This window comes from Mesorhizobium atlanticum (assembly GCF_003289965.1).
In the GTDB taxonomy this organism is placed as follows: Bacteria; Pseudomonadota; Alphaproteobacteria; order Rhizobiales; family Rhizobiaceae; genus Mesorhizobium; species Mesorhizobium atlanticum.
Map to the genome: position 1 here is coordinate 56,243 of NZ_QMBQ01000005.1, position 113,788 is coordinate 170,030.

Annotated in this window: 102 protein-coding genes, 1 tRNA gene and 1 pseudogene (2 of these 104 cut by a window edge); 60 read left to right on the forward strand and 44 right to left on the reverse strand. The window is 64.8% G+C overall.

Annotated features, from left to right (window positions below; genetic code table 11):
- On the forward strand, positions 1-401 hold the 3' end of the coding sequence (locus tag DPM35_RS17610) for an aldo/keto reductase (protein WP_112128572.1). 649 nt of this gene lie to the left of the window's left edge; 401 of the gene's 1,050 nt are visible here — the last part of the coding sequence; its start codon lies off the left edge, out of view; it ends in the stop codon at positions 399-401.
- 63 nt (positions 402-464) lie between these two features.
- Here the strand turns inward: DPM35_RS17610 and DPM35_RS17615 are convergent, their stop codons facing one another.
- The gene (locus DPM35_RS17615) at positions 465-1,370 is read right to left on the reverse strand and encodes a LysR family transcriptional regulator (protein WP_112128573.1); all 906 of its coding nucleotides are present in this window, start codon (positions 1,368-1,370) and stop codon (positions 465-467) included.
- A 121-nt stretch (positions 1,371-1,491) separates the two neighbouring features.
- Between DPM35_RS17615 and DPM35_RS17620 the strand changes: the two genes are divergently transcribed.
- Positions 1,492-2,679 (forward strand): MFS transporter, encoded by a 1,188-nt coding sequence (locus DPM35_RS17620; protein WP_112128574.1) that lies wholly within the window; start codon positions 1,492-1,494, stop codon positions 2,677-2,679.
- Between the two features lie 39 nt (positions 2,680-2,718).
- Positions 2,719-3,753 (forward strand): aldo/keto reductase, encoded by a 1,035-nt coding sequence (locus tag DPM35_RS17625; RefSeq protein WP_112128575.1) that lies wholly within the window; start codon positions 2,719-2,721, stop codon positions 3,751-3,753.
- A gap of 285 nt (positions 3,754-4,038) precedes the next feature.
- Here the strand turns inward: DPM35_RS17625 and DPM35_RS17630 are convergent, their stop codons facing one another.
- Complete coding sequence (locus DPM35_RS17630; protein WP_112128576.1) at positions 4,039-4,311, reverse strand: usg protein; 273 nt, start codon at positions 4,309-4,311, stop codon at positions 4,039-4,041.
- A gap of 305 nt (positions 4,312-4,616) precedes the next feature.
- Here DPM35_RS17630 and acs point away from each other — a divergent pair, with 305 nt between their 5' ends.
- Positions 4,617-6,572 carry an acetate--CoA ligase gene (acs, locus tag DPM35_RS17635; RefSeq protein ID WP_112128577.1) on the forward strand — a complete coding sequence of 652 codons (1,956 nt, stop codon included), beginning with the start codon at positions 4,617-4,619 and terminating at the stop codon, positions 6,570-6,572.
- A complete protein-coding gene (locus DPM35_RS17640) occupies positions 6,572-7,315 on the forward strand; it encodes an MOSC domain-containing protein (RefSeq protein ID WP_112128578.1) in 744 nt (247 codons plus the stop codon). The genes acs and DPM35_RS17640 overlap by 1 nt, the downstream gene beginning before the upstream one ends.
- Before the next feature lie 287 nt (positions 7,316-7,602).
- On the opposite strand, the gene DPM35_RS17645 is transcribed toward DPM35_RS17640, so the two are convergent.
- Both DPM35_RS17645 and DPM35_RS17650 read right to left on the reverse strand, forming a co-directional pair.
- On the reverse strand, positions 7,603-8,964 hold the full coding sequence (locus tag DPM35_RS17645; RefSeq protein WP_112128579.1) for a pilus assembly protein: 1,362 nt from the start codon (positions 8,962-8,964) through the stop codon (positions 7,603-7,605).
- Positions 8,965-9,447: 483 nt separating this feature from the next.
- Entirely contained in the window at positions 9,448-10,317 is an 870-nt protein-coding gene (locus DPM35_RS17650; RefSeq protein ID WP_112128580.1) for a transglutaminase-like domain-containing protein, read from the reverse strand.
- Positions 10,318-10,488: 171 nt separating this feature from the next.
- Here DPM35_RS17650 and DPM35_RS17655 point away from each other — a divergent pair, with 171 nt between their 5' ends.
- A complete protein-coding gene (locus tag DPM35_RS17655; RefSeq protein WP_112128581.1) occupies positions 10,489-11,154 on the forward strand; it encodes an HAD-IA family hydrolase in 666 nt (221 codons plus the stop codon).
- A gap of 39 nt (positions 11,155-11,193) precedes the next feature.
- Here DPM35_RS17655 and DPM35_RS17660 read toward each other — a convergent pair whose 3' ends face one another.
- Positions 11,194-11,415 (reverse strand): DUF1674 domain-containing protein, encoded by a 222-nt coding sequence (locus tag DPM35_RS17660; RefSeq protein WP_112128582.1) that lies wholly within the window; start codon positions 11,413-11,415, stop codon positions 11,194-11,196.
- A gap of 105 nt (positions 11,416-11,520) precedes the next feature.
- Between DPM35_RS17660 and htpX the strand changes: the two genes are divergently transcribed.
- The 4 genes from htpX to purH all read left to right on the forward strand — a co-directional run bounded on the left by htpX (position 11,521) and on the right by purH (position 17,530).
- Positions 11,521-12,555, forward strand: coding sequence for a zinc metalloprotease HtpX (gene htpX, locus DPM35_RS17665; protein ID WP_112128583.1), 1,035 nt, complete (start codon positions 11,521-11,523; stop codon positions 12,553-12,555).
- Complete coding sequence (locus DPM35_RS17670) at positions 12,552-13,928, forward strand: RsmB/NOP family class I SAM-dependent RNA methyltransferase (RefSeq protein ID WP_245431571.1); 1,377 nt, start codon at positions 12,552-12,554, stop codon at positions 13,926-13,928. Before htpX ends, DPM35_RS17670 begins: the two co-directional genes overlap by 4 nt.
- 149 nt (positions 13,929-14,077) lie before the next feature.
- Positions 14,078-15,802 (forward strand): heparinase II/III family protein, encoded by a 1,725-nt coding sequence (locus DPM35_RS17675; protein ID WP_112128585.1) that lies wholly within the window; start codon positions 14,078-14,080, stop codon positions 15,800-15,802.
- 111 nt (positions 15,803-15,913) lie between these two features.
- The gene (purH, locus tag DPM35_RS17680) at positions 15,914-17,530 is read left to right on the forward strand and encodes a bifunctional phosphoribosylaminoimidazolecarboxamide formyltransferase/IMP cyclohydrolase (RefSeq protein WP_112128586.1); all 1,617 of its coding nucleotides are present in this window, start codon (positions 15,914-15,916) and stop codon (positions 17,528-17,530) included.
- A 204-nt stretch (positions 17,531-17,734) separates the two neighbouring features.
- On the opposite strand, the gene DPM35_RS17685 is transcribed toward purH, so the two are convergent.
- Together DPM35_RS17685 and DPM35_RS17690 are read right to left on the reverse strand one after the other, a co-directional pair.
- Positions 17,735-19,150 (reverse strand): MFS transporter, encoded by a 1,416-nt coding sequence (locus DPM35_RS17685; protein WP_181592057.1) that lies wholly within the window; start codon positions 19,148-19,150, stop codon positions 17,735-17,737.
- Between the two features lie 233 nt (positions 19,151-19,383).
- A complete protein-coding gene (locus DPM35_RS17690; protein ID WP_112128588.1) occupies positions 19,384-24,162 on the reverse strand; it encodes an NAD-glutamate dehydrogenase in 4,779 nt (1,592 codons plus the stop codon).
- A 127-nt stretch (positions 24,163-24,289) separates the two neighbouring features.
- Here DPM35_RS17690 and DPM35_RS17695 point away from each other — a divergent pair, with 127 nt between their 5' ends.
- A complete protein-coding gene (locus tag DPM35_RS17695) occupies positions 24,290-24,853 on the forward strand; it encodes a peroxidase-related enzyme (RefSeq protein ID WP_112128589.1) in 564 nt (187 codons plus the stop codon).
- Between the two features lie 242 nt (positions 24,854-25,095).
- Complete coding sequence (locus DPM35_RS17700) at positions 25,096-25,419, forward strand: YciI family protein (protein ID WP_112129069.1); 324 nt, start codon at positions 25,096-25,098, stop codon at positions 25,417-25,419.
- Between the two features lie 110 nt (positions 25,420-25,529).
- Here DPM35_RS17700 and DPM35_RS17705 read toward each other — a convergent pair whose 3' ends face one another.
- On the reverse strand, positions 25,530-26,141 hold the full coding sequence (locus DPM35_RS17705; protein WP_112128590.1) for a LysE family translocator: 612 nt from the start codon (positions 26,139-26,141) through the stop codon (positions 25,530-25,532).
- 167 nt (positions 26,142-26,308) lie between these two features.
- On the opposite strand from DPM35_RS17705, the gene DPM35_RS32445 reads away from it, so the two are divergent.
- The gene (locus DPM35_RS32445) at positions 26,309-26,656 is read left to right on the forward strand and encodes a hypothetical protein (RefSeq protein ID WP_181592058.1); all 348 of its coding nucleotides are present in this window, start codon (positions 26,309-26,311) and stop codon (positions 26,654-26,656) included.
- Positions 26,657-26,828: 172 nt separating this feature from the next.
- Entirely contained in the window at positions 26,829-27,455 is a 627-nt protein-coding gene (locus DPM35_RS17715; RefSeq protein ID WP_112128591.1) for a DUF1062 domain-containing protein, read from the forward strand.
- 174 nt (positions 27,456-27,629) lie between these two features.
- Here DPM35_RS17715 and typA read toward each other — a convergent pair whose 3' ends face one another.
- Positions 27,630-29,459, reverse strand: coding sequence for a translational GTPase TypA (gene typA / locus DPM35_RS17720; protein ID WP_112128592.1), 1,830 nt, complete (start codon positions 29,457-29,459; stop codon positions 27,630-27,632).
- Positions 29,460-29,674: 215 nt separating this feature from the next.
- Between typA and DPM35_RS17725 the strand changes: the two genes are divergently transcribed.
- Positions 29,675-29,944 (forward strand): hypothetical protein, encoded by a 270-nt coding sequence (locus tag DPM35_RS17725; protein WP_245431572.1) that lies wholly within the window; start codon positions 29,675-29,677, stop codon positions 29,942-29,944.
- Between the two features lie 220 nt (positions 29,945-30,164).
- Here DPM35_RS17725 and DPM35_RS17730 read toward each other — a convergent pair whose 3' ends face one another.
- Positions 30,165-31,739 carry an alkaline phosphatase D family protein gene (locus tag DPM35_RS17730; RefSeq protein ID WP_112128593.1) on the reverse strand — a complete coding sequence of 525 codons (1,575 nt, stop codon included), beginning with the start codon at positions 31,737-31,739 and terminating at the stop codon, positions 30,165-30,167.
- Positions 31,740-32,019: 280 nt separating this feature from the next.
- On the reverse strand, positions 32,020-33,303 hold the full coding sequence (locus tag DPM35_RS17735; RefSeq protein WP_112128594.1) for an MFS transporter: 1,284 nt from the start codon (positions 33,301-33,303) through the stop codon (positions 32,020-32,022).
- 78 nt (positions 33,304-33,381) lie between these two features.
- Between DPM35_RS17735 and DPM35_RS17740 the strand changes: the two genes are divergently transcribed.
- The 7 genes from DPM35_RS17740 (at position 33,382) to DPM35_RS17770 (ending at position 41,833) form a co-directional block, all read left to right on the forward strand.
- A complete protein-coding gene (locus tag DPM35_RS17740) occupies positions 33,382-33,990 on the forward strand; it encodes a TetR/AcrR family transcriptional regulator (protein ID WP_112128595.1) in 609 nt (202 codons plus the stop codon).
- A 45-nt stretch (positions 33,991-34,035) separates the two neighbouring features.
- A complete protein-coding gene (locus DPM35_RS17745; protein WP_112128596.1) occupies positions 34,036-34,626 on the forward strand; it encodes a hypothetical protein in 591 nt (196 codons plus the stop codon).
- A 100-nt stretch (positions 34,627-34,726) separates the two neighbouring features.
- Positions 34,727-36,799, forward strand: coding sequence for a 3-hydroxyacyl-CoA dehydrogenase NAD-binding domain-containing protein (locus tag DPM35_RS17750; protein ID WP_112128597.1), 2,073 nt, complete (start codon positions 34,727-34,729; stop codon positions 36,797-36,799).
- A 319-nt stretch (positions 36,800-37,118) separates the two neighbouring features.
- Positions 37,119-38,144, forward strand: coding sequence for a BMP family protein (locus DPM35_RS17755; protein ID WP_112128598.1), 1,026 nt, complete (start codon positions 37,119-37,121; stop codon positions 38,142-38,144).
- A gap of 172 nt (positions 38,145-38,316) precedes the next feature.
- Positions 38,317-39,837 carry an ABC transporter ATP-binding protein gene (locus DPM35_RS17760; protein WP_112128599.1) on the forward strand — a complete coding sequence of 507 codons (1,521 nt, stop codon included), beginning with the start codon at positions 38,317-38,319 and terminating at the stop codon, positions 39,835-39,837.
- On the forward strand, positions 39,837-40,892 hold the full coding sequence (locus DPM35_RS17765) for an ABC transporter permease (RefSeq protein ID WP_112128600.1): 1,056 nt from the start codon (positions 39,837-39,839) through the stop codon (positions 40,890-40,892). Before DPM35_RS17760 ends, DPM35_RS17765 begins: the two co-directional genes overlap by 1 nt.
- Complete coding sequence (locus DPM35_RS17770; RefSeq protein ID WP_112128601.1) at positions 40,889-41,833, forward strand: ABC transporter permease; 945 nt, start codon at positions 40,889-40,891, stop codon at positions 41,831-41,833. Before DPM35_RS17765 ends, DPM35_RS17770 begins: the two co-directional genes overlap by 4 nt.
- Positions 41,834-42,043: 210 nt before the next feature.
- Here the strand turns inward: DPM35_RS17770 and DPM35_RS17775 are convergent, their stop codons facing one another.
- A complete protein-coding gene (locus DPM35_RS17775; RefSeq protein WP_112128602.1) occupies positions 42,044-42,811 on the reverse strand; it encodes an SDR family NAD(P)-dependent oxidoreductase in 768 nt (255 codons plus the stop codon).
- A gap of 379 nt (positions 42,812-43,190) precedes the next feature.
- Here DPM35_RS17775 and DPM35_RS17780 point away from each other — a divergent pair, with 379 nt between their 5' ends.
- Positions 43,191-43,346 carry a hypothetical protein gene (locus tag DPM35_RS17780; RefSeq protein ID WP_112128603.1) on the forward strand — a complete coding sequence of 52 codons (156 nt, stop codon included), beginning with the start codon at positions 43,191-43,193 and terminating at the stop codon, positions 43,344-43,346.
- A gap of 150 nt (positions 43,347-43,496) precedes the next feature.
- Entirely contained in the window at positions 43,497-44,435 is a 939-nt protein-coding gene (locus DPM35_RS17785; protein WP_112129071.1) for an LLM class flavin-dependent oxidoreductase, read from the forward strand.
- Between the two features lie 2 nt (positions 44,436-44,437).
- Here the strand turns inward: DPM35_RS17785 and DPM35_RS17790 are convergent, their stop codons facing one another.
- The 3 genes from DPM35_RS17790 to DPM35_RS17800 all read right to left on the reverse strand — a co-directional run bounded on the left by DPM35_RS17790 (position 44,438) and on the right by DPM35_RS17800 (position 46,479).
- Positions 44,438-45,352, reverse strand: coding sequence for a sigma-70 family RNA polymerase sigma factor (locus tag DPM35_RS17790; protein WP_342633674.1), 915 nt, complete (start codon positions 45,350-45,352; stop codon positions 44,438-44,440).
- Positions 45,349-45,675 carry a putative quinol monooxygenase gene (locus DPM35_RS32855; RefSeq protein WP_112128605.1) on the reverse strand — a complete coding sequence of 109 codons (327 nt, stop codon included), beginning with the start codon at positions 45,673-45,675 and terminating at the stop codon, positions 45,349-45,351. Before DPM35_RS32855 ends, DPM35_RS17790 begins: the two co-directional genes overlap by 4 nt.
- A 129-nt stretch (positions 45,676-45,804) precedes the next feature.
- Positions 45,805-46,479, reverse strand: coding sequence for a cysteine hydrolase family protein (locus DPM35_RS17800; protein WP_112128606.1), 675 nt, complete (start codon positions 46,477-46,479; stop codon positions 45,805-45,807).
- Positions 46,480-46,732: 253 nt separating this feature from the next.
- On the opposite strand from DPM35_RS17800, the gene exbB reads away from it, so the two are divergent.
- The 4 genes from exbB to DPM35_RS17820 all read left to right on the forward strand — a co-directional run bounded on the left by exbB (position 46,733) and on the right by DPM35_RS17820 (position 50,681).
- Positions 46,733-47,686, forward strand: coding sequence for a tonB-system energizer ExbB (exbB, locus tag DPM35_RS17805; protein WP_112128607.1), 954 nt, complete (start codon positions 46,733-46,735; stop codon positions 47,684-47,686).
- Positions 47,687-47,691: 5 nt separating this feature from the next.
- Positions 47,692-48,195: a TonB system transport protein ExbD gene (gene exbD, locus DPM35_RS17810; protein ID WP_112128608.1), complete on the forward strand. Its 504-nt coding sequence runs from the start codon at positions 47,692-47,694 to the stop codon at positions 48,193-48,195.
- Positions 48,192-49,133 (forward strand): energy transducer TonB family protein, encoded by a 942-nt coding sequence (locus DPM35_RS17815; RefSeq protein ID WP_112128609.1) that lies wholly within the window; start codon positions 48,192-48,194, stop codon positions 49,131-49,133. The genes exbD and DPM35_RS17815 overlap by 4 nt, the downstream gene beginning before the upstream one ends.
- A gap of 153 nt (positions 49,134-49,286) precedes the next feature.
- The gene (locus DPM35_RS17820; RefSeq protein WP_112128610.1) at positions 49,287-50,681 is read left to right on the forward strand and encodes a multicopper oxidase family protein; all 1,395 of its coding nucleotides are present in this window, start codon (positions 49,287-49,289) and stop codon (positions 50,679-50,681) included.
- Between the two features lie 52 nt (positions 50,682-50,733).
- Here DPM35_RS17820 and DPM35_RS17825 read toward each other — a convergent pair whose 3' ends face one another.
- Positions 50,734-52,143: an RtcB family protein gene (locus DPM35_RS17825; RefSeq protein WP_112129072.1), complete on the reverse strand. Its 1,410-nt coding sequence runs from the start codon at positions 52,141-52,143 to the stop codon at positions 50,734-50,736.
- 1,224 nt (positions 52,144-53,367) lie between these two features.
- Positions 53,368-54,927, reverse strand: coding sequence for a vWA domain-containing protein (locus DPM35_RS17830; protein ID WP_112129073.1), 1,560 nt, complete (start codon positions 54,925-54,927; stop codon positions 53,368-53,370).
- A 210-nt stretch (positions 54,928-55,137) separates the two neighbouring features.
- Here DPM35_RS17830 and rtcR point away from each other — a divergent pair, with 210 nt between their 5' ends.
- Complete coding sequence (gene rtcR, locus DPM35_RS17835) at positions 55,138-56,739, forward strand: RNA repair transcriptional activator RtcR (RefSeq protein WP_112128611.1); 1,602 nt, start codon at positions 55,138-55,140, stop codon at positions 56,737-56,739.
- Positions 56,740-56,750: 11 nt separating this feature from the next.
- Here rtcR and DPM35_RS17840 read toward each other — a convergent pair whose 3' ends face one another.
- Entirely contained in the window at positions 56,751-56,930 is a 180-nt protein-coding gene (locus DPM35_RS17840) for a hypothetical protein (protein WP_146767961.1), read from the reverse strand.
- A 298-nt stretch (positions 56,931-57,228) separates the two neighbouring features.
- Here DPM35_RS17840 and DPM35_RS17845 point away from each other — a divergent pair, with 298 nt between their 5' ends.
- Positions 57,229-60,282, forward strand: coding sequence for an AsmA family protein (locus DPM35_RS17845; RefSeq protein WP_112128613.1), 3,054 nt, complete (start codon positions 57,229-57,231; stop codon positions 60,280-60,282).
- A 455-nt stretch (positions 60,283-60,737) separates the two neighbouring features.
- Entirely contained in the window at positions 60,738-61,073 is a 336-nt protein-coding gene (locus DPM35_RS17850) for a hypothetical protein (protein WP_146767962.1), read from the forward strand.
- Positions 61,074-61,185: 112 nt separating this feature from the next.
- Here the strand turns inward: DPM35_RS17850 and DPM35_RS17855 are convergent, their stop codons facing one another.
- Entirely contained in the window at positions 61,186-61,629 is a 444-nt protein-coding gene (locus DPM35_RS17855; protein ID WP_112128615.1) for a lipid-binding SYLF domain-containing protein, read from the reverse strand.
- A gap of 175 nt (positions 61,630-61,804) precedes the next feature.
- Positions 61,805-61,880 (reverse strand) — tRNA-Ala (locus DPM35_RS17860).
- Between the two features lie 139 nt (positions 61,881-62,019).
- On the opposite strand from DPM35_RS17860, the gene DPM35_RS17865 reads away from it, so the two are divergent.
- Both DPM35_RS17865 and DPM35_RS17870 read left to right on the forward strand, forming a co-directional pair.
- The gene (locus DPM35_RS17865) at positions 62,020-62,319 is read left to right on the forward strand and encodes a YggT family protein (protein WP_112129074.1); all 300 of its coding nucleotides are present in this window, start codon (positions 62,020-62,022) and stop codon (positions 62,317-62,319) included.
- Positions 62,319-62,630 (forward strand): DUF167 family protein, encoded by a 312-nt coding sequence (locus DPM35_RS17870; RefSeq protein WP_112128616.1) that lies wholly within the window; start codon positions 62,319-62,321, stop codon positions 62,628-62,630. The genes DPM35_RS17865 and DPM35_RS17870 overlap by 1 nt, the downstream gene beginning before the upstream one ends.
- 172 nt (positions 62,631-62,802) lie before the next feature.
- Here the strand turns inward: DPM35_RS17870 and DPM35_RS17875 are convergent, their stop codons facing one another.
- The 3 genes from DPM35_RS17875 to DPM35_RS17885 are packed head-to-tail and all read right to left on the reverse strand — an operon-like array spanning position 62,803 to position 65,529.
- A complete protein-coding gene (locus DPM35_RS17875; RefSeq protein WP_112128617.1) occupies positions 62,803-63,684 on the reverse strand; it encodes a MurR/RpiR family transcriptional regulator in 882 nt (293 codons plus the stop codon).
- Between the two features lie 7 nt (positions 63,685-63,691).
- Entirely contained in the window at positions 63,692-64,756 is a 1,065-nt protein-coding gene (locus tag DPM35_RS17880; RefSeq protein ID WP_112128618.1) for an ABC transporter ATP-binding protein, read from the reverse strand.
- Between the two features lie 2 nt (positions 64,757-64,758).
- On the reverse strand, positions 64,759-65,529 hold the full coding sequence (locus tag DPM35_RS17885; RefSeq protein WP_181592060.1) for an SDR family NAD(P)-dependent oxidoreductase: 771 nt from the start codon (positions 65,527-65,529) through the stop codon (positions 64,759-64,761).
- Positions 65,530-65,702: 173 nt separating this feature from the next.
- Here DPM35_RS17885 and DPM35_RS17890 point away from each other — a divergent pair, with 173 nt between their 5' ends.
- The 4 genes from DPM35_RS17890 (at position 65,703) to DPM35_RS17910 (ending at position 70,647) form a co-directional block, all read left to right on the forward strand.
- A complete protein-coding gene (locus tag DPM35_RS17890; protein WP_112128620.1) occupies positions 65,703-66,929 on the forward strand; it encodes an ABC transporter substrate-binding protein in 1,227 nt (408 codons plus the stop codon).
- 427 nt (positions 66,930-67,356) lie between these two features.
- Positions 67,357-68,226, forward strand: coding sequence for a carbohydrate ABC transporter permease (locus tag DPM35_RS17900; RefSeq protein ID WP_112128621.1), 870 nt, complete (start codon positions 67,357-67,359; stop codon positions 68,224-68,226).
- Positions 68,223-69,047, forward strand: a complete 825-nt coding sequence (locus tag DPM35_RS17905) for a carbohydrate ABC transporter permease (RefSeq protein WP_112128622.1) — start codon at positions 68,223-68,225, stop codon at positions 69,045-69,047. Before DPM35_RS17900 ends, DPM35_RS17905 begins: the two co-directional genes overlap by 4 nt.
- A 79-nt stretch (positions 69,048-69,126) precedes the next feature.
- Positions 69,127-70,647: a M81 family metallopeptidase gene (locus DPM35_RS17910; protein ID WP_112128623.1), complete on the forward strand. Its 1,521-nt coding sequence runs from the start codon at positions 69,127-69,129 to the stop codon at positions 70,645-70,647.
- Between the two features lie 118 nt (positions 70,648-70,765).
- Here the strand turns inward: DPM35_RS17910 and DPM35_RS17915 are convergent, their stop codons facing one another.
- The 6 genes from DPM35_RS17915 to DPM35_RS17940 all read right to left on the reverse strand — a co-directional run bounded on the left by DPM35_RS17915 (position 70,766) and on the right by DPM35_RS17940 (position 76,127).
- Entirely contained in the window at positions 70,766-72,820 is a 2,055-nt protein-coding gene (locus DPM35_RS17915) for a M3 family metallopeptidase (protein ID WP_112128624.1), read from the reverse strand.
- Positions 72,821-72,897: 77 nt separating this feature from the next.
- Entirely contained in the window at positions 72,898-73,314 is a 417-nt protein-coding gene (locus DPM35_RS17920) for a nuclear transport factor 2 family protein (protein ID WP_112128625.1), read from the reverse strand.
- Between the two features lie 11 nt (positions 73,315-73,325).
- The gene (locus tag DPM35_RS17925; RefSeq protein WP_112128626.1) at positions 73,326-73,967 is read right to left on the reverse strand and encodes a carbonic anhydrase; all 642 of its coding nucleotides are present in this window, start codon (positions 73,965-73,967) and stop codon (positions 73,326-73,328) included.
- Between the two features lie 150 nt (positions 73,968-74,117).
- Complete coding sequence (locus tag DPM35_RS17930; protein ID WP_112128627.1) at positions 74,118-74,894, reverse strand: DUF429 domain-containing protein; 777 nt, start codon at positions 74,892-74,894, stop codon at positions 74,118-74,120.
- An 84-nt stretch (positions 74,895-74,978) separates the two neighbouring features.
- A complete protein-coding gene (pdxY, locus tag DPM35_RS17935) occupies positions 74,979-75,863 on the reverse strand; it encodes a pyridoxal kinase PdxY (RefSeq protein ID WP_112128628.1) in 885 nt (294 codons plus the stop codon).
- Between the two features lie 12 nt (positions 75,864-75,875).
- Positions 75,876-76,127 carry a hypothetical protein gene (locus DPM35_RS17940; protein ID WP_112128629.1) on the reverse strand — a complete coding sequence of 84 codons (252 nt, stop codon included), beginning with the start codon at positions 76,125-76,127 and terminating at the stop codon, positions 75,876-75,878.
- A 153-nt stretch (positions 76,128-76,280) separates the two neighbouring features.
- On the opposite strand from DPM35_RS17940, the gene DPM35_RS17945 reads away from it, so the two are divergent.
- The 5 genes from DPM35_RS17945 to ppa all read left to right on the forward strand — a co-directional run bounded on the left by DPM35_RS17945 (position 76,281) and on the right by ppa (position 79,876).
- Entirely contained in the window at positions 76,281-76,928 is a 648-nt protein-coding gene (locus DPM35_RS17945; protein WP_112128630.1) for a LemA family protein, read from the forward strand.
- Positions 76,929-77,089: 161 nt separating this feature from the next.
- A complete protein-coding gene (locus DPM35_RS17955) occupies positions 77,090-77,947 on the forward strand; it encodes a TPM domain-containing protein (protein ID WP_112128631.1) in 858 nt (285 codons plus the stop codon).
- A 6-nt stretch (positions 77,948-77,953) separates the two neighbouring features.
- Complete coding sequence (locus DPM35_RS17960) at positions 77,954-78,592, forward strand: TPM domain-containing protein (RefSeq protein ID WP_112128632.1); 639 nt, start codon at positions 77,954-77,956, stop codon at positions 78,590-78,592.
- A gap of 104 nt (positions 78,593-78,696) precedes the next feature.
- Positions 78,697-79,203 carry a GNAT family N-acetyltransferase gene (locus tag DPM35_RS17965; protein WP_112128633.1) on the forward strand — a complete coding sequence of 169 codons (507 nt, stop codon included), beginning with the start codon at positions 78,697-78,699 and terminating at the stop codon, positions 79,201-79,203.
- Positions 79,204-79,342: 139 nt separating this feature from the next.
- Complete coding sequence (gene ppa / locus DPM35_RS17970) at positions 79,343-79,876, forward strand: inorganic diphosphatase (protein ID WP_112128634.1); 534 nt, start codon at positions 79,343-79,345, stop codon at positions 79,874-79,876.
- A 57-nt stretch (positions 79,877-79,933) separates the two neighbouring features.
- Here ppa and DPM35_RS17975 read toward each other — a convergent pair whose 3' ends face one another.
- From DPM35_RS17975 to DPM35_RS17990, 4 genes are read right to left on the reverse strand one after another with little or no spacing between them, the layout of a single operon-like run.
- Entirely contained in the window at positions 79,934-80,881 is a 948-nt protein-coding gene (locus DPM35_RS17975; RefSeq protein WP_112128635.1) for an ABC transporter permease, read from the reverse strand.
- Positions 80,882-80,884: 3 nt separating this feature from the next.
- Positions 80,885-81,862: an ABC transporter permease gene (locus DPM35_RS17980; protein ID WP_181592061.1), complete on the reverse strand. Its 978-nt coding sequence runs from the start codon at positions 81,860-81,862 to the stop codon at positions 80,885-80,887.
- Position 81,863: 1 nt separating this feature from the next.
- Entirely contained in the window at positions 81,864-83,327 is a 1,464-nt protein-coding gene (locus DPM35_RS17985) for a sugar ABC transporter ATP-binding protein (RefSeq protein ID WP_112128637.1), read from the reverse strand.
- Positions 83,328-83,375: 48 nt separating this feature from the next.
- On the reverse strand, positions 83,376-84,389 hold the full coding sequence (locus DPM35_RS17990; protein WP_112128638.1) for an ABC transporter substrate-binding protein: 1,014 nt from the start codon (positions 84,387-84,389) through the stop codon (positions 83,376-83,378).
- Positions 84,390-84,584: 195 nt separating this feature from the next.
- Here DPM35_RS17990 and DPM35_RS17995 point away from each other — a divergent pair, with 195 nt between their 5' ends.
- The 8 genes and pseudogenes from DPM35_RS17995 to DPM35_RS18030 all read left to right on the forward strand — a co-directional run bounded on the left by DPM35_RS17995 (position 84,585) and on the right by DPM35_RS18030 (position 95,987).
- Positions 84,585-87,002, forward strand: coding sequence for a glucan 1,4-alpha-glucosidase (locus DPM35_RS17995; protein WP_112128639.1), 2,418 nt, complete (start codon positions 84,585-84,587; stop codon positions 87,000-87,002).
- A gap of 33 nt (positions 87,003-87,035) precedes the next feature.
- Positions 87,036-88,049, forward strand: a complete 1,014-nt coding sequence (gnd, locus tag DPM35_RS18000) for a phosphogluconate dehydrogenase (NAD(+)-dependent, decarboxylating) (RefSeq protein ID WP_112128640.1) — start codon at positions 87,036-87,038, stop codon at positions 88,047-88,049.
- 13 nt (positions 88,050-88,062) lie between these two features.
- The gene (gene zwf, locus DPM35_RS18005) at positions 88,063-89,439 is read left to right on the forward strand and encodes a glucose-6-phosphate dehydrogenase (RefSeq protein WP_112128641.1); all 1,377 of its coding nucleotides are present in this window, start codon (positions 88,063-88,065) and stop codon (positions 89,437-89,439) included.
- A 19-nt stretch (positions 89,440-89,458) separates the two neighbouring features.
- Positions 89,459-90,163, forward strand: coding sequence for an ROK family protein (locus DPM35_RS18010; RefSeq protein ID WP_112128642.1), 705 nt, complete (start codon positions 89,459-89,461; stop codon positions 90,161-90,163).
- Positions 90,164-90,369: 206 nt separating this feature from the next.
- Complete coding sequence (locus DPM35_RS18015) at positions 90,370-90,831, forward strand: Ros/MucR family transcriptional regulator (protein ID WP_112129076.1); 462 nt, start codon at positions 90,370-90,372, stop codon at positions 90,829-90,831.
- A gap of 118 nt (positions 90,832-90,949) precedes the next feature.
- Positions 90,950-92,048: pseudogene (locus DPM35_RS18020) on the forward strand (aminotransferase class I/II-fold pyridoxal phosphate-dependent enzyme).
- Between the two features lie 154 nt (positions 92,049-92,202).
- Positions 92,203-93,441: an MFS transporter gene (locus DPM35_RS18025; RefSeq protein ID WP_112128643.1), complete on the forward strand. Its 1,239-nt coding sequence runs from the start codon at positions 92,203-92,205 to the stop codon at positions 93,439-93,441.
- 308 nt (positions 93,442-93,749) lie between these two features.
- On the forward strand, positions 93,750-95,987 hold the full coding sequence (locus DPM35_RS18030) for an endonuclease/exonuclease/phosphatase family protein (protein WP_112128644.1): 2,238 nt from the start codon (positions 93,750-93,752) through the stop codon (positions 95,985-95,987).
- Positions 95,988-96,070: 83 nt separating this feature from the next.
- Here the strand turns inward: DPM35_RS18030 and DPM35_RS18035 are convergent, their stop codons facing one another.
- Positions 96,071-96,301: a hypothetical protein gene (locus tag DPM35_RS18035; RefSeq protein WP_112128645.1), complete on the reverse strand. Its 231-nt coding sequence runs from the start codon at positions 96,299-96,301 to the stop codon at positions 96,071-96,073.
- Between the two features lie 32 nt (positions 96,302-96,333).
- Positions 96,334-96,624 (reverse strand): phosphatase PAP2 family protein, encoded by a 291-nt coding sequence (locus tag DPM35_RS18040; protein ID WP_245431575.1) that lies wholly within the window; start codon positions 96,622-96,624, stop codon positions 96,334-96,336.
- Between the two features lie 572 nt (positions 96,625-97,196).
- Between DPM35_RS18040 and DPM35_RS18045 the strand changes: the two genes are divergently transcribed.
- Entirely contained in the window at positions 97,197-98,927 is a 1,731-nt protein-coding gene (locus tag DPM35_RS18045; RefSeq protein ID WP_146767963.1) for a hypothetical protein, read from the forward strand.
- A gap of 122 nt (positions 98,928-99,049) precedes the next feature.
- On the opposite strand, the gene DPM35_RS18050 is transcribed toward DPM35_RS18045, so the two are convergent.
- The 6 genes from DPM35_RS18050 to hemC all read right to left on the reverse strand — a co-directional run bounded on the left by DPM35_RS18050 (position 99,050) and on the right by hemC (position 105,191).
- Positions 99,050-99,766 carry a glutamine amidotransferase gene (locus DPM35_RS18050; protein WP_112128648.1) on the reverse strand — a complete coding sequence of 239 codons (717 nt, stop codon included), beginning with the start codon at positions 99,764-99,766 and terminating at the stop codon, positions 99,050-99,052.
- Positions 99,767-99,784: 18 nt separating this feature from the next.
- Positions 99,785-100,264 (reverse strand): tellurite resistance TerB family protein, encoded by a 480-nt coding sequence (locus DPM35_RS18055; RefSeq protein WP_112128649.1) that lies wholly within the window; start codon positions 100,262-100,264, stop codon positions 99,785-99,787.
- 33 nt (positions 100,265-100,297) lie between these two features.
- Positions 100,298-101,866: a heme biosynthesis protein HemY gene (locus DPM35_RS18060; RefSeq protein WP_112128650.1), complete on the reverse strand. Its 1,569-nt coding sequence runs from the start codon at positions 101,864-101,866 to the stop codon at positions 100,298-100,300.
- Between the two features lie 10 nt (positions 101,867-101,876).
- Positions 101,877-103,346 (reverse strand): COG4223 family protein, encoded by a 1,470-nt coding sequence (locus DPM35_RS18065; protein ID WP_112128651.1) that lies wholly within the window; start codon positions 103,344-103,346, stop codon positions 101,877-101,879.
- A 206-nt stretch (positions 103,347-103,552) separates the two neighbouring features.
- Positions 103,553-104,266 (reverse strand): uroporphyrinogen-III synthase, encoded by a 714-nt coding sequence (locus tag DPM35_RS18070; protein WP_112128652.1) that lies wholly within the window; start codon positions 104,264-104,266, stop codon positions 103,553-103,555.
- Position 104,267: 1 nt separating this feature from the next.
- Positions 104,268-105,191, reverse strand: a complete 924-nt coding sequence (gene hemC, locus DPM35_RS18075; RefSeq protein ID WP_112128653.1) for a hydroxymethylbilane synthase — start codon at positions 105,189-105,191, stop codon at positions 104,268-104,270.
- A 98-nt stretch (positions 105,192-105,289) separates the two neighbouring features.
- Here hemC and tsaD point away from each other — a divergent pair, with 98 nt between their 5' ends.
- From tsaD to DPM35_RS18105, 6 genes are all read left to right on the forward strand, one after another.
- Positions 105,290-106,375 carry a tRNA (adenosine(37)-N6)-threonylcarbamoyltransferase complex transferase subunit TsaD gene (gene tsaD / locus DPM35_RS18080; RefSeq protein WP_181592085.1) on the forward strand — a complete coding sequence of 362 codons (1,086 nt, stop codon included), beginning with the start codon at positions 105,290-105,292 and terminating at the stop codon, positions 106,373-106,375.
- The gene (locus tag DPM35_RS18085; protein WP_112128654.1) at positions 106,372-107,376 is read left to right on the forward strand and encodes an NAD(P)H-dependent glycerol-3-phosphate dehydrogenase; all 1,005 of its coding nucleotides are present in this window, start codon (positions 106,372-106,374) and stop codon (positions 107,374-107,376) included. Before tsaD ends, DPM35_RS18085 begins: the two co-directional genes overlap by 4 nt.
- Before the next feature lie 17 nt (positions 107,377-107,393).
- Positions 107,394-107,690, forward strand: coding sequence for a YciI-like protein (locus DPM35_RS18090; RefSeq protein ID WP_112128655.1), 297 nt, complete (start codon positions 107,394-107,396; stop codon positions 107,688-107,690).
- 99 nt (positions 107,691-107,789) lie between these two features.
- On the forward strand, positions 107,790-108,215 hold the full coding sequence (locus DPM35_RS18095; RefSeq protein WP_040991460.1) for an EVE domain-containing protein: 426 nt from the start codon (positions 107,790-107,792) through the stop codon (positions 108,213-108,215).
- On the forward strand, positions 108,170-108,868 hold the full coding sequence (locus DPM35_RS18100; RefSeq protein WP_181592062.1) for a class I SAM-dependent methyltransferase: 699 nt from the start codon (positions 108,170-108,172) through the stop codon (positions 108,866-108,868). The genes DPM35_RS18095 and DPM35_RS18100 overlap by 46 nt, the downstream gene beginning before the upstream one ends.
- A gap of 51 nt (positions 108,869-108,919) precedes the next feature.
- Positions 108,920-109,345: a DUF1761 domain-containing protein gene (locus DPM35_RS18105; RefSeq protein WP_112128657.1), complete on the forward strand. Its 426-nt coding sequence runs from the start codon at positions 108,920-108,922 to the stop codon at positions 109,343-109,345.
- A 10-nt stretch (positions 109,346-109,355) separates the two neighbouring features.
- Here the strand turns inward: DPM35_RS18105 and gcvA are convergent, their stop codons facing one another.
- Positions 109,356-110,282 carry a transcriptional regulator GcvA gene (gcvA, locus tag DPM35_RS18110; protein ID WP_112128658.1) on the reverse strand — a complete coding sequence of 309 codons (927 nt, stop codon included), beginning with the start codon at positions 110,280-110,282 and terminating at the stop codon, positions 109,356-109,358.
- 131 nt (positions 110,283-110,413) lie between these two features.
- Between gcvA and DPM35_RS18115 the strand changes: the two genes are divergently transcribed.
- Complete coding sequence (locus DPM35_RS18115) at positions 110,414-110,680, forward strand: hypothetical protein (protein WP_112128659.1); 267 nt, start codon at positions 110,414-110,416, stop codon at positions 110,678-110,680.
- Positions 110,681-110,902: 222 nt separating this feature from the next.
- Here DPM35_RS18115 and DPM35_RS18120 read toward each other — a convergent pair whose 3' ends face one another.
- Positions 110,903-111,499 carry a L,D-transpeptidase family protein gene (locus DPM35_RS18120; protein WP_112128660.1) on the reverse strand — a complete coding sequence of 199 codons (597 nt, stop codon included), beginning with the start codon at positions 111,497-111,499 and terminating at the stop codon, positions 110,903-110,905.
- An 86-nt stretch (positions 111,500-111,585) separates the two neighbouring features.
- Between DPM35_RS18120 and DPM35_RS18125 the strand changes: the two genes are divergently transcribed.
- Complete coding sequence (locus DPM35_RS18125) at positions 111,586-112,269, forward strand: response regulator transcription factor (protein ID WP_112128661.1); 684 nt, start codon at positions 111,586-111,588, stop codon at positions 112,267-112,269.
- Positions 112,270-112,531: 262 nt separating this feature from the next.
- Positions 112,532-112,987 carry a Crp/Fnr family transcriptional regulator gene (locus tag DPM35_RS18130; protein WP_112128662.1) on the forward strand — a complete coding sequence of 152 codons (456 nt, stop codon included), beginning with the start codon at positions 112,532-112,534 and terminating at the stop codon, positions 112,985-112,987.
- Between the two features lie 152 nt (positions 112,988-113,139).
- On the opposite strand, the gene xth is transcribed toward DPM35_RS18130, so the two are convergent.
- Positions 113,140-113,788, reverse strand: partial view of an exodeoxyribonuclease III gene (gene xth / locus DPM35_RS18135; RefSeq protein WP_112128663.1) — the 3' portion only. 158 nt of this gene lie beyond the right edge of the window; 649 of the gene's 807 nt are visible here — the last part of the coding sequence; its start codon lies beyond the right edge, outside the window; it ends in the stop codon at positions 113,140-113,142.

The following is a 113,788-nucleotide window of genomic DNA, read 5'->3' on the forward strand; positions in this document are numbered from 1 at the left end:
GGTCGCCGATGGCCGGTGGGCTGCTTTCCGGCAAATACGGTCCTGGGGCGCCCGGCAATGGCGAAGGCCGCCGCGCTTCCTTCAACTTCCCGCCGGTCAATGAAGACCGCGCCTGGGCGGCGGTCGCCGTCATGCGCGAGGTGGCGAAGAAGCATGATGTCAGCGTCGCCACGGTGGCGCTGGGCTACGTGCTGGCCAAGCCTTTCGTCATGAGCGTCATCATCGGCGCCAGCCGCATGGACCAGCTTGAGCAGAACCTTGCCGCGACCGGTCTGAAGCTCGATACCGACGACCTCGCCAGGCTCGATGAGGTGAGCGCGCTGCCCGCCGAATATCCCGGCTGGATGCTGGAGCGGCAGAGTGCCGGCCGGCGTCCGGCGCCTTTCGTGCCGAAGGCGTGATCCGCCTTCAAATAGGCCGACTTTTTTCGGGAGCCGCGCTTGTTCAAGCGCGGCTCTTCCGTTTCAGAGGCGGACAGTCTCCGCAAGAAAGTCGAGAAAGGCGCGCACCCGGGCCGGCAGGTGCTTGCCCTGGCCGACATAGACGGCGTGCGTCGGCTCCTCGTCGCCGGGATTGAACGTCTCCAGCAACGGTACGAGCCGCCCGGCGGCGATGTCGGGCTCGACATGCCAGCGCGCCAGTCTTGCGATGCCCGCTCCGGCCAATGTCGTCAGCCGCATCGCCTCGCCGTCGCTCACCGTCGAATTGCCAACGATCGGAACCACGACTGGTGTGCCTTTCGCATCCACGAACGGCATGCCGTCGATATGACGCACGAAGCCGAACGCCAGCAGATTGTGGCGGGCCAGTTCGGCCGGCGTCTGTGGCGTGCCGCGCGCTTCCAGATAGGCGGGCGCCGCGACCACCACCATCGGGCTCTGGCCGAGCTTGCGCGCCACCAGCCGTGATTCGCGCAGCGGCCCGGCGCGGATCGCAATATCGGCACGCTCCTCCATCAAGTCAATGACGCTGTCTGTCAGCACCGCCTCGACCGAGATTTCCGGGTAGCGCTCGAGGAAACGCGGCAACAGCGGCATCAGCCGGTGCTGGCCGAACGGCACATAGGAGTTGACCCTGAGCCTGCCGCGCGGCGCCGCGCCCGCGGCCGCCTCGCGCTCGGCCGCGTCGAGATCGGCGAGGATGCGCAGGCCGCTGTCATGGAAAGCGACCCCTTCCGGCGTCAGTTGCAGCTTGCGTGTCGACCGGCTGACCAGCCGCGCGCCGAGCCGTGCCTCCAGCCGCGCGATCAGCTTGCTCACGGCTGACGGCGTCATGCGCAAGGCCCGCGCCGCGGCGGAAAAACTGCCTGTCTCGACGACGCGGACGAACACTTCGATCTCGCCGGAGCGGTTGATTTCGGGTCTCGCCATTCGTGAATCTATTTCACAGAAAATATGCCTGATGCAAGGCTGGTTCACAGCTCGACGGATCACGATTTTTCGCATCGGGGCGCGGGACTTGGGCGTCCTTCAGCACCAAACGGATCCTGCCATGCCCCTTGCTCTCTATGCCCTCACCGCCGGCGCCTTCGGCATCGGTGTCACCGAATTCGTCATCATGGGCCTGCTGCTCGATGTCAGCGCCGATCTCGGCGTCTCGATCTCGGCCGCGGGCCTGCTCATTTCCGGCTACGCGCTGGGTGTCGTCGTCGGCGCGCCGCTGCTTGGCGCCTTGACCGGCCGCCTGCCGCGCAAGACCTTGCTGCTTGCGCTGATGGTGGTCTTCACCGTCGGCAACCTCGCCTGCGCGCTGGCGCCCGACTACTGGACGCTGATGGCGGCGCGTGTGCTCACCGCCTTCGCCCACGCCTCCTTCTTCGGCGTCGGCTCCGTCGTCGCCACCAGCCTGGTCGCGCCCAACCGGAAAGCTTCGGCCATCGCATTGATGTTCACCGGCCTCACCGTCGCCAACATCCTCGGCGTGCCCTTCGGCACCTGGCTCGGCCAGGCCTATGGCTGGCGCTCGACCTTTCTGGCCGTCACGCTGGTCGGCGTCATCGCCTTTGCGGTGATCGCGCTGCTGGTGCCGCGCGACGAACCGGCCGCAGCGGACGAGGAGGAAAGCTCCGAAGGCACGCTCGCCGTGCTCGGCCGCCGGGCGGTGCTGCTCGGCCTTCTGACCACGGTGCTGAGCTGGGTCGGGGTCTTTGCCGCCTTCACCTATCTGGCGCCGATCCTTACCCGCGTCACCGGCTTTTCCGAGGGAGCCGTCTCGCCGATCCTGCTCGTCTTCGGCGGCGGGCTGGTCGCCGGCAACCTGCTTGGCGGACGCCTCGCCGACCGCCATCTGGTGCCGACGGTCGTCGGCACTCTGGTCGCGCTATCGGCGGTGCTGTTCGTCATGACCGCGGCGATCCATCAGCCGATCACGGCGATCATTGCCGTGGGCCTGCTTGGTGCCGCCGCCTTCGCCACTGTCGCGCCGCTGCAGATGTGGGTGCTGGAGAAGGCCAAGGGCGCCGGCCAGGGCCTGGCCTCCTCCTTCAACATCGCCGCCTTCAATCTCGGCAATGCCATCGGCGCCTGGCTCGGCGGCTTCGTCATCGACCACGGGCCCGGCCTCGGCGCCGTCCCCCTCGTCGCCGGCCTGGTGCCGATCGCCGCGCTCGGCGTGGTGCTCACGGCGCTGCGTCTCGAACGCGGCCAAGCGATCGGCGAACCGGTCACGGCCCAGTGCTGACCAACTGAATTCCGCCTTCGACATCCAAGGAGAAAAGTCATGGACTATCGATCTCTCGGCGCCTCCGGCCTGAAGGTGCCGGCGCTTTCCTTCGGCGCCGGAACTTTCGGTGGCTCCGGCCCGCTCTTCGGCCATTGGGGCAACAGCGACGCGCAGGAAGCGCGCCGCCTGGTCGACATCTGCCTGGAGGCTGGTGTCAATCTCTTCGACACGGCCGATGTCTATTCGGCCGGCGCGTCGGAGGAGGTGCTTGGCCAGGCGATCAAGGGCCGCCGCGACGCGGTGCTGATCTCGACCAAGACGTCGCTGCCGATGGGCGACGGTCCGGCCGACTGGGGCTCGTCGCGCTCGCGCCTGATCCGCTCCGTCGACGCGGCGCTGAAGCGCCTCGGCACCGACTACATCGACCTGCTGCAGCTTCACGCCTTCGACGCCTCGACGCCGGTCGAAGAGGTGCTGTCGGCGCTCGACGACCTCGTGCGCTTGGGCAAGCTGCGCTATGTCGGTGTCTCCAACTTTTCCGGCTGGCAGGTGATGAAGTCGCTCGGCCTGGCCGACAAACACGGCTACCCGCGCTATGTCGCGCATCAGGTCTATTATTCGCTGGTCGGCCGCGACTATGAGTGGGAATTGATGCCGCTCGGCCTCGACCAGGGCGTCGGCGCCCTGGTGTGGAGCCCGCTCGGCTGGGGCCGACTGACCGGCAAGATCCGCCGCGGCCAGCCCTTGCCGGAAAAAAGCCGGCTGCACGGCACCGCTGATTTCGGGCCGCCGGTCGAGGACGAGCATCTTTTCAAGGTAGTCGACGCGCTGGAGGCGGTCGCGGTCGAGACCGGCAAGACCGTACCGCAGGTCGCCATCAATTGGCTCTTGCAGCGGCCGACCGTGTCATCGGTGATCATCGGCGCGCGCAACGAAGAGCAGCTCCGCCAGAACCTCGGCGCCGTCGGCTGGGCATTGACGCCCGAGCAGATCAAGGCGCTCGACGAAGCCAGCGCGGTGACGGCGCCCTATCCTTACTTCCCCTATCGCCGGCAGGAAGGCTTTGCCCGACTCAATCCGCCGGCGGTCTGAGACGCGGCCTGCGAAAACGCTCGTAAATGGCCGCAGCCTCTGAACTTCGTCATTCACGGGCGAAGCAGCCGCGAAGCGGCGTCGCGAAGACCCGAGGATCCATTCCGTTACCTCGATCGTAGGGCGCGGCGGAGCAGAATTCTGCACCGTTGCCTAGCGTCAAAGTCACGGAATGGATCCTCGGGTCTGCGCCGCGTCGCTTCGCTCCTTGCTCCGCCCGTGGATGACGAAGTGATGGGCGTTGCCGCCAAACACTCGACGTTCAGAGAACCTCGGCCTCGCCGCTCAGTGCACCAGAAACTCCCCATCCACCTTCCGCCATTCGTTCGGCGCGATCAGCTTGTGATGCGTGTACGTCACCGAATGCAGCGGTCCGTCGAGCTTGGTCTTCCAGAATTCGATGAAGCGGATCAGCACCGGGAACGTCGGCGCGATGTCGTAGTCCTGCCAGATGTAGCTCTGCAGCAAATGCGGATGGTCCGGGAAGTGATAGAGAATCTTGGCCGTGGTCAGCCCGTAGCCCCTGAGCATAAGGTCCAATTCAGAATGGTCGCTCATTGCAGCCCCTAACGGTCGATCTCCTTTCCTCCCAACGTCCGAGTCTGCGCTCAGTTGCTTAACTGTCTATTGATTTTAGCACCTCCAAGGCGAGTTTTCCATCATTAAAACAGTTGGTTAGCAGCGACGGGCAGCGAGTGCTGACAGCGTTTCGCGTTGCCCCTGCGTCATCCCGCCACGCGAATCCAACGTCTAATGTTGCCGTCGCCGCGGAACTGTTAATAATGCCCGCGAATTCGCGGCCGCTTCGCCGCGATGCCGCTGGCGGCTCAAGCCGGTGGAGTGGTTTGGGAGGAAAGCGAGAAATGTCCGATGTGCATGTCCACCGCGTCCAGCCGGCGTGGAAGAAGAACGCGTTGATCGACAACGACACCTATCTCAAATGGTACGCCGACAGCGTGAAGAACCCGGACAAGTTCTGGGGCAAGCACGGCAAGCGCATCGACTGGTTCAAGCCCTTCACGAAGGTCAAGAACACCTCGTTCGACGGCAAGGTCTCGATCAAGTGGTTCGAGGACGGCCAGACCAACGTCTCCTACAACTGCATCGACCGGCATCTGAAGAAGCGCGGTGACCAGACCGCGATCATCTGGGAGGGCGACAACCCTTACGACGACAGGAAGATCACCTATAACGAGCTCTACGCGCATGTCTGCCGCTTCGCCAATGTCTTGAAGAAGCAAGGCGTCAAGAAGGGCGACCGCGTCACCATCTACATGCCGATGATCCCGGAAACGGCCTATGCGATGCTTGCCTGCACGCGTATCGGCGCCATCCATTCGGTCGTGTTCGGCGGCTTCTCGCCCGACGCTCTCGCCGGCCGCATCGACGACTGCAAGTCGACCGTCGTCGTCACCGCCGACGAGGGTCTGCGCGGCGGCAAGCCGATCCCGCTCAAGGACAACACCGACAAGGCGGTCGACATCGCCGCGAAGGCCGGCACCAAGGTCGAGAAGGTCGTGGTGGTTCGCCGCACCGGCGGCAAGACCGGTTGGGTGCCGGGGCGCGACGTCTGGTACCATGACGAGGCAGCGACCGTTAAGGCCGACTGCAAGCCGGAGAAGATGAAGGCGGAGGACCCGCTGTTCATCCTCTACACCTCGGGCTCGACCGGCAAGCCGAAAGGGGTGCTGCACACCACCGCCGGCTATCTCGTCTATGTCTCGATGACGCACCAATATGTGTTCGATTACCATGACGGCGACATCTACTGGTGCACCGCCGATGTCGGCTGGGTCACGGGCCACAGCTATATCGTCTACGGGCCTCTGGCCAACGGCGCCACGACGCTGATGTTCGAAGGCGTGCCGAACTACCCGTCGCAGTCGCGCTTCTGGGAAGTCATCGACAAGCACAACGTCAACATTTTCTACACCGCGCCGACGGCGCTGCGCGCGCTGATGGGCGCCGGCGACCAGCATGTGAAAAAGACCTCGCGCAAGTCGCTGCGCGTGCTGGGCACGGTCGGCGAGCCGATCAATCCGGAAGCCTGGGAGTGGTATTTCAACGTCGTCGGCAACGGCAAGAGGCCGATCGTCGATACCTGGTGGCAGACCGAGACCGGCGGCATCCTGATCACGCCGCTGCCCGGCGCCACGGACCTGAAACCCGGTTCCGCCACGCGGCCCTTTTTCGGCGTTCAGCCGCAGCTGGTCGATGGCGAAGGCAAGGTGCTGGAAGGCGCCACCGACGGCAATCTGTGCATAACCGATTCCTGGCCGGGCCAGATGCGCACCGTCTATGGCGACCACGAGCGGTTCGTGCAGACCTATTTCTCGACCTACAAGGGCAAGTACTTCACCGGCGACGGCTGCCGCCGCGACGCCGACGGCTATTACTGGATCACCGGCCGCGTCGACGACGTCATCAACGTCTCCGGCCACCGCATGGGCACGGCCGAGGTCGAGTCGGCGCTGGTCAGCCACGACAAGGTTTCCGAAGCCGCGGTCGTCGGCTATCCGCATGACATCAAGGGGCAGGGAATCTACTGCTACGTCACGCTGATGGCCGGCGAGACGGGCAGCGAGGACCTGCGCAAGGAGCTCGTCGCCCATGTCCGCAAGGAGATCGGCGCCATCGCCACGCCGGACAAGATCCAGTTCGCGCCCGGCCTGCCCAAGACCCGTTCCGGCAAGATCATGCGCCGCATCCTGCGCAAGATCGCCGAGGACGATTTCGGTTCGCTGGGCGACACCTCGACGCTTGCCGATCCGGCGGTGGTCGACGACCTCGTCGGCAATCGGCAGAACAAGAAGGGCTGATGGCCGGCGAGCTCGGCACCGTCAGCCAGCTCTGGCGCTATCCGGCGAGCTCGCTCGCCGGCGAGCGGCTTGATGCCATCTCGGTCGGGCTGAAGACCGTCGAGGGCGACCGGCTGTTCGGGCTGGTCGACGCTTCCGACGGCGAGATCGCCAGGCCTGACCGCGAAACAAAGTGGCACAAGGTGCCGCTGATCCGTGCCCGGCTGACCGGAGACCGGCGGCTGGAAGTGGTGGTGCCCGGCGGCGGCTGGCTGCCGGCGCCCGATCCGGAAAGCGACCGTGCGGTGTCGGCCTTTCTCGGCTTTGAGGCCTCCATCCGGCCGTTCGGCGCTGAGAACGCGGCGCCCGGTTACGCCGGCCCGCTGACCGAAGCCCGCTATGCCAAGGCGCCGATCCATCTGCTCACCACCGCTTCGCTCGCCAGGCTGAAGGCGCTGCATCCTGAGGGCACACCCGATCCGCGCCGCTTCCGGCCCAACATCGTCGTCGACATGGCGCCGGTCGAAGGCGCCTTCCCGGAGACGGAGTGGATCGGCAGGAAGCTCGCCGTCGGCGATCTCGAGCTCACCGTCTCCGAACCCTGCCGCCGCTGCGGCTTCACCATCATCGCCCAGGACGGCTTCGACACCGACCCCGGCATCCTGCGCAATCTGGTGCGCCACAACGCCCACAATCTCGGCGTCTACTGCACTGTCGACCGGCCGGCGCGGATCGAGAACGGCGCGCCGATGCGCTTCCTCTGACCCACCCCTTGTCTTTTGCTGCAACGCACCCCATCATTGGGGCGTGTTCAACGAACTGAAAGGAGGTGATCCGATGTCGAGTGATTTCGTTTTCCATAACGTGAGCTCTGCGGATTGCACTTCCGGGAAGCAGTCTCCCCGTTAAGGCGCGAGACGCGCGGCAGGTAGCCCGAAGGGGTTACCGCCAGGAGCCGCGTCATGGACGGAAACACGGAAGGCCGCCGGCTTCTTGAAGAAGCGGCGGCCTTTTCCGTTTGGAGGCGGCTTATCGGGCGGCGCGACAGCCGCTACCTGGTTACCGTCAGCTTGTCGATGTTGCGAACGATGTCCTGGAAGGCCTGGTTGAGCTCGGTGCCGTTGGCGGCCTGGTAGAAATGCTTGGCATTGCCCGTGTCCGGGCTGGCGCAGGACTGCAGCGTCGACTTGGCGTTCGTCTCGCTCAGCGCAAAGCCGACGGTGAATATCTCGATGCCCTGATCGCGCATGGCCGCGCAGAGCGTCGTCGCCGCGGTTCGCGTCTGCACCTTGCCGGCACCGTTATAAACCTGATCCGGGCTGTTGGCGTCGAAATAGGACAGGTTGAATTCGCCGTCGGTCATCAGGATCACATATTTGGCGACCTTCTTCGGATCCATCTTGGCCGGCCGTTGCGAGGCCCCCATCACGCTGCCCCAGTTCTCCGAAAGCATGTACCAGGCCCATTGCACGCCGATATGCCCGGCGGTTCCGCCGGAAGCGACAAGGTCCTTGATGACGTTGTTCAGGGTCGACGCATTCGCGGTCAGCGGCTGAACCGTGGCAACGGGGCAGGCTGCTGTGTTGGTCTGCTGGGCAAAGGCCGACAAATAGAGGTCGCGGTTGACCATGCTGACATCCGGGCCGGCATCCGAATATTGATAGGCGCCCTTGCGCTCCGTCGCGCAATTGTCCGGCCGTGTCGACGCCGAGACATATTTCGGATCGTCATTGGCGAGCGCCTGCTTGCGCTCGCTGGGCTTTGTCTCGACAAAGACCGTGCTTGCGGCAAGCGAGCCGACATTGACCGAATTGGCATAAGGCACGATCGCCACCCGCACGCGCGGATTGGTGGCGCTCTGGCCGGTCAGGAAGGAATTGACCGCGTTGCTCGCCGCCGTCCTCAGGTCCTTGATCTTCTGGCCCGCCATCGAGCCGGTAACGTCGAGCATCATCGCCACCTCCACCGTCTTGTCCGAGTAGAGCGCAGTGGTCGAAGCGGTTACGCGCCGCATGCCGTCGGTGCTGAACAGCGGAAAAAAGAGGCCGACATTGGCGTGCGCATCCGCCTGTACGGTGTTGGCCGTCTTGTCGACCGTAAGCTTGTCCAGCACGATCTGCTTGGCCTGCAGGATGCCGGCGGTGCTGTTGGCGTCGAGGAACGCCTGCACCATTTTGCTGGCATCGGCTTCCGTGATGACGCCGAGGGTGAGATCGCGGGCCGTCGAGGTCACGGCGGCGTCGACAACACCCTGCAAGCTCGACTTCGCATTGTAGAGCTGCGAGATATTGACGGCGAATCCCACCCCCAGTGCGAGGACAGATACGGCAGCTCCGAACAGAACCGCGAAACTGCCTTCGCGATTGCGGGTAAAGTCGTCCACCCCACGAACGACACCTCTGAACTGCCGCATCCCTTCCGCCCCACTGGCTGCGGCCTCGTGCCGCTCGGCAAAGGCGTTGCAGGATTTCGGCCAGACCCGGCCGGCCGTCGCGAGAAGATGCTTAACCGCCAGTTAATTCATTGTTTTTGCTGGCTTTCGGCGGATTTATGGGTGAACGGGAAGTAAACGAAAATGCCCTGGCGAAGCAGCCTTCATGAAGCGCTTACCATGATCTCGCGGGCTGTCGCGGCCGTTCTCTCTTCGGCACAATCGAACTGTGCCGAAGCGGGTCAGCGGCAGCCACGAGCCGTGATGAAACAAGTGCGGCGCTGGGTCGGTTGAGATTCAGGTCAGGCCGAGTCGAGAAGCGGCTTCCGCGAACGTGAGCACCGGCCTACGCCGGCCGTAGCCTTCATAGAGCAGATACATTTATGAGGGCCTCGGCCGGCGAAGGCCGGAAGCGCAGGAGGCCGTCCTTCGCAGGCCGGCCTCACCACCTGAATATCACCGACCTCAAGCCAGCATCTGCGCGCTGACCGTCCGGTCGACGCCGTGGTGCGGAGGGTTGAAGCGGTTGCCTTCCTGCTCGTAGGTCCACACCTTGAAAAGGGAGAGCCGATGCGGACCGAAACTGTGCAGCAGCGGTACGTCGGTGGCGTCGCGGCCGCGCGCGATAACGACCCGGCCGATGCGCGGTCGGTTGTGGCGCGGATCGAACGTATACCATTTGCCGTCGAGGAAGACTTCCATCCAGGCCGAGAAGTCCATCGGCGCCGGATCGGCCGGCACGCCGATATCGCCGAGATAGCCGTTCACATAGCGCGCCGGGATGTTCATGCACCGGCAAAGCGTGATCGCCAGATGCGCGAAATCACGGCAGACGCCAACCCGCTCCTCATGTGCCTGGGCCGCCGTACGGGTGGCGCGCGCATAGCCGTAGCCGAAGGAGAGCCGGCTGTTGACATAGTCGACGATCGCCTGGACGCGCGCCCAACCTGGCGGCAACTGGCCGAAACGCTGCCAGGCGACGTCGCTGAGATGATCGGTCTCGCAATAGCGGCTGCCGAGCAGATAGACCAGCACGTCGTCGGGCAGTTCCGCGACCGGCGTTTCCCGCGCCAGCGTGTTGACCTCGTCGGTCTCGCCGCTGTCCTCGATCGCTGCATCGTAGAGGATGCGGAAGCCTCCGGCGGGCGCCGTGAAGCGACGGCAGATATTGCCGTAGCGGTCGTGGTAGGTCCGGGTCGGCACCGACGGCGAGGTCAGGACCCGCGTCTGCCGCTTGATGTCGGCATGCCGGTCGGGATGGATGTCGAGAAGCGAGATGATCGGAGTCGCCGCCGCGCATTCGATGGCAATTTCATAGCCGAGCCGGATCAGCATCGCATCCCCCTTTGTTGATTTTGGAAAGACAGCCCCTTCAACGCAACGAACCGGAGGTTGTTCCCGCGCGGAATCGAAATGCGCGCATCTCGCCTTCTCAGCCAGCGATGGCCCGTCTAAACTGGGTACCACGTTTCGCCTTCCCCGAAAACGATTCTCCAGGAAAACCCGATGTTTGCAGGCTCAAAGTTCATCGCCTTCCTGTTCGACATGGACGGCACGGTGCTCAACTCGATCGCCGCGGCCGAACGGGTATGGACGAAATGGGCCGAGCGTCACGGGCTCGACGTGGCAAGCTTCCTGCCGACGATCCACGGCAAGCGGGCGATCGAGACGATCGCCGGACTGATGCTTCCGGGCGTCGACGCGGTTGCGGAGGCCGATGCGCTGCTCAAGGCCGAGGCGGACGACCTCGAAGGCATCGTCCCGATCCCCGGCGCCGTCGCCTTCCTGGAATCGCTGCCGCCGCAGCGCTGGGCCATCGTCACCTCGGCGCCGCGCGAGCTGGCGCTGTTGCGCATCCAAGCGGCCGGCATCCCGGTTCCCGCCATGATGGTGACGGCGGAAGACGTGGCCCATGGCAAGCCGGCGCCGGATTGTTTTCTCCTAGCGGCCAAGCGTCTCGGCGTCGAGGCGCGCGATTGCCTGGTCTTTGAGGATGCACCGGCAGGCATCGCGGCGGGCGAGGCTTCCGGCGCCTCGGTGATGGTGATCAGCGCCACGCACGTCCACCCGCTCGTCACACTGCACCCGACGATCCGTTCCTATGATGAAATCGGCATTGCGACCGACGAAAGTGGTTTCATCTTTCTGTCGCCGGGTCAGGCGGCGGCCTGAGGATGCAGGCCGGCCTCACCTGAATATCAGCACATCCGGCTAGAAGTCGCTGGTGAGGCCCTTCACCTCCCAATCGCCGTAGCGCCCGGGCTCCTTGCCGCCGCGACCGCCGATTTCCTTCGGCAATTTTGCCTCGGCCTCGCGATATTCCCTGCGCCTGGCCTCGGCCTCCGCCAGCGCGCGGCTCGCGGCCGGCGTCAGCATCTTTCGCGGCCCGTCGCCTTCATCCGCGGTTTCGGTCTTGTTGGTCAGTTCGGTCATGCGATATTCCCTGCCGATTGAAACGGGGCCCGGCCTTTCCCATCATATAGCCATGACGACGAAAGGATCGACCCCAATTCTCCATCACCCCGGACGGATGACACGATGAACACGCTTCGCACCGCCATGCTTCTTGCCGCGATGACGGCGCTGTTCATGGGCGTCGGCTACCTGATCGGCGGCTCGGGCGGCATGGTCATCGCGCTTTTGATCGCCGCCGGCACCAACCTGTTCAGCTACTGGAACGCGGACAAGATGGTGCTGTCGATGAACCGCGCCGTAGAGGTCGACGAGAAGAACGCGCCCGAATATTACGCAATCGTCCAGGCGCTGGCCAAGCAGGCCGGCCTGCCGATGCCGAAGACCTATCTGATCGACAACCCGCAGCCTAACGCCTTCGCCACTGGCCGCAATCCCGAAAATGCCGCCGTGGCCGCGTCCACAGGCCTGCTCGAGCGGCTCTCCCATGAAGAGGTCGCGGCGGTGATGGCGCATGAGCTTGCCCATGTCCAGCATCGCGACACGCTGACGATGACCATCGTGGCGACGCTCGCCGGCGCGATTTCGATGCTAGGCAATTTCGCCTTCTTCCTCGGCGGCAGCCGCGACAACAACAATCCGTTCGGATTCGTCGGCGTGCTGGTGGCCATGCTGGTGGCGCCCTTCGCCGCCATGGTCGTGCAGATGGCGGTGAGCCGCACCCGCGAATACGAGGCCGACCGGCGCGGCGCCGAGATCTGCGGCCACCCGCTGTGGCTGGCCTCGGCGCTCGCCAAGATCGCGCGCGGCGCCGAGCAGATTCCCAATGAGGACGCCGAGCGCAACCCGGCAATGGCGCATCTCTTCATCATCAATCCGCTTCACGGCGAGCGCATGGACAATCTGTTCTCGACCCATCCGAGCACGGAGAACCGCATCGCCGCCCTGCAGGAGATGGCGCGCGCGATGGGCGGCCCAGCGCCAGCCAGCCGTCGACAGGCTTCGCCGCCACCCATCCAGCCCGAGGAGGCGCCGTCCGGCCCTTGGGGTAAGCGGCCGGGATCCGCACCGCCTGCCGAACCGGAGCAGCCGAAACCCAATCCGTGGGGCCGTAACCCGACCGGACCGCGCAATGTCCGCTCGAAGGGCCCCTGGTCGTGACGCCGCCGAGGCGCGGAAAGCCAGGCAATCCGCAACGCAAGGCCGATGATGAGAACATCGCCGGCCTTGCCGCGCGCAAGGCGGCGGCGCGGCTGCTGGCTGCCGTCATCGATGCCCGTACGCCGTTGGACGGATTGACCGACAACGAGCACGGCCACCCGCAGTACAAGGCGCTGGACGGCCGCGACCGCGCGCTGGTGCGCGCCATACTGGTGACCGCGCTGCGCCATCGCATGACCGTTGCCGGGCTGCTGTCCAGGCGGCTGGAAAAGCCGCTGCCGCCCAATGCCACGGCGCTCTCGCACATCTTGCATGTCGCCGCCGCGCAGATCCTGTTCCTCGATGTTCCCGACAGCGCCGCCGTCGACCTTGCCGTCACCCATGCCAAATCCGATCCGCGCACGCTGCGCTTCTCCGGCCTCGTCAACGGGGTGCTGCGTTCGCTTGCCCGGGCCAAGGAGGCCGAGCTTGGCCCGGCGCTTGCCGCCACCAGCGAGGCCCCGCAATGGTTCGCCGAGCGGCTGACCGGCGCTTACGGCGCCGACAGGGCGCGCGCCATTCTTGCCGCGCATCGCAACGAGGCGCCCGTCGATTTCACCGTCAAGGCCGATCCGGCGCTCTGGGCCGAGCGCCTGGGCGGCATCGTTCTGCCGACCGGCACGGTGCGTGTCGAAAAGCTGTCGGCCAACGTCGCCGACCTGCCCGGTTTCACTGATGGTGCCTGGTGGGTGCAGGACACGGCCGCCAGCCTGCCGGCGCGCCTGTTCGGCGACATAAGTGGCCAGCGCGTAGCCGACCTCTGCGCCGCGCCCGGCGGCAAGACCGCGCAGCTTATCCTCGCCGGTGCCAGCGTCACCGCGGTCGACACCTCGAAGAACCGGCTGGCGCGGCTGAAGCAGAATCTCGACCGCCTCGGACTGACGGCCGAGCTCGTCCAGACCGACCTTCTGGACTACCGGCCGGCGCGCTTGTTCGACGCCGTGCTGCTCGACGCGCCCTGCTCCTCGACCGGAACCGTGCGCCGTCACCCCGATGTGCCGTGGACCAAGACCATGGCCGATGTCGAAAAGCTCGCCGCCCTCCAGCGAAAGCTGCTTGCCCACGCCTTCACGCTGGTCAGGCCCGGCGGCCGCATCGTCTTTTCCAACTGCTCGCTCGACCCGCTCGAAGGCGAGGAACTTTACCGCGCCTTCCTTGCCGAAACCCCAGAGGTGATCGACGACCCGATCCGCCCGGGCGAGTTCGCCGACGTCGACCCGTTCCTTACATCTGCGGGCACGCTGCGCACGACGCCCGCCGACCTGACGCTTGAATCGCCAGCGATTTCCGGACTGGACGGCTTCTTCGCGGCACGGATGAGACGGGCCGGTTGAATCGTTATCTCGCAAAAACTTGCTGACTTTTTTAGGGATCGGTACCGGCAAAGCGGCGTGAAGCGGTTCACTTAGGCGAATTCCGCCTTCGCATAAGTTCTTGAATCGCATAAGCTTGTGCTTGGGTTACGGGGACATCAGGAGGGCTTTTGGCACTTGTTGCCGGCAACACGACGCGTCTATGGACGCTCGTCGCGAAGGAGTTCTGGCGCAAGACGCGCCGGCGTTTGCGCGCCGGTCCGGTCTATCGCTGGCGCTATTCCGGCCGCACGCCTGAACGTGTCCTGATCGCCCCGCCGGATTTGCGGCTCGCGGATCCGCAGATCGCGCTGGAGATTTATTACGGCCGCTACCCGCTGTCCGGCCATCTGGTCGAGACCGGCGGCACCTCGCCCTTTCAGCTCGACGTGCCCAATCGCGGCTGGCAGAAATCGCTGCATGGCTTCCGCTGGCTGCGCCATATGCGCGCCGCCGGCACCGAGCTCGCCGCCGCCAATGCCAGGGCGTTGGTGACCGACTGGATCGCCATGCACGGCAACCAGATTTCCGGCGTCGCCTGGGAACCGGGAACGACGGCCAAGCGCGTGATAGCCTGGCTGCAGCATTCCTCGGTGGTGCTGCAAGGCGCCGAATTCCCCTTCTATCGCGCCTTCCTCAAATCGCTTGCCGTACAGATCCGCTACCTGCGCTCGATGGCGCGCGAGATGCCGGATGGCGAGGCCAGGCTGCGCGCCCGCATCGCGCTCGCCTTCGCCGCCCTGTCCCTACCGGCACCGGCCTCGGCGCTGCGTTCCGCGACGCGCAACCTGGCTGAGGAGCTGGAGCATCAGATCCTGCCCGATGGCGGCCACATCTCGCGCAAACCGATGGCGGTGCTGGAGCTGCTCGCCGATCTCCTGCCGCTGCGCCAGACCTATGCCAACCAGGCCGAGGCGCCGCCGGCGGCCTTGATCGGGGCCATCGACCGCATGTTGCCGGCGCTGCGCTTCTTCCGCCACCAGGACGGCAGCCTGGCCCGCTTCAACGGCATGGGCGCCACCATCCATGACCGCATCGCCACCATCATGCGCCATGACGACACGGTGGGCGCGCCGCTGCTGCACGCGCCGCATTCCGGCTATGAGCGCCTTTCGATGGGCGGCGTGACGGTGATCGCCGACACCGGACTGCCGCCGCCGATCGATGTCTCCAACGCCGCGCATGCCGGCTGTCTCGCCTTCGAGCTCTCGTCCGGTCGCCTGCACTTCATCGTCAATGCCGGCATCGACACGTACGGCGCCCCGGAATTCCGGCCGCTCGCGCGCGCCACCGCCGCGCATTCGACCGCGACGATCAACGATACCTCGTCGGCGCGCTTCAGCCATTCGCTGCGGGTCAGCGACCTTTTGGGCTCGCCGCTGATCGGCGGCCCGCAGCACGTGCCCTGCAAGCGCCTCGACCAGAAGGGCATGCAGGGCTTCGTTGCCCGCCATGACGGCTATGTCCAGCAATTCGGTTTCCTGCATGAGCGCGAGCTGAAGCTCGGCACGAACGGCAACGTGCTTGCCGGCCGCGACCGTTTCCTGCGCCCGGGCAATGCCACGATCCGCAACAATGGCCGCGACTTCGTCACGGTGCGCTTCCATGTCCACCCCGACATCACCCTTCTGCAGGATGACCACGACCGGCTGACGCTTGCCGCCGCGCAGGGCGACAGCTGGGTCTTCACCTGCGCCGAAGTGGTGCCGGAGGTCGAGGAATCGATCTATTTCGCCGGCCTGAGTGGCCCGCGCCGCAGCCGGCAGATCGTGCTCGCCTTCAAGGCCTCGGAGATTGCCGAGGTCCACTGGCAGCTGACCCGCACCGATATCGCCGGCTATCCCGAAAACAACTGAGCCTGCCGGCAAACGCGGCTGCGCGCCTGACCCCGGATTCACTTGATTTCCGGGGCTCATATGCTAGGGCCGGCCAACGTCCCTTCCAACAGCTCTGAAAGGCCGCCCGCCATGGCCGTGCCCACAAAAAACATTCCGGCGCCGGATCTCGTTCCGGTGCGCCGCGCGCTGCTTTCCGCCTTCGACAAGACCGGCCTGGTCGATTTTGCCAAAGCGCTCGCCGCTTCCGGCGTCGAGCTGGTTTCGACGGGCGGCACGGCAAAGACCATTGCCGAGGCCGGCCTCGCGGTGCGCGACGTTTCCGAGCTCACCGGCTTTCCCGAGATCATGGACGGCCGGGTGAAGACCTTGCATCCATCCGTGCACGGCGCGCTGCTCGGCATCCGTGACGATGCCGAGCATGCCAAAGCCATGCGCGACCACCACATCGAACCGATCGACCTGGTCGTCTCGAACCTCTATCCGTTCGAGGAGGTGCGCCGCTCCGGCGCCGGCTATGCCTCGATCGTCGAGAACATCGACATCGGCGGCCCGGCGATGATCCGCGCCTCGGCCAAGAATCACGCCTATGTCGCCATCGTCACCGACCCGGCCGACTATGCTTCCGTGGTCAACGCATTGGAGATGAATCTCGGCTCGCTGTCGCTCGAATTCCGTAAGATGCTGGCGGCCAAGGCCTTTGCCCGCACCGCAACTTACGACGCGGCGATTTCCGGATGGTTCGCCGAGGAACTCCAGATCGAGCACCCGACATGGCGCGCTTTCGGCGGCCGGCTCGATCAGGTGATGCGCTATGGCGAGAACCCGCATCAGAATGCGGGCTTCTATCTCTCGGGCGACAAGCGGCCGGGTGTCGCCACGGCCATGCAACTGCAGGGCAAGCAGCTCTCCTACAACAACATCAACGACACCGATGCCGCCTTCGAGCTGGTCGGCGAGTTCGATCCGGCCCGCTCGGCGGCAATCGCCATCATCAAGCACGCCAACCCTTGCGGTGTCGCCGAAGGCTCGTCGCTGAAGGCAGCCTACGCCAAGGCGCTGGCCTGCGACCCGGTCTCGGCCTTCGGCGGCATCGTCGCCATGAACCGCATCCTCGACGCCGAGGCGGCGGAGGAGATCGTGAAAACCTTCACCGAGGTGATCATCGCGCCGGACGCCACTGACGAAGCCGCCGCGATCGTCGCGGCGAAGAAGAATTTGCGCCTGCTGGTCACCGGGGGCCTGCCCGACCCGCGCGCCGCCGGCACGACGGTGAAGTCGGTCGCCGGCGGGCTTTTGGTGCAAAGCCGCGACAATGCCGTCGTGGATGACCTCGAGCTGAAAGTGGTGACCAAGCGCGCGCCGACGCCGGCGGAACTGGCCGACCTCAAATTCGCCTTCCGCGTCGCCAAGCACGTGAAGTCCAACGCCATCGTCTATGTGAAGAACGGCGCGACGGTCGGCATCGGCGCCGGCCAGATGAGCCGCGTCGATTCCTCGCGCATCGCCGCCCGCAAGGCGCTAGACGCGGCGGAAGCGGCGGGCCTCGCCGAACCGCTGACCAAGGGTTCGGTGGTTGCCTCAGACGCCTTCTTCCCCTTCGCCGACGGACTATTGTCGGCGATCGAAGCCGGCGCCACGGCCGTCATCCAGCCCGGCGGCTCGATGCGCGACGACGACGTCATCGCCGCCGCCGACGAGCACGGCATCGCCATGGTGTTCACCGGCGTGAGGCATTTCAGGCATTGAGCACTGTTTCCTTCTCCCCCTGTGGGAGAAGGTGGATCGGCGCGCAGCGCCGAGACGGATGAGGGGTGCTCCAGCGGGGCGATACGTCCGGAAACTGAATGATTCCAGGCGCTTACTTCTTCGGCGCAGCGATCCTTCCAACACCCCTCATCCGACCGAGCTTCGCTCGGCCACCTTCTCCCACAAGGGGAGAAGGAGAAGACGCTACCCCTTCGGCTTGTCCGCCGGGTAGGGCGTCCCCGCCAGGATCGCCATACCCAGCCCGAGGAACAGGATGATCGCCGCCATGCCGAGCCGCGGCGAATCGCTCATCGTGGTGATGGTCGCCACCATGAACGGCGCCAGGAAGCTGGTCGCCCGCCCCGCCAGCGCATAGATGCCGAAATAGCGCCCCGACTCCGCGGCGGTGACGCTGCGCGCCATGTAGGAGCGCGACGAGGCCTGCACCGGTCCGAAGGCAAGCCCTATCAGCAGGCCGTAGAGGATATAGGCCTTCTCGGCCGCGGTGCCGAACAGTCCGCCGGAATCGGTTGTCGGCAGCGCTATCAGGCCGAGCAAAGTGAAGCCGGGCCCGGTCGAGACGACGCCGATCGTGGCGACCGAGAGCATCACCAGCGAGATCATCACCACCGCCTTGGAGCCAAGCGCGGTATCGAGCCGGGCTGCGATCCAGCAGCCGAAGATGGCGACGATGTTGAGGATGATGCCGAACAGGCCGATCTCGGTGATCGACCATTGGAACATGCCGGCCGCGAAGGTGCCGCCGAGCGCCAGCAGCGCATTGACGCCGTCCTGATAGATCATGCGGGCCAAAAGGAAGCGCAGGATGCCGCTGCGCTGGCGCACCTCGGCAAGCGTCGACTTCAGCTCGGACAGGCCCTCGCGCACCGCCGGTCCGATCGGGATTCCCTTGCTGGCGTCGGGCGTGAAGAAGAACATCGGCAGGATGAACAGGAAATACCAGCCGGCCGACATTGGCCCGGTGAAGCGCGCATCCTCGCCGAGCTTCGGGTCGAGCCCGAACAATGGGTCAAGGCCGATGAGCGTCTTGCCGGTTTCCAGATTGCCGGCCAGGAACAGCACGACGAAGATCAGCGCCACCATGCCGCCGAGATAGCCAAGTCCCCAGGCGACATTGGAAATGCGGCCGATCTCTTCCTTCGGCACCAGCCGCGGCATCATCGAATCGTTGAACACGGTGGAAAATTCGGCCGCAACCGAGGCCAACGAGAACAGCAGCACGACCAGGAAGAGGTTCGAGCCGGGTGCGGCGAACCACAGCAAGGTGAGGCTGACGATCTTTATCGTGGCGAAGAAAGCAATCCACGGCTTGCGCGGCCCGGTCTGGTCGGCGATCGAGCCGAGCACCGGCGACAGTACCGCGATGACCAGGCCCGCCGCGGCAATGCCGTAGCCCCAGGCAGCCTGCCCGGCGGTCGGGTCGCTCGCCATGCGCGAGACGAAATAGGGGCCGAAGATGAAGGTGGTGACGACGGTGAAGAAAGGCTGCGCCGCCCAGTCGAAGAACATCCAGCCCCAGATGCCGCGCCCCGATGCCCGCTGCACTGTCTCTACTGCCGCCATGCTTTCTCCCCTGGCATCGCTCGCGTCGGGCGCCATGTCTGCATGTTTTCAGGCAGCGATGCAAATGAACAAGCGCGGGCCGGCGCGCTGGGTTCCTCGCCCCACGGGGTGGGGAGAGGTGGCTCGGCGAAGCCGAGACGGAGAGGGGAATGCGGCGACCTCCGCGGTTGATCATTCAAGGAAGGCCTCCACCCTACGAAGCCCCCCTCTTCGGCCGCTTCGCGGCCGCCTCTCCCCCGCCTTTGGCGGGGGCGAGGAACCAGCCTTGTTTACATCCCTGTCAGGTCGGTCATCAGCCCGGATGCCACCGAAAGCCGCGACACGGTGATGTCGCCGCCTTCGGTCAGCGCCTGAAGCCGCTCGCGGATGCGGGCGACGCGCTCGCCGCCGGCCTCCAGCCACGCCGCGACCGGATCCGCCGCCATGCCGTGCGCGGTCAGAGCCGCTACCGCGATGCCTCGCCGCGCGACACCGATCGTGTCGGTCGCGCGCGACAGCGCCAGCTGGTCGTAGTAGTCGGGCGGCATGATCGAGCGCGCAGCTTCCTCGACGCGCGGGATGCGGAAGGCGTCGCTGACGGCGAAGAAGGCCTTGGCGGCGCTGACGATGTCGGCATTGGCGGTGCGGGCGGTGAGCGCGACGTCGGGGATCAGCTCGGCCACCTCGGCCAGGGCGAGCTGCCCGGCGAGCTTCTCCGGCGCGCCACCCTTGAACAGGCCGTGCCGCCGCTCCTCGATTCGCTCGCGCGAGAAGGCCGGCAGCAGCGACACCAGCTTCGGTTCCAGCGCCTTGCGGGCCTCCTGCAGCTCGACGATGCGCTGGCCGAGCGGCGCGGAGCCGGCTTCGTTCTTCAGGTACCAGCCGCTGGTCACAAAGATGAGCCGGCTGACGGACTGGTAGAGATCGAGCTGGGTCTGCCCATCGATCTGGTTGTCGAGCGCGTCGATCTCGCGATAGAGCGCGGGCAACGCAAAGCCGTCGCGGACCACGGCGAAGGTGCGCACGACATCGGCCGCCGGCCGCCCGGTGGCTTCCTGCAGCCGGTTGACGAAAGATGGCCCACCGCGATTGACGAGATCGTTGGCGACGACGCGCGCGATGATCTCGCGCCGCAGCCTGTGGTCACGGATCTCGCCGGCGAATTTCTTGGCCATGCGCTCCGGGAAATAGCCCATCAGGTCGCGCTCGAAATGCGGATCGTCCGGCACGTCGCTGGCGACGATGTCGGAGAACAGCACGATCTTGGCATAGGCGAGCAGCACGCCGAGCTCGGCCCGGGTCAGCGGCTCGCCGCGCGCCTCGCGCTCGGCAAGCGCCGCCGGCGAAGGCAGCGTCTCGACGGCGCGGTCGAGCAGGCCGCGCGCCTCCAGCGCCGTCATGAAGCGGGCCTGGTGCGCGATGTCGGCCAGGCCCCGCTTGCGCGCCAGCGACAGCGCCAGCGTCTGCTGGTAGTTGTTGGAAAGCACCAGCGCGCTCACCTCGTCGGTCATCTCGGCCAGCAGCTTGTTGCGCGCCGGCCGCGTCAGCGAGCCTTTGCGCATCGCCGAGGCCAGCGCGATCTTGATGTTGACCTCGACGTCGGAGCAGTTGACGCCGCCCGAATTGTCGATGGCGTCGGAGTTGCAGCGGCCGCCATTCAGGCCGAACTCGATGCGCGCCCGCTGTGTGACGCCGAGATTGGCGCCCTCGCCGATGACCTTGGCCCGCACATCGAGCGCGGTGACGCGGATGGCGTCGTTGGCGCGGTCGCCGACATCCTGGTTGCTTTCACCGGAAGCCCTGACATAGGTGCCGATGCCCCCGAACCACAGGAGGTCGACAGGAGCCTTCAGGATGGCGCTCATGATCTCGACGGGCGTCGCCGTGGTCTTGGCGAGGCCGATCGCGGCGGCGGCCGCCGCCGGCAGCGTGATCGATTTCTGGTTGCGCGAGACGATGACGCCGCCTTCCGACAGCTTCGACTTGTCATAGTCCTGCCACGACGAGCGCGGCAGCGCGAACATGCGCTGGCGCTCGGCCATCGAGGCCGCCATGTCCGGATCGGGATCGATGAAGATGTCGCGGTGATCGAAGGCGGCGATCAGCCTGGTCTGCGGCGACAACAGCATGCCGTTGCCGAACACGTCGCCCGACATGTCGCCGACGCCGACGACAGTGAAGGGCGAGGTCTGGATGTCGCGGTTGATCTCGCGGAAATGCCGCTTCACCGCTTCCCAGGCGCCCTTGGCCGTTATGCCCATCTTCTTGTGGTCGTAACCGGCCGATCCGCCGCTGGCGAAGGCATCATCCAGCCAGAAGTGATGCTTCTCGGAAATGGCGTTGGCCGTGTCGGAGAAGGTCGCCGTGCCCTTGTCGGCGGCGACCACGAAATAGGGATCGTCAGGATCGCGCCGCACCACGCCGGCGGGCGGGATGACACCGTCGACGCCGATATTGTCGGTGATCGACAACAGGCTGGAGACGAAGTTCTTGTAGGCCGAAGTGCCGGCCTCGAAGATGGCGTCGCGGCCGCCGCCGGCCGGCAGGCGCTTCGGGAAGAAGCCACCCTTGGCGCCGACAGGCACGATGACCGCGTTCTTGACCTGCTGCGCCTTCACCAGCCCCAGCACCTCGGTGCGGTAGTCCTGGGCGCGGTCCGACCAGCGCAGGCCGCCGCGCGCCACAGGGCCGAAGCGCAGATGCACGCCCTCGACCTCCGAGCCGTAGACGAAGATCTCGCGCCATGGCCGCGGCGCCGGCAGTCCCTCGACCGCCTGCGAGTCGAGCTTGATCGCCAGCGACTGCCCCTTCGCCTTCGTATCGGCTACGAAATGATTGGTCCGCAGCGAGGCCTCGATGAGGTTGAGATAGCGGCGGATGATGGTGTCGTCATCGATATTGGGCACCTCTTCCAGCGCGTCCTTGATCTTGGCCTTGAGGTGCTTGGCCGCGACCGCGCCGTCGCCTTCCGCCGTCGGCCCGAGCCGGGCGACGAACAGTTGATGCAGGCCGCGCGCGATCTCCGGATAGCGGTTGAGCGCCGCGGCGATGAAATCCTGGCTCTGCGGGATGCCGGCCTGCTGCAGATATCGGCCATAGGCGCGCAGGATGGTGATCTCGCCCGACCACAGGCCGGCGGTCTGCGCCAGACCGTTATAGCCGTCATTGTCGACATCGCCGCGCCAGACGGAGAGGAAGGCGTCCTCGAACAGCGCGCCGCCATCGGTAAGATCTATTCGCGCGCCGTAGCTGTTCTCCAGCTCCATGTCGTGGATGAACACCCGGCCGGCCGGGTCGCCGCCGACCTCGAAGGTGCGCTCGCTGATGACGCGGAAGCCGATATTCTCCAGCACCGGCACGCGCCGCGACAGCGCCACCGGGCTGCCATGGTGGTAGATCTTCAGCGCCGCCTGGTTCGGTTTCTGCTCGGCATGGCGGTAATAGTCGATGGCGATCGGATTGTCGGCGCTGATCTTGGCGATGCGCCCGGCATCGGCAAGCGCCACGGCGGCCGAGAAGGTGTCGCGATAGCTTTCGGGGAACCGCGCCGCGATCGCCTTCAGCGCCGGATCGCTGCCGGCCGCTTCCGCGGCTTCGGAGAGCGCGTCTTCCCAGGTGCGCACGATGTCGCGGATCGCGGCCTCGATCGTCGACTGCTCGACCTTCGGCGTCTTGCCGCCGGAACGGCCGATGATGAAGTGAACGCGCGCCAGCCCGCCTTCCGGGAAGGCCGGGTAATAGGCCGACAGCCGGCCCTCATACACGGTCTTGAGATAGGCGCCGATCTTCTCGCGCACGACGCTGTCATAGCGGTCGCGCGGCACGAAGACGAGGATCGAAACGAAACGATCGAACTGGTCGACGCGCACCAGCGCCCTGATCCGCGGCCGCTCGACCAGGCCGAGGATGGCATTGGCATGCTTTCTGAGGACCGGCACCGGAACCTGGAAGAACTCATCGCGCGGATAGCTCTCCAGCACGTTGATCAGCGCCTTGCCGGAATGGTCGTTCGGATTGAAACCGGACTTGGCAATGATCGTTTCGGCCTTTGAGCGCAGATAGGGGATCTTCATCACCGAGCGCGTGTAGGCGGTCGAGGTGAAAAGGCCGACGATGCGCAGTTCGCCCGCGAGCGTGCCCTTTGGCGTGTAGGTCTTGACGCCGACATAGTCGAGATAGATGCGGCGGTGCACCAGGGACTTGGCGTTCGCCTTGGTGACGATCAACGGCTCCGGTCCATGCAGGAAGGCGCGGATTTCCGGCGTCGTGGTCACCGCCTCGGTGCCGCGCCGCAACACCAGCACATCGGGATCCGACAGGATGCCGAGGCCCGGCTTGTCGGCGCGCTCCAGCGTGCCGCTCTCCTCGCCGCCGACATATTTGAACTCGCGCATGCCGAGGAAGGTGAAATTGTCGTCGCGCAGCCATTCGAGGAAGGCGATCGCCTCGGCGACGCTCTTCTTGTCGAGCGGCACAGCGGAATAGCGGAACTCGGAAATCGCCTGGTCGAGGCGGGCGAGCATCCGCTTCCAGTCGACGACCGCGGCCCGGACTTGGGAGAGCATCTTGCGCAGCCGCTCGGTAAGGCCCTTTGCCTCCTCGGCGGTCAGCCTTGGAATGTGGACGTGGACGACGCTCAGCCTGTCGTGCTCGTCATCCTCCTTGCCGCCATCGCCAAGCACCTCGACCACACCGTTCTTGCCGTGGCGTACGGTAACGATCGGATGGGTAACCAGCGTCGGCTCGCCGCTTGTCTCGGCGATCTCACCGAGGATGGAATCGAACAGGAACGGCATGTTGTCGTTGACGACGGTGATGACCGTGACCGGCCGGCCGCCGCAGGCAACGCCTGAATCGGCCTCGACGGCGACGACGCTTTCGCCCTTCCTGTGCCTGGTCACCGCCTGGGCGGCGAGCTCGCCTGCGCGTTCGAGGTCGGCCGCGTCATAGGCCGCGATATCCTCGGCGGGCGCCCGCGCAAGCAGATAGTCGGCAACCCTCGTGGGCTTCTCCTCCGCTTTCGCGGCGACCGCCGCTTTCTTCCTCGGCTTGGATTTCACGCTGGCCATGACGCTTATTCCTCCCGTCTTATGCTTTTGCGGCTATGGTAGCCAGATGAGCGCTGTTTGGCGACAAAGGTTTGACGACGCTTTAAAAAATTCGAACCAACGCCATCGTGCTGCGAGGAGACACCACATGACCGGCAAAATAACCGCGCTTGACCTTGTCCAGGCGGAGCTCAGCGAGGCGACGAAAGCCTATTTCGCCAAGTGCGAAGAGAAGCTCGGCCTCGTGCCCAACGTGCTGCTGGCCTACGCCTTCGACGAGAAGAAGCTGCGCGCCTTCACCGACATGTACAACGATCTGATGCTGGGCGATTCGGGCCTTTCGAAGCTGGAGCGCGAGATGATCGCGGTCGCCGTCTCCTCGATCAACCATTGCTATTATTGCCTGACCGCGCATGGCGCGGCGGTGCGTCAGCTGTCGGGCGAGCCGGCGCTGGGCGAGATGATGGTGATGAATTTCCGCGCCGCCGAGCTGTCGGACCGCCAGCGCGCCATGCTCGAATTCGCGGTCAAGCTGACGGAAGAGCCAGCCCGGATCGTCGAAGCCGACCGCGCAGCCTTGCGGCAGGCCGGCTTTTCGGACCGCGATATCTGGGACATCGCCTCGACCGCCGCCTTCTTCAACATGTCCAATCGCGTCGCCGCCGCCGTCGACATGCGGCCGAACCCTGAATACCACGTAATGGCGCGATAGTGGCCGCCGGCATTATATTAGCAGTACCGAATTTTTCGTTGCCCATCCCGCCATTTGGGCCGATGATCAGGATTGCGGCGTAGCCGCATATCCAGGATTGCAGCGCAACTGCATCTCCAAGATTGGGGCGTAGCCGCATATAGGATTGCAGCATCGCTGCATACCCAAGATTGCAGCATCGCTGCATATCGCAAGCGGCGTGGCCGCATGCCGGTTCGACGCCGCCGACAAGGGAGAAGAACATGGCGAAATTTCTCTACGTCTATCACGGTTCCGGCAAGATGCCGACCGATGAAGCCGAACGGAAAGCGGCTATGGATGCCTGGACCGGCTGGTACGACAAGCTCGGCTCGGCCGTGGTCGATGGCGGCAATCCGGTCGGCATGTCGAAGACGGTGCTGCCGAGCGGCAAGATCGAGAACAATGGCGGCAGCAATCCGACAGCCGGTTACACCGTCGTCGAAGCCAGGGACATCGACGATGCGGTCGCCAAGGCCAAGGAGTGCCCGATCCTGATGGACCCGGCCTTCAGCGTCGAGATCGCGCCGATCATCGAAATGATGTGAGGCCGGCCGCTTAAGGATTTCGCCGTTTCAGGGAGACGGCGAACCGCTCTATCTCTTTGTTTTGGAGCAATTCCGGGCGGAAAACCGCTCACACTTTTCCTGGGATTGCTCTATCGCGCCGCGATTGCCGCCGCGGCGCCCGCCATCGTCGTGGCGCTGACGCGGTTGGCGATCTTCATGGCGCGTTTGCTCTTCAGGAGCCGGCGCGCCTGGGAAGCGGCCAGCACCCAGGCAAGGTCGATGACCACCAGCACGATCGCCATGGTCAGAGTCAACTCGACCCAGCCGACAACGCTGACCGAGGCAAGATCGATGATGGTCGGCAGCAGCGCCAGATAGAACATCATGATCTTCGGATTGCCTAATGTCACCGCCATGCCGGCAAAGAACAATTTCAGGGCTGAGTCCTCGCGCGGCATCTCGCCTTCCTTGGCCTCGACCGGCGCCGTCCACATCTTGAACGCCAGATAGGCTAGGTAGGCGACGCCAATCCACTTCACGACGACGAAGGCGTAGTGGAACGTCTGCGCCACGACGGCCAGCCCGAACACCGCCAGCGACAGCCAGATCGCCTCGCCGATCCACATCGCCAGCAGGAACGGGAAGACGTCGCGGAACCCCTTCGAGATAACACGCGCCACGAGTGCTGCGATCGACGGCCCGGGCGAGCCGGCGGCGACGAACAGAGCGGCGGCGAAGATCAGCAGCGAGGCGAGATGCATGGGCGTTTCCTATGGGATAGGGACAAATGGTACCCGATCAGGACGAATTTGACACGCCCGGCAAGGGGTTCGCGTTGAGGATGGAGACAATAGCTGCCAGCGCCGGCGCCGCCCCTCATCCGCCCTTCGGGCACCTTCTCCCCGTAAACGGGGCGAAGGACGCTCTCATGGCTGCTTTCGCCAATCGCCAGCGTTGCATGAAAAGCGCCGGCGTCACGGCCAGCCTTCTTCTCCCCGTTCACGGGGAGAAGGTGCCCGAAGGGCGGATGAGGGGCAGAGCCGACGCCTACAGTTACCGCTCTTGCCGTCCCCTTCAGCCTTGGCTAGAAAGCCCGCCCGACATCCATTTCGAGCATCACTTTGCCTCAGTAACCGCCGGTCTCGCCAACTCCCTTGAATGCATCGCAGGCGCGACCAATGCGCCGCCTGCTCCATTTTCACGTGTTCTTCAGGCGGCGGTTCGAGACCGGTTTGGCATTGCTGAGCCGCCGCGTGTGATCCACGCCGACGCCTGACTTGCAACACTCGCAGCCTTCGCCACGCCGTGCCCGCGAGCATGATCCCGACCCCAAGGTCCGCGTCAGCGAAACTTGGTATCCGGTTTTCGGAAAAGATCATGCTCAACAAAAAGGGGCATCTCGGACATTGCCGGCCTGACGGACTTCCCGATGGGAAGGGCCTACCGGCATGTCTTCTACCTCGCGTGTCCGCTGGACGATCGCACCCGCAATCGCGCCACGACCTCTGATCAACTGCAACCGTTGCGGCGACATCAAGCCCTATCGATGCAGCGAAAAATTCCGCGTCAATGCCAATGGCAAGCGCATCGACGTCTGGCTTATCTATCGCTGCTTGAGCTGCGACAACTCCTGGAATTTCACCATCCTGGAACGGCGAAACCGCCACGATATCGAGCCGGCGCGGCTGGCAGCGCTCGAAAGCAACGATCCGGCGCTTGCCCGCCGCTTTGCCTTCGATGCCGCCGCGCTGCGCAACCGGGCCGGGCGGGTCGAGGAATCTCCTGATGTCACGGTCCGAAAGGAGCTGTTGAACGGAGAGCCGGGACAAGCCGACGCGCTCGCGCTCGAGCTGAGGCTGGAGGGGACGACGCCTTTACGGCTGGACCGCCTGCTTGGCGGCGAGCTTGGCCTTTCGCGGTCAAGGCTCCAGGCCCTGGACGACCGAAGGCGACTGACCGTCGAACCGGATGGCGCGAAAGCCTTGCGCAAGCCGGTTCGCGACGGCTTGGCGGTACGCATCGATTTGACCGGAGAGGCGGATTGCCGCGCTATCCTGTCGGCCGCGTGCCGCTAGATCGAGATAGCGTTTCGTTGAATCGCCATCTCGATCCAGCTTTTTGTTGGAGCATGATCTTTCTTCGAAAACCGGTTCCCAAGTTTCGTCGACGCGGACCTTCGGTTCGGGATCATGCTCTGAAACGAAAAGAGGGAGCAGACGCTCCCTCTTTTTGAACCCTTGGCCGAAAGCTTACGCCGCGCCCATGACCTTGGCGGCCTTTTCAAAACGCTTGCGCTCGTTGGGGTCGAGGTAGAGCTTGCGGAGCCGAATGGTCTTCGGCGTCACCTCGACCAGCTCGTCGTCCTGGATCCAGGCCAGCGCCCGCTCCAGCGTCATGCGGATCGGCGGGGTCAGCTTCACTGCCTCGTCCTTGCCGGCGGCGCGGATGTTGGTGAGCTTCTTGCCCTTCAGCACGTTCACTTCGAGGTCGTTGTCTCTGGAGTGGATGCCGATGATCATGCCCTGATAGACCTTGACGCCCGGGTCGATGATCATCGGGCCGCGGTCTTCCAGGTTCCACATGGCGTAGGCGACCGACTCGCCCTGCTCGTTGGAGATCAGCACGCCATTGGTGCGGCCCGGCAACTCGCCCTTGTAGGGCTCATAGGCGAAGAACAGCCGGTTCATCACCGCGGTGCCGCGCGTATCGGTCAAAAGCTCCGACTGGTAGCCGATAAGGCCCCGCGTCGGCGCATGGAAGACGAGACGCTGGCGGTTGCCACCGGACGGACGCAGCTCGACCATCTCGGCCTTGCGCTCCGACATCTTCTGCACGACGACGCCGGCATGCTCCTCATCGACGTCGATGACGACCTCCTCGACCGGCTCGAGCAGCTGGCCGTCATCGCTCTTCTGCATGACGACGCGCGGACGCGACACGGCGAGCTCGAAACCTTCGCGGCGCATCGTCTCGATCAGCACCGCAAGCTGCAATTCGCCGCGGCCGGAGACGAAGAAGGAGTCTTTTTCGGCCGATTCCTCGATCTTCAGCGCGACATTGCCTTCGGCCTCGCGCAGCAGGCGATCTCGGATGACGCGGCTGGTCACCTTGTCGCCCTCGGTGCCGGCAAGCGGGCTGTCATTGACGAGGAAGGACATGGTCACGGTCGGCGGGTCGATCGGCTGCGCGTGCAGCGGCTCGCTCACCGCCGGGTCGCAGAAAGTGTCGGCGACGGTGCCTTTCGACAGGCCGGCGATGGCGACGATGTCGCCCGCCTGCGCTTCCTCGATCGGCTGGCGCTCGAGGCCGCGGAAGGCGAGGATCTTCGAGATACGCCCGGCCTCGATCTGCGTGCCGTCGTGATGCAGCACCTTGACCGCCTGGTTGGGCTTCAGCGTGCCGGACTCGATGCGGCCGGTGATGATGCGGCCGAGGAACGGATTGGCTTCCAGGATGGTGCCGATCATGCGGAACGGGCCGGGATGGACGGTCGGCGCCGGCACATGCTTGACGACGAGGTCGAACAGCGGCGCCAGGCCCTGGTCCTTCGGACCTTCGGGATTCTCGGAAACCCAGCCGTCGCGACCCGAGCCGTAGAGGATCGGGAAGTCGAGCTGCTCGTCGGTGGCGTCGAGCGCGGCGAACAGGTCGAACACCTCGTTCACCACCTCGACATGGCGGGCGTCCGGACGGTCGATCTTGTTGATGACGACGATGGGGCGCAGGCCCACCTTGAGCGCCTTGCCGACGACGAACTTGGTCTGCGGCATCGGGCCTTCGGCGGCGTCGACGAGCACGATCGCCGAATCCACCATCGACAGGATGCGCTCGACCTCGCCGCCGAAATCGGCGTGTCCAGGCGTGTCGACGATGTTGATGCGGGTGCCGTGCCAGTCGACCGAGGTCGCCTTGGCCAGGATGGTGATGCCGCGCTCTTTTTCGAGGTCGTTGGAATCCATGGCGCGCTCGGCCACGCGCTGGTTGTCGCGGAAGGCGCCGGACTGTTTCAGAAGCTGGTCGACGAGGGTGGTTTTGCCATGGTCGACGTGCGCGATGATCGCGATATTGCGGAGGTTCATGTGTCTGGTCTCGGGAACGTTGCAGGCAGCAGGCTTAAAAAAGCGCCGCCTTTTTCGGTTGCGCGGCTCATACAAGGTTTTTCGCAATTGCGAAAGGGGAGGCCCGACCCCAAATAAATGGTCACTGATTCTTAAACGTCTTGGTGTGAAATGATTCTGTTAACCAAGGCGGAACCTTTGAGGGGCCGGGCAGTTCGATGTTCATGAGCAATCAGATGTTCAGATTGCGTCCGGTTTTTGCGTGGGCAGCGCTTGGCCTGCTCGTCGCGGCGGGCGCCGCGCAGTCGGCGGCCGCGCTCAGACAAGCCGACCCGATCTCGCCGCCCGATGCCAGGACCGCGCAGCAGATGTTCGCCGATGCCCCCGACGGCGTCGACCCGATCGTCACCGGCCCGGTCAGCGCCGCCTTCAAGCAGCGTCAGAAGGACGCCAACTGCGACACAGCGGTCTGGCCGAACATTCCCCGGGCGTGCTATCCGGACTGACGCCCTTCATCGCATTCCGAATTAAGATCGCCACGGCGCTTGACGCCACGGCATGTATCGACGCGGGCTGGCGGCTCAGGGTGCGTTGAGATTTCAGGTCAGGCCGAGCCGAGAACGCTGGTTTCCTGCGCTTCCGGTGCTCACGTACTTCAAGTACGCTCCGCTCCGGTTCTCGGCAACCAGCGTTCGCAGGCCGGCATCACCTGAATATCAACGCAGCCTAAGCCGATCGCACCGGGTCGAGCGTAACCTTGTAAAGCTCGTTGTCGTCGCGATCCATCAGCCGCACCGTGAGCTGCTCGGTCGCACCCGAAATATCGATCAGGCCGAAGAACTGCAGGCCTGCCGAGGGCGGCAGGTTCTGGCCCTGCTCGGCGGTCGGCGCCTTGATGAACTTCAGCTCCGGCCCGAAGGTCATGTCGAGGTCGTTGGGGCCGAACGTGCCGGCATGGATCGGGCCGGAGACGAATTCCCAGAACGGGTTGAAATCCTGGAACTGCGCCTTGTCGGGATTGTAGTAATGCGCCGCCGTGTAGTGCACGTCCGCGGTGAGCCACACCGTGTTGGTGATGCCGGCAGTCTTGATGAAGCGCAGCACATCGGCGAATTCGAGCTCGCGCCCCTTCGGCTTGCCGTTGTCGTTGTTGCTGACGGCCTCGAAGCCGACCTTCTTCGCCGCATCGTCCCAGACGACGAGGCTGAGCGGCATGTCGGCGGCGATGATCTTCCAGGTCGCTTTGGAGTTGGCCAGCTCGCGCTTCAGCCACTTCGACTGCTCCTCGCCGATCATGCGCGACTTCGGCGTCAGCGTTTCATCCAGGTTGGCGCCGTTCGGGCCCCGATAGGAGCGCATGTCGAGGAAGAACACGTCGAGCAGCGGCCCGTGCGAGATCTTGCGGTAGACGCGGCCCGGCTCCGACGGCTCGTAGCGGATGGTGGTCATCTCGTGGAAGGCGCGCGCCGCCCTGGCCGCCAGCAGATGGATCGACTTTTCCTTGTAGCGGTCGTCCTTGCTGAGATCCTTCGAGTCCGACCAGTTGTTCAGCACCTCATGATCGTCCCACTGGTAGAAGGTCGGGCAAATGGCAGAGAGGGCAAGCACATGCTTGTCCATCATGTTGTATTTCCACTGGTCGCGATATTCGTCGAGCGTCTCGGCGACCTTGCGCTTGCCGTCCAGCATGACGACGTTCTTCCACTTGCCGCCGCCGGGCAGGTCGACCTCGTCCTTCAGCGCGCCGTCGGCATAGATCGTGTCGCCGGAATGCAGGAAGAAGTCCGGCGTGTGCTTGGCGATGGTCGAATAGGTCTTCATGCCGGTCTCATCGATGCCCCAGCCCTGGCCGGCGGTGTCGCCCGACCAGGCGAAGCGCACGTCGCGCTTGGAGGACGGCGCGGTGCGGAAGCGGCCGGCGATCGGCTCGGAGACGGCATTGATGTCGGACAGGTCGGCCGCGACCATGCGGTAGAAGATGTCCTGATCGGAGGCGAGATCGGTGAGCAGCCGCTTCGCCGTATAGTCGCTGGCCGGCGAGGTATCGAGCGCAGCCAGCCTTGTGGCGTTGGCAAAGCTTTCGGTTGTCGACACTTCATACATGACACGCGCCGGGCGATCGGTGCGGGTCCAGACCATGCCGGAGGTGGCGTCGACGTCGCCGGATTGCACGCCATGGGTGAAGGCCGGCCGCTGGCTGGCGCGGGAATAATAGGGCAGCGCCAGACCGGAGGCGCCGACAAGGCCGAAGGCGCTGGCCGAGGTGACGAAAGCGCGGCGGGTGAGGGAAAGCTTGTTCATGGCTGTCTCCGGATGGCTTTGAACGGGACCACCAAGCTCTCGCCTCAATGTTTCAGGCGTGTCTCGGAACCATGAACTTTTGATAACAGTGCAGCGCTTTCCTTCTCCCCTTGTGGGAGAAGGGGAAACCTGCGCCGGGAGGCGTGTCGAAATTCGGGTCAGGACGAGCCGAAAACGGCGGTCTCCGAGAACCGGAGCGGAGCGTACTTAAAGTACGTGAGCACCGGAAGCGCAGGAGATTGCCGCTTGCAGGCCGACCTCACCCGAATATCGACATGCCTCAAGCCGCCTGCGGCTCCGGCTCGAAAGCCGGCCTGTCGGTATTGATCAAGAGCGAGATACAGGCCGCCGCGATGCCCGTCATGCCGGCAATCAGGAAGGCCAGTTCGTAGTTGCCCTGCAGCTCGCGCATCGTGCCGCCGAAGGCGGCGGCCGCCGCAGCCCCCACCTGATGGCCGGCGACGATCCAGCCGAACACGATCGGCCCGCTGCGGTCGCCAAAGGCCTCGTTGGCGAGTCTCAGCGTCGGCGGCACGGTGGCGATCCAGTCCAGCCCGTAGAGCACGGCGAAGATGATCAGGCTGGTCGCCGAGAAGCCGGAGTAGGGCAGGTAGATCAGCGACAGGCCGCGCACCGCGTAATAGACACCGAGCAGCTTGCGCGGATCGAAGCGGTCGGTGAGCCAGCCGGACAAAGTCGTGCCGATCAGGTCGAAAATGCCCATCATCGACAACAGCCCGGCCGCCTGCACCTCGCCGATCCCCATATCGCCGCAAAACGCGATGAGATGTGTGCCGACGAGGCCGTTGGTGGTGAAGCCGCAGACGAAGAAGGTGGCGAACAGGTACCAGAACACCCTGGTGCCGGCGGCGCGGCGCAGCGTGTTCAGCGTATGCGCCAGGAAATTGCCCTGCGATGCCGGCGACACCGGCGGAACGTCGTCGGCATCGGCGCCGTAGCGCACCTGGCCGATCGAGGATGGGCGCTCGGGCACCAGCAGGAAGACGAACGGGATCAGCGCGGCAGTGGCAAGCGCGACCGCAATCGCCACCGGCTTCCAGCCGCCGCTCTGCGCCAGCGAGGCGATCACCGGCAGGAACACCAGCATGCCGGTGGCGCTGGAGGCCGACATCAGCCCCATCATCAGGCCGCGATTGGTCTTGAACCAGCGGTTGACGATGGTGGCGCCGAGCACGCTCGCCACCGCGCCGGAGCCGATGCCGGAAAGCACACCCCAGGTGATGAAGAGATGCCAGGGCTCAGTCATGAACAGGCTGAGCGCGGTCGACCCGGACATCACCAGCAGCGATCCGAGCAGGGTGCGGCGCAGCCCGATGCGCTCCATCAGCGCCGCCGCGAACGGCCCGGTCAGGCCGTAGAGCAGGATCCCGATGCTGGCCGCCCATGAGGTCACGTCGCGGCGCCAGCCGAAGCTTTCCTCCAGCGGAACCATCATCACCGAGGGCGCCGAGCGAAGCCCGGCGGCGATCAGCAGGCAGAAGAAGATGACGGCAACGACGACGAAAGCGTAGCGCTGGCCAAACGGACGGGACTGGGCTATCATGTTACTGACCGGTACGTTGCAATGGGATGGCACCATACATACGTACCGGTCAGTAACATTGTCAAGCGGGTCGTCTGCATGCCATCGGACAATAAAATTGAAGCGTCGTTGAACGCGGCCCCCGCACCGAAGGCGGCGGACAAGATCCTGGACGTGGCGCGCGACCTTTTTTATCGCGAGGGCATCAGGGCGATTGGCGTCGACGAGATCGTCAAGCGCGCCGGCGTCACAAAACCCAGCCTCTACCGCAGCTTCCCGTCCAAGGATGAGCTCGCCGCCTCCTATCTGCGCAAATACGACCTGGAATTCTGGGAACGGTTCGACGAGGCCGTCGACGCGCATCCAGGCAATCCGCGCGCCCAGATCATCGCCTTCCTGACCCGCGTCGGGAAACGCACGCAGAAGCCGGATTACCGCGGCTGCGGCATGACCAACGCCGCTGTGGAATATCCCGAGCGTGGCCACCCCGCGCGGGTGGTGAGCGAGAACAACAAGGTGGAGTTGCGCCGGCGCCTGCGCGCCATGGCCGCCGCGATGGGCGCGGCGGATTCCAATACGCTGGGCGACGGGCTGCTCCTCCTCATCGAAGGCGCCTATATCAGCGGCCAGCTTTTCGGCCATGGCGGACCGGCGGCGTCGGTTGCCCGCAACGCCGACCTCTTGATTGAAGCCAGCTTGAAGAAATAGCAGACGGCGTTACGCTTCCGGCAACTCGCAACGGAGTTGCCATTGATGCGTGCCCTTCTGATCCCGCTTGCCCTCGCCGGTTTCTGCCAGGCGGCCCGGGCCGGCGAAATCTCCAGCGCCTACACCGATCTCGACTCCAAGAAAGACTGCGTGACCTACGCGCAGGCCGCGGAAGGCGACGGCGACTGGGCGGACCTCGTGTGCTCCGGCTATCGCGGCTACCCGGTGCTGATCGGCTACGACGACGCGCGCGAATCCGTCTATTACGGCTTTCCGTCCGACGACATGACCGCGGTCTGGGAGAGCTTCACGGCCTTCAACGGCTCCGGCCCGAAGGTGGAATGGCGCATCGAGACCAATGGCGACGTGGCCATCCCCTTCGCCGCCATTCATCGCCGCTCGGTCAGCAATCCCGAGGACGACAAGAAATCGACCGATGTGCTGGTCGTCGCCAAGGTCGCGCAACCGGAAGAGCATCAGGGCTGCACTGTCGGCCTGGTTTTGGCCACCGGCAACCCGCAGGCCAACGACCAGGCGCGCAAGCTCGCCGACGAGAAGGCGAAGACCTTCGTCTGCGGCAAGGACAAGCGCGAAGTGATCGGCGACGTGCCGCCTTTCGGCCGGGTGGATAACTAGGCACCGACCAACCGTTAGGCCAACGCCGGATTAAGTTCCCATTCGCCGCGCCGCCTAGTAAACCCTTGCGCGGTTGTGGCCGGTCTCGGGAGGGTTCCGCTTGTCCAGTTCTGTCAGCGTCGCGAACGACAACGGCGTGGCGGTTGTCACCATCGACAACCCGCCGGTCAACGCGCTGAGCTTTCATGTCCGCAAGCCGCTTTACGAGGCGCTCACCGGTTTGCGCGACGATCCCGCCGCCAGAGCGATCGTTATCGCCTGCGCCGGGCGGACTTTCGTGGCCGGCGCCGACATCACCGAATTCGGCAAGCCGGTCCAGCAACCGGAACTGCGCGCCATCATCGCCTTGCTGGAAACGGTTCCCAAGCCGACGGTCGCCGCCATCCACGGCACAGCGCTCGGCGGCGGGCTGGAACTCGCATTGGGCTGCCATTTTCGCGTCGCGGAAAAGAGCGCCAGGCTCGGCCAGCCGGAAGTGAAGCTCGGCCTCTTGCCGGGCGGCGGCGGCACGGTGCGCTTGCCACGCTTGGTCGGCCCCGCGAAGGCGCTCGCCATGATCGTTTCCGGAACGCCGATTTCGGCCGGCGAGGCGAAGGCGGCCAGCCTCGTGGACGCCGTTGTCGACAGTGATCTTTTGGCAGAGGCGATCCGTTTCGCTCGCGAAATGGCGGATCGAGGCGGGCCGTTCGTGCCGGTGCGTGAGCGCAATGAACGCCTTGTCGAAACCGATCTCGCCGCCTTCGACGCCCAAGCCGCTGAGCTGGCCAAAAAGGCCCGCGGGCTGGAAGCGCCGCTGGCCTGCACCGAGGCCGTGCGCAACGCGATCACCTTACCCTTCGACGCAGCACTTGCCGCCGAGCGGCAGCTTTTCCAGAAACTCGTTTCCGGCGACCAGTCGCGCGCGCAGCGGCATCTGTTCTTCGCCGAACGCGAGGCGGCGAAGGTGCCCGGCAAGGATCTACAGAAGCGCCGGATCACCCGCGTCGGCATCATCGGCGCCGGCACGATGGGCGGCGGCATCGCCATGGCCCTTGCCAATGGCGGTCTCCCGGTGACTTTGCTCGAGACCAGCGAGGAGGCGCTGCAGCGCGGGCTGGCAACGATCGGGAAGAATTATGCAGTCTCCGTCAGCCGAGGCTCGTTGACGGAGGAGGCCAGGCAGCAGCGGCTTGGCCTGTTCAAGGGCGGCACCGACTATGCCGACCTTGCCGATTGCGACCTTATCATTGAGGCCGTGTTCGAGGACATGGCGGTGAAGAAGGACGTCTTCGGCAAGCTCGATACCATCGCCAGGCCCGGCGCCATCCTCGCCACCAACACCTCCTATCTCGACGTGAACGAAATCGCCGCCTCGACCTCGCGGCCGCAGGACGTGCTCGGCATGCATTTCTTTTCGCCGGCAAATGTCATGAAGCTGCTGGAGATCGTGCGCGCCGAAAAGACCGCGCCCGAGGTGCTGGCGACGGTCGCCGATCTCGCTCGGCGCATCGGCAAGGTCGCGGTCGTCGTCGGCGTCTGCCACGGCTTCGTCGGCAACCGGATGCTCTCCGCGCGGGGTGCCGAAAACGAAGCGCTATTGCTCGAAGGTGCCACCCCTGCCCAGGTCGACAAGGCGTTCACCGATTTCGGATGGCCGATGGGTCCGTTCCAGATGGGCGACCTCGCTGGGCTGGACATCGGCTGGCGCAACCGCAAGGCGCGCGGCCAGACGGCCGTGATCGCCGATACGCTGTGCGAGCAGGGTCATTTCGGCCAGAAGACCGGAAGTGGGTGGTATCGCTATGAGGCGGGCTCGCGCGAGCCGGTTGCTGACCCGGACGTCGAGGCGCTGATCCGCGCCAAGGCGGCGGAGCTTGGAATTGCCCGGCGTGAGATCGGCGCCGACGACATCATCGAGCGCACGCTCTATCCGCTGGTCAACGAAGGCGCGAAGATCCTCGAGGAAGGCATCGCCGCGCGCGCGTCCGACATCGACGTCGTCTGGGTGAATGGCTACGGCTTCCCGATCGGCAAGGGCGGGCCGATGTTCTGGGCCGGGCTCGAAGGAGCCGGCAGGATCGTCGAGCGGCTGGAATATTGGCGTGTGCGGACGGGACGGCCGATTTTCGAGCCGGCGCCGGCGTTGAGAAGGTTTGCCGAGACGGGGGCTTGGGAAGGTGCGGGCGTCCGGTAATTTCGTCATTCCAGGGCGAAGCGAAGCGTAGACCCTGGAATCCATGCCGAAACTTCAAACGAAGAACGCCACGGTGCAGAATGGACATTGGCGCAGCCGTCGCTCGTTCTGCACCGTTGCAGCGCTCGGTCGTCACGGCATGATCCTCGGGTCTGCGCGCGTCGCTTCGCTCCTTGCTCCGCCCGTGGATGACGAAGGCGGAAGCGACAAGCCAAATTTGACCATGTGGACAAATCTCAACCACCGTTCCATAGTCCTCAGCGTCTGACATTTTTCGAACGGCCGGCTCGACACGGCTGTCAATCAGAGGGGCACTTCAATGGAAAACGACCGTAGCAAAACCCAACGCGCCGGCCTGTCGCGGCGCAACCTGCTGGAACTTGGCGCGCTCGGCCTCGCGGCCACCGTGCTGCCCGGCGCGGCCTTCGCCAAGGACAAGAAGCTGAAGGTGGCGGCGATCTTCGCCACGCCGATCGAGGAGCCGTGGGACAACCAGATCCATGCCGCGCTGCAGAAGGCCGAGAAGGAGCTGGGCATCGAATACAAATGGTCGGAAAAGGTGCAGACCGCCGACTTCAGCCGCGTGATGCGCGAATATGCGCAAGGGGGCTACCAGCTTGTGCTTGGCGACGCCTTCGCCGCCGAGCGCGAATCGCGAAAGACCGCCAAGCAATTCCCGAAGACCGCCTGGCTGTTCGGTTCCGGCGCCGGCCCGGCCGAGCCGAATTTCGGCGTCTTCGACAACTGGATCCATGAGCCGGCCTATCTCTCCGGCATGATCGCGGGAAAGATGTCGAAGTCGGGCACGGTCGGCGCGGTCGCGGCGATGGGCATTCCGGAAGTGAACCGGCTGGTCAACGCCTTCTTTGCCGGCGCCAAGGAGGTCAATCCGAACGTCAAGAAGAAGGTCGCCTTCATCGGCTCCTTCTTCGATCCGCCGAAGGCCAAGGAAGCGGCCGTGGCGCAGATCGATGCCGGCGTCGACGTCATCTATGCCGAGCGCTTCGGCGTCATCGAGGCGGCGGTCGAGAAGAAGATTCTTGCCATCTCCAACATGTCCGACCAGTCGAGCCTCGGGCCCGACACGGTCATCACTGGCCCGGTCTGGGACATGTATCCGACGGTCGAGCAGGCGATCAAGCTGGTCAAGGCCGGCGTCTTCACCGCGCAGGACTATGGCGACTTCTCGCGCATGGCCAAGGGCGGCTCCTATCTGGCACCCTACCACAAGTTCGACAAGACGCTGCCCGCTGAGGTCAAGGACCTGGTCGAGAAAAAGAAGGCCGAGATCCTCGAAGGCAATTTCCGCGTCGATGTCGACGAGAACACGCCGGTTTCGGATTGACCTTTACCCTCCCCCTTGTGGGGAGGGTCGATCCGCGAAGCGGAGCGGGGTGGGGGCCTTCGGCGCCGTGCCCCCGCCCCGTCTCACAATCTCCGCTTCGCTGCGATCGTGAGCCGACCCTCCCCACAAGGGGCAGGGTAAAGAATCGCGCCATTCTCACCGGGATTCACCCTTGTCCGCCCCACTCATCGAAATGCGCGGCATCACCAAGATCTTCGGCGCTGTCAAGGCGAACGAGGCTGTCGATCTCAGCGTCGCGCCCGGCGAAATCCTCGGCCTGCTGGGCGAGAACGGCGCCGGCAAGACGACGCTGATGAACGTTTTGTTCGGCGCCTATGCCCCGGATGCCGGCGAGATCCTCGTCGAAGGCAGGCCGGTCGCCATCCACAATTCGGCCGATGCGCTCGCCGCCGGCATCGGCATGGTGCACCAGCATTTTCACTTAGCCCCGCGTCTCACGGTGCTGGAAAACCTGCTGATCGGCATTCCCGGCAAGTCCGGCCGAATCGACCGCGCCGGAGGCTTGGCGCGGCTGCAGGAGATCGGCCACCAGCACGGCCTGAGCCTCGATCCGAACCTGCCGGTCTCGGCCTTGTCGGTCGGCGAGCAGCAGCGGCTGGAAATCATCAAGGCGCTGTTTCGCGGCGCGAAGCTTCTGATCCTCGACGAGCCGACGGCAGTGCTGGCGCCGAGCGAGGTCGACGGGCTGTTCGCCGCCCTGCGCTCGATGGCGGCGCAAGGGCTAGGCATCATCTTCATCTCGCACAAGCTAAACGAAGTCCGGGCGCTCACCCATCGCTGCGTCGTGCTGCGCCATGGCAAGGTCGCCGGACGCGTCGACCACCCGGCAAGCACCACATCGGCCGAAATGGCGAAGCTGATGTGCGGCCACGAAATCGTCCCGCCGACCCGGGAGGCTTCGACGCCCGGCGCCGCGGTGCTGACGCTGGATGGCATATCCACTTCCGGTCACGCCGGCACCCCGTTGCGCGATGTCTCGCTTTTCGTCCGCGCGGGCGAGATTCTCGGCATCGCCGGTGTCTCCGGCAACGGCCAGCGCGCGCTCGCCGACGTCATTTCCGGCATGCTGCCGCCCAAGGCCGGCACCATGACGATAGCCGGCAAAACAGTTACGCAATTTTCGCCGCGCGAGTTGCAGGCGCTTGGCCTCGGCCGCATTCCGGAAGACCGTATGACGACCGGCCTGGTGACCAACCTGCCTCTGGCCGACTCCATGGTGCTGCCGCGCATCGGCACCGAGTCCTTCAGCCGCAAGGGCTTGCTCAACCCGACCGCGATCCGCGCCTTCGCCGAAGAACAGATCAAGGCTTACGACATACGCTGCCCTGGCCCGATGGTCCGCGCCGGCGCGCTGTCCGGCGGCAATCTGCAGAAGGCGCTGCTGGCGCGCGAGCTCGCCTTCGATCCGAAAGTGCTGATCGTCTCGCAGCCGACACGCGGCCTCGACATTGGTGCGGCCCGCTTCATCCACGAGAAATTCCTGGCGATGCGCGCCAAGGGCTGCGGCATCATCGTCATCGGCGAGGACCTCGAGGAATTGCTCATGCTCTCGGACCGCATCGCGGTGATGTATGAGGGCCGCATCGCCGGCACGCTTCCCAGCGCGGATGCCACCGTCGCAAGGCTCGGCCTGATGATGACCGGCGCCGTCCAAACCGGGGAAGCGGCCTGATGTTTCGCCTCGAAGCCCGCACGTCGACACCGGCCTGGTTCAACCTGGCCCTCCCGCTCATCGCCATCGGCGTCACGCTGGTGCTCTGCAGTGGGCTCATTGCCGTGGCCGGCGCCGGCGTGATCGAGGCCTATGGCGTGATGCTGTCGGCCTCGCTCGGCGACAGCTACGCCATCACCGAGACGCTCGTGCGCGCCGCGCCGATGATCTTCACCGGCCTCGCCGTGGCGATCGCCTTCCGCGCCAAATTCTGGAACATCGGCGCCGAGGGCCAGCTGCTCGCCGGCGCGGTGGCGAGCTGCTTCGTCGGCGCGATTCCGATGCCGGGCTATCTCGCCATGCTTCTGATGGCGCTGGCGGGCGCCGCCGCCGGCGCGCTCGTCGCGCTGTTGCCGGCGACGCTGCGGGTCAAATTCAAGGTCGACGACGTGGTCAGTTCGCTGTTGCTCAACTCGGTCATCTATTACGCGCTGATGGCGCTGATCGAAGGGCCTTGGAAGGATACCTTCTCCGGCTACCCGATCTCGCCGCCGATCGAGGATTCGGCCAATTTCCCGGTGCTGATCGAAGGCACGCGGTTGCATCTCGGCGTCGTCGTGGCGCTGATCGCAGCGCCCCTCTGCTGGTTCCTGATCGCGCGCACCACGCTTGGCTTCCGCATCCGTGTCACCGGCGAGAATCCGGAAGCCGCCCGCTATGGCGGCATCAACGTGCAGCGCGTGCTGCTCTCGACAGCCCTGCTCTCCGGCGCGCTGGCGGGCTTGGCCGGCGTCGGCGAGGTCGGCGGCGTGCACTTCCAGGTGATGAGCGACATCTCGCCGGGCTATGGCTATTCAGGCATCGTCGTTGCGATGCTCGCCAGGCTCAACCCGCTCGGCGTGGTGCCGGCGGCGATCTTCCTCGCCGCCGTCATGACCGGCGCCGAGGCGATGTCGCGCGCGACCGGCGTGCCGGCTTTCTTGAGCGACGTCATCCAGGGCACCGCTCTACTGGCCATGCTGGTGGCGCTGCTCTTCACCGCCTATCGCATCCGCCGCGTGGGAGCGCAAACATGAGCGCGGTGTTCGAGCAGATCTTCCAGGTCGGCTTCCTCGCCGCCATCATCCGCATCGCCACGCCGCTCGCCTTCGCCACGCTCGGCGAAATGTTTTCCGAGCGCGCCGGCGTGCTCAATCTCGGCATCGAAGGCATCATGCTGCTGTCGGCCATGGCCGGCTTCACTGCCGCGAGCCTCAGCGGCAACCTGTGGCTGGGCGTGCTGGTGGCCGTGCTTGTCGGCGCGCTGATGGGCGCGCTGCATGCGCTGTTCACCGTGGCGCTGGGGCTAAGCCAGCATGTCTGCGGCATCGGCGTGACCTTGTTCTCATCCGGCCTTGCCTATTTCCTCTACCGGCTGATCTTCGGCCAGCAATCGGTGCCGCCCAGCATCGATGGCTTCAAACCGGTGCCGATCCCACTGCTCTCGGACATCCCGATCCTGGGGCCGGCCGTGTTCAACCAGTTCACGCTGGTCTATCTGGCGATCGTCGCCGTTCCGCTCGCCGCCTTCGTGCTCTACCGCACGCCATGGGGGCTGTCGGTGCGCATGGTCGGCGAAAACCCCCGCGCCGCCGATTCCGCCGGCGTCAGCGTTATCGCCACGCGCTTCCAGGCGGTGATCCTCGGCGGCGCTCTGATGGGTCTTGCCGGCGCTTTCCTCACCATGGCGCAGTTCAACGCCTTCACCTTCGGCGTCGTCTCGGGCCGCGGCTGGGTGGCGATCGCGTTGGTCGTGTTCGGTCGCTGGGACCCCTGGCGCTCGGCGGGCGCGGCGCTGCTCTTCGCCTTCGTCGATGCGCTGCAGCTCCGGATGCAGGCCAGCGGCCTTGGCCACATTCCCTACGAAGCCTTCCTGATGCTGCCCTTCATCTTCACCATCGTCGCCATGGCATTCATGTCGCGCAACGCGGTCGCGCCCTCGGCGCTGCTGAAGCCGTTCAGGAGGGAGGAACGGTAGTAGGCTTGGTTTCCTCGCCCCCGCAAAGCGGGGGAGAGGTGGCCGCGAAGCGGCCGGAGAGGGGGCTGCGCCGACGGTCGAATGGTTTGCTCTTTCGGCGCCGCGTTTGCGCCAAATTCTCAGCCGGTTCTGGCTTCACGCAGGGCGTCCCCTCTCCGTCTCGGCTTCGCCGAGCCACCTCTCCCCACTTTCGTGGGGCGAGGAAAAGCCTCAGATCGCCGTGAAAGCGTTGTCGACGAACAAATGCGCGCCGTTGACGAAGCTCGCCTCATCGCTGGCCAAAAACAGCGCCGCCTTCGCCACCTCCTCCGGCTCGCCGATGCGGCCCTGCTGCGCGGCCATGGCCGCGTCGGAGACGTCGACGCCGAGCTTGCCGAGATCGGCCACCTCGCGCAGTCCGTGCGGGGTGCAGATAAAGCCGGGGCAGACGGCGTTGCAGCGGATGTTGCGGTCGCGGAACTCGACCGCAATGGCGCGGGCGAACATGTGGCAGGCGCCCTTGGTGGTGTCGTAGAGCACTTCGTTCGGCGTCGCCGCCACCGCCGAGATCGACGAGGTGCAGACGATCGAGCCGCCGCCGGCGGCGATCATGCCGGGCAGCACCGCGCGCGTCATCAAAAACATCGAGCGGACATTGACGGCATGCAGCCAGTCCCATTCCTGCAGCGTCGTCTCCAGGAACGGCTTTATCACGATCGTGCCTGCATGATTGAAAAGCACCGTGACCGGGCCGAGCTTATCCGTCGCCGCCTTCACCGCCGCCTCGACCTGCGCCTCGTCGGAAACATCGGCCACGAAATGCTCGGCGATATAGCCGCGTTCGCGGATTGCCGCGGCGGTCTTGCCGGCCGCCTCGCCATTGCGGTCGATGATCGCCACCTTGGCGCCTTCGGCGGCAAACAGCTCCGAAGCCGCCCCGCCCATGCCCGTCGCGCCGCCCGAAACGATGGCGACCTTGCCCGCCAGCCTTCCACCCATCTTCGTCTCCCTGGATCCTATGAGCTTGTTTGATGCTAGAGCAATTCCAGGAAAAGTGTGAGCGGTTTTCCGTCCGGAATTGCTTCAAAAACAAAGAGATAGAGCGGTTCGCCGTTTCCGTGAAACGGTGAACCGCTCTAGCGCGTCGGGCTGGGCATAGCCAAGCGCTTGAGCGAGGCCGTTTGCCGCCGAAAAGCCCACGGTTCCAGGCATTTGCCGAGCCTGCCTGCCTCGGTTCCAGCCCGGATATTCCGCTCGAGATCGCAATGAATTACCAGCCCGCGCCTCATCCTGAGAACGTTTTCCCAAAAATCGGCAAAAAATAGCAATCGACAAAGTCTACTAACTTTATAGATTAACCGTCGAGACGGAGGCCGATATGTCCTATATCCAGAACGCTCAGACCGCCCGCAAGGGCCAAAGGCTGATCGCCGACCAAAGCTGGAGACCCGCCTATGGCGGCACCTTCGCCTATCTCGTCTTCGCGCTTGCATTCGTGTTCACCGGCGCGGTGGTGCTCGGGTTGATCCCCTGATTTCAAGGCGGGCCGAGACCCGCCGTCAAACAAGCTGAGTTGCGTAACCGGAGTGGAAAGCTGGCCGAGCGCCGGGGCGCTGTCGTGCGCCCGCGGATTTGGTTCGAAGGCTTTGGAGCGGGGCAAGCCGACGTGATGGAGGAGATGGCAATGCCGATCGAGTTCACGCATGTTCCCGGTAAGGCTGCCAATGGCAGCTTCTTCTACGATTTCGCCGAGACGGCGACCAAATTGTCGCTGATCGAGGACGCCGGTTTTCGCAGGCTGGTGGTGGACGATCCGGCCGGCCTGCTCAACAATATGGACATCGCCGCGCAGACGCTCGAGCGCACCGGTTCGCTGGAGGTGGTGCTGACGCATTGGGCCGGCGTGATCGAGCCGACGGTGGCGGCAAGGCAGCTCGCCGCGCTCGACCGCCGAGGCGGCGGCCGCCTGTCGCTTCGCATGCTGAGCGAGCCGCTGGAAGACAGCGATGCCGAGGCGCGGCCGGTCGGCCACAGCGTGGTTTGGCAGCGCATCGACGAATATCTGGTGCTGCTGAAACGCCTGTGGTCGAACGACAGGCCCTTCGACCATGAAGGCGCCTTCTACAGCATCCGGGGCGGCTTCGTGCCGCGCAAGGGTCCGCATGGCGCCGATCTCGTCATCCGGCTCGGCGGCCAGTCCGGCACCGCGCTGAAGGTCGCCGGCAAGCATGCCGATGTCTTCGAGCTGGCCGCCGGTTCGCCGGACGAGGTCGGGCAGCTGATCGAGCGCGCGCGCCGCGCGGCCGCCGAGCACGGCCGGGCCGGCAAGCTGCGCTTCGCGCTGCCGGTGCGCATCCACGCGGATGGCTGGAGCGGAACCCCGGATCACAAGGCGGTCGAGCTCGCCGGGCCGCCGGCGCGGATTGCCCTGGCGCTTTTGCCCTATGCGGCGCTCGGCATCGAGGAATTCATGATCAGCGGCATCGACCGTCCGGGCGAGATCGCCCGCATTGGGCGCGAAACCATCACGCTGCTCGCGAATTCGTTGGCGCGCCGCGAGCCGGAGGTTCCGCAACCGGGTGCGTTTGCCTCATCCCCCTTTGCGGAACACCGTATAGGTTGAAGTCACGGCGCGCCGGAGTACTCCAGGCCGTCCATCACGTAATCCGCGAACAGGAAATCGCGGATGCCGGCGATCCGGCCGTCCTCCCAATCGATGAGGATGAAGTAGCGCGGCGGTCCATCCGGACGCTCCGGGCTGGTGACCAGGATGGCGGGCCGGCCTTCGACAAGTCCGGTCGCGAAATGCCAATGCGTTTCGTCGGCATAGCGACCGAAATAATTGCCGACAAATTCCTTGCCGTCGGCGCGCAGGCGATTGACCAGCTCCAGCTTGACGTCCTCGGCCAAAAGACCGCGCAGCGTATCGAAATCCCTGGCGTTGAAGGCGACCACATAGTCGCCCAAGCGGCGCATCTCCTGCCGGTCGAGCGCCGGACGGGCCGACGCCATGCGCGGCGGGGCCGCCAGCTTGCGCAAGCTTTCGCGCCCGCGCTGCAGCGCGCCCTTGATCGCCATGTCGGATGTTTCGAGGATTTCGCCGATCTCCTCCAGGCTGTGGCCGAGCACGTCCTTCAGCAGGACCGCGCATCTTTGCGCCGGCGGCAGTTGCATCAGCTCGGCAAGGCTCGCTTCCGCGGCGATGCGAGCGTCCAGCGCCGAATTCTCGTCGGCAATCGTGTCGAGCTCGACCTCGCTTTCGCGGCCTCGCAAGCGGGCGCGCTTGCGCAGGAAATCGAGCGCCGCATTGTGCGCGATGCGAAACAGCCAGGGTTCGGTCCTGTCGGGCATGTCGCCATTCCTGATCGCCACGAAGCCTTTGGCCAGAGCCTCCTGCACGATGTCCTCGCCATCGATGACCGATCCGACCATGCGCGACGCGTAGCGGTGCAGCTTGGCCCTCAGGCCGGCGGCCTCGCGCTCGAAGGCGCGAAGCCGGGCCTCGGTCGTCGCGGCGGACTGATCGTGCAAACCGGTCACGCAACCTCCTGGTCTTCGATCCCGCCCGTATGCGAATAGGTCGTGTGACCCATCATGCTCTCGCCGGCTGCGAGCCCGACGATGCACTTCATGTAGCCGGCGAAACGCGGATCGGCGCGGAAGGCCGCGATGTCGTCGACCGAACGCCATTGCGAGATGTTGGCGACCTTGCTGCCGTCGCCGCCGACGACCACGGATGACGACAGCGAGCCCGGCTGCTTGCTGAAGAAGCTTCGCGTGCCCTCGGCGAGCGTCCTGGCGAGTTCCTGCTGCTTGCCCGGCTTGGCGGTGAAGACGTTGATCAAGGTCACTGTGGTCGACATGGCTCGGCTCCGTTTGTCCTGTGGGCGGAGGCCGTCGCGGCGCTCACACCTGTTACGACCCTCAAGACGAAGGTGGAACCGGAAACGGAACGGTGGGGCGCAAAAATTTCGATGAGACCCCAAACACCTTCAGCGCACGGCGCCCGCAAGCTGCCGCAACGCCGCGATGACGGTTTGCGAGTCGGCCAGCGCGCCAAAGATCCCGTCCTCGACCGTCACCATGTGCAGCGCCGCTTCATGCGCATACTGGTCGCCGCTGGCGCAGGCATCCGAAATCGTCAGACACTGGAAGTTGCGGTCGCAGGCCTCGCGCAACGTGGTGTGCACGCACACATCCGTCGTGCAGCCGGTGAAAAGCAGATGCGTTATGTCCCGCGCACGCAGCACCATCTCCAGATCGGTATAGGTGAAGGCGCTGTTGCAGGTCTTGTCGATGATGACGTCCTGCGGCGCCGCGTCGACATCGGCGGAGATCTGGAAGCCCGGTCCGGAGCGCAGCAGGACATCGGTACCGTCGAGGCCAGCCCGCTTGCGCCGCCATTTTTCGTAAGGCGTCATGTCGGCCATGTCGGCGCGGTAGCCTTGCCTTGTGTGGATGACGACGATACCTGCGGCGCGCGCCGCGGCAATCAGCCGGTTCACCGCCGGCAGGATGGCTCTCAGCGGCGACGGGTCATAGCCTTTCCTGGCAAAATAGCCGGTCGGCGACAGGAAATCCTCCTGCAGATCGATGACCAGCAGCGCGGTATGTTGCGGCACCAGCCTGCCGTCATAAGGGAAGTCGAATGGTATCGCCTTGATCATCCGCGGTCTCCTTCTTCGGTATCGAACATAGCCTGTCGCGCATGCGGCGGAAGTCCCTCTGGTGACGGCCGGCGCGCGCCGAAGCGATCGGACAGCGGCTTCGCCGGATTTGTTGGCCTGGATTCCGATCTTAATCTTGACTCTCAAAGTCATGTTTTATACTCAGTCGGCGGCGCATGGCGCAAAGCCGTGGCCGAGGTTCGCACCAGCCGACAATCCGCCGGCTCGTGCCATGACAAAGCGAGGACGAGACTTGTCCCGGAGCGTTCTGTTCGCGGCGCTGGCCGCATCCCTGATCTTTTCGGCTGGGATAGTCGTGGCTGAGCCGCAGCCGGCGACACCGCTGGCCACCCGTCCGGCAGCGGCCGGCCCCGCGCCTGCCGCATCCGCCGCCAATCCACCGCCCGCGGCGCAAATACCGGTTGAAGCCGTGCAGGCGGGCACAGGCATCCAGCCGGCTCCGAACGGTGCCGTCGGTGAAGAGCCCTCCATCTCGTTGACACTGCCGCATGACCTCTCGCCGTGGGGCATGTTCATGAATGCCGACATCGTCGTGAAGGCGGTCATGGTCGGGCTGGCCTTCGCATCTCTCGTCACCTGGACGATCTGGCTTGCCAAGTCGCTGGAGGTCTTGGGCGGCAAGCTCAGGGCTCGGCGCGCCGCCGATGCGATCGGCAATGCCGCGACGCTGATGCAGGCCCGGCGGGAACTCGGTCATAGCGGCGGTCCGGGCGCGCTTCTGCTGCGCGCGGCGGAAGAAGAACGGGCGCTTTCGGCCGGCGCGCTCGACCATGTTTCCGGCGACGGCCTGAAGGAACGTGTCGCCTCCAGGCTTTCGCGCATCGAGGCGGCGGCGGCGCGGCGCATGTCGCGCGGCACCGGCCTGCTCGCCACGATCGGTTCGACGGCGCCCTTTGTCGGCCTGTTCGGCACCGTCTGGGGCATCATGAACGCCTTCATCGGCATCTCGCGGGCGCAGACCACCAACCTCGCCGTCGTCGCGCCTGGCATTGCCGAGGCGCTGCTTGCGACCGCCATGGGCCTGGTTGCGGCCATTCCGGCGGTGGTCATCTACAACGTCTTCGCGCGCTCGATAGCCGGCTACAGGCAGATCCTCGCCGATGCTTCCAGCGGGGTCGAGCGGCTGGTCAGCCGCGACCTGGACTTCCGCGCGGTGCCGCCGGCGACGGCCATGGCGGCGGAGTGACGGCGATGGCGGCGCGGATTCGCGAGACTTTCGGCGACGATCTCGAGGAAAATCATGACATCAACGTCACGCCGTTCATCGACGTCATCCTGGTGCTCCTGATCATCTTCATGGTCGCAGCACCCCTCGCCACCGTCGACGTCAATGTCGACCTGCCCGGTTCGACGGCAACGCCCGCGCCGCGCCCCGAAACGCCGCTGTTCCTCACGCTGAAAAGCGATCTCACGCTGGCGATTGGCAATGACAGCGTGCCGCGTCCGGCTTTTGCCGCCGTGCTCGACAGCCGCGCCAAGGGCGACAGGCAGACACGCATCTTCCTGCGCGCCGACAAGACGGTCGGCTATGGCGATCTGATGGAGGTGATGAACCTCTTGCGCGCCGCCGGCTATCTCAAGGTCGCGCTGGTCGGGCTCGAAACCACGGGCGGCGCCGGCGGGCAGGCTGCGCCAGGAACGCCTGCGGCTGGCGCGAATCCTGCCCCGGCAGCCGGTAGCAGCCCGGCGCGATGACGGTCGCCTCCCTTTCCCGCATGTCCCAGCCGCGCTTCGGCCCGCGCGAGGCCGGCCTGTGGACGAGCGCCGCCGCGATCATTCTGGCCGCGCATGTGGCGGTCGCCTACGCGGTGCAGAATTTGAGTTTCGCCGACATGCCCGATGGCGGTCCGCCGCCGGCGCTGGCGGTCGAGATGGCGCCGCTGGTCGTCGCGCCCACCGTGCCCGAAGAGGCTGCAATGCTGGACACGGTGACACCGGGGCCGCCCGATGCGGCGGAGGAGACGGAAAAGCCTGCCGACGTGAAACCGGTGACCGACCCCGCGCCGGTGGTGGAGCAGGCAGAACCGGTCACCGAACAGCCGCTCGACGACACGCAGGAGGCTGGACGGGCCGTGCCGGCGGAACAGGCCGTCGCGGCGCTGAGCGAGCAGCCGCCGCTGAACGAAGTCGTGCCCGACCCTGTCGAGGCGGTCGCGCCCGATGTCGTCATTCCGCTACCGCAACCGAAACCTGTGGAAGCCGAGGTGAAGGCCGGGAAGAAGTCGGGAGAAAAGCCGAAGGAACGGGTGAAAAAGGCGCCGACGTCCAAGGCGACGACCACCGCCAGCATCGACGCCAAGCCGGCGGCGGCGCCACAATCCGCGAACGCGGCGCCGCGCTCGAGCGTCAGCTCGTCGCGCTGGAATTCCAGCCTGGCGGCGTGGATCAGGCGGCACACCCGCTATCCGAGCGTGGCGCGCTCCAGGCGGGCCGAGGGCACGCCGAGCGTGACTTTCACAGTGGATGCATCGGGGCGCGTGGTCTTGGCCCGGCTGGCTCGATCCTCGGGCGACGGCGATCTCGATCGTGCGGCGCTCGGCGCGTTGCAGGGCGCATCGGTGCCGGCGCCACCGGCGGAACTCGGCGCCCGCGTCACCCGCACCGCGCCCTTCGTCTTCAGCCTGCGCGATTAGGGAAATATCAGGAAAGCTGCGCGGCGGCTTTCCATGCCGGATACTATCGAACGCTGAACCGCTCTAACGCCCGGGGCGGCGATCTGTCCGTTTCGGGATGAGCCCGAATGATGATAAAGCCTGAGGCAACCACTCATCTATTCCAGGATTCCCATGTCGGTCCTCACACGCCGCAAACTCCTGCAGGGCGCCGCGGCCGCCGGCGCGGCCGGTATCGGCCTCTCGGCCGCCGGCAAGTTTGCCGGCTGGGCGGCGGCGAAGCCCGAGCCGCTGGTCCTGAAGACCGCCAGCACCGAGGCGCGGCTGATGGACGGGGCGCCGACGAAGAATGTTCTGACCTATGGCGAGGCAGGCCCGCCGCCGGTCGTCAGGATGAGGAAAGGCGAGCCGTTTGCCGCGCGCTTGGTCAACGGGATCGACGATCCGACGACCATCCACTGGCACGGCATCCGGGTTCCCAACAAGATGGACGGCGTGCCGTTCCTGATCCAGCCCTATGTCTATCAGGGCGACCATTTCGACTACACCTTCACCCCGCCCGATGCCGGCACCTTCTGGTACCATCCGCATTGCAACACGCTGGTCCAGATGGGCCACGGGCTGACCGGCGTGATCGTGGTCGAGAACCCGGGCGATCCGGTCTTCGATGTCGAGATGGTCGTGAACCTGCGCGACTGGCGGCTTGGCGACGACGGCCAGTTCATCGAACCGTTCCGGCCGCGAGACGCCGCCAAGGCGGGCACTTTCGGCACGGTGCGCACCGCCAATTGGCTCGACCAGCCGCAATTCGACGCGCCGGCCGGCGGGCTGGTGCGGCTTCGGGTGGCCATCACCGACGTCACCCGCATCTACGCCTTCCGCGTCGACGGCGCCGAGGCGACGGTGATCGCGCTCGACGGCAATCCGGTGCCGCAACGCTTTACGCCGGATGCCTTGCAGCTCGGGCCTGGCCAGCGGCTGGAACTAGCCATCCGCATGCCTGACGAGGAAGGCGCGATCGTCAGCCTGCGCGACGTCCGGGGCACCAAGCCGAAGGTCGTGGCGACGCTGCGCTCGGTCGGCAAGTCGCTCAAGCACGATCTGCGCGATCTCGGCCCGCTGGAAGTCAATCCGGTGGCGGAGGTGGACCTTTCCAGCGCCAGGCGCATCCCGCTGGCGCTGAGCGCCACCGCGGAAAACGTTTCGGCCGACAGCGTCTGCGGCTCGCTCGGCTACAGCTTCTGGGCGATCAACAAGGTGCCGTGGCCGGGCGACACGCCCGACCCGACCGCGCCGCTCGCCGAACTCAAGCTCGGCCAGAGCTACATCATCGACATGGAAAATCTTACCCCGCACGCGCACCCGATCCATTTGCACGGCATGAGCTTCAAGGTTCTGTCGTCCTCGACCAGGCCAGTGCAGCCGCTCGTCTCCGACACCTACCTCATCCAGCCCGACGAGAAAGTGCAGCTCGGCTTCGTCGCCGACAATCCCGGCGACTGGCTGCTGCATTGCCACATCATCGAGCACCAGAAGACGGGCATGACGAGCTATCTTCGGGTGGCGTGAGAAACACTGATGCGGATGCGGGCATTCCTGCCCGCATCCTCGATGATCGCGGTTACTGGCGGCGCGCCTCGCCTTCGCGCCGCTCCTTCTTCTTGCGCCAGGGCGCGTTGGCTTCCCAGTCGCCGGCCATGATGCAGCCGTAAGGCAGCACCTCGTCGACGATGTCCGCCAGGCCGAAATGCTCGATCTGGCGCCGCATCGAAGCCGCGTTCTTGTAGGCGCTGGGCAGCTCCGAAATATCGGTCACCCCGCTGAAGAACCGGGCGTCGATACCTTTGGTCTCTTCGGCGAAGATCTCGGCGTCGCTGCGCCCAACCTGCATGCGCCGGTGCTGGCTGCGCGAAAAATTGCGCCCGGCGCCATGCGGCGAGAAGCCGAGCCCGTTTTCGGCATTCTTGCCGCGTACGATCAGCACCGGCTCCGCCATGTTGAGCGGGATCAGCGTCAGATCGGTCGCGTCGTCGGCCCAGCCGTCGAAGGCCGGCGTGGCGCCCTTGCCGTGGTAGAACAGCCCGTCCGAGCGGCGGAAGACGAAATTGTGCTCGTTCCAGAACCGGTCCGAGACCTTCGCCGACAGCTTTTCGGCCGCGAGATCATGGATGAGCATATGGTTGCCCTTGGTCCATTCGCGGATCACCTGCAGAGCCTCCCAATACGCGTCGCCCTCCCGCGTGTCGGCCGGGATCCAGGCGTTCTGCGGCAAGGTCTCCGGCGACAGCGTCCGGCGCACGCCCTCGGCGATCTTCATCCCCTTGGCATAAAGCCTGGCCCCTGGCGCGCGCGACCCGTGATGGGTCACCAGAGCCGTCTCGCCGCTCGACTTCAGCGTGCCGACATAGGCGAAATGGTTGCCGTCGCCCTGCGTGCCGAAATGCTCGATCGCCGCGCTCTTCAGGTCGCGCAGCAGCTCATTCGCCTCGAAGCGCTGGAAGAGTGCGTCCGCCGGCCGGAACTGCTGGCCGCGCTGGCGCCCGCCTGGCCCGAAATGGGTCACGGCATGCACGGCGTCGAGCAGCGCGGCGGGCGCCACGCCGGGAAACACCGAGATCGCCATCGAGCAGCAGATGTCGGCCGAATGCATGCCGGGATGGATGGCTTCGGACACGGCAACGCCGCCGACCGGGATGGTGCCTGGCGACCCCGCCGGGCAGGCATCCGGCATGACGGCGCCGGCACGAACCACGGGCGTGCGCATCAGTTCGGTCATGCTGCGCGTGACCGCCTCGACATTGTCGGCCTCATGCTGGTTTTCGGCCAGGATGTTGAGATGCAGCGACAGCGCGCCGCTCGCGTGCAGCGGCATCGCCGGCGGCGGCGCGAAAGCACGCGCTGCCTCGATCGCATCCGCATGCGACCCGCCCTTCTCCAGCACGTCATTGGCCGCCACGAGCGCCCGGGCAAACCACTTGCCCTGCCGCATTCCGGCGTCGATCAAATCCTGTCCGCTTACGATCTCGGTCATGTCCTTCACTTTCGGTCGGTCGTCATTTCAATCAAAGGACGGCAAGGGTCACGAGACGCTTTTCCGCCACTTCGCAGTGTCTTGCGAAGGAGGGACACGAACCCTCACGCCTCTCGGCACCCGCTCTCGGCGTTCACTTCCTGAGCAGGCTACGTCTACCTGTAGTCCCGTAGCATTCGTCCTCGATGGTCTGGCGACAAGGGGCGGCAAGACAATTTACTGAGCTACTTTCCACCCGAAGGATGGAAGGGGTGGCTTGAACACCCGACCTTCCACGACATCCGTCGCGGACGCTCTATCCTGTAGTCCTGCCTGCATTCGCCATTCGTCATTCAACTCTCAACTGCATTCCATAGCCGGGCGACAAGTCGATGCGAGAAACCGATCGATCCGGGGATCGACGGGTGGATTTGAACCACCTGGCTACCAGATGTATTCCCGCAGGCATTCGCCCTGTCCGATCGGCTGGCGACAAGAATCGGCAAGACGACGCTTGACTGCGCCACCCCGCTCCGAGGAGCGAGGGAGTGATTTGAACACCCGACCTCCCGCCTTGCGGCGGGCGCGCTACCTGTAGTCTTGCCTGCATTCGCCATTCGTTTTCTTTTGTGCCGCGGCGACAAGGGATGATGAAACACCGGGAGTCCCGCTCGTGCCAGAGAGCGCCAGCAAGGTGAGGAGTCGAACCTCACGGAGCATCCCGTTCATGGAGCTGTAGTTCCATCCGGCATTCGCCGCGGCTTTGTTCAAAGGTCATGACGGCAAGGTGTTGGTGAAACGTTTCCCGCTTAACCATTCGGCCACGCGCTCGACGGAGCGCGGCGGGAATCGAACCCGCACGAGGAGCACCTGAAGCTGTAGTTCCACCGGCATCAGTCATGCCTTTTGTTCAGTTTCCTTTCTTCTCAAGGCTCGATAGGAGCCGTGCAAAAGTCGTCGGGCATGACGACAAGAGTGATGAAACATCTCCCTGCCTCGCGGCAGGGTCCTGCTCTAACCGCTGAGCTACGGGTCCATGGCTGCCCTCCTTCGCTGAAGCTTCGGAGGGCATCCTGCTTCGTACGAAGGCTTGGACTTGTCCTGCGAAGCTCGAAGAGCGAAGCAGGAGGGCGGACCCGGCGGGATTCGAACCCGCGACCTGGAGGGTAACAGCCTGTAGTTCCATCGGCATTCGTCATGCCCTTGTTCTTGCGGTGCCGGCGGACGCGCCGCCGGCACCCTTCTTCAGAGCTCCACCGCCTCGATCGTGCGCACCCAATGGTCCGGGTCGCCGCCGGAGGCGAGCATCGTGCCGACCACATCGAAGACGCGGTCAGAGAAGCCGCCGACATTCAGGATGTCGGCGCGGCCTTTCGCCTGCGTCGTCGCGTAGGGCTGGATGTCGATGCAGACCAGCTTGGCTCCCGGGTTCAACCCCTTGAGCTTCTGCCACTCCTGCATCGTGGCCGTGCCCTGATGCGCGTTCTGCGTCGCGTCCACCCAGGACTGGTTGTCCGAAACGAACACCACCAGGTCGACCTTCGCCTTCTCACGCACCAGCCGCGCCAGCGGCGCCGAGCAGTTGGTTCCGCCGCCGCCGATGGCCGCGAGCTTCGCCGCGTTGGTCATCACCGTGTCGCGAGCGTTGAGGTGGACGTCCACCACATCGTTCTCGAACGGCAACACTCGAGCCGTCGGGTTGCGGCGCAGCAGCGCGGCCGCCACCAGGGCAGCCACGTCGATGCAACGCACGGCCGAGGTCGCGCCCTTGCGATAGCCGGTCGCCGGCGAGGCCATCGAGCCCGAAACGTCGGGGCAGACGACCACATTGCCTTCGACCTGCGGCACGTTGCCGAGCGCGACTTCCATCGCGTCCTGCAACGCATCCCTGACCACGCCGGGCACTCCTGCCTCGGCCATGGTGAAGGCAACCATCAGCTGGTACGGGAACACCCTGGCGCGCCGGACCTCTTCCGGATCGCTGAGGCGCGCCGCGAGCTTCTCGGCAAAGCCCTCCACCTCGAACACGCCGTTGCGCGCGAAGCTGTTGAGGTTCTGCCGCAGCATCTGCCAGCCGGCCGTCTCGGCGATCTGCACCCAATGCTCGCGCGACAGCGGCATCGAGGTCAGCATCTGGAAGGGCACTTCCGGCACCGGCAACGACGGATCGCGCTTGAAGGCCTCGAAGGCCTTCACCACGTCCGGCAGCGCGGCGACGTCATGCGGCTTGCCGATGAGATAACCGTAGAGCGCTTCACGCGAGGCCGAAGCCGGCTTGGGGTGAACCATCTTCACGACATCGGCCAGCGACGGGTCGTTGCCGACCGCCGCGCGCATGATCTCGAAGTCCGACGCATGCTCGAGCCACGCCTGGACAAGGCGCTTCGGCCGCGAGCCGAGCGACTTGCGCCCGGTAGCGCCGGAGCGCATCACCTGCACGAAGTTGCGCAGCATCTTGCCGTTGCGCACGATCCGGACAAAGGCGCGGTTGAACTCGTCGCCCTGCATCAAGGACAGCGCGGCCAGCAAAAGCGCCGGCATGTCCTTCATGTAGCCCTGCTCGAAAGCATGGACGGCGGTCTTCGCCAGAAAGGCCGGCTCGACCTGCCAGACAAGCTTCAGCACCTCGTCAAGCTGCTCGCGTGGCTCGGCGTAGAAAGTGGCGTTGAACGTTCCCGTCGCCGCCAGCTGAGCCAGGGCCTGCTCGGGCGACAGGCGATAGGCCTGGGCGCCCTCATGGTTCCTGGCGTCAGCCGGCGGGAGCAGCTTTCCTGCAAACGTCGCAAACACGGATTTGTTTGCCATTGTCGTGATCCTTTTTGTCAACGCCAGGATCATTACAAGCCGCGTGCCAGTTTGGCCGAAATGGCGCTAAAAGGTCGGCACTATTCAATCAAACCATTGTTTTTAAACAGATAAAAAATTCAGGGTATTCGAGAGGCCGGCGCAAACCCCTGTTTCCGACCACTCCAATATGTGATACACGCATATCACTCTTTATACGACGGGATAAAGATGAGACGACGCGTAGCGATCGGGATACTGGGCACCACGCTCGACGCAAGCGGGCGCGAGGATCGCTGGAAGAGATGGCGGCCGACCGTCGCGCTCTGCCAGCAGCCCGGCCTGTTCATCGACCGGCTGGAGCTGATCCATGGCGATAATTCGGAGCGGCTGGCCAGGCAGGTCATCGCCGACATCGAGGAAGTCTCGCCGGCGACGGAGGTCAGGCGGCATGTCATCCCGATGAAGGACCCTTGGGACTTTTCCGAGGTCTATACCGGTCTGCGCGACTTCGCCCGCGCCTATGCCTTCGACCCCGAGAAGGAGGACTATCTGGTCAACATCACCACCGGCACGCATGTGGCGCAGATCTGCTGGTTCCTGCTCACCGAAGCGCGCTTCATCCCGGCGCGGCTGCTGCAGCTGTCGCCGCGCAAGGACGGGCGCGACGGGGTGTCTGGCAGCCATTCGATCATCGATCTGGACCTGTCGCGCTACGACGCGATCGCAACCCGCTTCGCTGCCGAGCGCGATGAGGCGACCTCGTTCCTGAAATCCGGCATCGCCACCCGCAATGTGGCCTTCAACCGCATGATCGACCAGATCGAGAAGGTGGCGATACGTTCGCGCGCGCCGGTGCTGCTGACCGGCCCGACCGGCGCCGGCAAGTCGCAGCTGGCCCGGCGCATCTATGAGCTGAAGAAGGCGCAGCGCCAGGTGTCGGGCAACTTCATCGAAGTCAATTGCGCGACGCTGCGCGGAGACCAGGCGATGTCGACCCTGTTCGGCCATGTCAAAGGCGCCTTCACCGGCGCGCAGAACGAACGCGCCGGGCTGATGAAGTCGGCCAATAAGGGCGTGCTCTTCCTGGACGAAATCGGCGAGCTCGGCCCCGACGAGCAGGCCATGTGCCTGAGGGCGATCGAGGAAAAGCGCTTCCTGCCGGTCGGCTCCGACCAGGATGTGACCTCGGATTTCCAGCTGCTCGCCGGCACCAATCGCGATCTTTCGATCGACGTGAAGGCGGGAAAGTTCCGCGAGGACCTGTTCGCGCGGCTCAACCTGTGGACGTTCCAGCTGCCGGCATTGCGCGACCGCAAGGAGGACATCGAGCCCAACCTCGAATTCGAGCTGCGCCGCTTCGGCGAGCGCGAGGGGCAGAACGTCACCTTCAACAAGGAAGCGCGCGAGCTCTACCTGAAATTCGCCATGGCGCCGGAAGCCCAGTGGCGAGCGAATTTTCGCGACCTCTCCGCTTCCGTGACGCGCATGGCGACCCTTGCCCCGCTCGGCCGCATCAACGAGGAAGCCGTGCGCGACGAGATCGCGCGGCTCGGCCAGCTCTGGCGCGACGGCAGCAGCGACGGCAACGATCCGGACGCGTTGCTGCGGCACGCGCTGGGATCCGATCGCCTTGCCGAGATCGATCCGTTCGACCGTGCCCAGCTTGCGACCGTGATCGAGGCCTGCCGCGATAGCAATTCGCTCAGCGCCGCCGGGCGAAAGCTCTTCGCCGTCTCGCGCCTGAAAAAGACCAGCGGCAACGATGCCGACCGGCTACGCAAATATCTGATGCGATTCGATCTGAGCTTCGAGGACCTTGCCCGGCAGTGAAGTGCTGGCCGTTACTTCGACTGCCGATCTCGGCGCGGCGGGAAGTGCCCCTCGCCGTTCGTGGCGGAAGGCCGCTTCTTATTGGCTTCCGTCTGGGCCCGAGGCAAGTCCATCAGGTTTCTGACCTTGGCATTGTTATGCGCGTGGATGATGGCGCGGCTGAAATCGAGAAGGGGTCCGAGCACTGACATTGGCACTTCCTCCATTGAAATGGCTGATATGTCGGTGGCGGGCGCCGGACAGTGCCCCTGGTCTGTTTCACGCAAATGGCTCGGAAACCGGCTGATCGTTTCCAAACCCTTTGGTCTGGAAACACTTGCGTGCAAACCGCTTCGATCGCGGTGGGCCTTGGCGAAAGAGCCGACCATCTGCCTGGACCAGTCCGAAATCCGTCCGATACGAAGCCCATAGTTGGGCAGGATTCAGTCGGGCGCCGGAAGCATGTATGCTCGACGATACTGATTCTTCCGATCATGCTGGCGGGTCGATGTGAGAAAAATCGTCGCTGCACTCACCGTAGCCGTGGTTCTTGTCGTCGGGCTGCTCCTGCTTTTGCCCGCTGTTGTTTCGACCGACTGGGTTCGTGGCGAATTAAGCCGGCAACTGTCGTCCGCGACCGGAATGACCATCCGGCTCGACGGGCCTGTCAGACTGTCTCTGCTGCCCAGGCTGGCGGTGGTCGCGGATGATATCTCGCTCTCGACCGACACGGGCGACATCGCGATAGCCGCTCCGCGCTTCTCGACGTCGATAACGCTGTCGTCGCTATGGTCGAAAAAGCTTGAGATTCAGTCGGTCGCGCTGGCGGACCCGACAATCGCGCTCAAGGCCTCCGCGAGCGAGGAGCCAGCTCCGGCCTCGAAGGATGTTCAGGCCGATCCGTTCGCGGCGATTGTCGATACGCTCGAGCGGCTGGCGATCAACCAGCTGACCATAACGAACGGCACCCTTACCTCAAACGCGTCGACCGGCAAGGCCGTCGCGGTCACGGCAATCGACGCCGATCTGAGGGTTCCGGACCTCGACCGGGAGGTTTCGTTTTCACTGGCCGCCACCAGCGGCGACCGTCGCATCGACATGAGCGGGAGCCTTTCCGCCTTGCGGCCCATCCTGAAACGGCTGCCGGCCCAAATCGCCATCGAGGCGCGGCTCGACCCGGCGCCCGTTGCCAAATTCTCTTCCTTGCATGCCAGCGGCGAGATCCAGCTCAACGGCAATGGCAGTTATCAGATCAAGGGCGGAAAGTTCGATATTGGCGACCAGAGCTTCCAGATGGACGCGCTCTTTCAGCCTGGGACGCGGCATCGCTTCTTCGCCGACCTGGCGGCAAAGCGCGTCGATATCGACGCCTTGAGCGATATAGGAAAAGGCGGTTCGAGCGGGGGCAAGCCTCCAGCCGGCTCCGGAGAGCCGGATCTTGCCATGCTGGCCGCTTTCGACGCCGACATCAGCGTGACAATCGATGAATTGATCGGCGGCAAGATACGGGCTTCCGACGTCCAGCTTGCAGCAACATTGAGCGACGGGCATCTCGAGGCAAAGCTGGAGCATTTCGGGCTCGACGCGGGAAGCCTCACCGCGAATGCCTCGACGAACGTCGGTGAAACACCGCCCACCATACGGGGCAATGTTGCGAGTTCAGGGCTGGACATCGGCTCGATAGCGAAGCTGGCCGGACAATCCGTGCCGCTATCCGGCAAGCTCACGGCTGATATGGGGTTCGTTTTTCGCGGGCTCACCGCGGAACGCATCCGCGGCAGCGCAAATCTGCAGGGAACGGTCGGGATTCGCGAGGGCAAGCTTGCGCTTGCGGCGCTTGCCGATGTCCAGGACCGCACGGCCAATGACATCACCGAGCTCAATCTTGACGCGAAGGTTCGCGATATCGGCAAGCCGGTCGACGTGACAGGCAAGCTTGCCTGGCGGGGACAGGCCGTTGCGTTCAAGTCTCAGGTCGCGCCCGCATCCTTTCTGGCCGGCGGCTCCGTCGCTGATGCGTCCGGGCCGATCAGCCTTTCAGTCTCCTCCAAATACCTCGAAGGCAGCATAAGCGGTACCGTCGGGGGTGGCGGCACGTTCAAGGGCCAGGTCTCCGCAACATCGCCCTCGGTCGACAAGCTGATGCAATGGTCGGGACAAGGCGCTTCCCGCAGCCTGCAGGACTTTGCCTTCAAAGGCGATGTCGATGCCGGGCCGACGCAATTCTCCTTCCAGAAGGCTGCCGCTACGTTGAACGGCGTCAAGGCGTCGGGACAAGGCTCGGTAAAGCTGGGCGAGCCTCTCACTGTCCGGACGTCGCTCAATTTCGCGAAACTCGACCTTGCAGCGCTCGCCGGCGGCGGCGGGGCCGTGGCCGGCGGCAAACAGAAACCGGGCGCGGCAACCGACGCGCCGATCGATCTCTCCTTCCTCAAGGGACTTGATGCCAAGGTGGATATCCAGGCCGACAAGCTCGGCTATGGAAAGGTCTTTGCAGGGCCGGTGGCGACCAGCCTGACGGTGACCGGCGGCAAGGCTCACCTGAATGTGCCGCAAAGCCCCTTCTACGGCGGCACGATTGCCGCGGAAATGACCGCCGACGGTTCCGGCGACGCCGCTTCCCTGGCCCTCGACACCGCGATCGCCGGCGCGGCCGCTACGCCCTTGCTTCATGACGCGGCCGATTTTGACCGCATCGAAGGAACGCTCGATGCGACGGTCGCGGTCTCAGGCTCGGGAAAGACCACGAAATCGCTTGCCCGCTCCCTCGGCGGCAAGGCAGCGACAAAATTCAGCGACGGCGCCTTCCGCGGCATCGACATAGCGGAGGTCTACAACAACCTGGTCGGACTGCTCGCCGGCGGCTTCAAGCAGGATCAGGCCAAGAAGACGAATTTCACCGCGCTCGGCGCCTCATTCGCGATCGAGAACGGCGTCGCGCAGACGACGGACATCAGCCTGCTGGGCCCGCTGGTGAGGATGGACGGCGCGGGCAGGATCGACCTCGCCGACCAGACGCTCGACATGCGTCTCAACCCCCGCGTCGTCGCTTCGCTTGCCGGACAGGGCGGCGACGTTGCCGTGAAGGGCATCGGGGTGCCGGTCGTGGTGCAGGGCCCGCTCTCCGCGCCCCGTGCCTATCCGGATGTGAGCGCGTTGGCCAAGGACCCGCAGGGCGCGCTGGATATGTTGAGCCGCCTCGGTCTGCCAACCGGAAAACTCAATCTCGACAAGCTGATCCCGGGCCAGACAGGCTCGAACACAGACGGCTCCGGCAAGGAACCGGCCGATCTGATCGGTGATCTTCTGCGCAACGCCGCGCCCCGGCCCAAAGCGCCGCCTGCCGCTCCGGCAGCAGCCGCGGCGCCTGACAACGGCAATACGGAAAACGCAGCGCCGCCGCCGACAAGTTCGGACACCAGCGAGACCGACGCCAAGGCCGCCGCGCCGGCGGCAGAATCCGCCCCCGTCGATCCGCAAGCCGACCCTCAACCCGCCCCGGCTTCGCCCGAGCCCCAAAAGAAAGGCGAAATAGACACGCTTCTCGATCAGCTGGCGAACTAGTTCCCCGACACAGGGATTTTGAAAGATTGCGGTTTGTGTTCGTGCAGGACTCTCCGTTCATTTCCGTGAAATCATCGCAAACGCCGGCGATTGGCAGAAGCCTCCCAACCTCGTCATTCTAGGGCGGAGGAAGGAGCGAAGCGACGCGCGCAGACTCTAGAATGACGATCGCGATGGGCGTTTCGGCCAATCTTCAACGCATGCCGCCTGCCAACGCAAACAGGCCGACCTGTCACAATCCCTGCGCAGTCCCGCTGGCGTTGCAGGGTAGCTCCGGTCGCGGGATGGGTGCGAAAGACAGCGGTCGCTCTTGTCGTGACCTCAGCCTAGTGCCGGCGCAATACATGATCTAACGCTCATATGTGCGGCCGAAAATCAAAGTGATCTCGGCCGCCGCAAATCGCCCCCAATCGGGACGTTCTTCCGGCCTTATTCTGGAGACGTTGGAGAGGCCTATGAAATTATCTGTTCTTGCCCTTGCCGGGACCATGCTGGTGGTGATGCCGGCGGTCGAGGCGGCGCCAATGGTTGGCATGCCGGCTCGAAACAACCTGGTGCAGGAGGCGCATGTCACATGTGCTTATTTGACCGAGGACGGCTATTGCGTGCGGCCGCACAAGAAGCACAAATACTGGAAGCGGCAGCATTACTACCGGCCCGCCTACCGCACCTATGAGCCGCAGCCGCCGGACGAGTATTACTGGCGCTATCAGCGTCCACGGCCGATTATCCGGGTCGTTCCCAACTACCCGCAGCAGGACGAAGACAATTGGGACGACTGGGACAATTGAGGCCGCCCCAAGGCCAAGACCGTGCCAAGCGGCCCCTTAGCAGCGATGGCCGGCTTCGGCGCAAAGACAGTGCCTTTGCCGGCCATCCACGAAGAGCGGGGAGTTGCGCCTCCTACCGCTTCAGCGCGATGCTGATGCCGCTGAGATCGGCGTTGACCTGCAGGCCGACCTGCCTGCCGGTGAGCTCGAGCTGGGCGCCCTTGTCATTGGTCATGACGATCACCTGGGCGCCTTTGCCGACCGCGCCGCCGCCGCCGGCAGCTCCATAGACTCCGGTCACGTCGCTGGCGCGGCGGATGTGGCGCACTGTGCCCTGGAAATAGGTCTTGGAGGCGCCGAAGGCGAGGCCGCCCGAGACGCCGCCGACGGAGATCGGATAGCGTTTGCCATGGAAGGTCAGCGTGCCCTCGCCGCCGGAGCCGCCGATGAAAAAGGCCGCCTTGTAGACGGAAAAGCGGATCGTGCCGCTGTCGGCATGCGCCGCGCTGGCAATGCTCACGCCCGCGGCGGCGATTGCCGCGACCGCGACGGAACGGAACCTGGATGAAATCTGCATGATGGAACTCCTCAAGGATCGCCGCTTGCCCAATCGGCCCGCGCACGTCGGCTTCAAATGTATAGCTGAACCGAATTGCCCCGCCATTGGTTCCAGGCACGCGGCCCGAAATCCGGCGGTCACGAAATGGCGAGCGAGGAAGGCGGAAGCGACCAGAGCACAGGCTTGTGCTGGCTGGTGGAGCTGAGGGGGATCGAACCCCTGACCTCATCATTGCGAACGATGCGCTCTCCCAGCTGAGCTACAGCCCCGTTCCAGCGGAACGGCTTGTATCGGTCGCGGCCGTTTGATGTCAAGGCGAAAGACCGGGCCAAACACAAGCCGTGGCCGGGCGGGCCTTGCCCGCACGCCTGGCAGTGGCTACATGTCGGCGACAATTTGGAGACCGGCATGATCGCCCTTATTCAGACCATCGTCATGGCGCTTGATATCTACTGGTGGATCATCATCGCATCGGCGATCTTTTCCTGGCTCTACGCCTTCAATGTCGTCAATTCGCGCAACCAGTTCGTCGGCAGCGTCGGTAACATGCTCTATCGGCTGACCGAGCCGGCGTTGCGCCCGATCCGCCGCTTCATGCCCGATCTCGGCGGCATCGATATTTCGCCGATCATCCTGCTGCTGATCCTTTTCTTCATACGGCAGTTCCTGGTCACCACGGTCTGGTCGTGGGTCGTGACCGGCGGCTGATGAGCACACCGTTTCGGCCGCGCGACAACGGTATCGACCTCTTCGTGAGATTGACGCCAAAGGCGGCGCTCGACCGGATCGACGGCGTCGAGACCGCCGCCGACGGGCGCAGTCACCTCAAAGCCCGCGTGCGCGCCGTGCCGGAGAACGGCGCCGCCAATCAAGCGCTGGAACGGATGATGGCCAAGGCGCTGGGTGTGCCGGTATCGGCAGTTTCCGTGGTCGCCGGCGGCACCTCGCGGCTGAAGACGCTGCGGGTGGTGGGGGATACGGCTGAACTGGTGGAGCGGCTTCAGACGCTCAGCAAATAAACGCTGGCGACGCCCCCTCATCCGGCCGCTACGCGGCCGCCTTCTCCCCGACGGGGAGAGGTTGGCGCCGGCGCCGACCTGCTCCTCTCCCCTTGGGGAGAGGTCGGATTGCCCCGAATTGCTCTTCGCAATTCGGTAGGCAATCCGGGTGAGGGTGAGTCTTCAAAACCGCTCAATCCCCCAGCGGCAGCTTTGGATCGTCCACCTTCAGCGTGTTCACGCTCTGCTTGATGCGGCGCAGATTCTCCAGCACTTTCGGCCCGCGCGATTCCGCCACCGTGGTGGCGATCATGTCGACAATGGCCAAAAGCGCGTAACGGGACGAGGTCGGCTTGTAAATGTTGCCGTCCTCGACCGACTGCAAAAGAATCACCGTGTCTGCGGCCTTGGCCAGGGCCGAGTCCGGCGCGGTGATGGCGACGGTGGCGGCGCCATATTGCTGCGCGACCTCGACCGCCTCGATCACCGAGCGCGCATAGCCGGAGACGGAGAAGGCAAGCAGCGTCGTCTGCGGCGTCGCGACAGCGGCATACATGCGCTGCAACTGGCCGTCGGTCTGGGCAAGCGCCGAGAGACCCAGCCGGAACAGCCGGTTCTGCATCTCCGTCGCCATCATCGAGGAGATGCCGCCGGAGCCGATGCAGAGCACATTGCCGGAGCTTGCGATGCGGGCGGCGACATCCATCAGCGTCGTCATGTCGAGGTTTTCGCTGGCGCGCTGGATGGCGGCGATCGCCGCCTCGGTGATGGCCGAGGCGATGCGCTGCTCGCGCGCGTCGCGGCTGAGCGGCTCCGGCGACAGATACTGGCCGCCGATGGCGATCGCCTGGGCGAGATAGAATTTGAAATCGCGCAAGCCCTCGCAACCGAGATTGCGGCAGAAGCGGGTGACCGTCGGCTCGCTGACGCCGACGCGCGCGGCGATCTCCGAGATTGCCGCCTTCGATGCAAAATCGAGATCGGAAAGCACCAGCCCGGCCAGGCGACGGTCCGATTTGGTGCCGTCCTGCGACATCAATTGCAGGCGGGTGATGATGTCGGCCGGGCTCTTCATCGTCTTCTCACAGCGGCAGGCCCGTCGCCTTGTCGAAGAGGTGGATGTTGCGCGGATCGACGCTCACCGGCAGCCGGTCGCCCGACTTGACCTGCAGCCGGTCGCGGAACACCGCGCGCACCGTGTCGTCGCCGATCGAACCGTAAACATGCGTTTCCGAACCGGTCGGCTCGACGACATCGACCTTGATGGCGATGGCCTCGTCACCGGCGCCGACGACGAAATGCTCGGGCCTGATGCCGGCTTCGACCGCGTCGCCGCCGGAAGCCGTGCCCGAGAGTACCAGGCGGCCGCCGCCCTTTGTCTCGAACCAGGACTGGGCTCCGGCCGTCTTCAGCGCGCCCGAGACAAAGCTCATCGACGGCGAGCCGATGAAGCCGGCGACGAATTTGTTGGCCGGCCGGTCGTAGAGCTCCAGCGGCTGGCCAACCTGCTGGATGCGGCCGCGATCCATCACCACGATGCGGTCGGCCATGGTCATCGCCTCGATCTGGTCGTGGGTCACATAGACGATGGTCGATTTCAGGCGCTGGTGCAGCGCCTTGATCTCGGTGCGCATCTGCACGCGCAGCTGCGCGTCGAGATTGGAGAGCGGCTCGTCGAACAGGAACACCGAGGGCTCGCGCACGATGGCGCGGCCCATGGCGACGCGCTGGCGCTGGCCGCCCGACAATTGCCGCGGATAGCGGTCGAGATAGGAGAAGAGGTTGAGCACGCCGGACGCCTTCTTCACCTTGTCGTCGATCGCGGCGCGATTCTCGCCCCTGATCTTCGGGCCGAAGCCGATATTTTCCGACGCCTTCAGATGCGGAAACAGCGCGTAGGACTGGAACACCATGGCGATGTTGCGCTTCTGCGGCGGCAGGTCGTTGGCGCGCGTTCCGCCGATGACGAGGTCGCCGGAGGTGATCGTCTCGAGTCCCGCCAGCATGCGCAAAAGCGTGGACTTGCCGCAGCCCGACGGCCCGACCAGCACGACGAACTCGCCGGTTTTGATATCGAGATTGATGTCCTCGAGGATTTTGTGCTGTCCGAAGGACTTCGACAGGTTGCGGAACTGGACGTCGGTCATGCTCACGCTCCCAATATGTCGTCGATGAAAGGCAGGTAGCCGGCTGTCAGACCGGCATCCACCGGCACCACGGCGCCAGTTATGCCGGAAGCGCGATCGGAGGCAAGGAAAGCCACCGCTTCCGCCACCTCCGAAGCATTGACGATGCGGCCGAGCGGATAGAGCCGCTTGAGCCTACCGAGGATCTCGGGGTCCTTGGCCAGGCGATGGTCCCAGGCGGCGGTGCGGATAGAACCGGGGCACACGACATTGGCGCGCAGCCCGCTGCGGCCGAGTTCGACGGCGACCGATTTGGCATAAGCGTTGATACCGGCCTTGGCCGCCGCATAGGCCGGATTGCCGAAATGCGAAATCGCATTGACCGAGGAGATGAAGACCACGCTCCCCGAACCGCGCCCCGCCATCGCCTTGATCAGCGGGTCCGCGAAATTCATCACGCCGGTCAGGTTGAGGTCGAGCTCCTGCTCGATCCTCTCAGCCGTCAGCGCCTTCAACGTCTCGGCGCGGGTCCAGCCGGCATTGTTGATCAGGATGTCGGGAACGCCGTCCTTGTCGAGCAAGGCGGGGATCGCCGCTTCGATCGACGCCCGGTCGAGCAGGTTGAACACATGGCGCGAGGCGATATGCGGGCTGGCCAGCGCTTCCGCCGACTGGTCGCAGCCGACGATGCGCGCGCCGCGCCCGGCCATCAGCTCGACGATCGCCGACCCGAGGCCGCCGCCGGCGCCGGTGACGACCACGGTCTTGCCTTCGAATTCGGCTGTCGAACCCACGCTACCTCTCCTGTGCCCCTCATTTTTAATCCGGCACGCTAGCCAACCAAATGTAATTAAGCAACATGATAATCCGCTTGCGCGGCGTGAAATCATCGATAATGTAGGAAAGTAACATAAATCCTGTGCTCCTGAGGGCCAGGCGCGAACGTGCATCAATGGGAGAAATCGAGATGAGCCTTGCGAAATGGACTGTCGGCCTGTTGGCCGGAATGAGCATGCTGGCGCTGGCAGCACCAGCCGATGCGGGCGAGGTGCGCGTCACCGTCGCCGAATACAGCGCCAAGACCGGCCCTTATTTCGAAGCGGTGAAGAAAGAATTCGAGGCGGCCAATCCCGGCATCACCATCAAGTATGAAGTGGTGCCGTGGGATGTGCTCCTCCAGAAGCTCACCACCGACATCACCGCCGGCACCAATGCCGACCTTTCGATCATCGGCACGCGCTGGCTGATCGATTTCGTGCAGCAGGGTGTCGCCGAGCCGCTCGACAGCTACATCAAGCCGGAATTCAAGGACCGCTTCATCGACACCTTCCTGTCGCCGTCGATCATGGATGGCCACACTTACGGCCTGCCGATCGCGGCTTCGGCGCGCGCCATGTATTACAACAAGGAGCTGTTCGAGAAGGCCGGCATCGCGAAGCCGCCGGCGACCTGGACCGAGCTGCAGGAAGACGCTCGCAAGATCAAGGCGGTCGGCGCCTTCGGCTACGGCCTGCAGGGTAAGGAGATCGAGACCGACGTCTATTACTACTATGCGATGTGGTCGCAGGGCACCGAGATCCTCAACAAGGACGGCACATCGGGTCTCGGCACGCCGGGAGCGCTCGAGGCGGCCAAGCTCTACAAGTCGATGATCGACGAGGGCCTGACGGAACCGGGCGTCACCTCCAACAACCGCGAGGACGTGCAGAACCTGTTCAAGCAGGGCAAGGTCGGCATGATGATTACCGCGCCCTTCCTGTCCAACCAGATCAAGGAAGAAGCGCCCAACCTGAAATACGGCGTCGCCGCCATCCCCGCCGGCCCGACCGGCGCGCGCGGCACCTATGGCGTCACCGACTCGATCATCATGTTCAAGAACTCCAAGAACAAGGACGAGGCCTGGAAGCTGCTCGACTTCCTGTTCACCAAGGAGCAGCGCGCCAAGTTCACGCAGGGCGAAGGCTTCCTGCCGGTGAACAAGGAAGAGGCGAAAATGGACTATTACGTCAACAATGCCGACCTCGCCGCCTTTACCGCGCTGTTGCCCGACGCCCGCTTCGCGCCGGTCATTCCGGGCTGGGAAGAGATTGCCCAGATCACGTCGGACGCCATGCAGAAGATCTATCTCGGCGGCGACCCCGAGGCTGGTTTGAAGGACGCGGCGGCCAAGGCCAACGCTGTGCTCAAGAAATAGGGGCGTATCTCCCTGCGCCCGTGGCGCGCCCTACCCCCGCGGGGCGCGCCACACTCTTAGAAAAGGCTGCAACGGCCGCGGAAATAGCTGAACCGATAGGGCGTTCACCTCGGACCAGAGGATAGATCGCCAAAGTCTGCGCTGCCCCTCATTGCCCTGCCGGGCATTTCTCCCCGTATAGTGACGGGGAGAAAGGGGCTGGCCGCAACGCTGGCGCTTTTCCTGCCACGTTGGTGATTGGCGAAATCGCCGGCGACAGCGTCCCTCTCCCCGTCACTATACGGGGAGAGGATGCCGGCAGGCAGATGAGGGGCAGCGCAGACGCCGGGAAAGAATTTGAACTGAGCACTCAGAACGAACAGATCGAGATTAGCCTAGCTGGCAAACTAGCGCTGCTGATGCCTCGCAACATGGTCCCAACCAGCCGATGCAAAACCGTTTCCTGCCTTACCTGCTGACGCTCCCCAGCCTGCTGCTCGCGGCGGTGGTGATCTTCTGGCCGGTCTGGGACTTGATCCAGATCTCGACGCATGACGTCAACCGCTTCGGTCAGTTGCGCGAGTTCAGCGGCCTTGCCAACTTCACCGAACTGTTCGCCGATCCGGATTTCGTCGCAGCGCTTTGGCGTACCGGGCTGTGGACCGTGCTGGTGGTCGGCGGCGCGCTGCTCTTGTCGATCCCGGTGGCGATGATCCTCAACATGGATTTCTACGGCCGCGGCCTGGCGCGCGTCATCATCATGCTGCCCTGGGCGGTGTCGCTGACCATGACGGCGGTGGTCTGGCGCTGGGCGCTCAGCGGCGAGAGCGGCATGCTGAACTCGGCGCTGATGAAGCTCGGCCTGATCAGCCAGAACATCCAGTGGCTGGCAAGCGCCGAGACGGCTTTCCCCATGCAGGTGCTGATCGGCATTTTGGTGACGGTGCCGTTCACCACCACGATCTTCCTCGGCGGCCTGTCCTCGATCCCCGACGATCTCTATGAGGCGGCCGCGCTCGAGGGCGCAACGCATTTCCAGCAATTCCGCGAGATAACCTTTCCGCTCCTGAAACCCTTCATCAACATCGCGATCGTGCTCAACACCATCTATGTCTTCAACTCCTTCCCGATCATCTGGGTGATGACGCAGGGCGGGCCGGCGAACTCGACCGACATTCTGGTCACGCATCTCTACAAGCTCGCCTTCCGCATCGGCAAGCTGGGCGAGGCGTCCGCCGTGTCGCTGGTGATGTTCGCGATCCTGCTCATCTTCACCATGATCTATGTGCGGCTTGCCATGCGGGAGCAGCGCGCATGACGCCGAAGCTGAAACGCACCATCATCGCCTGGCTGCTGCTGGCCCCTTTGATCGTGGTGACGATCTTCCCCTTCGCCGTCATGTTCCTCACCGCCGTCAAGCCACGCACCGAAGTGCTGACGCCGACCTGGTGGCCGAGCGAATTCCGCTGGTCGAATTTCGCCGACATGTGGGTGGCGACCGGCTTCGGCCAGGCGCTCGTCAATTCGCTCTATGTCTCGGCGCTGGCGACCATCGGCGCGATTCTGATCTCAGTGCCGGCGGCCTATGCCATGTCACGCTTCCGCTTTGCGGGCTATGGCGCCTTCCGCCAGTTCCTGCTGATCTCGCAGATGATCTCGCCGATCGTGCTGGTGCTCGGCCTCTTCCGGCTGATGGCCGCCTGGGGCCTGGTCGAGAGCACCACCGCCCTCGGCTTCATCTACATGGCCTTCAACGTCGCCTTCACGGTGTGGATGCTGCAGAGCTATTTCGACACCATCCCGCGTGACCTCGAGGAGGCGGCCTGGATGGAAGGCGCCGGCCGCTGGCTGACCTTGCGCAAAGTGTTCCTGCCGCTCTGCCTGCCGGCCATCGCTGTGACGGCGATCTTCACCTTCATCAACGCCTGGAACGAGTTCGTGGTCGCGCTCACCATGCTGCGCAGCCAGGAAAGCTATACGCTGCCGATCCAGGTTTTCTCGCTGGTCGCCGGCCGCTATACGATCGAATGGCACCATGTCATGGCGGCCACGCTCTTGGCGACGCTGCCGGTGGCGATCCTCTTCATCTGGCTGCAGCGCTACCTCGTCCGGGGCCTTGCGCTCGGGGCCGTCAAATAGCAATCCCGGCAATTCCAGGAAAAATACGCAGCGGTTTTCGTCCGGGATTGCGAAAAAACAAAAAGCCTAGGGAGCGTTCATGCGCATCTTCACCGCCTCGCTGGCGACGGAAACCAACACCTTCTCGCCGGTCCCGACCGACCGGGCCTCCTTCGAGATGGCCTTCTATGCCGGCCCGGGCAAGCATCCGGAAACGCCGACGCTGTGCTCCTCGCCGATCGTGGCGCTGCGCAAGCGGGCGGACAGGGAAGGGCTGACGGTCATCGAAGGCACCGCCACATGGGCCGAGCCCGGCGGCCTGGTGCAGCGGCGGACCTATGAGGCGCTGCGGGACGAGATCCTTGAACAGTTGAAGGCGGCCTTGCCGGTCGATGCTGTCATCCTCGGCCTGCACGGCGCCATGGTCGCGCAAGGCTATGACGACTGCGAGGGCGATCTGCTGGAGCGCGTCCGCGCCATCGTCGGACCGAAAGTGGTGATCGCCTCGGAGTTCGACCCGCACAGCCACCTCACACCGAAGCGCGTGGCGGCCTGCGATGTCATGGCCTATTTCCTCGAATTCCCGCACACCGATTTCTACGAGCGTGGCGAGCATGTCGTCGAACTCGGCCTCGCCGCGGCGCGCGGCGAGATCAGGCCGGTGATCTCGACCTTCGACTGCCGCATGATCCAGGTGCTGCCGACCAGCCGCGAGCCGATGCGCTCCTTCGTCGACAGGATCAAGGCACTGCATGGCAAGGACGGCGTGCTGTCGGTCTCGGTCATCCACGGCTTCATGGCCGCCGACGTGCCGGAGATGGGTACGCGCATCCTGGTCGTCACCGACAACGACAAGGCAAAGGGAGACAAGCTCGCCGAAACGCTGGGCCGCGAGCTCTATGCCTTGCGCGAACAGACGGCGATGACGATGCTTTCCTCCCCCGCCGGCATCGAGCGAGCGCTTGCCGTGCGCGCGGCGCGCCAGGACAAGCCGGTGGTGATCGCCGACATCTGGGACAATCCCGGCGGCGGCGTGCCGGGCGACGGCACCATCGTGCTGCGCGAGCTGCTTTCGCGTGGCGTGACCAAGGTCGGCGTCGCGACAATCTGGGACCCGATCGCGGTGACCTTCTGCCATGCGGCCGGCGAGGGCGCGGTCATCGACCTGCGCTTCGGCGGCAAGGCCGGGCCGCAGGCCGGCGAACCGATCGACGCCCGCGTCACGGTGCTGAAGGCGGTCAGCGAAGGCTGGCAAAGCTTCGGCCCGAGCCGCGTGACGCTGGGGCCGTCAGCGGTGGTGCGCATCGAGGGCACCGAGGTCGACGTGATCCTCAACACCAACCGCACCCAGACCTTCGAGCCGGATGTCTTCTCCAACATCGGCATCGATCCGCTGTCGAAGGATGTCCTCTTGATCAAGTCGACCAACCATTTCTACGCCGGCTTCGAACCGATCGCGGCGGAAATCATCTATGTCGCGGCGCCGAGTTCCTATCCGAGCAACCCGGCGGTGACGGATTATCGCAAGCTGACACGGCCGATCTGGCCGAGGGTGGCGGATCCGTGGGGGAACAAGACGCCCCCTTCTCCCCTTGTGGGAGAAGGTGGATCGGCGCGATAGCGCCGAGACGGATGAGGGGTGTTCCAGGGAAAGCCAGCGTCTCACTCCGCTGGAACACCCCTCATCCGTCGCCTTCGGCGACACCTTCTCCCACAAGGGGAGAAGGGGAAGGCTGGTGCTACACCAGCCCCCTTTTTACCATCATCGCCTCCGGCGACGGCATCTTGCCGCGGAACGCTGTATAGAGCTCCTCAGGGTCCTTCGATCCACCCGCGGCATAGATGTTCTTGCGCAGCCGCTCGGCCAGTTCCGGATTGAAGGCATCGCCAGTTTCCTCGAAAGCCGAGAAGGCATCGGCGTCGAGCACTTCCGACCACATGTAGGAATAATAGCCGGCTGAATATCCGTCACCGGCGAAGACATGGCCGAAATGCGGGGTGCGGTGGCGCATGGCGATCGTGTCCGGCATATGCAGTTTTTCCAGCGTCTCGGCCTCGAACCGAAGCGGCTCGGCCGGTGCGTCCGGCCGCGCGTGATAGGCCATGTCGATCAGCGCCGAGGCGGTGAACTCGACCGTGGCGAAGCCGGCGCCGAAGGTGCGGGCGGCGAGCATCTTGTCGAGCAGCGCCTTCGGCATCGGCTTGCCGGTCTTGACATGCAGCGCGTGCTTTTCCAGCACCGCCGGCACCGTCAGCCAATGCTCGTAGAGCTGCGAGGGCAGTTCGACGAAATCGCGGCTGACCGATGTCCCGGAAACCGACGGCCAGGTGACGTCGGTCAGCATGCCGTGCAGCGCGTGGCCGAACTCGTGGAACAGCGTCTTTGCCTCGTCGACCGACAGCAGCGCTGCCTCGCCGGCCGGCGGCTTGGCGAAGTTCATGATGTTGTAGATCACCGGCTTGGAACCGTGACCGAGCTTGTAGCCGGACTTCAGCGCGCTCATCCAGGCGCCGGAGCGTTTTGACGGCCGCGCGAAATAGTCGGCCAGGAACAGGCCGCGCTCGCTGCCGTCGGCATTCTTCACCACGAACGCGCGGGCGTCTGGATGCCAAACCGTGATTCCCTTCTTCTCCTCGAAACTGATGCCGAACAGTTTCGTGGCGACATCGAAACAGGCCTCGATGACGCGCTCGAGCTGCAGGTACGGCTTCAGCTCCGCCTCATCGAAAGCGAATTTCTCGGCGCGCAGCTTCTCCTGGTAGAAGCGCCAGTCCCAGGCCGCGAACTTCTCGTTGCTGCCGGCCTCCGCCGCCAGCCGCTCCAGCTCCTTCTGGTCGGCGGCGGCTTTTTCTAACGCCTTCTCCCACACCGGATCGAGCAGCTCGTGCACCGCCTTCGGGGTCTTGGCCATCGTGTCGTCGAGCTTCAGCGCCGCGAAGGAATCGTAGCCCAGAAGCTTCGCCTTCTCGGCGCGCAGCTTCAGCATGTCGCGCACGACATAGGTGTTGTCGGAGGCGCCGCCATTCTGGCCGCGCATGGTGAAGGCCTTGAACGCGATCTCGCGCAGGTCTCGGCGCTCCGAGAAGGTCGAGAACGGCTCGTAGATCGAGCGCGACAACGTCACCGCATAGCGGCCCTTCTGGCCGCGCATCTCGGCCGCTTCGGCCATGGCGCTCTTGAGGAAGTCCGGCAGGCCGGCGAGATCGGCCTCGTCGAGGAACAGCGCCCAGTCACGCTCGTCGGCGAGCACGTTCTGGCCGAATTTGGTGCCGAGCGAGGAGAGCTCCTCGTTGATGGCCGCGAGCCGATTCTTGCCCTCGGCATCGAGCTTGGCGCCCGACCGGACAAAACCCTTCCAGGTTTTCTCCAGGACGCGCAGCGTCTCGGCATCGAGCTTCAGGCTGTCGCGGCGCTGGTAGAGATCGTCGATGCGGGCAAACAGCTTCTCGTTCATCGAGATCGCCGAGAAATGCCGCGACATCTTTGGCGAAACCTCGCGTTCCATTGCCTGGATCGCATCGTTGGTGTGGGCGCCGGCCCGGCACCAGAAGATCGAGGAGACATGGTCGAGCGGCTCGCCGGCAAGCTCCAGCGCCGCCAGCGTGTTCTCGATGGTCGGGGACTCGCTGTTGCCGGCGATCGCATCGATCTCGGCCTGGTGCGCCGCAAGCGCCGCGTCGAACACAGGGCCGAAATCATCATCGCCGACGCGCGAGAAATCCGGCAGGCCGAGCGGCCCTTGCCAGACGGTCAGTGGATGGGCAGCGAGGTCGACGGCTTTTGAAGATGACATGAGCAATTCCGGTGAGTGGATCGAGGCGGGTTACCTCCGATGTAGGACGATGTCCCACCCCGCGCAACACGGCGGGGTCAATAGCCGCTGCAGTCCTGCGCCACCGCTGTCTGCGTGCTGGCGACGATGCGCCCGCCGGCGACGGTGAAAGTCTCACGCATCAGCATGTCGTTATTCGGAAAATCGTAGCAGGCGAGCACCGTGGTCTCGCCGTTCTCGCTCTTTTCGATGCGATGGCGGATCGCCGCGCCCGCGACCGCGCTCCGCCATTCGTCGATCGAGGCGATGAAATCCTCTTTGGTCTGGACGACGCCGATGTCGTCGAGCTTCATGCGCACATCGTCGGAAAGCAGGTCCGACAATTCGGTGCGGTCGGCGACCAGGAGCGCCGAATACCAGCGATCGATGATGGCGCCGTCATCGGCGCTGGCGCGGACGATCGACGTCACCAGCAGCGCCGCCGCGACAAAGATCCTCCACCAGCGGCGCTGCATCACGCCTCCGTTCAAAGCTCCGGCCGCTCGAAATCGCCGGTTTCCTTGTTCATCACCCACAGCTCCCCGGCCGAGATGTCGAACCATGCGCCGTAAAGCGCGAGCCTGCCCTTGCCTTCGAGGATGGAGACGCAGGGAAAGGTCCTGAGATTGGCGATGGAATAGCGGATGGAAATGCGCTCCAGCGCCGTCTGGCGCTCGGTCGCCGTCATCATCGTGCTGGAGGCCACGGTCTCGGCGGCCGGCGCGATCAGGCTCATCCATTTGCCGATGAAATCGCCAGGCGACAGCGGCGCGGAGTTGGTGTCGAGCGCGGCGCGGATGCCGCCGCAACGGCCGTGGCCCATCACCACGATGTTCTTCACCTTCAGGCTCTGCACGGCGAATTCGAGCGCGGCCGAGGTCGAGTGATATTCGCCGTCCGGCTCGTAGGGCGGCACCAGATTGGCGACATTGCGCAGCACAAAGAGCTCGCCGGGGCCGGCATCGAAGATCGCTTCCGGCGCCGAGCGCGAATCGCAGCAGGCGACGATCATCGTCTCCGGCGCCTGACCGTCGCGTGCCAGCGAGCGATAGCGGTCGCATTCGGTGGGGTAGCGGCCACTCATGAAGTTGCGATAGCCGGCGAGGAGGTGCTCGGGGAGGTGAGGCATGGGCGGCTAGAGCCTTTCCGGGGGTTGGAGGCGGCAGCTCGGTGCGATCGGAGAAGCCTCTAGCGGCAAATGCAGGTCGTGGGCAATGCCGAATTGCGGATGGCGGCGTCGCAATCGCATGCCGCCAAAAGCTGCGCGGCCGATTTTGGCTCAAGCCCAGATGGCGACGGGAATACCGAAACGGTCGGTCAGAGGTGGGTCGGGCGAAGGCCGCGCCTCGCCGCTGGCGATACGCCCGGCAATCAGCATCATCGCCGCCGCGTCGAGGAAGTCGTCGCTCGCCGAGCCCCGCGGCGGCGCCTGATCGAGGAAGCCCTTCTCGTAGCCATGACGGCAAAGCAGCGCCTTGCGCTCCTCCATGCCGGCCGGGTTGACCGCGCCCTTGATCTTCTTCGGCAGCGCCATCGCCGTGCCGCCATTCAGCCGGCAGAACGCCACTTCCGGATGCGATTCGAAGACACGCGCACGCAGTTCTGGCCGTGCGATCAGCAGAGCGTCGATCTCGCGGATTTTCGCAAAGATGCCAAAAGCCTGGATTGAAACGCCGCGCGGCGGGTCGGAGGTCCCAAGCGCCACCGCGCTCGCCCGCCGGTGCGCTTCATACCAGGCCTCTACGGTGGTGAAATCGTCGGTGTCGGCGTAGAGCGCGGCGCGCGAGGGGATGGCGAAGACGCTCGATTGCCTTGCCCCGAGCAGCGGCCGCACCAGCGCCTCCGGCCCGCGGCCGCCCTTGCTCGAAAAATCCGGCAGGCCGATCGGCATGTCGACGGCGATCGTGGCGTCCGGCAGCGCGTCGAGCAACGCGTGAAAACTCGGGAAGACGGAGACGGACGGCGCGGCGGCCGCTTCGCGATGGACGGCGATCCAGCCGGCCTTGCAGCCGTCGACGCCGGCCAGAGCGGGATGCAGGTTAGTAGAGGTCTGCATCCCGCTCTGGCCGTTTGTTTAGCCGCATTTCTGCGACGCCAAGTGATTCCACTTGGCTGCAAAATGCTCTGGCGCCATTTGGCGTCACGCCCGCTTGTCCCGCCCGGGATGGAGCAGGTGGCGCAATTGCACCATCGCCATTGGATGCGACAGGCTCTGCGCGTCGGTTTCAAGCTGCAGCTCGTCGCCCCCACGCTTCGCGGTGCGGGCAAGGATCTCGTAGACGGCCGCCGTGGTCGATTGCAGCGCCTTGACCGGCGCCTGGCCGGAGAGAATCCGCGCCAGATAGACCGCGGCCGTCAAGTCGCCGAGCCCGTTCGGCGGCCTCTCGATCACACGGTGCTCGGCAAGCAGCGCGTTGCTGCCATCAAGCAGGAAATTGCCGATGCCGCCCGCCATCATCGCGGGCGCCGAGGTCACCAGCATGGTCGAGGGTCCAGCATGAAGTGCCGCCGCCGTCACCGCCTTGATGTCGGGCAGCGGCGCGCCCGCCATCCACTCCAGCTCATAGCGGTTCGGCGTCGCGATATCCGCGATCGGCATCAATTTGTCGCGCATGGCGGCCGCTGTCGCCTCCGGGACGTAGAGCCCGCCGGAATCGCCCATCACCGGATCGCAGACGTAAAGCGCCTTCGGCGTCTTTTCCTTGGCGGCGGCGACCAGCGAGGCGACGGCTTCCGCCTGGCCCGCCTCGCCGAGATAGCCCGACAGCACGGCCCGCACCTCGCCCAGCCAGGGCGCCCGCTCAAGGTCGGCCATCAGCGCCTTGAACTGGTCGAGCGGCGGCACGATGCGGGTTGCCCGGCTGTGCCCCGGATGCCAGGGCAGAATGACGGTCGGCACCGCCCAGACCGGGAAACCCAGTGTCTCCAGCGCAAAGACCGCCGCGCGGTTGCCGACCGAGCCGCGGGCGACATGGCTGGAGATGACGATGACCGCGCGCGGCGCGTCGCTTTTTTCTGCATTCATGGAATCTGAATCCTAGCCGCCACGTGTGGCGGCATACACCAGCCAGGCCAATAGCCCAATGGCAATGACGAAGCCGAGCGTTCGGCCAATGCGGGTTCCCCAATATTCGATGGGATCGGCGCGGTCCGTGTCGGCGGCGGTTACGCGGTCGCGCGCGTCCTTCGCCGCCCGCACGATGAACGAGGCGCCGCCTGGCGCCGTCTCGCGCTCGACGCGTTCGAGGATGCGGCGCGATTCGGTCTCGTCGTCCCGGCGCTCTGCCATGGCAATTGCCCTTTCCTGCCCGCAGCTTAGCCTGTTCGCGCAAGTATTCACAGAGGCGCATGCCCGAGTCGGAGTCGGCGTCATCAGCCGGACATTTTCTTGCGCGTGGATTGTGGTAATGCTTCGCATGCAACTTCTGTCGAGGGACCATTCATGATTGCCGAGCGCCTCTCACCACCTTCCCGCTTCCGCAGCCTGCCAGCCTTCCTGATGATGGCTTTCGTGCTGCCGCTGCTTGCCGGCTGTGGCTACAACACCATTCCGACGGCGGAAGAGAACGCCAGGGCGGCGTGGAGCGAGGTGCTCAACCAGTATCAGCGCCGCTCCGACCTGATCCCGAACCTGGTCGAGACGGTGAAGGGCTATGCCTCGCATGAAAAGGACACGCTCGACGCGGTTGTTCAGGCGCGCGCCAAGGCAACGCAGATCACGGTGACGCCGGAGACGCTGAAGGATCCCGAAGCGCTGAAGAAGTTCCAGGATGCCCAGGCCGGACTGACCAGCGCGCTTTCGCGGCTGATCGCGGTGTCGGAAGCCTATCCTGACCTCAAGGCGAACCAGAATTTTCTGGCGCTGCAGGCGCAGCTGGAAGGCACCGAGAACCGCATAGCCGTTGCGCGGCGCGACTACATCCAGGCGGTCAGGGATTATAACCTGACGCTGAAGACCTTCCCGTCCGTGCTATGGGCGACCTTCTGGTTCCGCGGCAACGAGCCCTTCGCCAACTTCACCGTCGACGAGGACAAGATGCAGGTGCCGAAGGTCGATTTCGGCACGAGCACCACCAAACAGGGCGGGTGAGAGCGACTTAGCTTATCGAGCCAGCCTTGAGTTCCTTCGCCCCCCTCTCTGGCCTGCCGGCCATCTCCCCCTCAAGGGGGGAGATTAGCAGTTTCGACAACCTCGCCCTCTCTTCGACGCTGAAGATTCGCGAAGCCCGATGTGACGTCCAATCTCCTCCCTTGAGGGGGAGATGTCCGGCAGGACAGAGAGGGGGGCGACAGAACGCCTACCTCTCATTGCTTTGCCTTCTTGCCGCCCTTCTCTTCCTCCCCCTCGCCGCCTTCGCCGCCGACCTTCCCGCCCTGACGGGCCGCGTCGTCGACAATGCCGGCATCATCGACGCCGGCACACGCGCGGCGCTGACGCAAAAGCTCGCGGACTTCGAAACCAAGGGCTCCGACCAGATCGTCGTCGCCACCATCCCGAGCCTCGGCGGCGAGGAGATAGAGCCTTACGCCAACCGGCTGTTCCGCTTCTGGAAGCTCGGCCAGGCCAAGGAAAACAACGGCGTGCTGCTCTTGGTGGCGCCCAACGACCGCAAGATGCGCATCGAGGTCGGCTATGGGCTCGAGGGCACGCTGACCGACCTGCACACCAAGCTGATCATCGAGAACGACATGGTGCCGGCCTTCCGCGCCGGCGATTTCTCCGGCGGCATCACCAAGGCCGTCGACGACATGATCATGGTGCTGGAGGGCAATCCGGAGGAGCTGGAGGCACGCGGCAAGCGCAACGAGCAGGCGCCGTTCAATTCCGACGACCTGTTCTTCGCCATCTTCATCACCATCTGGGCGCTGATCTTCTTCGGCGGCATCGCCATGACGGTGCTGCCGCCGATCTTCGGCCAGAAGATCGGACCGGGCCGCTACCGCTGGCTCGGCATGACCTTCGATCAGAACCGGCGCTCCTCTTCGGGCGGCTGGTCGTCGGGTGGCGGCGGCTGGTCCTCAGGCGGCGGAGGCTGGTCCTCGGGAGGCGGCGGATTCTCCGGCGGCGGCGGCTCGTCGGGCGGCGGCGGCTCTTCGGGAAGCTGGTGAGGCATCATGGCAACGCGACCGATCAGCGCCGAGGACCATGACCGCATCGCCGAGGCGATCCGCACCGCCGAATTGAAGACCGACGGCGAGATCTACTGCGTCGTCGCTCGCGCCAGCGACGGCTACTTCTTTCCGGCCGCTTTCACCACGACGATCGGCCTGTTCATCGCCAGCCTCGCGGTTGCATACGGGCTGGAGGGCTTGTGGCTGACAATCCGGCTGCCGCATTTCGTGCTGGCGCAACTGCTGGCATTCGCCTCGGCGCTTGCCTTGCTCTGGCTCCTGCCCGCCTTGCGCATCCATTTCGTGCCGCGAAGGCTGCGCTATCAGGCCGCGCACGCCAATGCGATGAAGCAGTTCCTGGCCCGCAACGTCCATCGCACCAGCGCGCGCACCGGCGTGCTCATCTTCGTCTCCATCGCCGAGCGCTATGCCGAGGTCGTCGCCGACTCCGGCATCGACGCCAAGGTCGGACAGCAAGTCTGGGACGGCGTGGTGCGCGAGCTGACGAAACATGCCGGCGACGACCGGTTGCCCGACGGCTTCGTCAAAGCCATCGAGTCGGTCGGCGCGGTGCTTGCCGAGCATTTCCCGGTCACCGAAGGCGATATCAACGAACTCGACGACCACCTCGTCGAAATCTGATACGGCGCCTGGTTCGCGGACGCGCCTTTGGCCTGTGTGAAAGCGTCGAGGCGTGCCGGGGGACTCTTTGCAATCGCCCGATGCGGGTTTATGGTTAACCAATCATGAACACGCTGACCATCGACATCCGGAAGGCAGAGCCGCGCGACGCCAGCGCCATCGCCGAGGTGCACCAGCAGGCCTGGCGCGGCGCTTATTCCGGCATCATCCCGCACCGCACGCTGACCTCGATGATCAATCGCCGCGGCGTCGACTGGTGGGCCAACGCGATTCGCCGCGCCGCCACCGTGCTGGTGGTCGAGATCGGCGGAACCGTCGCCGGCTACGCCACGATCGGCAAGAACCGCGCCCGCGAGCTCCGCCAGCAGGGCGAAATCTACGAGCTCTATCTGCGCCCGGAATATCAGGGCATCGGTCTCGGCAGCCGGCTGTTCAAGGCGGCCAAGGCCCGCCTTGCCGACCACGGCCTGCGTGGCCTTGTGGTCTGGGCGCTGGAAGACAATCACAACGCTTTGGCCTTCTATGCCGGCAATGGCGGCCGCGATATCGCCGAAGGCGTCGAGGTCTTCGAGCAGAAGGCGCTGAAGAAGGTCGCCTTCGTCTGGGAATGACAGGATCGCCTCCGCGGCCTGCGTCAGGTTACAATCCATCACAAACTGTGCGCTTTCATTAGCATTCAGCACTAATCGCCGCATTGCACCACGACGCTTCGCCCGCTATCGGTCTTGCAATCGAGAGAGGGATTTAGCCATGCGTATCGAAGCCGTGCCCACCGGGAAGAACCCGCCTGACGACGTCAACGTCATCATCGAGGTGCCGATCGGCGGCGAGCCGATCAAATACGAGATGGACAAGGAGGCCGGCACTTTGTTCGTCGACCGCTTCCTGCACACCTCCATGCGCTATCCCGGCAATTACGGCTTCGTGCCGCACACGCTGTCGGGCGACGGCGACCCGATCGACGTGCTGGTGTGCAACACCCGCGCGCTGGTGCCGGGCTGCGTCATCAATGTGCGGCCGATCGGCGTGCTGATCATGGAAGACAATGCCGGCCAGGACGAGAAGGTGATCGCCGTCCCCTCGCCCAAGCTGACGTTGCGCTACGAGAACGTCACCGAATACACCCACCTGCCGGAAATCACCCGCCAGCAGGTGCAGCACTTCTTCGAGCACTACAAGGATCTCGAGCCCGGCAAATGGGTCAAGATCGAGGGCTGGCACGATTCCAAATATGCCAAGAAGATGATCGTCGACGCGATCGCGCGGGCAAAGGCGGCTAAGTAGGGTTGTCTTGTCGCAATTCCGGACGAAAAACCGCTTCACACTTTTCCTGGAATTGCTTTAGCGCACCGCCTTCTCGCCGCCGGCCGCGGTGATCACGCCCACGATGATCAGCCCGGTCAGCACCAGCCGCACGCCGGCGCTGACGCCGAATGTGTTGAGCATGGTGAGCAAAAGCACCAGGAACAGCCCGGCGCCCCAGACGCCGGGCACGTTCGCCTTGCCGCCGGCGACCGAGGTGCCGCCGATGACCACGACCGCGATCGACGCGAGCAGGTACTCGTTGCCGATGTCGACATTGGCGCCGCGGAAATAGCCGGCAAGCAGGGCGCCGTCGATGCCGCCCAGCGCCCCGCACAGCGTGTAGGTGAGGAAGCGTATGCGGCCGACATGGACGCCGGCCAGCCAGGCGGCGCGGATGTTCTGGCCGATCGCCAGCACCGAGCGTCCATAGATCATGCGCTGCAGCGCCAAGGCCGCGCCGATGGTGAAGATCACCGTCAGCATCGCCAGCACCGGAATGCCCAGCACCTGCCAGTTGGTGAAGTCGGCAAAACCCGGCGGCGGCTTGATCTGCAGGCCGCGGCCATAGCTGATGTCGACCGACTGGATGATGAAGCTCGCCGACAGCGTCGCGATGATCGGCGGAATGCGCAGCGCCCAGATCAGCAGATAGTTGACGGCGCCGATCGCCGCCCCGCAGGCAAGTGCCGCGAGCATTCCGACGACGATCATGGAATCGCTGCCGCCCATCACCTTCATGGCGACGGCGCTCGCCAGGCCGATATTGGCCGGCAGCGACAAGTCGACATTGCCCGGCCCCAGCGTGATGACGAACATCTGGCCGACACCGACGATGACGGTGAACACGGCGAGCGACAGCGCCGCCGTGACCATGCCGCCGGCGCCATAGCCGCCAGTGAAGGCGACGGTTGCCAGCCAGACGACGAGCGCGCCTACAAAGGACCAGAGCCAGGGTTTTTCCAGCAGCGTCCGCACCGAGGTCATCGCCTACCGCTCCCTGCGGCTGATCAGCACCCGCGCGGCAAGCACGATGATCAGGATCGCGCCATTGGCGGCGACCTGCCAGTCGGGCGGGATGTGCATGAAGGTCAAAAGCGGCGAGGCCGCGAGCGCCAGCGTCAGCGCACCGATGACCGCGCCGATCGGCGACACGCGGCCGCCGACAAACTCGCCACCGCCAAGAATGACACCGGCGATCGAAAGCAGCGTGTAGCCATTGCCGATATTGGCGTCGGCCGACGTGGTGATGCCGATCAGCGCCATGCCGGAAAGCACGCCGAACAGGCCAGTCAGCGCAAAGAGCACGATTTTGGTCTTGAGCAGCGACCAGCCGGCGCGCCTGAGCGCCGCGGCGTTGCCGCCGGAGCCGCGCAGTATGACGCCATAGGAGGTGCGCATCAGGCCGAAATGCACGACCGCCGCGATGATCAGCGCGGCAAGGATCGGAAAGGGGATATAAGGCGGCTTGAAGGACATGATCGACAGCAGCCAGTCGGGCGCCTTGCCGCCGGGCTTGGGCAGAACCAGGATGGCAAGCCCCTGCCAGACGAAGCTCATGCCGAGCGTCACCACGATGGAGGGCAGGTTACGCAGATGGATCAGCGCGCCGAGTAAGGCATAGACTCCGATCGAGCCCAGCAGCACGAGAATACCCAGCAGCGGCGCATCGCGCAGCCATGTCGCGGTGACGCAGCCGACGAAGCCGACGAACGTGCCGATCGACAGATCGAGCTCGTTGCCGGCGATGACGAACATCTGCGCGATTGTCGCCAGGGCGATCGGGATCGCCAGGTTGAGCATCAGGTTGAAGCCGAAATAGCTGATGGCGCGCGGGTTGAGCCAGGCAATCGCCATCAGCACCAGCGCCAGCGACAAAGCTGGCAAAAGGCCGCGCAACAGGCGCGCCCGGGCGGCGCTGCCGCGTGGCGAGGATTTCGGGAGCGTGCCGGGCGCGATCGCGGTCATCTCAGGCCGCATCGCCGAACGAGGACTGGATGATCTTTTCCTCCGTCAATTCGTCGCGCCGCAGATTGGCGACGATACGGCCGTTCTTGAAGACATAGACATGATCGCAATTGTCGAGCTCTTCGGTTTCGGTCGTGTACCAGAGGAAGGTCCGGCCCTTGGCGGCCTCCTCGCGCACGAGGTCGTAGACCTCGAGCTTGGTGCCGATGTCGACGCCGCGCATCGGGTCGTCCATCAGCACGATCTCGGCGTCGGAGCCGAGCGCGCGGGCGAACAGCGCCTTCTGCTGATTGCCGCCTGACAGCGAATAGATGTTGTTGTTCATGTCCGGCGTGCGGATACCGATCTTCTTTTTCCAGAATTCGGCGAGCTCGGCCTCGCGCTGCGGCGAGATGAAAAGGCCGTTGCGCAGCCGGCCCAGTGAGCGGATGCCGATATTCTGCGCGATCGACCATTGCGAAAAGATCCCGTCCGACTGGCGGTCACCCGCGACCAGCGCCACGGGTGCCGTCACCTCGATGCCGGCCTTGGCGCGGGCGGCCGCCGAGAAGATCGCCAGCAAAAGGTCGGTCTGGCCATGGCCGGCAAGCCCGGCGAGGCCGATGATCTCGCCGGCGCGGGCGACGAGCTCCTTGCCGTCCTGCTGCCTGGCCGGGCGCGCGCGAACCCTGAGCGCGCCGGCCTCGGTTTTCCGGGTTTCGGCAGCGGCCTTCTGATGTCCTTCGGCGCCGCCCATGGCGGCGACGAGCTTGTCCCGGTCGAAAACATCGGCAGCATCGGCCGCGACCACCTTGCCGTCGCGCATCACCACGATACGGTCGGCGTTCTGCAGCACCTCGCCCAGCACATGCGAGATCAGGATGCAGCTGCCGCCCGCCTCGACGAAGCGACGGACGAAGGAAAGCAGCTGGCCCGCGGTGTGCGCATCGAGTGAGGAGGTCGGCTCGTCGAGGATGACCAGATGCAGCGGCTCGCGGGTCAGCGTGAAGGCGCGCGCCACCTCGACCATCTGCCGCCTTCCAATCGAAAGGTCGCCGGCGATGTCGTCCGCCGAAATACCGTGGTCAGGAAAAATCTCGTCCAGCTTGGCGCGGATGAGATCGGCGGCCCTGCGCCGCCAGCCGAAACCCGCGAGCGAGGGATGATTGATGCGGGTGTTCTCGGCGATGCTGAGATTGGGGCAGAGCGACAGTTCCTGGAACACGCAGCGTATACCGAGTTCCAGCGCACGCGCCACGGAATAGCTCGCCTCTTCGTTGCCGCGCACCGCGATCTGCCCGCCATCCGGCCGCAGCGTGCCGGCCACCATATGCATGAGCGTCGACTTGCCGGCGCCGTTATGCCCGACAAGCCCGACGCATTCGCCGGCGCCGACATGGAAGTCGACGCCGTTAAGCGCTCGAACGGCGCCGAAATGCTTCTCGGCGCCGTTCAGCCTGACGATGTCGGTGTTTGCCTTGAGCATGCTCAACGATACCCGGCTGGCGATGCGGCTGGCAAATTCAAGCCGCCATTACTTGATGTTGGCCTTGATCGCCGCGATAGCTTCTTCCTGCGTGTATTCGTGGGTGGCGACGCCGCCTTCCTTGATCTTCGGCAGCGCGGCCTCGAAATCGTCCTGGGTGAAGGCGAGATAGGGCACCAGGAGATCGTGCGGAATATCCTTGTGGCCGTCGAGCACCTGCTGCGCCACCCAGAAGGCGAGCGTCGACACGCCGGGCGCGATCGAGGCCGACCAGGTCTTGTAGCCGTCCTTCTCCTTCTGCTCCTTCCACCACTTCAGTTCGTCCTGCCGGTTACCCATGATGATGGTCGGGCGCGGCTTGCCGGCGGCGGCGAAGGCTTGCGCCGCGCCATAACCGTCGCCGCCCTGGTCAACGATGCCGACGACATCGGGAAGCGAAGGCAGGATGGTCGCCACCGCTTTTTGCGCCGTGGTCTGGTCCCAGTCGCCGGTCACCGACCCGACGATCTTGAACTCGGGATGGGCGGCGACGCCCTCGAGGATGCCGGCATGGATGGCATCGTCGATCGAGGTGCCGGCCAGCCCGCGGATTTCCAGCAGATTGCCGCCCTTGGGCTGGAACTTGGCCATCTGCTCGACTTCCTGCTTGCCCATGTCCTTGAAGTCGACGACGACCCGATAGGCGCAAGGCTCGGTCACGATGCCGTCGAAGGAGACGACGACGATACCGGCATCGCAGGCCTGCTTGATGGCGCCGTTCAGAGCATCGGGCGAGGCGGCGTTGATGACGATGGCGTCATAGCCCTGCAGGATGAGGTTCTGCACCTGCGCGGCCTGAGTCGGCACCTCCTTGTCGGCGGTGGTGAAGACATCCGCCGCTGCGACGATCTTGTCTTCGACCGCCTTCTTGGTGACGATGCCGTAGCTGTCGAGCATCGCCTGGCGCCACGAATTGCCGGCGTAGTTGTTGGAAAAGGCGATCTTCTTGCCGCTGGTGTCGGCAAGCGCGGTGCCCGAGGCGAGCATCGCCGCGAATGCACTCAGTACAAGCAGTTTCTTCATGTCGGTTCCTCCCGAGGTTGCTGGTCTTGACAGATGGTCGTAAGGTGAATTGCCTGTTTTTTATCTATTGTCAGACAAATTTGGCGGAACCGCAAGCTGTCAACCGCAAAGCTTGATGGGCCACCGATCAACTTGCGGTGCGGCGATTGAAATGCCTCCGGCTGATGGTCTAGGAACGCGGCAGGAGGCCAATGCATGGCAGTGACGCCGATCGTTGCTAAAGGCGCGCCCGGAATTCCCGCGCGCTGGACGTCAAGCGCCAAGAGCGGCGTCGGAACCGCCCTTTCGGCAAGAAGCCCGCTCTGGTTCACCACCAGCCACGGCATCCTGAACGACATTTACTATCCGCGTCTCGACAGCGCCTGCACGCGCGACCTGGGGCTGATCGTCACCGGCCCCGCCGGGTATTTTTCCGAAGAAAAGCGCGATGCGACCCACACCGTCGAATCCTTCGAGGACGGGGTACCCGGCTACAGGCTGACCAACACCGCGTCCGACGGCGCCTGCAAGATCGAGAAACGCATCGTTACGGATTCGAAACGACCCGTCCTGCTGCAGGAAATCGGTTTCACCGCGCTCAAGGGAGCGGCGACCGACTACCACGTTTACGCGCTGCTGGCGCCGCACCTCGTCAACGCCGGCATGGGCAACACGGCCTGGATCGGCGAGCATAAGGGACAGCGCCTTCTCTTTGCCACCGGGCGCGGCGTTTCGCTGGCGCTCGCCTCGTCCTTGCCCTGGGGCGCCTGTTCGGCCGGCTATGTCGGTTTTTCCGACGGCTGGCAGCAACTGCACGACAACGGGGCGCTCGACCCTTCCTGCCAGGCCGCCGAAAACGGCAATGTCGCGCTCACCGGCGAGATCGGCTTTTCGGCCGGCAAGACAGTCGCCTTGCTGGCGCTCGGCTTCGGCGCTTCGCCGCAAGAAGCCGCCGACCTTGCGCTTGCAAGCCTGAAAGAGGGTTTCGAGCCGGCAGCGAAAACCTATGTCGAGAACTGGCGGAAATTCCAGGCGGGGCTGGAAAAGCTCGACCGCCGCGGCGCTTCCGGTCTGAACACCTACCGCGCCAGCACGGCGGTGCTGGCAACGCATCTTTCGATCGCCAGGCCCGGCGCCGCCGTCGCCAGCCTGTCGATTCCCTGGGGCTTCAACAAGGGCGACGACGACCTCGGCGGCTATCACCTCGTCTGGCCGCGCGACCTTGTCGAGACGGCGGGCGGCTTCCTCGCCGCCGGCGACGGCAGGCAGGCGCTGCAGATCCTCACCTATCTGCGTTCGATCCAGCAGCCGGACGGCCACTGGCCGCAGAATGTCTGGTCCGACGGCACCGCCTATTGGCCCGGCATCCAGATGGACGAGTGCGCCTTCCCGCCGCTGCTTGCCGACGCCTTGCGCCGCGCCGGCCACCTGCCGAAGTCGAAACTCGCCGACTTCCTGGCCATGATCGAGAACGCGGCCGCCTATGTCGTGCGCAACGGCCCGGTCACCGGCGAGGACCGCTGGGAAGAGGATGCCGGCTACAGCCCGTTCACGCTGGCCGTGGAGATAGCGGGGCTGCTCGCCGCGGCCGACATGCTCGAAGCCTGCGGTAAAAGTGAGCCGGCGAACTATCTGCGCGAGACCGCCGATTGCTGGAACGATCAGATCGAGCGCTGGACCTACGTCACGGGCACGGAGGCAAGCGCCAGGGTGGGCGTCGAAGGCTACTATGTCCGCATCGCCCCGCCCGACGATGGCGGCGCCGCCTCACCGAAGGACGGCTTCGTGCCGATCAAGAACCGGCCGCCGGCCGATACCGACAGACCGGCGGAAGCCATCATCAGCCCGGACGCGCTGGCGCTGGTCCGTTTCGGGCTCAGAGCCGCGGATGACCCGCGCATCCTGAACACCGTCAAGGTGATCGACGCCGAGCTGCGCTGCGACCTGCCGCAAGGGCCGCTCTGGTACCGCTATAGCGGCGACGGCTATGGCGAGCACGAGGACGGCTCGCCCTTCGACGGCACCGGCCAGGGACGGCCGTGGCCGTTGCTTGCCGGCGAGCGCGCCCATTACGAGCTGGCCGCCGGCCGCAAGGACAAGGCGGCGCAGTTGCTTGAGACGTTCGAACGCTCGGCCGGCGTGGGTGGCCTTCTGCCCGAGCAGGTCTGGGATCGCCCCGATATGCCGGACCGCGAGCTGTTGCTGGGCAAGCCGTCGGGCAGCGCCATGCCGCTGGTCTGGGCGCATGCCGAGCACATCAAGCTGTTGCGATCGCTGCGCGACGGCGCCGTCTTCGACTTGCCGCCTCAGGGCGTAGAGCGCTACATCAAGCAAAAGACCGTCGCGCCATTCAGGACGTGGCGCTTCAACAACAAGATCCGCTCCATCCCCGCCGGCAAGGCGCTGCGCGTCGAATTGTCAGCGCCCGGCGTCGTCCATTGGAGCAGCGACAAATGGCTTACGGTGCAGGACAGCAGGACGGTGGAGAACGCGTTCGGCATCCATCTGGTGGATTTGCCCGTTGACCGCCTGCGGCCGGGAACCACCATCGTCTTCACTTTTTTCTGGCCGGAAGCGATGCGTTGGGAGAATGTCGACTTCACCGTCGCGATCGACCAACCAAACGGCCAGTGAATTCTTCTTTCCTCAAGCAATCGGGATGAAACCATGCAGATCGGAATGATGGGACTGGGCAGGATGGGCGCCAACATGGTGCGGCGCCTGATGCGCGACGGCCATGAATGCGTCGTCTACGACATCAATTCGGCAAGCGTCGCCGGCATGGTCAAGGACGGCGCCATTGGCGCCGCCTCGCTGGAGGAGTTCGTTGGCAAGCTCGCCAAGCCGCGCTGCGCCTGGCTCATGCTGCCGGCCGCGATCACCGGCAGGATCGTCGACCAGGTGGCAGCGCTGATGGAGCCGGGCGACATCATCATCGATGGCGGCAATTCCTACTACCATGATGCCGTCGACCAGGCGGCGAAGCTGGCGGTGAAGGGTATCAACTTCGTCGATGTCGGCACCAGCGGCGGCGTCTGGGGTCTCGAGCGCGGCTACTGCCTGATGATCGGCGGCCCGGACGAAGCGGTGAAGCATCTCGATTCGGTCTTCGCCACATTGGCGCCGGGCGCCGACGCGGGCGCCAATCCGCCCAAGGATGCCGGCACGGCGCCTTTCGGCTATCTCCATTGCGGACCGAGCGGCGCCGGCCATTTCGTCAAGATGGTGCACAACGGCATCGAATATGGCGTCATGGCCGCCTATGCCGAGGGCATGAACATCCTGAAATCGGCCAATGCCGGCAAAAGGCAGCGCACCGCCGACGCCGAGACGAGCCCGCTCGAAAACCCGCAATACTACCAGTTCGATATCGACCTGCCCCAGGTCGCCGAAGTCTGGCGGCATGGCAGCGTCATCGGTTCCTGGCTGCTCGATCTCACCGCCGGCGCGCTGAAGAGCGATCCGGCGCTCGTCCAGTTCGGCGGCCGCGTCTCCGACTCTGGCGAGGGACGCTGGACGCTGAAGGCGGCGATCGACACCGGCGTGCCCGCGCCGGTGCTGTCCTCGGCGCTGTTCGACCGCTTCTCCTCGCAGGGCGAATCGCAATTCGCCGACAAGCTCCTGTCCGCCATGCGCTATGCCTTCGGCGGCCATGTCGAAAAGCCCAAGGCCGGCGCGTGAGGGGAGAGACGGCATGAGCCAGGAGAGGTCCGACACGCTGGTGCTTTTCGGAGCGACCGGCGACCTTGCGCACAAGAAGATATTCCCGGCGCTCTACCAGATGGTCGCCAAGGGAACGCTGACCGAGCCGGTCATCGGCGTCGCCTTCGACCCGTGGGACCTGCCCAAACTGGTGGACCGCGCCCGCGACGGCATTGTCACCGCGCTGGGCAGCATCGACGACATGGTCTTTGCCAAGCTCGCCTCACTGCTGCGCTATGTCAGCGGCGACTACCGCGACAGCGCCACCTTCGAGAAGCTGAGGACGGCGCTGGGCCCGGCGCAACACCCGCTGCACTACATGGCCGTGCCGCCAACGATGTTCGAGACCGTCGTGCAGGGGTTGGAGCAGTCCGGCACTGCGCGCGGCGCGCGGCTGATGATCGAAAAACCCTTCGGCCACGACCTGCAGTCGGCGCGCTGGTTGAACCGGGTGCTGCATCTGGTGTTCGACGAGCAGTCGATCTTCCGCATCGACCACTATCTTGGCAAGGAAGCGATCCAGAACCTGCTCTATTTCCGCTTCGCCAACTCTTTCCTCGAGCCGATCTGGAACCGCAACTTCGTCGAGAGCGTGCAGATCACCATGGCCGAGGATTTCGGCATCGAGGGCCGAGGCAAATTCTATGACGATGTCGGCTGCATCCGCGACGTCATCGAGAACCACCTGCTCAACATCCTTCTTCTGCTTGCCATGGAGCCGCCGGTCGGCCGCTCGGCCGACGACCTGATCGACGAGAAGGTGCAGGTGCTGCGCGCGATCCGCACGCTGACCAGGGACGACGTCGTGCGCGGCCAGTTCGACGGCTATCTGGCCGAGCCGGGCGTCAGGCCCAACTCGCCGGTCGAGACCTTCGCCGCGGTGCGCTTCTTCGTCGACACCTGGCGCTGGCGCGACGTGCCCTTCTTCATCCGCGCCGGCAAGAACATGCCGGTGCACGCCACCGAGGTGATCGTGCGGCTGAAGCGGCCGCCGCTCGACGTCTTCGATCCGATCAAGCCGGACGATGCCAATTATGTGCGCTTCCGCATCGACCCGCAGGTGGCGATCTCGATCGGCGCCCAGCGCAAGAGGCCCGGCGACGATATGATCGGCGAGCAGGTGGAGCTGACCGCGCTGGACGATACCAAGGGCGACATGCCGCCCTATGAACGGCTGATCGGCGACGCCATGAACGGCAACGGCCAGCTCTTCACGCGCCAGGACGCCGCCGAGCTTGCCTGGCGCATCGTCGGTCCGGTGCTCGGCGACACCACGCCGCCGGCAATCTATGCGCCCAAGACCTGGGGACCGGCCGACGCCATGAAAGGTTTCGGCCCGCCCGATGGCTGGATCAATCCGACCAGATAACGTTCCGGGGAGGAGGGAAATGGCGAAGGCAGCAAAGACCACCGCGACGAGCAGCGAGCCGATCGTGCTCAGCATCGATGTCGGCGGCTCGCATGTGAAGATCCTCACCAGCGCCGGCGGCGAAATGCGCCGCGTCCCATCCGGCCCGAGCCTGACGCCCGACAAGGTCGTCGCTTCGGTCAGGGATCTCGCCGAGGGCCTGAACTTCGACGTGATATCGATGGGTTATCCCGGCCCCGTGTCGGACAATAAGCCCTCGCTCGATCCCTTCAATCTCGGCAAGGGCTGGAACGGCTATGATTTCACCGCCGCCTTCGGCAAACCGGTGAAACTCGTCAACGATGCGCTGATGCAGGCGATCGGCAGCTATGACGGGGGCCGCATGCTGTTCCTGGGCCTCGGCACCGGGCTGGGGGCCGCCATGATCATCAGGAATGTCGGCCAGCCGATGGAGCTTGCCCATCTGCCTTACAAAAAGGGGGCGACTTTCGAGGACTATGTCGGCGAGCGCGGCCTGGTGAAGCACGGGAAGAAGAAGTGGCGCAAATACGTTTTCGACGTGGTCGGCAGGCTTCGCGCCGCCTTGCAGCCGGACTATGTCGTGATCGGCGGCGGCAATGTCGACAAGCTCGATGAATTGCCTGAAAAATCCCGGCGCGGCGACAACACTCGTGCTTTCGAGGGTGGTTTTCGTCTATGGCGCGACAAGGCGCTGATCGTCTGATATTGTTACATTTCAGTATAATTGTTCAAAACAGCGTGTATTGACGCGACAAAACGTTGCGCCGCGCAGATTTGCCGACTAGGAATTCGCCAGCCTGCGGCCCCTGCGGCTTTCGAATTCGCCAAAAACGCTCGCAGCGCTTTGATATTACACACCGCGAAAGCCGGATCGGTTTCGCGGCCTTGCGGCAGAAATGGAGGGACTACGTGGACGAGGACACCAGCACAGCCAAGGAAATCGACCTGCTCGAGCTCACGGCTCACATCGTATCGGCCTATGTCGCGAAAAACCGCCTGCCTGCATCCGACCTGGGCGGACTGATCGCCAGCGTCGCCTCGTCGATCGGCGGCATCAGCCAGCCGTCGGAGCCCGCCGCGCCCCCGCCGGTCCCCGCCGTCAATCCCAGGCGCTCGGTGACGCCGGACTACATCATCTGTCTCGAAGACGGGAAGAAGTTCAAATCGCTGAAGCGCCATATCGGCGTGCATTTCGGCCTGACGCCGGAGGCTTACCGCACCAAATGGGGCTTGCCGGTCGACTACCCGATGGTCGCTCCCAATTATGCGGCCTCGCGTTCGCAGCTGGCAAAATCGATCGGCCTCGGCCGCAAGGCGGAGCCGGAACCGGTGAAGCCAGCCAAGGGCAGGAAGGCCAAGGCGCCCGCCTGAAATCGCTCGCCTGAAACGCCCCTGCACCAATGATTTGAGGAAGCCTGCCAAGCAATCCGCCTTGGCAGGCTTTCCGCTTTTATGGCTTGGTTACCACCGGAGATTGGGGGGACAGGCCATGAACTACGCCAGGATGCTGATCGAGAAGGAAGCGCCGGAGGAATACGGCTACGACCGCATCCGCTACAACCTTTCCGAAAGCTCGATCGCCGACCAGAAACTCTCCGACATCGGTCTGACGCTGCCGGACCTCACGCTGTTCTACGGCGAGCATCGCGGCGACAAGAACTTGCGCGCGCTGATCGCCGGGCAGGACAAGGGCCTTTCCCCTGACGATGTGCTGGTGACCGCGGGCGCGGCCGGCGCGCTGTTCATCATCGCCACGTCGTTGCTGTCGCCCAGTGACCATCTCGTCGTCGTGCGGCCGAATTACGCCACCAACATCGAGACGCCGAAGGCGATCGGCTGCGCCATCTCCTATGTCGATCTCGATTTCGACCAGGGCTTCGCCGTCGACATCGGGCGCATGAAGGCCGAGATCCGGCCAAACACCAAACTGATCAGCGTCACCTGCCCGCACAATCCGACCGGCACGATGATGACCCGCGCCGATCTCGACGCGCTGATCGCGCTTGCCGAACATCACAAATGCCGGCTGCTGGTCGACGAGACCTATCGCGACCTCTCCTATGGCGAGCGCCTGCCCGCGGCGGCCTCGCTCAGCCCAAGCGCGATCAGTGTCTGCTCGCTCTCCAAGGCCTTCGGCATTCCGGGCATCCGCATCGGCTGGCTCGCGACCCGCGATCCGAAGCTGCAGGAAACCTTCCTCGCCGCCAAGGAGCAGATCGGCATCTGCGGCAGCGTCGTCGACGAAGCGATCGCGCTCGCCGTGCTAGAACGCCGTGATGCCTTCCTGACGTCGCTGCTGCCGGACATGGCAAGGCGCCGCGACATCGTGCAAGCTTGGATCGACGGCGAACCTCTTGTCGACTGGGTGCGGCCGCAAGGCGGCGTGGTCGGCTTCCCCCGTCTCAATGTCGATGCCGGCTTCGACCTCGACCGATTCTACACCCGCCTGCTGGAGGAGCATGGCGCCTATGTCGGCCCAGGTCACTGGTTCGAGATGCCGAAGCGCTTCTTCCGCCGGCTTCGGCTGGCCGACGGAAGCCGAGCTTCGCGGCGGCCTCGACGCAATCTCCGCCGCGTTGCGGGACTGAGCCGCGATCTTGCGCAAAAGATTCGATTTTCTTTTGATCCGGCGCGGATTTTTTGCGCGCATGGCAGGACGAACTGGGCTAAAGCGTTCTGGCCGGACCAGCGCCCACCGTGGAAGTGCCCCGCCGGCCATTGTCGCAACGGGGCCCTCAAATCATGACAGCCGAAGCAACTTCACCCGACCAGCGTTACGCCGCGTTCCGGCACCGCCCGTTCCTCAGCTACTGGACGGCGCGTTTCCTCACCACCTTCGCCACCATGATCGTGTCCGTCGCCGTCGGCTGGCAGGTCTATGACCTGACCCGCGACCCATTCGATCTCGGCATTGTCGGCATCGTCCAGTTCCTGCCTTCGCTGCTCCTGGTCCTAGTCACCGGCGTCGTCGCCGACCGCTTCGGCCGCCGCCTGATCATGACGCTGGCGACATTGGTCGAGGCCGGCTGCGCGTTGGTCCTGCTGCTCCTGACATTGCGCGGCCTGCACGGTCCGCTGCCGATCTTCGCGGTGCTGGTGATGTTCGGCATTGCGCGGGCCTTCTACGGCCCGGCTTCGTCCTCGCTGTTCGCCAACCTCGTGCCGCAGGAGGATTTCGCCAACGCGATCGCCTGGAACTCGTCGGCCTGGCAGACGGCGACCATCGTCGGCCCGGTCGCCGGCGGCCTGCTCTACGGCGTTTCGGCCGAAGCGGCATACGCAACCGCCGCCATCCTGATGCTTGCCGCCGCCGTGCTCATCTTCACCATTCCGAAGCCGGCGCAGCAGACGGCCACCGACAAGCCGACGATGCAGACGCTGTTTGCCGGCTTCGGCTATATCTGGAGCGAGAAGATCGTGCTCGGCGCGATCTCGCTCGACCTCTTCGCCGTGCTTCTATCCGGCGCCTCGGCGCTGCTGCCGGTCTATGCGCGCGATATATTGGAGCTTGGCCCGTGGGGCCTAGGCCTGCTGCGCTCGGCGCCCGGCATCGGCGCCATCTGCGTTGCCGTCTGGCTTGCCGGCCATCCGATCCGCGACCAAGCCGGCAAGATCATGCTGGGCTTCGTCGCCCTGTTCGGCGCCTTCACCGTGCTGTTCGGCGTCTCGACCATCACCTGGCTGTCGATCCTGGCACTCGCTCTGCTCGGCGCCACCGACATGTTCAGCGTCTATATCCGCGAGACGCTGATCCAGCTCTGGACACCGGATGAGGTGCGCGGCCGCGTCAATGCCGTCAACCAGGTCTTCGTCGGCGCCTCCAACGAAGTCGGCGAATTCCGCGCCGGCACCATGGCGGCGCTGATCGGCACGGTTCCCGCCGTGGTGATCGGTGGCATCGGCGCCATCGCCGTCGCCGGCCTGTGGGCGTACCTGTTCCCGGCGCTGCGGAAGGTGCGGCACTTGAACAGCCGCAATTGATTGAGCGCCAGACCTAAGCCGTGGATCCGACGCCCAGGCCAGGCAGCTTGCGCCAATATTCGCCACCGCCTTCATCGGTCTACCTATCGCCACACCCATCAAAGTTTCGCCACCGGGCAACGTGAATGGCTTCACGGTGCGACCGCTCCCGTTTGTTACTATGCGCCGGCAAGTAATGCGGCGACGAAGGGGGCAAGCTTATGGTTCATTCTAGACGCATATCCTGGTCAGACCTTGTCTTGACCAGGTTGATTGTCCTGCTTGTCCCGCTAATTGCCTGGCCAAGCAGCGGGGCCAGGGCGCAGGAAGTGGAAACGGTTCGCGTCGCCACTTTCAATGCCTATCTGCTTTCGCCGATCTTCAAATGCGCCAATCCGAACTTCGCTGACTGCCTTGTGCAGATTCAGGGCCAGACCGAAAAGCAGGCCGAGCATCTGGCCAACACTATCCTGAAGGACACTGACCGCTTCGATATAATCGCCATCAACGAGGCATGGGATGAGGATGCCAAGCAGATCCTCATCGACAAGCTCAGGCCCGTCTATCCGAACTATGTCCGCAAGATCGACGCTGCGCTGCTGAAGGTGCGACCGCAGGCTCTTGTCGACGCCATCACCAGTCTCGATCCGGCGGCAGCCGTGGCGATCTATGGCGAGCCGGTCGAGAAGATCGACGGCGAGGACAGCGGCCTGATGTTGTTCGCCAAGAAGGATTTCAAATTCCTGCCACTGCCCGACGACAGTTTCAAATGGGGCAGGAACGACGGTGAGACGCTGGATGCGGCGACCGACGAAGTCGGCTTCACCCTCTACGATCATTGCGGAGGTGTCGACTGCCTGTCGGGCAAGGGCGCGGCGATCGTGCGGTTGCTGCATTTGCCTTCGCAAAGCAGCTACACGGTCGTTTTCACCCACATGCAGGCAGACTATTTCGACAAGAGCCCGGCCGAGCTGCATGCCGACGCGCGCGATGCGCAGTTCGACCAGGTCGAGAAGCTGATCGAAACGACGCTGTCGCCACTGACGCCCGCGCAGCGCAAGCGCGAGCGCGTGCTGGTGATGGGCGACATGAACGTGCCGCTGTTCCACCCGCCGACGGGCGAATGGGCGCGCCGCTTCGCCACCCCCGGCACATACTGGACGTCGCGGCATTACGACAGCTGGGTGGTGACCAACCGCGCCGATGACGGTATCTCCAACTCTATCGACAACGAGCGCTACGACTACATCCTCGCCGCGCCGAGGCGTTATCTAAGCGGCGGCATCGAGGGACCGATCTGCGTTCAGCACGTGACCATCCCGGCCGATTTCGCCGACCTCGAAAGCGACCACAATCTGCTGACCGCCGACCTCAATCTGGGCAACAATTTTTGCAGCCCGTCCATCGCCTATCCGGTCAATCTGACGGCGAAGAAAGGCCCGGACGGCAAGCCACAAGCTGAAGAGCTGATCGACTTCAGGAACGGTCAGGACGTCACCCAGATCCGCTATCCGGGGTCCATGCAGTGGTTCCATGTCGTGCGCCAGGACGCCGGCAGCTATTCGATCGGACCCGACAGTCCGGACGTGAACATCGATATCTACCAGCCGTCCAACATGACGACGCCGATCTCCAGCTACTATGGCAGCACCAGGACCGTGCATGACGGCGAACACATTTTCACCGTCCATACCTATGCCCTGCCCAGGGAGTTCTTCATCCGCGTCACCGGCAAGGACCGCAAGAGGCAGGGCAATTATGCGCTTCTGGTCCGCCGCCACACATGTGCCACGAAAGAAGAGGCCTGCCCGCTGCAGCCGGGCGAACCGCCCCAGTTCGCGGCGTTCACCGAAGCCGGCAGCCTGCTTGGCAGCCAGAAAGAAGCGTGGTTCCGTTTCGATGTCGTGGGGCAGGCCGACAGCGGCGCGGACCAGACCGTCACGCTGACGGCCGATGGTCTGCCCGATCCGGCGGGCTACAAGGCGACACTGGAGGAGTTCGACGACCCGCACGGCGGCGAGCCACCGATCGCTATCTCCGGCACCAGCCGCATCGTCAGCGGCGCAATGGGCGACGGCACACATGGCTATCTCGTCATCCACCAGGCAGCGGCCGGAAGCCAGCCCGTGCGGGTGAGCGCCTCCATGCAGACCACGGTGCGGAATCTAGAGCTTAAGGCACTGATCTGCGAGGACGAGACGAATCCCGAATTCGGCTCCGACGACATTTTCACGCAATTGTCGATCGACAGCCGGACCATCCGCTTCCCGCCTTCCGGCGAGGTCGAATTCGACTGCGACGACTCCGCCGACCAGAAGGACTGGGCGACAAGCTTCGGAAGCGCCGCCATGACCTTTGTCGACCATGCCGGGATGAAGGTGTTCGAGCAGGACGACACCAGCCCGAACGATCCCAGTCATGGCAACGAGTTCCCCGACCTGCCGGCCGGCGCCAGCTCGATCGACGGCGTGCGCAACCCGCTGATCTGGAATTTCGAGGGCGGCCGCTACCGGCTCAACTACGAGCTGACGATGAGAAAGAACGAACCAGTGGCCGCGGCGCCGTAATCCAGCTCGTCCGGGCCGTCATCTCCAATGCAGGTCGAGCACTCGCAACCGCTGTGGTTGAGATCGCGTCGATTGCAGTTTCACTACTCCGAAAAGCTCACGCTGACGCCGCGCTGGCGAAAATAGGCCTGCATCAACTTGCGGCCGGCGCGGTTGTTCTGCACCAGCCTGGTCGGATCGAACACCGCCTGTTTCTTCCCCTCGCGTGCCAGCGCCGCCTTGAGCGTCGCGATATGCGCATCGAGGTCGGCATTGTCGGCTCGGAGTGAGGCATAGATATTTTCGGTCGCCTCGGCCAGGGTCGGTTCGCTCACAGCTGTCTTCCTTTGATTGATCGGGCGGCGCCTTAGCACAGATTCGCGGCTACGCCGATACTGATGAGACCGTCAGTGCAAAGCCCCGCTGGTCGGTGCCATGCTGCGAGGCAATCGGTGGCATCCCCGCCATCGCGTGGTTGCAGGATTGTGGGCCTATCTGTTCCCAACGCTACGGCAGGTGCGGCGTAATGCCAGCCTGTGTAGACGGAACCGAACAAAATGAAGATCGCGAACGCCCAGCCGGCCACGCCGAGCCAGCGGTTGAGCCGCGCCAGGTAGAACGCATTCAATGTCGCGATCGCCACATGCACGCTGGGCATAGCGGAAATCCCTGCGCCGAGAGCCGGTGTATCGGCTCTATACTGGTGAGAAGGTAGTCGGAGTAGAGGGCTGCGACAGATACGTCTGCGCCATTTCATAATATGTCGACGGCCAGGTCAGCGCCGCTCCACCGATGTAGGCTAAGCAGCGCAAAACGACTGCGGCTCGTTCGGCGTGGGCTACCTGACTCCATTGCCCAGGCGACGCAGCCCCCAGTTCAGCATTGCAAGTGCTTCACTCGACAACACCACGCCGCCCCAGCAAGCTTAATAAACTCCTGAATAGTTCTGCGTTTTTTGCTTGCACTACGCATTGAACGAATATTCCGTCATGCCCGCTGACGAGGAGGATAAAATACAATTTTCCCGAATATGTGCGCAAACATGTATAATTTACTTTTCATTCTTGTTTGTCACATAGCTTTATGCGGCACGCAGCCGGTGCTGCTAGCAGCCATTGAAAAAGACTTGCGATGTCAACAATCCGGGCGCTTTGCCGCCGTTCTCGGTCCGTGGGAATCGTCTGGCTGGCGCTCAGCGCTGTTCTGAGCCTAATGCTTTTGCAAGGCAAAATGCCCAACGGCGACGTTGACGATGTGCTGAAGCTGCACGAGATCAGACATCTTCTGCAAACAGGCAATCCGTTCGACAGGACGCTGACCGGCATCGCACAGCCCGAACCCATGATCTCCCACTGGCCTTGGATCGTCGATGCGCCTTATGCGTTGCTGGCCGTTGCTTTTGCGCCATTTGTTGGGATGGAGGCCGCTGTCTCGGCCGCGGCGTTCATGGTGCCGCTGTTGCTGCTTCTGGCCGCGATAGCGTTGCTGTTCCAGATGATCAGAGAACTGGAGTTTGAACATCCCGGAGCAGTGTTGGTGGTAGCTGCATTCGCCGGCCTGCCGTCATTCTCGGAGTTCCAGCCCTGGCGGATCGATTACCACAATTTGCAGATGCTCATCCTCCTCGCTGCGGCATTGCTGACGATCCGCGCTGGGCGGGTTGCTGCTGGGTTGAACGGCGCCCTGGTAGCCCTGTCCACGGCGATCAGCGCCGAAATGGCGCCGTTTCTGGCTCTGCCGGCGGGCTTATACGCCTGGGCTTTCATCGCCGGGGAGGGTGGCGCAAGCAACGATCTCAGGGCATACGGGCTGACACTGGCAACAACCGCTATTGCCGTGTTCTTTGTAGTGGTAGGACCTGATGCTTACGCACGCGCCGTTTGCGACCGCTATTCGCTTCTGCACCTCACCGCGCTTGTGGTCACTGGCGTCGTGCTTGCGATCGTCTCCATTGCGGATAGGACCGGGAGTTGGCGGACTCGGACCGCCTGTATTTTGGCAGGCTCTTGTGCGACAGCTGCGCTGCTCGTTATCTTTTTCCCCCAGTGTTCAGGTGGTCCGATAGTCGGCCTGAGCGACTACGCGCGCGACAATTGGCTTTCGCGCATCGAACAGGAACGCAGCGCCTTCCTCAGTCAGGACTTTCTAGGCTCTGATCGTTTCGCCAGGTTTTTTTTGGCCGTTCTGGGGTCGGCCGCGACATGCGTTATAGCCCTCTCCAACGCAGGAAGAAGGCGCGCCTGGATGGTTCTGGCGCTCTTCTCGACAGCCGGCTTCCTCTTGGGACTGCTTTATCTGCGATACATGCGTTATTTTCCACTCTTCGTTGGCCCCGGGCTTGCCGTTCTGATGTACCAGAGCCTACCAGCCCGGCTGGCGCTGAGGAGCTATTTCGCCACTGCGTCCAACAAGCCGTTGCCCAGCGTTTCGCTTCTTGCCGCTCCCGGCGTGGCGATTGTCGCCGCCCTTCTAGTCGGCCACCTGATCTGGCCGCCGGGAGAAACGCAGCTTATCGGCATCGATGTCGCCAGTGCCTGCCAGGAGGCTGGCGCAGGTCCGCATTTCGTCTGGCCGAAGGGTGCCCGGCTGCTTGCGCCTCCCGACATTGGGGCCGCCGCCTTGGGGTCGCCTGTCGAGCTCGAAGTTGTGGCTGTCCCTTTCCACACATCGGCCAAGGGCATTGAACGCGTCCTGCGATTTTTCGATCCCGCGACGCCGGATCCGACGCGACTGCTTGATGAAACCAGGGCCACGCACATAGCGGTCTGCCGGGTGGAGGAAGGCGCCCTCCAGTCGATCGAAGCTCAGTTTCCACTGGCCAGTAAATTGACAACAGGAAGGCCGCCAGACTGGCTCACGGAGTGCCCGGTTGAGGGGCCGCTGCGCATATATCGATATCCGGCGGCAGGCGGTGTCTCCAGCGAGTGCCCTGTTGCGGCTCACCCACGACCTCCAGTGTAGCCGCGGAGGATGTCCACTTTCAGCGACTTGAAAACTCGATCCTGCGGCATACATCCACGCCTTGGCAGGCATAAGTTTTCTTCGGATTAACCCCGGTCGTTCCGAGCAATCGGCTGTTGCCCCTACCTCACCGCCGGCCGGCCGAAAATCAGCTGCAAAAACTCGCTCAACCAGCGCTTGAGGTGCATGTCCCAGATCAGCCGGCCGCCGAGATGGTCGCGGCCGGGCTGCGCGCCGGGGAGTTCGAAGCGATGCGCGCCGCGCACCACCCAGCGATGCATCATCACCCTTGTCAGCTCGCCATGGAACTGGATGCCCCAGGCATTGTCGCCGTAGCGGAAGGCCTGGTTGGGATAGGTTTCCGCCGTCGCCAGCAGCGTCGCTTCCTTCGGCAGCGAAAAGCCCTCGCGGTGGAACTGGTAGACCATTTCCGGCCAGTGCAGCAGCTTCTTGCCGGCGTCGGTCGCCTTCAGCGGATACCAGCCGATCTCGACCAGGCCCTCGCCATGGCCCTCGACCTTGCCGCCGAGATGGTTGGCCAGCATCTGCGCGCCGAGGCAGATGCCGAGGAACGGCCGGTTTTCCTTCAGCGGGATTTTCAGCCAGTCGGTCTCACGGCGGACGAACTCGTCCTCGTCATTGGCGCTCATCGGCCCGCCGAACACCACCGCCCCGGCATGGCCATCCAGCGTGCAGGGCAGTTCGTCGCCGAGCGGCGGCCGGCGGATGTCGAGATCGAAACCCTCTTCCAGCAGCATGTGGCCGACGCGGCCGGGGCTCGACGTTTCCTGATGCAGCACGATCAGGATTTTGGGTCTCGGCCTCGGTCTGGGTGGCATGGAAGGCGAAGGATCCCGTTATTCGTCGCTCGACTTGCCCCGCGCGCCGGGCGCCTCGGCCGCCGCCTTGCGGCGCGCCTCGATGCGGTCATGACGCTCGACGCCGATCAGCTCGGCGACCCGCCATACCGTGTTGTCCTCGAGCTCGTGCAGCTCGCCATCGGCATAGACGATTTCCCACATCAGGCCGATGAAGGCCTTGCGCGCCTCGGCGTCGAGATCGCGCTTCAAGATGCTGGTGAAGGCGTAGAGGTCTATCGCCTCGTTGTCGGCGCGCTCGCCTGCCGCGGCCAGAGCGTCGAGTTCCTCGCCGCTCACCGAATAGGTCTCGGCCAGGATCTGCTTGAACCGCTCCCATTCGACGTCCTGGCGCACGCCGTCGGCGTTCATCACATGATAGAGCAGCGCGGAGGCCGCGACGCGCGGATCGTCGGCGCTCGGCTTGGTCTCGCCGGCAGCCGGCAGATCCCTCAGGAAGGACAATACGCGCTCGAACATCGATGTTTTTCCCCTGCCCACCAAAACCCGGCCTCAAAACAAACGAAACCGGCGCGGCGTTTTTTCCGCTTCCTCTTCCGGCGCGACGCCCGGATCGTCCGGGAGATGCGGCAGCCCCACACCCTGGTCAGCGGTTTCGGCCTCACCAGCGGTTTCAGCCACCGCTCTATCCTTCTCGCCGCCATTCGTCGCCGCCGGCTTCCCGGTCGGAGCATCGGCAACGATGTCGATCGCCTTCTCAGCGGGTGCGGCCGGAGGCGCAGCCGTGATCGCCGGCACCGCGACATCCGTCTCGCTGTCGATCAGTTGACCGAGCCGCTCCATCGGCGCGCGCCAGGTGAAGGCGTCGAGCTTGCCGGTGACCGGCGACACCGGCGCCCAGCGCTCGGAGATGACGCCGTCCGCCACCCACGCCGGATCGCGCGGCGCCCGCACGGCTTTCGACAAGAGCTGCCTGACCTTGCCCTGGTCGCCGGTCTCCGCCTCCTCGATATCGGCGAGCAGAAGATAGGCGCCCTCGCGGCGATCCATGCGGATCGCTGCCTCCGCCTCGCGCCGCGCGGTGGCGAAATCCTGCGCGTCGAGCGCCGCCCGCGCCACGGCCATCGACGACTCGGCGTGGTTCTTCTTCAACTCCTGCAGCTTCTTCGCCCGGTTGAGGCGATCGAGCACGGCGTCGCCCGCCCTTGCATGGGTGTAGAGCTCGGCGATGTCCGGATGCGGCTCGGCCTTCCAAGCGGCCTCCAGTATCTTGGAGCCCTTGCGCACGTCGTTTTGCCGGATAACCAGATCGGCGGCGATCACCGCGGCCGGCGCGAAATCGGGCGCCAGCTTGTTGGCTTCGAGCGCCGCCGCGCGGGCCGCGTTCGGGTCGCTGTCGACCAGCGCCTGCGCCTTGGCGGTGAGCAGCACGGCGCGGCGGCGGTTAGCCGCGTCGCGCTCGATCTGCCTTGTCGATTTCTGCACCTCGACCAGCTTCAGCGCGCCGTCCCAGTCGCCACGTTCGGTCAGCTCCTCAAGCGTCGATTCCGCCGCCCAGGCGAGCTGCGGCGCCACCGCCGCCGCGCGGCCGGCATAGTGGCGCGCGGCATTGCGGTCGCCGAGCCGCTCGGCTTCCAGGTAAAGCCCGCGCAGGCCGAGCAGCCGCATCTCGGGATCGTCGAGCATGCGCTCGAATTTCGCGCGGGCGCCCTCATGATCGCCTTCGAGCAGCGAGGCCTGGGCGTCGAGCAGGTTGATCAGCGGCTCCTGGTCGGCGTTGATCAGCTTCGCCGCTTCCTTGGTCTTCTTGCGCGCCAGCGCGCCGTCGCCGGCGCCGGCGGCGATCATGCCCGTCGACAGCGCCTGGTAGCCGCGGTCGCGGCGGCGCACCCGAAAATAGCGCGAGATGGTGTAGGGGCTGTTCCACAGCGACTTGATCAGCCACCAGACGATCATCACCGCGGCGACCACGGCAACGATTGCTACCGCCGCCACCATCAGCGTGACCTGGTACTGGTAGCCGTTGAAGGTGACGAGCATTTCGCCCGGACGGTCGGCCAGCCAGGCAAAGCCGAGACCCAGCGCGAAGACGACGGCAAGGAAAGCGAGAAGGCGGATCATCTTGTCTTCCTCACGCCTTCGTCGCGCCGGCAATCAGCGCTTCGAGCTGCTTTTCGACCTCCAGCCGCGCCTTCAGTTTGCCGGCAAAATCGGCCCCGGCCGCCTTCGCGGCGTCGGGCAGCGTGTCATATTCGCTGAGCGCCTTGGCGTAATCGCCCTGGTTGACCGCCACTTCCATGCGGGCGACGGTTTCCGGCACACCCTTGCCTTCGACGGCGCCGACCGGCCGCACCTTCACCAGAGATTCCGCGCTCGACACCAGGCTCTGGAAGAAGCCGGCGTTCTGGTCGACCGGCTTTGCCGCCTCGACCATGGCGTTGGCGGCGGCATCGGCCTCCGAAGCGATGGTGGCGCGGGTCGGCACGCCCTTATCGGCATAGGACCGCAGCGCCGCGAGCTCGGGCGCATCGGGCGCTATGGCCGCGAAGGTGTCGAGCTCGGTCGCGAAGGGCGCTCCGCGGTCGAGCGCCGACTTCAGCGCCGAGGCCGCGATCGCCAGCGCGATCTTGGGCTGCGAGGCCTGCGCCTCGACCTTGCCGGAAAGCTGCGACACGGACTGCTCAAGTGCCGCGACCCGGCCGTCCTCGGCCTTGGCCGCGTCGCCCGTCGATTTCACCAGCGCGTCGAGCCCGGCGATCTTCTCATTGAGCGGGCCGAGGTCGACGGGTGCCGCGTTGCCGTTCTTCTGCAGCTCGGCAACGGCCGCCTCGATCTGGCCGACCTTGTCGCCGAGCGCCTTGAGTGCCGCGCCGTCGCCGCCTTGCCCCGCTGAGGATTTCAACGCCGCCACATCGGACTTGACCTGCTCGAGCGCCGAGGAAAGGCCGTCAACCTTGGCGGAGGCTCCCTTGTCGCCGCTTTCCTTCAGCGCCGCGATCTCGCTTTTCAGCGACGCGATCTCGCCATTGACGCCGTCGAGCGATCCGCCGCCCGATCCCGGCGCGCCAAGCATGCCGACCGCCTGCAGCAGGCCGGCACCGGCAAGCGCGATCACGCCGCCGATGACGCCCGCGGCGATGGCGTTGACACCGGTTTTACGCGACGGCTGCGGCACGCGATCCTCGCCCCGTGTCTCGCTTCTTGTCTCGCTTGGTTTCGCGGTCGAGGCGCCGGCGCTGGCCGCGGGGGCGTCCTCGAAATTGTATTCGAAGCCCTTGGGCTGGCTTTTCGGTGCATCCGAACCGCCGGGATATGGCTTTTCCGGCTCGTTCATGCCGGCCTCGGGCTTGTCGGACGTCGCCTGCGCGGCGTCGCTATGCTCCCACGGCTCGATATCGGCCTGCTCGGCATGGATCGGCTCCTCCGGCGCCTCCGGCTGAGAAGCGGCGGCAGCCTCTTCCGCCTTCGCCTCATCGGTCTGCGCGGCCTCGGCCTTCGCGGCGTCCTCGTCGGTGATTCGCGAGACGGCGCCGGGCTCGAGTTCGATGGTCACCGGCTCGCGCCGGGTCTTCGAATGTCGCATCTTCGGCGTCTTGACCATGCTTGGGCTCCGCGAACTGGCTTGGGGATGGTTCAAAGGGTCTCGAGCGTCAGGATGCTCTAGCACATCACCAAGCGGTGAAAAGGGGTGGTGTGATGACGCGGCCTAGAGCAATTCCAGGAAAAGTGTGAGCGGTTTTCCGTCCGGAATTGCGTAAAAACAAAGAGATAAGGCATTTCACCGTTTCCGTGAAACGGTGAAATGCCCTAGCGCGGTTGCGACAAAAGCGCGAGCAACGCGTCTTCCTCAGGCTGGGATGCGATGCCGATCGCTTGGCCGGCAATCCCCTCCAGCGGTCCGGCGACACGCGCGGAGAGCGTCAAAAATTGCGTTTTTTCAAAGAGCTGCCGCAAGGCAGGCCGCGCAATCAGGCTGACCAGAGCCGCACTGGCCTTGGCTGAATAAAGCAGCGCGGCCTCGACCGGCCGGCCCGACAGGCGGGCGACCACATCGGCATCGCTATAGTCCATGCCGGTCGTGTCGTAGGTTTCGATCGGCTGGACATCCACGCCAGCAGCCGTCAGCCGCTGCTCGAACGCCTGGAACCGAACGAGGCCGCACAGATAGACGATTGCCTTGCCGGCAACGCCGCCGGCGATAAGATCCGCCAGTGCTTCTGCGTCGCCGGGGCCTTCGGTGACGACGAGAAATCCCGCCGCGCGGCAGGCTTCGGCCGTCCGTTTGCCAACCGCGTGGCATGGCAGTTCCGCAAGCGACGCGATCAGCGCCCTTGGCGCATGGCGCACCGCATTGGCGCTGGTGACCGCAACCGCGATGGCATCGGCGCCGATACTCGTCTCGACCGGCAATGGCCTCGTCTCGGTCAGCGGCAGCAGGACAGGCTGAAATCCCAGGGCTTCGAGGCGTCGTGCCGTGCGCGACGCGCCGGGCTCCGGCCTCGTCACCAGGACGCGGACCATGTCAGGCCCAGCCGTCGAAGAATTCAGCGCCGGCTCTGGCGCGAACCGTCCGCGCAGCGTCGAACCCGATCTCCGCCGCGTCCGCGGCCTCGCCCTCCAGCCGGACCTCATGCGACTGCGTGCCGTCGGGCGAGATGATCAGCCCGGCGAAGGACAGTTTTTCGCCCGCGACCGTCGCATGGCCGGCGATTGGCGTGCGGCAGGATCCATCGAGCGCGGCGAGAAAGGCGCGCTCGCAGGCGAGCGCCTGGCCGGTCGGCACGTGATGGATCGCCGCGAGCATTTTTTCGACCTCGCGGTCGCCGATGCGAGTTTCGATGCCGATCGCGCCTTGCCCCGGCGCCGGCGGGAAATCCTCGAGCGCCATCAAGTCGGTGACCACGTTTTCGAGCCCGAGCCGCTTCAGTCCGGCGTAGGCGAGGATCGTGCCCTCGGCGATGCCCTCCTCGAGCTTGCGCAGCCTCGTCTGCACATTGCCGCGGAAGATCACCACCTCGAAATCGGGCCGCATCCGGCGAAGCAGCGCCTGGCGTCGCAGCGACGACGATCCGACCACCGCGCCGTGCGGCAGGTCGACGATCCGCTTCACCTTCTTGCCGATGAAAGCGTCGCGCGCGTCCTCGCGCGGCAGGAAGGTGACAAGCTCCAATCCGTCGGGCAGCACCGTCGGCATGTCCTTGGAGGAATGCACCGCGATGTCGATGCGGCCGTCGAGCAGCGCCTCCTCGATTTCCTTGGTGAACAGCCCCTTGCCGCCGGCTTCCGAAAGCGGCCGGTCCTGGATGCGGTCGCCGCTGGTCGAGATGGCCACCACTTCGAACGCCGCTTCGGGGAGGCCGTGCGCCTTCATCAGGCGCGCGCGCGTCTCATGCGCCTGGGCGAGCGCCAGGGGGCTGCCGCGTGTTCCGATTTTCAAAGTTTGCATGGCGCGCGGTCCGTGATAACCCCCGTGGCAGTTTCGAGGTCTGCCGGGCTTTGTCCTATCCACTAATCGCCGGTCAGACAATCTTCGAGGACCAATTGATCCGCGTTCTGGGCATAGAGACGAGCTGTGACGAGACGGCGGCCAGCGTTGTGGCGCTGGACGGCGGCGCCGCGCCCGAAATCCTGTCCAACGTGGTGTTGAGTCAAATCGAGGAGCACGCGGCCTTCGGTGGCGTTGTGCCGGAGATCGCGGCGCGCGCCCATGTCGAGGCGCTGGACGGGATTGTCGAGGCGGCGCTCGCCGATTCGGCAGTGTCGCTCGACGAGGTCGATGCCATAGCCGCCACCGCTGGTCCCGGCCTGGTCGGCGGGCTGATCGTCGGCCTGATGACGGCCAAGGCGATCGCGGCCGCCGCGAACAAGCCGCTGATCGCCATCAACCACCTCGAAGGCCACGCATTGACCGCGCGGCTGACCGACGGTCTCGACTTCCCCTACCTTCTCCTGCTCGTCTCCGGCGGCCACACCCAGATCGTCGCGGTGCGCGGCGTCGGCGATTACCAGCGCTGGGCGACCACCATCGACGATGCGCTCGGCGAAGCCTTCGACAAGACGGCCAAGATGCTCGGCCTGCCCTATCCCGGCGGCCCGAATGTCGAGAAGGCGGCAGCGACAGGCGACGCCGGCCGCTTCGCCTTCCCGCGCCCGATGAAAGGCTCGGCGCAACCGGACTTTTCCTTCTCCGGCCTGAAGACGGCGGTGCGCCAGGCGGCAACCGCGATCGCGCCGCTGAGCGACCAGGATGTCGCCGACATCTGCGCCTCCTTCCAGGCGGCGGTGGCCGATGCGCTGGGCGACCGTGTTGGCCGAGCGCTTGCCCGCTTCCGCCAGGAATTCCCCGACCAGGCAAAGCCGGCGCTGGTCGTCGCCGGCGGCGTCGCCGCCAACCGCGCCATCAAGGCGACGCTTGAAGCGCTTTGCTCGCAAGCCGGCTTCGCCTTCGTCGCGCCGCCGCAGAAACTGTGCACCGACAATGCGGCGATGATCGCCTGGGCGGGCATCGAACGCCTGCGCGCCGGGATCGCCGACGAAAACACCGCCGACTTCGTGCCGCGCTCGCGCTGGCCGCTCGACGGCGTTTCCACGCCCATGGTCGGCTCGGGCCGGCGTGGTGCCAAGGCATGACAGCCAAGCGATCCGCAAATAGCTGGCGCGTTACGGTGCTGGGCGGCGGCGCCTGGGGCACGGCGCTGGCGCTGGCCATGCTGCGCGCCGGCCATGATGTTCGGCTCTATGCGCGCGACACCGAGACCGTCGCCGCCGTCGCCCGCGGCGAGAACCCGCGCTATCTGCCCGGCATCAGCATCGAGCCCGGCATCGCGGCCACCGGCGACATTGCAGCCGCCCTCGAAGGCGCCGACTGCGTGCTTGCTGTGACGCCGGCGCAGTCGCTGCGCGCCGTCCTGGCCCATGCCCGCAACCATGTTCCTGCGGGCGTGCCGCTGGTGCTCTGCGCCAAGGGCATCGAGCGCGACACCGGCGCGCTGCTCTCGACGATCGTCGAGGAAAGCCTGCCCAACAATCCGGTCGCGGCACTTTCCGGTCCGAGCTTCGCCAGCGACGTCGCGCGCGGCCTGCCGACCGCCGTCGTGGTCGCCGCCCGCGATGCGGAATTGGCGGCGGAGCTTGCCGCGCGCTTTTCGGCGAAGAACCTGCGCTGCTATTCCAGCGACGACCTGATCGGCGTCGAGATCGGCGGCGCGCTGAAGAACGTCTTTGCCATCGCCGCTGGCGCTGTCACCGGCGCGGGCCTCGGCGCCAGCGCCCAGGCGGCCATGGTGACGCGCGGCTTCGTCGAACTGCGCCGCATCGGCGCCGCTTTCGGGGCCAGACCGGAGACGCTGATGGGGCTTTCCGGTCTTGGCGACCTCTTGCTCACCTGCTCCTCGGCACAGTCGCGCAATTTCGCCTATGGCCTGGCGCTCGGCCAGGGCAAGCCGTTGGCCGGCCTGCCGCTTGCCGAAGGTGTGCCGACGGCCGGCATTGCCGCCCGCATCGCCGCCGAGCGCGGCATCGAGGCGCCGATCATTTCGGCCGTCGCCGCCATCCTCGACGGCAAGGTCACCATCGGCCAGGCGGTGACCGCGCTGATGACACGCCCGCTCAAGACCGAAACCGACATCTGAACCATCGGAGTTGAAAAATGCTGTTTGCGTTGATTTGCAAGGACAAGCCCGGCAGCTTGCAGCTGCGCGTCGACACGCGGCCGGCGCATGCGGCGTTCCTGGAAGGCCTGATCAGCGAAGGCAAGCTTGCCTTTGCAGGTCCCTTCCTCGACGCCGACGGCAAGCCGGACGGCAGCCTGGTGATGATCGAGGCGCCCGACATGGCCGGCGCGCAAGCGCTCGCCGCCGCCGATCCCTATGCCAAGGCCGGCCTGTTCGAAAGCGTCCAGATCCGTCCATGGAACTGGGTCTTCCAGAAACCCGCCGGCGCATGATCGTTCGCCGCTCTCGCCGCAGCGACGGGGAGAGGATAAGGGTAGAGGCGATGGAAGTGCCACGGATGGCGCACCGATAATGGCAACGGGACAATCGATATGAACTACTGGCTGTTCAAGTCCGAACCCTCGGTCTTTTCCTTCGAGGCGCTGAAGGCCAAGGGCAAGGCCGGCACGCAATGGGACGGCGTGCGCAACTACGCCGCCCGCAACAATATGAAGGCGATGCAGATCGGCGATCTCGGCTTCTTCTATCATTCCAATGAGGGGCTCGACATCGTCGGCATCGCCGAGGTCTGCGCGCTGGCGCACCCCGATACGACGACCGATGATCCGCGCTGGGAATGCGTCGACATCCGCGCCTTCAAGGACGTGCCGAAGCCGGTGACGCTGGAACAGGTCAAGGCCAACCCGAAACTGGCCGAGATGGCGCTGGTGCGGCTCGGCCGGCTTTCCGTGCAGCCGGTGACGCCGGCCGAATGGAAAGAGGTCTGTCGCATGGCCGAGCTCAACCCGGCGCCGTGACGAAGCTCACGCCCAACAACGCCAAAAAGTTCATCCTCGACAACACGGCGCTGATGGCGCCGCCGCATGTGCCGGAAGTGCTGTTGCATCTCGCCGACGAGGCGCATGACCTTTGGCTGCGCACCGAGGAGGAGCTGGCCGAGATCGGCCTGCCGCCGCCCTTTTGGGCCTTCGCCTGGGCCGGCGGCCAGGGCCTCGCCCGCTATGTGCTCGACCATCCCGAGGCCGTGCTCGGCAGGCGCGTGCTCGACTTCGCCTCCGGCTCGGGCCTCGTCGCCGTCGCGGCGATGAAGGCAGGTGCCGCGGCCGTGATCGCCGCCGACATCGATCCGTTCTGCGAGACGGCGATCGCGCTCAACCTCGATGCCAACGGCGTCGAAGCGCAATTCCTGGGCACGGATTGCGTCGGCACCGACGATGGCTGGGACGTCGTGCTTGCCGGCGACGTCTTCTACGACAAGGCTTTCGCCGACAGGCTGCTGCCCTGGTTCGCGAGCCTGCGGGCGCGCGGCGCCGAGGTCCTCGTCGGCGACCCCGGCCGCGCCTACCTCCCCAGGACAGGGCTGCAATCGCTTGCCGTCTACCAGGTTCCGGTGACGCGCGTGCTGGAGGACGCCGAGGTCAAGCGCACGACCGTCTGGCGCCTCGCTTGACGCGATGAGCGAACAAGCGTTCCATCGCGCCTCGATCTGGAGGGGAAAAGCATGGATTTTTCGGTCGTGAACTGGCTGGCGGTGGTTGTCGCCGCCGTCGTCGCATGGTTGTTCGGCGCGGTCTGGTACATGGGGTTAAGCAAGCCCTGGCTGAAGGCGGCCAGGCTCGACCCTGCCACCATGAAACGCTCGGCCGTTCCCTTCATCATCAGCTTCATCGCCGAGTTGGTCATGGCGCTTGTCCTGACATTGGTGGTGGGGGCAATCACCGGCGGCGAGCCGAACCCGATTGCGGGGCTGCTGTTCGGCTTCGTGCTTTGGCTGGGTTTCATCGCCACGACGTTGACCGCCAACCACCGCTATCAAGGTTTTGGCTGGGCCCTGACGCTGATCGATGCCGGCCACTGGCTGGGCGTGATGCTGATCATCGGCGTCATCATCGGCTGGTTCGGCGCGCCGGCGGCGCCCGCAGCCTGATAGACAGCCTTTACCCCGCGTCCTCGTCTTTCGCCACCTCGTCGAGAAGCCATTCGCGGAAGGCGATGATCCGCGCGTCGTCTTTCGACGCCTCGGGATAGACTAGGAAATAGGCGAATTCCGGCGCCACCTTGATGCCGAGCTCGAAGGGCCGCACCAGGCGCCCCTGCGAAAGATCGTTGGCCACCATGGCAAAGTCGGCGAGCGCCACCGCATTGCCGTCGAGCGCCGCCTGAGTGGCATCGGTTGACGATCCGAACACCAGCGTGCGGCTGTCGTCGAAATCATCGACGCCGGCCGCGTGCATCCACATGCTCCAGTTCGGCCAGGTCACGCCCTGTCGTGACCATTCGATATGTGCAAGCGTGTGGTTGAACAGGTCGCGAGGCTCCTTCAGCGGCGGACCTGACGCCAGCAGCGCCGGGCTGCAAACCGGGATGATGATGTTCTCGAACAGCCGGTGCGCGACGAGCCCCGGATACTTCCCGGTGCCGAAACGGATGCCGATATCGACATCGTCGCGCTCGAAATCCCTGACGTCGTAGGTGATGTCGAAGCGCAGCTCGATGCCGGGCTTCTGCTGGCGGAAATCGTCGACGCGCCGCATCAGCCATTTCGTCGCGAACTGCGCGTCGAGCGTCACCTTCAACAGCGACTCGCCGCGCGTCATCTTGCGCGCGCGGCTGACCGCCCGGTTGAGCAGGTCGAGCGCGTCGATCGACGCGTCGTGCAGCAGGCTGCCCGCCTCGGTCAGCCGGATGGTGCGGCTGGTGCGCGTGAACAGCACCAGGTCGAGCTGATCCTCGATTTCCTTGATCTGGTGGCTGACCGCCGCCGGCGTCAGGCCGAGCTCGTCGGCGGCGCGGGTGAAGTTGAGATGCCTGGCGGCCGCCTCGAACGTCCTCAGCGCTCGCGTTCCGGGCAGCAGCTTGGACATCCGATCTCCAAATAAAACTTGATGATCAGAAAAGAACTACTCGTTTCCCGTTTGTTTTTCAATCCGGCATCATGGCTTCATCGAAAACACCATAAAACCGGATTTGATATCCGGAGAACTGGAACACCGTCATGTCCGAGATCGCCGTGAAGGCCTGCACCACCCTGGAATCTTCGTCCGGCTTCACCCTTTGGCTGCGTTCGGCACGCGATTGGCTGCGCCAGGCCCGGGTCGCCGCCCGGCTTTCCCAGGAGTCGGTCGAAGACCTTTCCGACAGCCAGTTGCGCGACATCGGTGCCGAACGCCGGGACATCTCGAAGTCGGTGGACCGGGAGCTTCGCGAGATCGGGCTGCTCGGCACGGGCTGGCAGCAGCCGAAGCGGTCGAGGGGCCATTGAGATTCAAGTCAGGCCGAGTCGGAGTCGAAGACGGGCGCGAAGCGACCAAACTGGGCGGGTTCCGAGAACCGGCCTACGCCGGCCGTAGCCTTGATGGAGCGGAGACATTTATGAGTGCTTCGGCCGGCGAAGGCCGGAGCGGAGCGTGCTCGAAGCACGTCAGCACCGGAAGCGCAGGAAATGGCCTTTTGCAGGCCGGCCTCACCTGAATATCGATGGCCCCTACCGCACCACCCTCACCACCGTCCTATCCGACAACAACGGAAGCAGCCTCCCCATGGTCCGCGCCGTCACCGCGACACAGCCTTGCGTCGGCGTGAAACCTGGCCGCGCCAGATGGAAGAAGATCGCGCTGCCGCGCCCGCGCAAGCGCGGCGCGATGTTCCAGTCGAGCACCAGGCAGACATCGTAGAGCCGGTCGTCGCGCTTCATCCGCTCATGGCTCGCGCCATAGGGGATCTTCACCGGACGGTTGTAGTTGCGGTCATCCGGCACCTCGCACCAGCCGAGATCCGGACCGATCGGCGCCATCGGCAGCCTTGTCCTTCGCCCGCCCGCGAAATGATCGCCCCGGAAATAGCCTGACAGGATGCGCATCGACGCCAGCGGCGTCGCGCCATCCCCTTCATGCTTGTTGGCGGCAATTCCGCTGCGCCCCAGGGCGCAGGGAAACACCGTTTTGCCGGCTTGCAGGAAGCCTTGCGCGGGGTTGCCGGGGCGCGCGCGCACCACCAAAACGCGCAAGCCTTTCGGCAAAAATGCGCCCGCCTCATTGCGCGCGCCTTTTTTCTTGTATGATCGTTTCACGGAACAAATCACTGTGATCGGCTGTTGCGCCGGTGAGCTTCCGCATAAATGGGGGGAGGTCAACTGAATATTCTTTTTAAAACAACGGATTGATATCCATGACATCACGCACCATCCTGATCGTCGATGACGACGACGACCTGCGCGCCACCCTGGTCGAGCAGTTGGCGCTCTACGAGGAATTCGACGTCCAGCAGGAATCGACTGCGGCAAAAGGCGTTGCCGCCGCGCGCAGCGGCGTCGTCGACCTGCTCATCATGGATGTTGGCCTGCCCGACATGGATGGCCGCGAGGCGGTGAAGATCCTGCGCAAAGGCGGCTACAAGGCGCCGATCATCATGCTGACCGGCCACGACACCGATTCAGACACGATTTTAGGCCTCGAAGCCGGCGCCAACGACTATGTGACCAAGCCTTTCCGCTTCGCCGTGCTGCTCGCGCGCATCCGCGCCCAGCTTCGCCAGCATGAGCAGAGCGAGGACGCCACCTTCTCGGTCGGACCCTACACGTTCAAGCCCAGCCAGAAGCTACTGATCGATCCGCGCGGCGCCAAGGTGCGGCTGACCGAGAAGGAAGCCTCGATCATCAAATATCTCTATCGCGCCGACCAGAAGGTGGTGACGCGCGATGTGCTGCTGGAAGAGGTCTGGGGTTACAATTCCGGCGTCACCACGCATACGCTGGAGACCCATGTCTACCGGTTGCGCCAGAAGATCGAGCGCGATCCTTCCAATGCCGAAATTCTTGTGACAGAAAGCGGCGGCTACAAGCTGGTTCCTTAAACATTTCATGATCTAAGCAATTCCAGGAAAAGTACGAAACGGTTGAGCTTGGCGGCTTCGCCGTAGCCTTCGGTCCGGAATTGAGCCAAAAGAGATTGAGCGGTCGGGCGGGACCGCTTCGGGTACGATCCTGGTGCTGGAGGGTGATGGATCGGCTCGTTGCACGCGTCGCACGATGCATGGTGGAGCGCTTCCCGCGCGCCCAGGAGGGCGCGCCGCTCCAAAGGAGGGACTGGACTGACCGCTCGGGGACACAGCTAGGATGGCGCTGGATGACGACATCCGCATCCTGTCCAGTGTGAAGCTTTTCCAGGGCTTCACGCAGGAACAGCTGCGCCTGCTCGCCTTCGGCGCCGAGACCACCGTGCTGCAGGCCGACCATAAGCTCTACCGCGAGGATGATGTCGCCGACTCTGCCTACATCGTGGTCAGCGGCTTGATCACGCTTTATCGGGAGCTTGGGGGCGAACGCGTCCCGATCGGCACTGCGGGTCCGGGCACCATGCTGAGCGAACTGGCGCTGATCGCCGACACCAACCGGCTGACCAGCGCCTCCGCCGCGGTCGATTCGGAAGTGATCCGATTGAGCCGCAAGATGTTCCACCGAATCCTGGAAGAATATCCGGAGATCGCGGTCCTGTTGCATGAGCGCATCCTGGAGGAATTCCAGCAGATGATCGCCCGCATCGAGGAACTGGCGCCAAGGTTTACGGGGTAGGCGCCGCCGGAAGGCGGGCTGAGATTCAGGTCAGGCCGAGTCGAAAATGGTGGCTTCCGAGAACCGGAGCGGAGCGTACTTGAAGTACGTGAGCACCGGAAGCGGAGGAAGCCGCCATTTGCAGTCCGGCCTCACCTGAATATCGGCCCGCCCTAATCCAGGTCGAACCGCGCTATAACCGGCACATGGTCGGACGGCTTTTCCCAGCCGCGCGCCTCCTGCAGGATCTCGTAGCCCTTGAAGCTCGGCACCAGATTGGCGGAGGACCAGATATGGTCGAGGCGGCGGCCGCGGTTCGACGCCTCCCAGTCCTTCGCGCGATAGCTCCACCAGGTGTAGAGTTTCTGCTCGGCGGGCACGTTGAGCCGCATAAGGTCGACCCAGCCGCCGGCCTTGCGCATCGCCTCGAAATTTGTCGTCTCGGCCGGCGTGTGGCTGACGACGTTGAGCAACTGCTTGTGCGACCAGACGTCATGCTCTAGCGGTGCGATGTTCAGGTCGCCGACCAGGATCGACGCGGATAGCTCGTCCTCGCTCGCCGGCACGGAGTTCATCTCGTAAACGAAATCGAGCTTGTGCCGGAATTTGCGGTTGATCTCCGGGTCCGGCTCGTCGCCGCCGGCCGGCACATAGAAGTTATGCACCAGCACCGATTTGCCGCCCGCCTGGACCCTGACCGACAGATGCCGGCTGTCGTCGATTTCGCAGAAGCGCCGCTTCTCGACCAGCTCGATCGGCCGGCGCGCCACGGTGGCCACGCCGTGATAGCCCTTCTGGCCGTGGAACAGGATGTGCTCGTAG

Bases quoted from the DNA above. Each gene is read 5' to 3' on its own strand.
- DPM35_RS17615 (WP_112128573.1), bottom strand. From the start codon at position 1,370: ATGGCGAGACCCGAAATCAACCGCTCCGGCGAGATCGAAGTGTTCGTC.
- DPM35_RS17620 (WP_112128574.1), top strand. From the start codon at position 1,492: ATGCCCCTTGCTCTCTATGCCCTCACCGCCGGCGCCTTCGGCATCGGT.
- DPM35_RS17625 (WP_112128575.1), top strand. From the start codon at position 2,719: ATGGACTATCGATCTCTCGGCGCCTCCGGCCTGAAGGTGCCGGCGCTT.
- DPM35_RS17630 (WP_112128576.1), bottom strand. From the start codon at position 4,311: ATGAGCGACCATTCTGAATTGGACCTTATGCTCAGGGGCTACGGGCTG.
- acs (WP_112128577.1), top strand. From the start codon at position 4,617: ATGTCCGATGTGCATGTCCACCGCGTCCAGCCGGCGTGGAAGAAGAAC.
- DPM35_RS17640 (WP_112128578.1), top strand. From the start codon at position 6,572: ATGGCCGGCGAGCTCGGCACCGTCAGCCAGCTCTGGCGCTATCCGGCG.
- DPM35_RS17645 (WP_112128579.1), bottom strand. From the start codon at position 8,964: ATGCGGCAGTTCAGAGGTGTCGTTCGTGGGGTGGACGACTTTACCCGC.
- DPM35_RS17650 (WP_112128580.1), bottom strand. From the start codon at position 10,317: ATGCTGATCCGGCTCGGCTATGAAATTGCCATCGAATGCGCGGCGGCG.
- DPM35_RS17655 (WP_112128581.1), top strand. From the start codon at position 10,489: ATGTTTGCAGGCTCAAAGTTCATCGCCTTCCTGTTCGACATGGACGGC.
- DPM35_RS17660 (WP_112128582.1), bottom strand. From the start codon at position 11,415: ATGACCGAACTGACCAACAAGACCGAAACCGCGGATGAAGGCGACGGG.
- htpX (WP_112128583.1), top strand. From the start codon at position 11,521: ATGAACACGCTTCGCACCGCCATGCTTCTTGCCGCGATGACGGCGCTG.
- purH (WP_112128586.1), top strand. From the start codon at position 15,914: ATGGCCGTGCCCACAAAAAACATTCCGGCGCCGGATCTCGTTCCGGTG.
- DPM35_RS17685 (WP_181592057.1), bottom strand. From the start codon at position 19,150: ATGGCGCCCGACGCGAGCGATGCCAGGGGAGAAAGCATGGCGGCAGTA.
- DPM35_RS17690 (WP_112128588.1), bottom strand. From the start codon at position 24,162: ATGGCCAGCGTGAAATCCAAGCCGAGGAAGAAAGCGGCGGTCGCCGCG.
- DPM35_RS17695 (WP_112128589.1), top strand. From the start codon at position 24,290: ATGACCGGCAAAATAACCGCGCTTGACCTTGTCCAGGCGGAGCTCAGC.
- DPM35_RS17700 (WP_112129069.1), top strand. From the start codon at position 25,096: ATGGCGAAATTTCTCTACGTCTATCACGGTTCCGGCAAGATGCCGACC.
- DPM35_RS17705 (WP_112128590.1), bottom strand. From the start codon at position 26,141: ATGCATCTCGCCTCGCTGCTGATCTTCGCCGCCGCTCTGTTCGTCGCC.
- DPM35_RS32445 (WP_181592058.1), top strand. From the start codon at position 26,309: ATGGCTGCTTTCGCCAATCGCCAGCGTTGCATGAAAAGCGCCGGCGTC.
- DPM35_RS17715 (WP_112128591.1), top strand. From the start codon at position 26,829: ATGTCTTCTACCTCGCGTGTCCGCTGGACGATCGCACCCGCAATCGCG.
- typA (WP_112128592.1), bottom strand. From the start codon at position 29,459: ATGAACCTCCGCAATATCGCGATCATCGCGCACGTCGACCATGGCAAA.
- DPM35_RS17725 (WP_245431572.1), top strand. From the start codon at position 29,675: ATGTTCAGATTGCGTCCGGTTTTTGCGTGGGCAGCGCTTGGCCTGCTC.
- DPM35_RS17730 (WP_112128593.1), bottom strand. From the start codon at position 31,739: ATGAACAAGCTTTCCCTCACCCGCCGCGCTTTCGTCACCTCGGCCAGC.
- DPM35_RS17735 (WP_112128594.1), bottom strand. From the start codon at position 33,303: ATGATAGCCCAGTCCCGTCCGTTTGGCCAGCGCTACGCTTTCGTCGTC.
- DPM35_RS17740 (WP_112128595.1), top strand. From the start codon at position 33,382: ATGCCATCGGACAATAAAATTGAAGCGTCGTTGAACGCGGCCCCCGCA.
- DPM35_RS17745 (WP_112128596.1), top strand. From the start codon at position 34,036: ATGCGTGCCCTTCTGATCCCGCTTGCCCTCGCCGGTTTCTGCCAGGCG.
- DPM35_RS17755 (WP_112128598.1), top strand. From the start codon at position 37,119: ATGGAAAACGACCGTAGCAAAACCCAACGCGCCGGCCTGTCGCGGCGC.
- DPM35_RS17765 (WP_112128600.1), top strand. From the start codon at position 39,837: ATGTTTCGCCTCGAAGCCCGCACGTCGACACCGGCCTGGTTCAACCTG.
- DPM35_RS17770 (WP_112128601.1), top strand. From the start codon at position 40,889: ATGAGCGCGGTGTTCGAGCAGATCTTCCAGGTCGGCTTCCTCGCCGCC.
- DPM35_RS17775 (WP_112128602.1), bottom strand. From the start codon at position 42,811: ATGGGTGGAAGGCTGGCGGGCAAGGTCGCCATCGTTTCGGGCGGCGCG.
- DPM35_RS17780 (WP_112128603.1), top strand. From the start codon at position 43,191: ATGTCCTATATCCAGAACGCTCAGACCGCCCGCAAGGGCCAAAGGCTG.
- DPM35_RS17785 (WP_112129071.1), top strand. From the start codon at position 43,497: ATGCCGATCGAGTTCACGCATGTTCCCGGTAAGGCTGCCAATGGCAGC.
- DPM35_RS32855 (WP_112128605.1), bottom strand. From the start codon at position 45,675: ATGTCGACCACAGTGACCTTGATCAACGTCTTCACCGCCAAGCCGGGC.
- DPM35_RS17800 (WP_112128606.1), bottom strand. From the start codon at position 46,479: ATGATCAAGGCGATACCATTCGACTTCCCTTATGACGGCAGGCTGGTG.
- exbD (WP_112128608.1), top strand. From the start codon at position 47,692: ATGGCGGCGCGGATTCGCGAGACTTTCGGCGACGATCTCGAGGAAAAT.
- DPM35_RS17815 (WP_112128609.1), top strand. From the start codon at position 48,192: ATGACGGTCGCCTCCCTTTCCCGCATGTCCCAGCCGCGCTTCGGCCCG.
- DPM35_RS17820 (WP_112128610.1), top strand. From the start codon at position 49,287: ATGTCGGTCCTCACACGCCGCAAACTCCTGCAGGGCGCCGCGGCCGCC.
- DPM35_RS17825 (WP_112129072.1), bottom strand. From the start codon at position 52,143: ATGACCGAGATCGTAAGCGGACAGGATTTGATCGACGCCGGAATGCGG.
- DPM35_RS17830 (WP_112129073.1), bottom strand. From the start codon at position 54,927: ATGGCAAACAAATCCGTGTTTGCGACGTTTGCAGGAAAGCTGCTCCCG.
- rtcR (WP_112128611.1), top strand. From the start codon at position 55,138: ATGAGACGACGCGTAGCGATCGGGATACTGGGCACCACGCTCGACGCA.
- DPM35_RS17840 (WP_146767961.1), bottom strand. From the start codon at position 56,930: ATGTCAGTGCTCGGACCCCTTCTCGATTTCAGCCGCGCCATCATCCAC.
- DPM35_RS17850 (WP_146767962.1), top strand. From the start codon at position 60,738: ATGAAATTATCTGTTCTTGCCCTTGCCGGGACCATGCTGGTGGTGATG.
- DPM35_RS17855 (WP_112128615.1), bottom strand. From the start codon at position 61,629: ATGCAGATTTCATCCAGGTTCCGTTCCGTCGCGGTCGCGGCAATCGCC.
- DPM35_RS17865 (WP_112129074.1), top strand. From the start codon at position 62,020: ATGATCGCCCTTATTCAGACCATCGTCATGGCGCTTGATATCTACTGG.
- DPM35_RS17870 (WP_112128616.1), top strand. From the start codon at position 62,319: ATGAGCACACCGTTTCGGCCGCGCGACAACGGTATCGACCTCTTCGTG.
- DPM35_RS17875 (WP_112128617.1), bottom strand. From the start codon at position 63,684: ATGAAGAGCCCGGCCGACATCATCACCCGCCTGCAATTGATGTCGCAG.
- DPM35_RS17880 (WP_112128618.1), bottom strand. From the start codon at position 64,756: ATGACCGACGTCCAGTTCCGCAACCTGTCGAAGTCCTTCGGACAGCAC.
- DPM35_RS17890 (WP_112128620.1), top strand. From the start codon at position 65,703: ATGAGCCTTGCGAAATGGACTGTCGGCCTGTTGGCCGGAATGAGCATG.
- DPM35_RS17900 (WP_112128621.1), top strand. From the start codon at position 67,357: ATGCAAAACCGTTTCCTGCCTTACCTGCTGACGCTCCCCAGCCTGCTG.
- DPM35_RS17905 (WP_112128622.1), top strand. From the start codon at position 68,223: ATGACGCCGAAGCTGAAACGCACCATCATCGCCTGGCTGCTGCTGGCC.
- DPM35_RS17910 (WP_112128623.1), top strand. From the start codon at position 69,127: ATGCGCATCTTCACCGCCTCGCTGGCGACGGAAACCAACACCTTCTCG.
- DPM35_RS17915 (WP_112128624.1), bottom strand. From the start codon at position 72,820: ATGTCATCTTCAAAAGCCGTCGACCTCGCTGCCCATCCACTGACCGTC.
- DPM35_RS17920 (WP_112128625.1), bottom strand. From the start codon at position 73,314: ATGCAGCGCCGCTGGTGGAGGATCTTTGTCGCGGCGGCGCTGCTGGTG.
- DPM35_RS17925 (WP_112128626.1), bottom strand. From the start codon at position 73,967: ATGCCTCACCTCCCCGAGCACCTCCTCGCCGGCTATCGCAACTTCATG.
- DPM35_RS17930 (WP_112128627.1), bottom strand. From the start codon at position 74,894: ATGCAGACCTCTACTAACCTGCATCCCGCTCTGGCCGGCGTCGACGGC.
- pdxY (WP_112128628.1), bottom strand. From the start codon at position 75,863: ATGAATGCAGAAAAAAGCGACGCGCCGCGCGCGGTCATCGTCATCTCC.
- DPM35_RS17940 (WP_112128629.1), bottom strand. From the start codon at position 76,127: ATGGCAGAGCGCCGGGACGACGAGACCGAATCGCGCCGCATCCTCGAA.
- DPM35_RS17945 (WP_112128630.1), top strand. From the start codon at position 76,281: ATGATTGCCGAGCGCCTCTCACCACCTTCCCGCTTCCGCAGCCTGCCA.
- DPM35_RS17960 (WP_112128632.1), top strand. From the start codon at position 77,954: ATGGCAACGCGACCGATCAGCGCCGAGGACCATGACCGCATCGCCGAG.
- DPM35_RS17965 (WP_112128633.1), top strand. From the start codon at position 78,697: ATGAACACGCTGACCATCGACATCCGGAAGGCAGAGCCGCGCGACGCC.
- ppa (WP_112128634.1), top strand. From the start codon at position 79,343: ATGCGTATCGAAGCCGTGCCCACCGGGAAGAACCCGCCTGACGACGTC.
- DPM35_RS17975 (WP_112128635.1), bottom strand. From the start codon at position 80,881: ATGACCTCGGTGCGGACGCTGCTGGAAAAACCCTGGCTCTGGTCCTTT.
- DPM35_RS17980 (WP_181592061.1), bottom strand. From the start codon at position 81,862: ATGACCGCGATCGCGCCCGGCACGCTCCCGAAATCCTCGCCACGCGGC.
- DPM35_RS17985 (WP_112128637.1), bottom strand. From the start codon at position 83,327: ATGCTCAAGGCAAACACCGACATCGTCAGGCTGAACGGCGCCGAGAAG.
- DPM35_RS17990 (WP_112128638.1), bottom strand. From the start codon at position 84,389: ATGAAGAAACTGCTTGTACTGAGTGCATTCGCGGCGATGCTCGCCTCG.
- DPM35_RS17995 (WP_112128639.1), top strand. From the start codon at position 84,585: ATGGCAGTGACGCCGATCGTTGCTAAAGGCGCGCCCGGAATTCCCGCG.
- gnd (WP_112128640.1), top strand. From the start codon at position 87,036: ATGCAGATCGGAATGATGGGACTGGGCAGGATGGGCGCCAACATGGTG.
- zwf (WP_112128641.1), top strand. From the start codon at position 88,063: ATGAGCCAGGAGAGGTCCGACACGCTGGTGCTTTTCGGAGCGACCGGC.
- DPM35_RS18010 (WP_112128642.1), top strand. From the start codon at position 89,459: ATGGCGAAGGCAGCAAAGACCACCGCGACGAGCAGCGAGCCGATCGTG.
- DPM35_RS18025 (WP_112128643.1), top strand. From the start codon at position 92,203: ATGACAGCCGAAGCAACTTCACCCGACCAGCGTTACGCCGCGTTCCGG.
- DPM35_RS18040 (WP_245431575.1), bottom strand. From the start codon at position 96,624: ATGCCCAGCGTGCATGTGGCGATCGCGACATTGAATGCGTTCTACCTG.
- DPM35_RS18045 (WP_146767963.1), top strand. From the start codon at position 97,197: ATGCCCAACGGCGACGTTGACGATGTGCTGAAGCTGCACGAGATCAGA.
- DPM35_RS18050 (WP_112128648.1), bottom strand. From the start codon at position 99,766: ATGCCACCCAGACCGAGGCCGAGACCCAAAATCCTGATCGTGCTGCAT.
- DPM35_RS18055 (WP_112128649.1), bottom strand. From the start codon at position 100,264: ATGTTCGAGCGCGTATTGTCCTTCCTGAGGGATCTGCCGGCTGCCGGC.
- DPM35_RS18060 (WP_112128650.1), bottom strand. From the start codon at position 101,866: ATGATCCGCCTTCTCGCTTTCCTTGCCGTCGTCTTCGCGCTGGGTCTC.
- DPM35_RS18065 (WP_112128651.1), bottom strand. From the start codon at position 103,346: ATGGTCAAGACGCCGAAGATGCGACATTCGAAGACCCGGCGCGAGCCG.
- DPM35_RS18070 (WP_112128652.1), bottom strand. From the start codon at position 104,266: ATGGTCCGCGTCCTGGTGACGAGGCCGGAGCCCGGCGCGTCGCGCACG.
- hemC (WP_112128653.1), bottom strand. From the start codon at position 105,191: ATGCAAACTTTGAAAATCGGAACACGCGGCAGCCCCCTGGCGCTCGCC.
- DPM35_RS18085 (WP_112128654.1), top strand. From the start codon at position 106,372: ATGACAGCCAAGCGATCCGCAAATAGCTGGCGCGTTACGGTGCTGGGC.
- DPM35_RS18090 (WP_112128655.1), top strand. From the start codon at position 107,394: ATGCTGTTTGCGTTGATTTGCAAGGACAAGCCCGGCAGCTTGCAGCTG.
- DPM35_RS18095 (WP_040991460.1), top strand. From the start codon at position 107,790: ATGAACTACTGGCTGTTCAAGTCCGAACCCTCGGTCTTTTCCTTCGAG.
- DPM35_RS18100 (WP_181592062.1), top strand. From the start codon at position 108,170: ATGGAAAGAGGTCTGTCGCATGGCCGAGCTCAACCCGGCGCCGTGACG.
- DPM35_RS18105 (WP_112128657.1), top strand. From the start codon at position 108,920: ATGGATTTTTCGGTCGTGAACTGGCTGGCGGTGGTTGTCGCCGCCGTC.
- gcvA (WP_112128658.1), bottom strand. From the start codon at position 110,282: ATGTCCAAGCTGCTGCCCGGAACGCGAGCGCTGAGGACGTTCGAGGCG.
- DPM35_RS18115 (WP_112128659.1), top strand. From the start codon at position 110,414: ATGTCCGAGATCGCCGTGAAGGCCTGCACCACCCTGGAATCTTCGTCC.
- DPM35_RS18125 (WP_112128661.1), top strand. From the start codon at position 111,586: ATGACATCACGCACCATCCTGATCGTCGATGACGACGACGACCTGCGC.
- DPM35_RS18130 (WP_112128662.1), top strand. From the start codon at position 112,532: ATGGCGCTGGATGACGACATCCGCATCCTGTCCAGTGTGAAGCTTTTC.